Here is a 112,180-nt window from a genome sequence, read left to right as displayed (position 1 = left end):
GAATTTCCGTGCGCAACACGCCCATCTATCAACGAGACGGACTAGTGACCTACGGGCTCAGCGTTCACGCGTGGCGTACCGGCGTCCTTTCGCCGTAGGCCACCACTTTCCCCGGCTTCCATCCCGTCCGCCTTCGGCCCACACACCGTGGAGCGGGCGTGGTTCAGGGCGTCAAGGTGGAGCGCGCCACTGTATGAACGATGAAGGTCCAGTTCTTTGACCTGGGCCTTCATTGAAGAGCGGGTGACGAGAATCGAACTCGCGCTCTGAGTTTGGGAATCACGGATCAGCCCCCGGTCCATGGCTTCTGAGCAGGGAGTATGGCAGTCCTGAGCGTAGTCGCGGCACTTGCTCTCTGACCAGGACTGACCGCTCTTTACCCGGCGTTCTGGTGCTCATCTGGTGCTGAGCCTGCGGGGGCTTGCTCGCGTCCGAGCGCACCGGCCCGACGCGGCACCACCTCGTACTACTGGATGACCGCCGTGATGACGGACAGTACGGAGACCTTGACCCCCAGCGACGGGCTGTCACCGCTGCGGTAACCGGCTGAGTCTCGTACAACCAATCGACGCTCTTGTCGGTCCTGTTCGGCGACGTCTGATCGACATCTGTCGCCGAACAGGACTGAAGGACTTGATGAACCCAGCCAGACGCACCGCCGCCACCGCCTTGGTTCTGGCCACGGCAGGCGGAGTGCTCCACGCCACGGCCGTACCCGCCTCCGCGGTGGTGAGCTGCACCTCCCCCGTCTTCAAACGGCAGTTCTTTGCGAACACGACGTTCTCGGGCACGCCCAAGAAGACGGACTGCGACTCAGCGATCGACCAGAACTGGGGCACGGGCGCACCCGCCTCTGGCGTACCGTCCAACAATTTCGGTGTGCGCTGGTCGGTGACGCGCGACTTCGGCTCCGGCGGCCCCTTCACGTTCACGGCGTCCGCCCAGGACGGCATACGGGTCTACCTCGACGGTGTCCGCAAGATCGACCTGTGGAAGAACGTCTCCACCACCGTCAAGAAGACGGTCAACGTGACGATCCCCAGCGGCAAGCACACGATCCGCGTCGACTTCGTCAACTGGACGGGCACCGCGAACGTCAAGTTCGCCTACACGCCGCGCACCTCCGTCGACGTTGACAAGGTCAAGCCGCTCACCCCGACGGGCGCGGTCGTCTCCTACAACACCGCCACTGGTGCGGCCAAGTTCACCTGGTCCAGGAGCAGGGAGATGGACCTCGCGAACTACCGGGTCTACCGGCGGCTGAAAGGCTCGTCGTACGGCAGCAAGCCGCTCGCGACGACCACCGCCACGTCGTACACCGACAGCACCCTGCTGAAAACCGGCGCGGCTTATTACTACGAGGTGCGGGCCGTCGACAAGGCGGGCAACGTCTCCGGCGGCAGCGCCGACCAGCTCGTCACCACAGTGGACAAGACGCCGCCCGCCGCGCCGTTCGTCGAGTGGGACGCGTGCCCGCACGACCAGCCCTACGCGGCCCCGCAGCTGGTCACCACCGCGGAGAACGCCGCCGACATCGCCTGGTACGAGATGCAGCGGCTCGACGCCGCCACGAACCGCTGGAGCACCGTCTACTCCGGCGCCAAGGGCGCGGTCTGCGACGCCGGCTATCCGGCCGACGGCAGCAAGGTCACCTACCGGGGCCGGGCCCGGGACGCCGCCGGGAACTGGTCGGCGTACTCGGCCGCCACGACGTTCACCACCCCCGACCTGACCCCGCCGGCCGCCGTCACGCAGCTCCGCGTCGAGTATCGGTCGGGCGTTCCGCATCTGGTGTGGTCACCCGTCACCGGGGCCGCCTCGTACCAGGTCCTCCAGTACGACCCGGCGACCGGCGACTATGGCGACGCCCGGCCCGAGAACAGCACCACCACGCAGACCGACGTGGTGCCGCGCCAGGTGGCCGCCGTCGCCGACAGCTACCGGTACGCGGTGCGCGCGGTGGACGCCAAGGGCAACGCCGCCGCGCCGGTGGAGATCACGCTGAAGATGGCCGACCGGCCGGAAGCGATCCCGGCGTTCAAGACCACCGCCCACAGGTTCGATGAGGGCGTGATGGTCGAGTGGAGCAGCGTCGACCCGTGGACCGTCGACGAAGGGCCCCTTCCCACGTACAAGATTGTCCGCACCGACACCGTGACCGGCGAGACCAGCATCGTGGACAAGTGCAAGCCGTTCACCCCGTGGGACGAGCCGCTGGAGGACCCGGACACGTACTGGACCTGGGCGGACGACAACGCCCCCTGGTCCGCCCGCAAGCAGGTCAACGGCACCTGCTGGGACGTTCAGGGCAAGTCGGAGACGGCGTACGAGTACCGAGTCGTGACGACCGACCTGTACGGGCATGTCTCGCAGCCCGGCCCGGCCGCCACGGAGACCACCCCGGACACCGAGCGTCCCGCCCCGGTGCAGAACCTGACTGCGGAACGCGTCCCGCTCGGCGTCCGGCTGACCTGGACGCCGCCCGCCGACGCCGATGTCACCGGCTACCACGTGTGGCAGGGCATCACCGACCCGGACAGCGGCGAGACGGTCTGGAAGGAGAACTGCTGGACCGGCAGCTCTCTGGCCAGGACCGAGATCCTCTGTCCGACAGTCCCCGACGGCGCCACCCACGTCTACAAGGTGGCCGCCACGGACGGCCGGCTTCTGCACGACGACGAGCCACTCGACGTCCTCCACCCCGCCGAGGTCTCGGTCATCCTGCCCGACAACCGACCGCCGGGCTGGACGGAGACCGAGGTCCGTCAGGACCAGTACCCGGAGCTGTATGTCGGCTGCTCCGAGAGCTCCGGCCTCGGGGACTGCTCCCGGTTCGCGAGCTACCGCGTGGAGCGCTGGGACCCCGCCACGGCCGCCTACGTCACCCTGGCCGAGGGCACGATGGGTGACGCCGCGTTCTACATGGACACCGCGGTGCACGAGGACCGGCTCGGCCTGTACTACTACCGCGTCGTACGCCTGGACGCCTCGGGCGCCGAGGCCGTGACCCGATCGACGGCGTACGGCATCTGGGGCTCCTGGCTCTGACCGGAGGTGAGACATGAGGAGGGGCCCGGAGAATTCTCCGGGCCCCTCCTCATACGCCCCTGAGCGTCAGTCCGATTGCTGCTTCCGCTTGGGCGGCCGCCACTCCGCTGTTGACCGCTCGGCTGGGCACGGATGGGGCACGAGCACCGGGGCGCTGTGCACGTCCACCACGGCGCACACCAAAGGTGGGCCGAGGGCGCATCGCTGACCGATGTCGCCCGTGACCTCCAGTTGAGACCCGCTGATCTCAGCGACCTTGTCTTCGGCCTGGTGGTCACCGCCCGTTGGACGTCCGGCGCGTGGGGGTGGGGTGCCCGGCCGGCACCCCACCCCCACGCGGGTCAGGCGTGGGTGCCGGCCTTGCGACGGCGTACGAGGAACACCGCGCCCCCGCCGATCGCCACGGCCGCGCCGCTCGCGAGGGCAAGCTGCGGCATCGCGGAGGACGAGCCCGTGGCCGCGAGGCTGCCGCTCACCGGACGGGACGCGCTGCTCTGTGTCTTGACGTCCGAGGTGTTCGGCTTGGTGGTGCTGGGCTTGGCGTCGTCGACCTTGTCGGGCTTGCTGCCCGCGGCGGCGATCAGGAACTCGTAGCCTTCGAGGTCCGGGTTTCCGCCGCAGGTGCCGTTGTCATTGAAGTAGTCACCGGCGACGAAGGTGACGCCGTTGCCTGCGGGGGCCGAGGCGTCGATCTTGAGGCGCATCTTGATGTCGGCGTGGGCACCGGCCTTCAGCGGGCTGATGGCGTCCATGTAGTGCTTGTTGTCGACGGTCTTCCACTTCGAGGACGAGGCGGAGGACCACTGCAGGTGCACCAGGTCATCGATGCTCTTGAGCCCGCTCCGGTCGGTCGCGTGGACGTAGGCGAACGGAAGTACCTCGTCCATCGTCTTGTCGGTGCCGTTGGTCACCCGGAGTTTGAAGTCGACCTTCGTGCCGGCGACGACGGTGGACGGCAGGCCCGTGACGACCGTGGTGAGCCTGGCCTCCGGGACGCAGTCCTCACCGTCCTCGCCACCCTCCTCCTTCGCCTTGGCCAGCGCCTCGTCGGCGGCGGTCTTGTCAGCGAGGGCCGCCTTGGTGGCCTTCTGCGCCTGATCCAGCGTCCGGACCGCGGCGACCCGCTCGTCGTCCCGCGCGTCCAGGGCCTCCACGAGCGCGGCATCGGCGGCGGCCTTGGTCTCCTTGGCGGTCTCGGCGTCGGCCTTCGCTTCGGTGAGCTTGGCCGCGGCGGCGGCCTTCTCCTCCTCGGTGGCCGTCTCCGGGAGTGCGTCGACCACGGCCTGGGCGTCGATGACCGCCTGGTCGGCGTCCACCTTCGCGGCGGCGGCCTCCGCCGCCGCGGCCTCGGCGGCCTTGGCGGCCACGGCCAGAGGATTGGTGTCGGACAGGGTGGCTTCCAGAGCAGCCTTGGCGGCACTCTCCGCCTCTACGGCGGCGTCGTACGTCGCCTTCGCGGCGGCGGCGGCCTTTTCCAGCTCCGCGATGGACGGCTTGTTCTGCTTCTTGTCCTGCGTCTGGGCTGCCGGCTTGTCGTCGGCGAACGCGGGGGTGACCGACAGCAGGAGAGCAGGCATGGTCACTGCGGCGGCAACAGCTGTGGCAAGAATCGGGCGAATCTTCACAAGAGCCCTTCGGTGTCCGAAAAAGAAGAAGGAGTCGCGGCGGGAGGGGGCACGCAGATGCGACTTGGGGGGATCGTATGGCCGGGCCAACGGTCAGTCACTACGAGTTCTTCACCTGTTCCGGCCAATACCACAGCACCGTGACCGACAGAAAAGGCAAAAGGGTGCAGTTGTGTTCGCCGCCTGCACTTTCGCTGTGATCAATGTCATAGGCCCCTGGGTGCGGTGTTCCGCGCGCCCTGGCGCCGCCCGCCCGGTGGCCATCGCTGAACGATTCGGTGTACCGGTGACCGTGCTGCGCTTCCCCCAGGACGAGGAGCGGAAGAGGGGCAACGTCTCTGCTGCGGACGTCAGGGCTTACGCCGCCATCACGAGACGGGATGCGAACAGCGCTCGGCTGCGCGTGGAAGGCGCTGAACATCGGCAGCGTCAACGCCCGCGCTGGCCGGACGAACCTCGTCGCGTACAGCACTGCGAAGGCCGGGCTGCTGGGCCTGACCCGCTCCCTCGCCCACGAACTGGGCCCGTACGGGGTCTGCGTGAACACGGTCATGCCCGGCGCCATCCAGGTCGAGGCCGAGAACGCGATCCCCGCCCAGCACCGTGCGCGCCCGGAGGACCAGATCAAACGCCAGTGCGTCCCTCGCCGTGCCCGGCCTGAGGATGTCGCGGCCCTGGTGACGTTTCTCGTGGGCCCCTCCGCGTCGTTCATCACTGGGCAATCCGTCCACGTCAACGGCGGCTGGCTGCTGCACTGAGACCGCCAACAAGCAAGGAGACAGACCGACATGATCGAACGAGTCCGCGCCGTCCTTGTCACCGCTGACGACACGATGCTGGTCATTCGTCGCACCAAGCCCGACATCCCCGAGTACTGGGTACTGCCCGGCGGCGGCGTCGAGGCCAGCGACGAGTCCCGGGAGGCCGCCCTCCACCGGGAGATCAACGAGGAGATCGCGGGGAAGGCCGACATCATCTGCCTCCTCCACACGATGGAGTCCGACGACGAGCGTCAGGAGAGCCGGATGCGGCTTCTTCTGTGCGGCTCGGCGATGTCCGTCATGGACGGATTGCTGGCGAGTACCGCACCCTTGCGGGGGCGGGAGCCACCTGGAGCGGCTGGCTCGGGCGAGAGAAGTCCTTACCGCGCGAGGCATGGACACCAGCCGATGTCAGCTCGCCTGTTTCAGCGCAGCCGGCTTCAGCGACTCGTTGCGAAGCGAGGTGTCGCGTGGAGCACGAGTCGAAGACGGTGTGTTGCTCATCGGTCTCGACGAACTCTACGGTGGGGCATTCCGGGCACCGCTCCATTGACCGGGCGTCCGGCACGGATCGGGCACGCGGTACCTGATCCGGAGCCGGACAACAACAAAGCCCCGGGCCTCTGGCCTGGGGCTTTCGTGTGGGTGACGAGAATCGAACTCGCGCTCCGAGCTTGGGAATCACCGGTGCTTGCGGAGGTCGAACTTGCTCTGACCTGGTGAAACGTCGCTCTGGAGGTGCTTTTGGCGTGGTCTCTCGGCGCCCCTGTTTACCGCTGTTGACCGCTCGGCTGGGCACGGATGGGGCACGAGCACCGGGGCGCTGTGCGCGTCCACCACGGCGCGCACCAAAGATGGAGGCGCCGAGGCGCATCTTCGCGAAGGACGGCGGTGAGTCAGAGGGAAATGATCCGGACGTGACTACCGCAGAGCTTTGTCATGTCGTCGCTGTCGGACGTCAGCAGCGCGACCGGCCCTGGCCGGCGAAGTGCCACTTCGGCCACGGTGGCGTCGATGGCGTACTTGTGGCCGTGCAGTCCGGCTCCTTTGAGGAGCTCTGCAGCGGCCTTTGCCGCCTGCTCCGTGACCGGTTCCACCTTGATCCGCGACAGCGTCCAGTTGAGGCGCGGAATGTTGGTGCGAGAGTCGCTGGCCTCCACGATGGTGTTCGCCCCGATGACAAGGTCGGCACCCATCTCGTGGAACACCTGCAGCATCGCGAGGAATTTGCGGTCCTGCGCGATCCAGGCCGAAAGCCCTTCCGAGTCAAGGACAACGGTCTCGATGCGCTCACTCATGCGGCGTCCGCGTCCTTGGAGGTGCTGGCGGCACCGAAGATCTTCGACCGGGCCTCCGCTAGTTCCTCGTCGCTGAAGTTTCCGTGTTCTTCTTCATGGCGTCGTAGGTCGTCGCCCAGCAGCTGGTGCCGAATCTGGCGGGCCACCGCTTCCGCCACATAGCCGGAAACGTTGTCCGTGAGCTTGCGGAGCTCCGCCACCTGGTCGCTGGGCAGGGTGACGGTGATACGAGTCGTGGAGGACATGCGGCAAGCATACTGGAGTATGCGCGAAAGTGGTGGGCCGGCCCGCGAGACTTCACAGGTCCCGCGAGACTTCACAGGTACTGGGGAAGGTCTTCACCGCGCATTCTTGTCGTGGACGGGGGCCATCTGGTGGGGATCGTTACCGCGAGAAGGACATTTCACGGCTGGTCCAGCGGCGCACACTGGAAGGCCAAGGGCCCAACTGAGCCCTGGCGCGACCCCGTAGCGGGAGCCCGCTCCGATTGTCAGGGCCGTCCATGCCGGAAGTGCACGAACCAGTTCTGGGCTGCGGTCCGGCAGGGCGACACCATCGCCTTTCTCGACCGCGTCCTCGGACCGGAACCTCGCGCGCGAGGTGCATCACCAGCGCCGGGCGGCGACATGCGGGCGTGTGGGCCTCATGGCGGCCGTCGTCGCAACGGCCCCAGCGCATTCACTCCGCCGGGGCCGCCCTTCCGGATCGTCACACGTGAGAGTGCTCGATCCAAGTTCAATTGTACGACTGCGGGCCGGACGGACCGGGAGGGGAGAGCGGGCCATCGGGCAGGCACCGTCCCCCTCGTTCGTGTGCGCGCAGGGGGCCCGTGCAGGCCGTACGTGCCGGGCTGAGCGGTGGACGGCTCGACCCTTGGACAGTCCGGCTCAGTCGCGTTCTTCTTCGGCCTCCATGCGGCGGATTCCCTGGTGGGTCAGGGAGACCATCGCGGGTGTGTTGCCCGGTTCCCAGTCGACAGTGATCAGGCCCTCGCCGGCGAGGTACGTGCAGGCGGCGGCCAGGTCTTCCTCCGGGATGCGCAGGTCGTTCCGCAGCTTCCGCCCAGGGACTCCGAGGAGACGGTTGCCTTCGGTGGCTTCGTAAAGGGCGGTCAGGACCCGCTCGCGGTAGATCTGCCGCTCGCGGAGGGTCGCCATGATCGAGTCCTTTCGTGCATGTGAAGGTCCGGTGCTTCTCAGACTTCGTTGCCGTGGGTGCCGGTGTGCGCGGACGGTCTGCTGGTGGTGAGCCAGGAGAGGGCGGGTCCTGCGGCGGATTCGGTGTCCACGGTGAGGTGGAGCCGGGTGCCGCCCCCGGGGGCGGGGTAGCTGCGCTGTTCCGTTCCGGCGAAGCAGCGGCGGATTACTTCGGCGACCGCGCGGGCGGATTCGGGAGTGGCGGCGACGATCCGGATCTCGGCGTGTCCTGCCTGCGGCAGGGGCTCGTTGTCGACGGGGTACAAGACGGTGTTCCCTTCGGGGCGGCGAAACGAGAGGCCGACGGGTGGGTTGTCCCGGGTGCCGGGCGCCCCACCCGCGGCCTTCGTTCGGAGAAGTGGTCTGAGGTCAGGGCCAGATGCCCGTGAGCCTGTGGCTGGAGGCCTGCCCTGTCGAGCTGTGGTGGCCGGGTGGCCGACTGAGGGCCGGGAAGGGATCGCTGAAGTGGTAGACCGCGATGCGTGCGTCGTGCTGGGCGTTGAGCCGGTGGATCAGGCGCATGCCGAGCGCGATCAGGAGGGCGCCTGCCGCGAGCGTGATCAAGGTCTCCATGTCGTCATCTCCGCGTGTTCCCCGGCAGGGGGGATCATCCGCGCGCCGACGACCGGATGCCGGAGGGGCGGCAGGGTGGACCCGCCATCGGTCTCCCAGGCGTCCTGGCTGCTTCGGGCGTCGCGCATACGGCGGCCGATCGCGGCTTCTTCGGACATCAGCACACCGGCGGTGAGGACGCTGCCGGGGACGGCGGCAGCGGTCATCAGCCGGGCGGCTGCGGCGGGCTCGGTCTCGGGCGGGATCACCAGCAGGTCACAGCGGCCTGCGGTGTAGGAGAGCAGGATCATCTTGTCGGGATCCTGTTCGGTGAACCAGCCCACATGCACGGTGTGCCCGGTGACGGGAACCTTGTGCGGGACGACGGGCCAGCGGGTGGGATTCACCATGGCGCGCGTGATGCGTCCCCAACGCCCTTCCAGCGCTTCGACCAGGGACGGAAGCTCGGTGATCAGGTCGCGCGAGTAGGGCCACCAGGCACCGTCCAACTGGCCGGCGAGGGTGGTCTTCGGAGTGAAGGAAATGCGCGTCGGGAGTGGGGGAACAAGCGCCCGTGCCACTCTGCGTTCGACGGTCGTGGTCATGATGCGGACCCGTCTCCGGGCCGCCCTGCAGGACGGCCCAGTGTCTTGATCGCCGGAAACGACGTCCGCGTGGGAGCGGGTGTTCGAGTTACTCCCGGTACTTTGAGCCTACTCCTCGCCGCGGCCGGGCGAGCCGTTCTGGCCAGGTGATTTCCGACCGGGAACACCGCTCGGCTGATGCTCGTGGGCAGGCACGCGGAGTCTCGTGGGCAGGCTCGCGGAGTACCGTGAGACCTGGGCGGTATCTCGCCGGCCATGAGGTGTCGGCGGCCCCGCGCAGGCAGGCGGACCACCATGGCCGAATCTGACACCCCCACCCCCCGGAAACTCCTTCCGGACGAGATCCATCGGGCGGTGAAACCCGGCACGGCACTGCTCCGGCTGCAGACGACGCACTTCCGCGAAGGCATCCTCGACGGTGCCTGGTGGCCCCGCTCCCGGGACGTCACGGCCGAGCTGCCCGCCCTGATCGAGGTGCTCACCGCGCACCTCGGCCCCATCACGAGGGTCGGCCTGGACACCGCCGCCTGGGAGGGTGTCCCGACTCGTGTGGTCGTCGACGACCGGGTCGTGCACCTGGACTCCTTTCCCGTCGGCGACGACACCGCCCTCATCACACGCGGCGACAATGACCACTTCGCCCTCTTGGTGGTGCCGCCGGACACGACACCCGACGCGGCACGAGACGCCATGGCCCGTGCGGTCGACACCGACAACGTCACCCAGGCTGCCGACATCCTTGTCGCCACGCTTCCCGAACCGGCGACCGAGCGCGAGGAGTCGGGATGATCGGAATGGTGGATCCGTGAGTGGGGGACCGACGACGTGGTGGACACCCGGGGCCGCAGGATCGGCGAGCTGGAGGCGATCTACGTCGACACCAGTACTGACGAGTCGGCCATGGCCGCGATCCGGGTCGGCTTGCCCACCCGCCCCGTCTGGTGTTCGTTCCTCTGGACGGTGCGACGGTGGGCCCGGGTTATGTGAAGGTCGCCCATGACAAGGCACCGGTGAAGCAGCGCCCTTCGATCGGCACCGACGACGTACTTCCGGTTGGGGACGAGGAGGCGGTCTTCCGGCACGGACCGGGAGCAATCCCGGCACCGCGCTCCAGGCGTGCTCAGCGAACTGCAGGTGCACGCCGAGGGCGTTCATGCGAGTTGGGGCATGCGAACGACGGAAGCCCGCGTGTTGCTTGGGCGGGGGCTCGCTTGGGTAGCCGATCGCGCTGCAGTACCGGACAGGTTGGGGGACTAATCCGAGGAAAGCGCCTCGATCTTCGTGAATACCAGCTCGCGAAACACGTTGCGAACTTCGGCCAGGGGCTGTCTGTCGCGTGTGTAGTAGAGCTTGTTGGTGAGGAGCACGGCCCACCGGTTGGCGACCGGGGAGATCCACATGCCGGTGCCGGTGAACCCGTAGTGGACCCAGGCGTCGTCGGCGTCGCTCGTACCCGGCGCCGGGTGCCAGAACAGGCCGCGGGCGGGTTCGAGGTCGCCGGTCTGGATGGTGAGCGACTGGGCGGTCCAGCCAGGTCCGAAGCCGACGGTGGAGTTGGCTGCCGCGGGGTCCAGCATGTGGCGCAGGAAGGCCGCCAGGTCTTCGAGGACGGTGAAGGCGCCGGCGATGCCGCAGACCCCTCCCAGCAGGCGGGCGGAGAAGTCGTGGGCGACGCCTTTGAGGTGGGTGTCGGTGTCCTGGTCCAGCTCGGTGGGGGCACACCGGGCGGCGAGTTCGGCGGTTAGTGGGCCGAAGCGAGTGGTGTTCATGCCGAGGGGTTGCCAGGTTCGCGCGGTGGCGAGTTGGTCCAGGGGCATGCCCGAGAGGTGTTCGGCGAGGAAGCCGAGGATCAGGGCTGCGCGGTCGGTGTACTCGACGGCTTCGCCCGGGGGTCGGTGGAGTGGTTCGCGCAGTACGCCCCTGCGGATGTCGTCGTGGTCCGTGCCGTACTGGTTCTTCAGCTGGGCTCGGAGGGGGACGCCGGCGGTGTGGGTCAGCAACTGGCGTGCTGTGACCTGTCCGAGGTCGTGGTCGGTGACCTCGGGCCAGTAGGTGCCGAGGCGGGCGTCGAGGTCGAGGTGGCCGTCCTCCCAGAGCGTGCCGATTGAGGACCAGACGGCGAGGATCTTGGTCAGGCTGGCGGCGTCGAACACGGTGTCCAGCTGCATTCGGTGTTCCGGTTCGTCCGGGTCGAGGACGCCCGTAGTGCCGCTGGCGCGGATGCCGGTGGAGTCCCCCACGGCCCAGACCGCACCGGGGTAGATCTTGTCCCGGACTCCTTCGTCCAGCAGAGCTTGAATGCGGTCGATCATGGTCTCCCTTTTCGCCGTGGGGTCTCCATTGCCCAGAGTATTGACGCCGCCGCAGCAGCCGATGGTTCGATGTGGCGGCCTAACTGAGCACTTGATGTCCGAGCGTGTGGAGAGCTGCTTGGGTGGTGGGCTGTGGTCCCTGGGAGCCGTACGTGACCGCTGTTCTCCGCTCTGAAGGGCACGGATGGGGCACGGCGACCGTCTTTGAGGTAGATGCTGTTACAGCGGTCGCTGCCACCTGTGCGCACGACCCTCGTCGCCTGGTACCGAATCCAGGGCTACAGCCCCCTCAATGCCTCGTGGAAGTCCGCGTATGCGATCCAGCAGTCGATGGTTCCGTCGTCGTTGAGGCTGCCCATGTACCAGTCCTCGTCATCGATCGGCTTCAGCAAGCAGAGGCTGTGAAACCCGATCACGATCTCCGGCTGAATTTTCCTCACCGTCGGCTGGCCCGCCTCGCCACACTGCCGCACGATCTACGTCGAGCAGCACTGCTCTTTGGTCTCCGGAGGCATCGCGGACCTCTGCAAGGGTCCAGCCTGCGGGAAGCCGCTCACTCATCATGGCGTGATCATGGCATCTAGCCGGAGGTTGGGCCGGACAACAAGAAAGGCCCGGGTGATTGACCAGGTCCTTCGTCATGGAGCGGGTGACGAGAATCGAACTCGCGCTCTGGGCTTGGGAATCAACGGTGCTTGGTCCCGTGTGTAGCCTCTGACCTGTGGGAACGCGCGCCGATGACCTCGTCCTGACTGCTTCGGCAGCGCCTTTGGTGACCGCTGTTTACCGCGCCTACTGGCATGCTGTGGCACGGCTTCCCGTGCGGCGTCGGGGGAGACGTCGGTCGGGAGGGGAATTGCGTTACCCGGCTCGGTGGTGGGGCTCGGCAGGATGCCCAGTCGTGCGGGCGTCAGCTTGGCGTGCCGCCCGTCACGTATCCGTTCTGAGGGCCTCGTCAGGCTGGCGCGCAGCAGAGCTGGGAAGCGGGGCAAGTCGCTCCTGCACGGGGCTAGGCGGGCGGCGGGCCAGGTCCTTCTCCAGATGGGCGACCTTCTTGCGCAGCCGTTCCAGCTCGGCCTGCTCGGCTGCCTTCTTCGGTCGAACCGGAGAGGTCCGCTGGTCGGTCAGCGCATCCAGGGCGCTGGCGTCACGGGCATGGCGCCACTCGATCACGTGCGAGTGGTACAGCCGCTCACGCCGCAGGATCGCGCCCTTCTCCCCGGCCGGGGAGGCGTCGTAGTCGGCGACGATCCGCAGCTTGTGCTCCGCGGAGAACGAGTTGCCGTGCTCGCCTTCGTAGGCGATCCGCGCTGGACATGGTCCGCTGGCATCGTGTGGGACCGCGAGGAACTCTACTTCTCGTATTTCGTCACGAATTCCACACGCGGCGGCTAAGGTTCCGTTACACCACATGTGTGACGCGCCACACAGTGTCATGTTGGGCTGCCGGGGCGCTTTCCGAAGCGGCTCTGCATCTGGGGGGCCACGTGCACAAGATGGTTAAAGGCGCCAATGTCACCTTGGCGGCACTGAGCGAAGACGTCAGCTCCGTAATGGTGAGCCTGGGCTGGAGTAGTGCCACTGGGGAGGGTGACGCGGATGTATCCGTGCTCTTGCTGGACGGCAACGGCAAGGTGCGTAGTGACGCCGATTTCTACTTCTACAACAACCCAGTCGCCTGCGACGGGAGCGTGCAGCTCCTTGGTAAGACGCCTACCGCTGATGGCGACGAGGACCGAATCAGCTTCGATCTGGACGCGGTCCGGCCGGAGATTGAGCAGGTCGTCGTTGCGGCGAGCCGGTACGGCGGCGCCCGGTTCGGGGACCTGAACGACCTTAGCCTGACGCTCGCCGATGGTTCCGGCGAGAGCCTGGTTCAGTTCTCCATTGAGGACGCCGGTGCGGTAAGTGCTTTCATCTTCGGTGAGCTCTATCGGCGTTCCGGGGAATGGAAGTTCCGAGCCGTCGGCCAGGGTTACGAGTCCGGCCTGGCGGGCCTGGCAACGGACTTCGGAGTCGATATCGATGACGCCGAAGAAGAAGCGGCGGGGGAGCCCGAGCCGGAGCAGAAGACTGCCGAACCGCAGATGCCGTCCGCTCTCCCCGCGTCGCACTCGGTGCCGGCACCTAGGCCGTCCGAGGATGTAGCGGAGGCGTCGGCGGCCGGGACGAAACCGGCCCCACGACCGCGTACGGCCAAGAAGAAGATCACACTTCCCAAAGCCACGAAGAAATCCCTCGCCGAGAACGACGCCTGGAGGTCGGCCAGGCTCTTCCCCGTTTCGACTCTCAAGAGCGATCGGGAGCGCGAAATGCGAGCCACATCGGTCTTGCTGTCCGTGATGGCTCAGGTGCCGGAGTTCGGCCGCCGTCTCACTGCCGCGTTCGGAGCACCGGCCGGGCGTATGGAGACGTTCACGGAGGTCTCACTTCCGCACGGTGACTCCCCCAGACGCCCGGACGGTGTTATCCGTGTCGAGCGAGCCGGCAAGCTGTGGACTGCGCTGGTCGAGACGAAGACGAACGGCAACTCACTCAAGCCGGATCAGGTACAGGCATACATGGACATCGCCGCCCGGCGTGGCTATGAGGCCGTGATTACCTTGTCCAACGATGTGGCTCTGGAGGGTAGCCCGCTGGTCGACATCAAGGTCGACGGGCGGCGCAAGCACAAAGTCGCCCTTTGGCACCTGTCCTGGGCCGAAGTGGCGCATCAGGCACAGATGCTGATCCGTCACGAGGGTGTGGGTAACGCTGCCCACGCGTGGCTGTTGCAGGAACTGCTGCACTACCTCCAGCACGACAACTCGGGCTGTCACGGATTCCAGAACATGGGCTCGGCATGGGTGCCGGTGCGCAACGGAATTGACGACGAGACCCTGTGCCAGGGCGACCCGCGCGCCATGGAAGTCATCGAGAGCTGGGAACGACTGGTCCGACAGGTCTGCCTGCGACTGGGCGGTGAACTCGGCCAGAAAGTACTGCCTGTCCAGCGAGCCAAACGCGGAACTGAGCCGCGTACGCGCCGTGCTGCATTGGCCGACGAGCTCTGTTCAGAAGGGCGGCTGCACGCCGAACTGCGCATCGAGGGCACACCCGGAGTCCTCGGCATCACAGCGGATCTGCGTACGGGGAAGCTGCGCACTTCGGTCGAGGTGGGGGCACCCGAGCAGGGGTATCCCCTCACCTGGGCAAAGAGACTGATCCGTCAGCTGGCAACAGCTCCAGCAGATCTGCACATCGAAACACTTATCGAAGGAGAGGGAGCGGGTCCGCGGGGCACACTGGAACGGCTACGCCCCGAGCCGGCCGACATCCTCCCGAAAGACAGTGCGCAAATCACCGGCTTTCGTCTATCCCTCTTCAAGAGCATGGGCAGTGGTCGCGGTAACGCCGAGTCCGGTTTCATTCGTAGCGTCGACGAGGCCGTCGACCGTTTCCACGCCCAAGTCGTTGCCCATCTGGATGGTCGAGGGTCGCGTCGTACCCAAGCCGGCGAGAGCACGGCTACCCGCTGAACACCGGCTCCACGACTCCACTCGCCGCCAGCGACCGGAGCCCGGTTTGAACGCGAGTCGGCATAGCTCGCAGAAGTTCGTTCCTCCACCGAGGTTTGGTGCGTGCGAGATGGCGGGCCGGCCGCATCGAGGATGCGCATCGCAACCACCAGCTTTCACAGACAACGTAGTTGATCAGTTCCCAAGCGGGTCTTCCAGTCCTGGAGCCGTTCGGTGGAGTCGTCCGCCTATGCCTGTGTCTGCTGTCGCTGTTCGGCGATCGGGTTGTCATCGAGCGCGTAAGCGGCGAATTCAGTGTCGTCGATCCCGGCTCCGCCCAGGCAGCCTTGGAGGTCGGTGAGGTCGAAGGAGTCGCGGGCGTGGAGCCACACCGAGTTCTTCGAGTTCGGTGTGGCTCCACCGGTCCGCAGCGTCTCGTTATTGTCGAGCAGGGCATGGGCGAGCCCGGGGTCGGCGAGAAGCGCCCGTCAGTGACTGGGCCTGGCTGCGGAAATTTCTGTCGCAAGCGTGGCAGGTGAGGGTTGGTAAAAGCTCCTGCTGACCGCTGTTTACCGTTCTTACTGGCACGTTGTGGCACGGCCTTCTCGATGTGGGGGCGGCCTTGCCGCAGGGGCCCTCGACCGTCTCTCCTGAGGCGCCGGTTCGGAGTCAGATCAGCGAGCGACCGGTCGGTCCGAGCCGGAGTACCTGAGGTGCTGCTGTCTGTTCCCGCTCGACACCCGGCAGGATCTCGCCCCGTGCGAGGGGGTGGGGCTTGCATGTCGGCGAGGTGGTTTCCGAGGAGAATGCGCGCACGCCTGCGCTCAGTGCAGGTGACCAGTATTGGTGCGCCCGGTCCAGCCTTGCCGATGGGGTCAAGGGCTGTGATCGCCATACGGAAGAGCTCGGTGGGGATGTCGAGGTCGTTGCACCAGCCGAACTCCGCCAGGCCATGGCCGCCACGGTAGGGGTACTCGCCCGAGCCTACGAGAACAAGGAGCCAGGTGGTGCGCTGGTCCGCGATGCCTGGAGAAGTCTGGGCAACGACGAGGCCCCAGGTCGCTGACCTGGGGCCTCGTGGAAGAGCGGGTGACGAGAATCGAACTCGCGCTCTGAGCTTGGGAATCACCCGGCCCTTGACCTTACATATGGGCTCTGGCCTGCTGAAATGCGTCCCGATGGTCAGGCCCTGACTGCTACGTCGGTTCCTTTGGTGATCGCTGTTTACCGCTCCTACTGGCACGTTGTGGCACGGCCTCTTGCGCAGTGACAGGGGAGGTGTTGGCAGGGGGTGTGCGTTGCCCAGCGCGCTGGCGTGGTTCGCCGGGATGCCCGGTGGCGTGGGCGTCAGCTTTGCCTGTGCTGCTCACGTATCCGTTCGGAGGGCCGCCACGGGCCGTTGGCCTGCAGATCGGTGAGCAGGGCAAGTCGCTCGGGCGGGACGCGGCAGATCCCGTCTGCCCTGGGGTTGCCCGCGCCGGACCCCAAGGTTACAGTTATTTCAGATGGTACGTAGGCGGGGTCAGTGATTGGAGGCGGCCATGGCTCGTTCCAGCGTTCTTGCCCGTGCCGAGAAGGTGGAGCCGAATCCCTCGCACCAGGGTGCGCTCGCGGCGACTGCTCGGATGGCGCCGGAGGTGGTCGAGGTGTTGGTGCGTACCCGGGATGGCAGCGAGCTCGTGCTGCCTGGGGAGCTGGTCCGCCTGCTTCTGACCTCGGCCGGTGAGCTTGCCCGTGGGCATGCGGTGACGGTCCTGGCGTCCGAGACGCAGCTGTCGCCCGCTGAGACTGCTGAGCTTCTGGGTCTGTCTCGGCCGTTCGTCGCACGCTTGCTTGATGCCGGCGACATCCCTTCGACGAACCTGCCGGGCAGTAGCCACCGGGTGGTCCGCCTTGCGGACGTGCTGGTGTTCCAGCGGCAGCGTGAACGACGCCGAGAAGGCCGGCGCCAGATCGCAGATGTCTTGGAGGGTGCCGATCCGGCCTCTTGATCCGGGCATCACGGGTGGCCGTCGAAGCGAAGAAAGAGGGGAAGCGTGGCAGCGCGGGTCTTTGTGGACACCAACGTCCTGTTTCCGTTCTCGGTCATGGACGTGATGCTGGCCCTCACCGAGGATGCTATCCACGAGATCGTGTGGTCCGAACGGCTGCTCGCGGAGTGGGAGCGGGTCATCGTCCGGGAGGGAAAGCGTTCGGCGAAGTCGGCTGCCGCAGTCGCCCAAGCCGTCCGGCGTTTCTTCCCCGACTGCGAGATCGAGACCGCGGTATACGGGCACCTCGTGGATGAAATGCCGGGTGATGACCCCGATGACCGGCATCACTCGGCGGCAGCGGTGGCGGCCGGTGCCGACGCCCTGATCACGTGGAACGTTGCCGACTTCCCTTCCGGTGATTTGGCCGAGCGCGGAGTGCGAGTGATCGACCCGGATTCGTACCTGTGCGGGCGTACAAGGAGTTGCCGCACGAGGTCGCGGAGACGGTAGTCAGACTTGTCGGAGAGAAGCGCAACCCGCCAGTCACCCTCGCTGATGCCGTCGCCCGTCTCGCGAAGGCCGGCCTACCCGTCTTCGCTGACCTGCTGACAGGACACCTCGGGCACCGAATGAGGTGACGCGAGGGCTGGTGGTGCGAAGGTGGTGCCGAACCCCTGATGCGGACCAGACGGAAAAGAAGCCCCTGGCCGTTGGCCTGGGGCTTTCTGCTGGAGCGGGTGACGAGAATCGAACTCGCGCTCTGAGCTTGGGAAGCTCATGTTCTACCATTAAACTACACCCGCGAAGCGCAACCATTTGATCGGCTACGCATCGTTCGACACTCTACCCCATGCCAGGTCCCCGGCGTTTGAGCCGTGGGGTCTTTTTTGTTGTGCGGGAGAGTGGATGCGGGTGCCGTGGGCGGGAGTTGGGGGCGTAGCGTGGGTGGTCGGAGTGCCGCCTGGAGTGGCGTCCTGTTCATCCCCTAATGTGGCTTTCTCGCTCGTTCAAGGCTTGTTGGGGAAGGGACTTGATGGACTCCATGGAGCGCACCGTCGTCCGCTGTGCCGAAGGGCACGTTTTCGCTACCGCTTCGTTCCCGATGCAGCAGCTCGGGTCCGGGAGGATCGGTCCCGGGCGGCTTATTCGCTGTCCTCGTTGTGCGCGGCTGCGGCATGCCGTGCCTGTGGTGTTCGAGGAGCGGTAGGAGCGGCAGGAGCGGTGACAGGCGCGCGGGGCGGTCCCGGATTGGGGCGGGCCCGCGCGTTCTGCGTATCCTCGGGGCGTGCTTCTCTCAGATAAGGACATCCGGGCCGAGATCGACGCCGGACGTGTACGCATTGATCCATTCGACACGTCGATGGTGCAGCCCTCGAGCATCGATGTGCGGCTCGACCGCTACTTCCGGGTGTTCGAGAACCACCGCTATCCACATATCGATCCAGCCGTCGAGCAGGCCGATCTGACGCGCATGGTCGAGCCGGACGGGGACGAGGCGTTCATCCTGCACCCCGGTGAGTTCGTGCTTGCTTCGACGTACGAGGTCATCTCGCTGCCCGACGATCTCGCGTCGCGGCTGGAGGGCAAGAGTTCGCTGGGGCGGCTCGGTCTTGTGACGCATTCGACCGCCGGGTTCATCGACCCCGGTTTTTCCGGGCACGTGACCCTGGAGCTGTCGAATCTCGCGACGTTGCCGATAAAGCTGTGGCCGGGGATGAAGATCGGGCAGCTGTGCATGTTCCGGCTGAGCTCGCCTTCGGAGTTTCCGTACGGCTCCGAGCGGTACGGGTCGCGGTATCAGGGCCAGCGCGGGCCTACCGCGTCGCGTTCGTTCATGAATTTTCATCGAACCCAGGTGTGATGCCGGATGAGCGGTGATGTGCGGGAGAACCTGACGTACGAGGGGTTCGGTCATGCCGTTCGTGAGCTGGCGCAGACCGTGGCCGACGACGGGTTCGAGCCCGATGTCGTACTGAGCATCGCGCGGGGCGGGGTATTCGTCGCCGGCGGGCTCGCTTATGCCCTGGACTGCAAGAACATTCATTTGGTGAATGTGGAGTTCTATACCGGGGTGGGTACCACCTTGGAAATGCCGGTCATGCTGGCGCCCGTTCCGAATGTCATCGACTTCTCGGACAAGAAGGTGCTGATCGCCGACGACGTCGCCGATACCGGGAAGACGCTGAAGCTGGTGCGGGATTTCTGTATCGATCATGTCGCCGAGGTGCGCAGCGCGGTCATCTACGAGAAGCCGCATTCGCTCGTGAAGTGCGAGTACGTGTGGAAGAAGACCGATCGCTGGATCAACTTTCCGTGGAGCGTGGACAAGCCGGTCGTACGGCGCGGCGGTCAGGTTCTCGACGCCTGAGGGCGACGGTCGTCGGTGACAGGGGGGTCGGGGCGGGTATCCCCGTCCTGGGTGCGCTCCCGTGCGGAGAGAGGGATCTCCCTCATCCCCACCGGTTCGGCTTCGACGTTCCCCGCCCGTTCGGGGTACGCGTGGCGTCGCACGGGGAACACTCTTCTTCCAGGTAGATGGACACGCCATGTTGTATGGCGGAACTGGGGGAGAGATGGAAGGCGGGAACGGCACTCCATCACCCGACGGGGCGGGGGACTCCTCAACGTCCCGTCGGCGCGGCTGGGCCGGGCGGCATGGGCCCGAGACGCTGATCGGCGCGCTGGTCGTGACCGTCGTCGGCGCGATCGCGTCCGTGGTCCTCACCTCGGCGTTCGAGGGCGACGGCGGAGGCTCGGAGGGCTCCGGCTCCACCTCTGGCGCTGTCCGGCCGTCGGGCCCTGCGACGCGCAACGCCGCTCCCGCGCCCTCCTGCGCGGGAGCGGCGTGCGTGGGCTTGGATCCCGAGAAGACCGGGTGCGGTGTCGGCGCGCGGACGCTGCGGGAGGTCTGGGCGGGCACGATGCACCTGGAGATCCGGTACAGCGCGCGGTGCGAAACAGTGTGGGGCAAACTGACCGGTGCCCAGCCGGGTGACACGGTGGCGATCAATACCACGCCCTCCCGGCGGCAGGCTGCGGCTGTGCGCACGGGGCAGACCAAATACACGCCGATGCTTGCCGTCGAGAAGGACTTCTCCGCCCAGGCGACGGCGGTCGCGGTGCGCGGGAAGCCGGATGAGGAGATCCCGAAGGGATACACCCTCCGTGTCGGGGCGGACCGGACGTCTCTTCCCTCGGCCCTACCGGCGACATCGGCTGCGGCGGACGTCCGCTGAGCGGCCGGTGTTCGTACGTACAGGACGGCCTCGGTACCTTCGTCCGGTGCCGAGGCCGTCCTGTATGTGCTTGCGCAGGGTCGTCAGATCGTGCCCAGCTTGGTGATCGACAGCAGCGCGATCAGCTGGATCGCGGATGCGCCCAGCGCCTTCGGCCACGGTAGGTCGTGCGACTTGCTCACCATGGAGGTGAAGAGTGCGGCCGAGGCCAGCCAGGTGATCCAGCCGAGGACCTGGACCAGAGAGTTCTCGCCGCCGAGGAAGAGCGCGAATATCAGGCGGGGAGCGTCCGTCATCGACATGATCAGCATGGAGAGGCCCACGGTCGGCTGCCAGGAGCCGTCGCCGCCGAGCTGGCGGGCGAGCGTGTGGGTGACCGCGCCCAGGACCAGGCCGCCGATGACGAAGCCGATGCCCGTGATGACGACGTAGGGGAGCGCTGCGGAGATCGTCGCGTGGATCGCGTCGTCCCGGGCCTGGTCGAAGCCGAAGAGGGCGAGCAGGCCGTACACGAAGGTGACGATGAGCGCCGGGCCCCAGACCGGGTAGTCGCGCATCTGCCAGAACGTCGGTCCCGGGCGCAGCACGATGCCGGTGAGCAGGTCCTTCCATGGCAGCCGCGGGCCCGCAGGCTGGGCGGGGGCCTGGCCGGCGCGGTAGGTGTTGCCGTCGCCGTACGGGTCCTCGCCGATGCTGAATGCCTGGGTGTGGCCGGGAGAGTTGGCGTACGGGTCGCCCTGCTGGGGGGAGCCGTGCGGGTGGTGGGGCTGCTGGTACGAGTCGCCGAAGTACTCCGGCTCGCCGTGGCCACCGCCGTTGTAGCCGCCACCGTTGCCGTAGCCGCTGCTGTGCCCGGCGCCGTTGTGCCTGCCGTTGTTGTACGGGGGCGGGGCGCCGTTGCCTCCTGTCGGCGGCCATGGCTGCTGCGCGTACGGCGGTGGTGCCTGTGTGCCGTACGGCTGCTGCCGCGGTTGCTGTTGCGCTTGCTGCGGGGTGCGGTTGTCCCGGCCGCGTCCGATCCTGAATCCAGCCACGTCATCGAACGTACCTGGTCCGCGCGGGCGCGGTGATAGGGCCTGGGGAACCTGCCCGCCATTGCGGCCGAGCTGTGACATCCCCTGGGGGAACCCTGGGGGGGTGACCCCATGCGCGTCCGTATGGGAAAGCGTCCGTGCGGGCAAGCGTCCGTCCGGGAAAGCGTCCGTACGGAAAGCAGAAGCGGCCGGTCCTGCCCCCGAGGCAGGTCCGGCCGCTTCTGTCGCACGACAGCCTGAGCTACTTCACCGGCTCCGGCTCCGGTGCGTCTGCCGGCTCCGCCTCGCCGGCCGGGTCGGCCGGAGTCTTGACGGAGTCCAGCAGCAGCTGCGATACGTCGACGACCTGGACGGACTCCTTGGCCTTGCCGTCGTTCTTCTTGCCGTTGACCGAGTCGGTCAGCATGACCAGGCAGAACGGGCAGGCGGTGGAGACGATGTCCGGGTTGAGGGAGAGGGCCTCGTCGACGCGCTCGTTGTTGATGCGCTTGCCGATCCGCTCCTCCATCCACATCCGGGCACCGCCGGCGCCGCAGCAGAAGCCGCGCTCCTTGTGGCGGTGCATCTCCTCGTTCCTGAGGCCCGGGACCTTCGCGATGATCTCGCGCGGCGGGGTGTAGATCTTGTTGTGACGGCCCAGGTAGCACGGGTCGTGGTACGTGATCAGGCCCTCGACCGGGGTCACCGGGATCAGCTTGCCCTCGTCGATGAGGTGCTGGAGCAGCTGGGTGTGGTGGATGACCTCGTACTCGCCGCCGAGTTGCGGGTACTCGTTCGCGATGGTGTTGAAGCAGTGCGGGCAGGTCGCGACGATCTTCTTCGACGCCTTCGGCTTCTTCGTCTCCGGCTCGTCGTCATCCTCGCCGAACGCCATGTTCAGCATCGCGACGTTCTCCTGGCCGAGCTGCTGGAACAGCGGCTCGTTGCCCAAGCGGCGGGCCGAGTCTCCCGTGCACTTCTCGTCGCCGCCCATGATCGCGAACTTGACGCCCGCGATGTGGAGGAGCTCCGCGAAGGCCTTTGTGGTCTTCTTGGCGCGGTCTTCGAGAGCTCCCGCGCAGCCGACCCAGTACAGGTAGTCGATCTCGGAAAGGTCCTCGACGTCCTTGCCGACGATCGGGACCTCGAAGTCGACCTCCTTGGTCCACTCCACCCGCTGCTTCTTGGCGAGCCCCCAGGGGTTGCCCTTCTTCTCCAGGTTCTTGAGCATCGTGCCCGCCTCGGACGGGAACGCGGACTCGATCATCACCTGGTAGCGGCGCATGTCGACGATGTGGTCGACGTGCTCGATGTCGACCGGGCACTGCTCCACGCACGCGCCGCACGTGGTGCAGGACCACAGCACGTCCGGGTCGATGACCCCGTTCTCCTCGACCGTGCCGATCAGCGGGCGCTCGGCCTCCGCGAGAGCCGCGGCCGGGACGTCCTTCAGCTGCTCCGCGGATGCCTTCTCGTTGCCCTCCATGTCCTTGCCGCCACCGGCCAGCAGATACGGGGCCTTGGCGTGCGCGTGGTCGCGCAGGGACATGATCAGGAGCTTCGGGGAGAGCGGCTTGCCCGTGTTCCAGGCCGGGCACTGCGACTGGCAGCGACCGCACTCCGTACACGTGGAGAAGTCGAGGATGCCCTTCCAGGAGAACTGCTCGACCTGCGAGACACCGAAGACGTCGTCCTCGCCCGGGTCCTCGAAGTCGATCTCCTTGCCGCCCGACGTCATCGGCTGCAGTGCGCCGAGCGCGACCGCGCCGTCCGCGTTCCGCTTGAACCAGATGTTGGGGAAGGCGAGGAAGCGGTGCCAGGCGACACCCATGTTGGTGTTCAGCGCGACCATGATCATCCAGATCATCGAGACGGCGATCTTGATCATCGCGGTGAAGTAGATGAGGTTCTGAAGCGTGCCCGGATCGAGGTCCTTGAACGCGAGGACCAGGGGGTACGAGACGAAGTACGCGGCCTCGTAGCCCTCGACGTGGTGGATCGCGCCCTCGAGGCCGCGCAGGGTCAGGATCGCCAGACCGATGATGAGGATGACGTACTCGACGAAGTACGCCTGCCAGGCCTTGGAGCCCGCGAAACGGGACTTTCGGCCGGCCCGGGACGGCAGGTTCAGCAGCCGGATGGCGATCAGCACGAGGATGCCGACCGTCGTCATCAGACCGATGAACTCGGTGAACATCTCGAACGGCGTCCAGTCGCCGATGATCGGCAGGACCCAGTCGGCCTCGAAGAGCTGCCCGTACGCCTGGAGCAGCGTCGGCGGCAGCGTCAGGAAGCCGATGGCGACGAACCAGTGCGCGAAGCCGACGATCCCCCACCGGTTCATCCGGGTATGGCCGAGGAACTCCTTGACCAGGGTGATCGTGCGCTGTTTCGGGTTGTCGGTGCGGCTGCCTGCCGGGACCGGCTGTCCGAGCGTGACGGACCGGTAGATCTGCGCGACGGCTCGGGCGATGAGCGCAACGCCGACCACAGTCAGCACCAGCGACACGATGATCGCGGCGAGTTGCATTTGGGGGCTCCTCGGGCCTGCGAGGGTGGGATCCAGCGTCTACAAGCGAATACTGGCGATTACTAAGCAGTAACTTAATCAGTCTGTGCTGACACTATCCACTTATTCCGCCGCGCTGTAGCCGCACCGGCGGTGATCTGTGTCGCTCAGGTGTGTCTTGCCGTGCAGGGCGAGTCCGAGGGCCGCCCTGCGTAGTGAAGTGTGTACGGCTCTCGCCAGGATGGCCAGGTCGAGTCCCACCCAGTGGTGCTCGGCGTAATGCTGGTCGAGCAGGGCCGGGTCGTCCCACGGCATTCCGGAGCGGGAGCGTACCTGCGCCAGGCCGGTGAGGCCCGGTTTCAGTTCCTGCCGCCAGTGTCTCGCGCCGGAGGCGGCGGCGGTCCCGGGGGTGCCGGCATCGACCCCGGGGGTCCCGGCCCGCTCGTCGTCCGGCGCCAGGGGCTCCGGGCCGACCAGGGAGAGGTCTCCCCGTACGACGTGCGGCAGCCGGGAGAGCAGGTCCAGCCGCAGTCGCCGGGTGCGCAGCGAGTGCAGTACGAAGAGGTGGCCGCCCAGGCCGATCCGGGGTGAGCGGGTGAGCACGCCGCCGGGGTGACGTTGTGCCGCGAGGGCGAGGGCGCCCACGGCGAGCAGGGGGGCGGCCAGGGCCAGCAGGAGTGAGCCGAGAGTCAGGTCCAGGACGCGCTTGGCCGACGGCCGCTCCCACCGCTGTGCCCGCATTCGGGCACAGCTCAGGCGTACTGCCATGCGTGCCGCCATGCGGACCGGCGTGCGGGGCGGCATGCGGCCCGCCGGTCGGTCCGTGCGCCGACCCGGCCTCTGTCTCTGCCTCTGCGTCTGCATCGTTCGCACCTGCCTGTGGGGTCGGGCGGATCGAGTGCCGGTTTTGCGTGACTCACGGCATTTTGTGAGAGAACGATCCCATGGTGCGATGGTGAGGGCGGGCTGCGCGGCCCGCGGGGCGTATGGGTGTCGTCGGTGATCTCCCTGTGCGCGCTGGGTATGTGCACGATAGTTGAGTCCACCCGACTCAACTCTGTTGACACTGGGGCGGGTGTCATGCATCCTTGAGTGAGTTCCACTCAAGTAGTCAAACTGGAGGAATTGAAATGGCACGTGCGGTCGGCATCGACCTGGGCACGACTAACTCCGTCGTCAGCGTTCTCGAAGGCGGCGAGCCCACCGTCATCACCAACGCAGAGGGCGCCAGGACCACGCCGTCCGTCGTCGCCTTCGCGAAGAACGGCGAGGTGCTGGTCGGTGAGGTCGCCAAGCGCCAGGCGGTGACCAACGTCGACAGGACCATCCGCTCCGTCAAGCGCCACATGGGCACTGACTGGAAGATCGAGCTGGATGGCAAGAACTTCAACCCGCAGCAGATGAGCGCCTTCATCCTGCAGAAGCTGAAGCGGGACGCCGAGTCGTACCTGGGCGAGAAGGTGACCGACGCGGTCATCACCGTTCCTGCGTACTTCAACGACTCCGAGCGTCAGGCGACGAAGGAGGCCGGCGAGATTGCGGGCCTGAACGTCCTGCGTATCGTCAACGAGCCGACGGCCGCCGCGCTGGCGTACGGGCTCGACAAGGACGACCAGACGATCCTCGTCTTCGACCTCGGTGGCGGTACCTTCGACGTGTCGCTGCTGGAGATCGGCGACGGCGTCGTCGAGGTGAAGGCCACCAACGGTGACAACCACCTCGGTGGCGACGACTGGGACCAGCGCGTCGTCGACTACCTGGTGAAGCAGTTCGCCAACGGTCACGGTGTGGACCTGTCCAAGGACAAGATGGCTCTCCAGCGTCTGCGCGAGGCTGCGGAGAAGGCGAAGATCGAGCTCTCGTCCTCGACCGAGACCACGATCAACCTGCCCTACATCACGGCGTCCGCCGAGGGCCCGCTGCACCTGGACGAGAAGCTCACGCGCTCGCAGTTCCAGCAGCTCACCGCTGACCTCCTGGACCGATGCAAGAACCCGTTCCACAACGTCATCAAGGACGCGGGCATCCAGCTCTCCGAGATCGACCACGTCGTTCTCGTCGGTGGCTCCACCCGTATGCCGGCCGTCGCCGAGCTCGTCAAGGAGCTGACCGGTGGCCAGGAGGCCAACAAGGGTGTGAACCCGGACGAGGTCGTCGCCATCGGCGCCTCGCTCCAGGCCGGTGTCCTCAAGGGCGAGGTCAAGGACGTCCTGCTGCTCGACGTCACCCCGCTGTCCCTCGGTATCGAGACCAAGGGCGGCATCATGACGAAGCTCATCGAGCGCAACACCACGATCCCGACCAAGCGCTCCGAGATCTTCACGACGGCCGAGGACAACCAGCCGTCCGTGCAGATCCAGGTCTACCAGGGCGAGCGCGAGATCGCGGCGTACAACAAGAAGCTCGGAATGTTCGAGCTGACCGGCCTGCCGCCGGCCCCGCGTGGCGTCCCGCAGATCGAGGTCGCGTTCGACATCGACGCGAACGGCATCATGCACGTCGCCGCCAAGGACCTCGGCACCGGCAAGGAGCAGAAGATGACCGTCACCGGTGGCTCCTCGCTGCCGAAGGACGAGGTCAACCGGATGCGTGAGGAGGCCGAGCAGTACGCGGAGGAGGACCACCGCCGTCGCGAGGCCGCCGAGTCCCGTAACCAGGGCGAGCAGCTCGTCTACCAGACGGAGAAGTTCCTCAAGGACAACGAGGACAAGGTCCCCGGTGATGTGAAGACGGAGGTGGAGACCGCGCTCACCGAGCTGAAGGAGAAGCTCAAGGGCGAGGACACCGCCGAGATCCGTACCGCCACCGAGAAGGTCGCGGCCGTCTCCCAGAAGCTGGGCCAGGCGATGTACGCCGGCGCTCAGGCCGACGGCGGCCCGCAGGGTGACCCGCAGCCGGGCGCCCAGCAGGCCAAGGCCGACGATGATGTCGTCGACGCCGAGATCGTGGACGACGAGAAGGACGCGAAGGGCGGTGCGGTGTGACCGAGGAGACCCCGGGCTTCGAGGAGAAGCCCGACGTCCCCTCCGGCGTTACCCCCGAGGGAGCTGAGCCGAAGGACGCCTCCCCCTCTTCGGATGAGGAGGCGGCCCCGGCCGGGGACACAGTGCAGACAGTCGGCCTGACGGCCCAGCTGGACCAGGTCCGTACCGCGCTCAACGAGCGCACGGGCGACCTCCAGCGGCTCCAGGCCGAGTACCAGAACTACCGACGCCGCGTCGAGCGGGACCGGGCCACGGTCAAGGAGATCGCAGTAGCGGGCCTCCTGTCCGAGCTCCTGCCCGTGCTCGACGACGTCGGCCGGGCCCGTGATCACGGCGAGCTCGTCGGTGGGTTCAAGTCGGTGGCCGAATCGCTGGAGACGGTCGTCGCCAAGCTGGGCCTGCAGCAGTTCGGCAAGGAGGGCGAGCCTTTCGACCCGACGATCCACGAAGCCCTGATGCACTCGTACGCGCCGGATGTCACCGAGACGACCTGCGTGGCGATCCTGCAGCCGGGGTATCGGATCGGCGAGCGCACCATCCGCCCCGCGCGGGTGGCGGTGGCCGAACCCCAGCCGGGTGCGGCAGCCAAGGAAGAGAAGGCAACCGACGAGGAGAGCGGTGGCACCGAGGAGGTCTGACATCCCGTCTGACCACCTCGCGGCCCACCGCCCGGCCATGCGACCGGCCAACGGGCGGGTCGCATGGCCGATCGTCCGGAAGGAGGGACGTCGATGAGCACGAAGGACTTCGTCGAGAAGGACTACTACAAGGTCCTCGGCGTCCCCAAGGACGCCACCGACGCCGAGATCAAGAAGGCGTACCGGAAGCTCGCCCGCGAGTTCCACCCGGACGCCAACAAGGGCGACGACAAGGCGGAGGAGCGCTTCAAGGAGATCTCCGAGGCGAACGACATCCTCGGCGACAGTAAGAAGCGCAAGGAGTACGACGAGGCGCGTGCCCTCTTCGGCAACGGCGGCTTCAGGGCCGGACCCGGAGGCGCCGGAGGCAACTTCAACTTCGACCTGGGCGACCTCTTCGGAGGCACTCACGGCGGGGGTCAGGGCGGCGGAGCCGGCGGTTTCGGTGGCGGCGGTCTGGGCGATGTCTTCGGCGGCCTGTTCAACCGGGGCGGTACGGGGACGCGGGTGCAGCCGCGCCGAGGCCAGGACATCGAGTCCGAGGTGACGCTCAGCTTCAGCGAGGCGGTCGAGGGGGCCACGGTCCCGTTGCGGATGTCCAGCCAGGCGCCCTGCAAGGCGTGTTCCGGCACCGGTGACAAGAACGGCACCCCCAGGGTCTGCCCGACCTGTCTCGGCACCGGCCAGGTGTCGCGCGGTACCGGAGGCGGCTTCTCGCTCACCGATCCCTGCGTGGACTGCAAGGGCCGGGGCCTCATCGCCCAGGACCCCTGCGATGTCTGCAAGGGCAGTGGCCGGGCGAAGTCTTCCCGGACCATGCAGGTCAGGATTCCGGCGGGCGTCTCGGACGGCCAGCGGATCCGGCTGCGCGGCAAGGGCGGCCCGGGCGAGCGCGGCGGGCCGGCCGGCGATCTGTACGTCGTGGTCCATGTCGACGCCCACCCGGTCTTCGGCCGCAAGGGCGACAACCTCACGGTCACCGTGCCTGTCGACTTCACGGAGGCGGCGCTCGGCGGCGAGGTGAAGGTGCCCACGCTCGGTGGCCCGCCGGTCACCCTGAAGCTGCCGGCCGGCACCCCCAACGGGCGCACCATGCGTGCCCGCGGCAAGGGCGCCGTACGCAAGGACGGCACCCGGGGCGACCTGCTGGTCACCGTCGAGGTGACGGTGCCCAGGGAGCTGAGCACCGAGGCCAGGGACGCACTGGAGGCCTATCGGAAGGCGACCGCGGGCCATGACCCGCGGGCGGAGCTGTTCCAGGCTGCGAAGGGAGCTTGAGGTGGACGGCCGACGACGTAATCCGTACGAACTGACCGATGAATCACCGGTGTACGTGATCTCGATCGCGGCCCAGCTCTCGGGCCTGCACCCGCAGACACTGCGCCAGTACGACCGCCTCGGCCTGGTCTCGCCCGACCGCACGGCCGGGCGTGGCAGGCGCTATTCGGCCCGCGATATCGAGCTGCTGCGCACCGTGCAGCAGCTGTCGCAGGACGAGGGCATCAACCTCGCCGGCATCAAGCGCATCATCGAACTGGAGAACCAGGTCGCCGCCCTTCAGCAGCGTGTCGCCGAGCTCTCGGCGGCCGTGGACGGCGCGGCGGTGGCGATGCAGCAGCGCGAGGCCCAGGTGCATGCCTCGTACCGGCGTGATCTGGTGCCGTACCAGGATGTGCAGCAGACCAGCGCGTTGGTGGTCTGGCGGCCGAAGCGGCCGAAGGGCTGAGCGGGTCCGGCGCACCCTCACCCGTACGACGGACAGGGCCCGTCATCCGTGTACCTCACGGATGACGGGCCCTGTCCTGTGCGAATTCGTCCCCGTCTCTGCCCATCTGTGCCCCCCACTTCCGGCAGTGCAGCAAGATGACGGGGCAAAGCTTGCCGGGAGGGGCACCAGTCGGCGCGGGAGGCTCGTCATGTTCCGGTTCATGCGCATACCGGCGCAGGGCCGCGGTGGCTCTCCCCCGTATTGCGGTTGCGGCCCCTTCAGTCAGGATTCTGCTCCAGGATCCCCGACCGGGCTATCAGGTAGCCGAGTTGGGCCCGGCTGTTGCTTCCGAGGACGGCGGACAGCTTGGCGACATGCGCGCGGCAGGTGCGGACGTTCATGCCGAGGCGGCGGGCGATCGAGTCGTCGACGTGTCCCTCTACGAGGAGTTGGGCGATGGAGCGCTGGACACCGCTGATTCCTTCGGGGGTCGGGTCGTACTTGACCTCCTCCAGGAGTGGAGCAGCGCGGGTCCAGAGCTGCTCGAATACCTTGACGAGATACTCGACCAGCCCGGGATGGCGTAGTTCCAGGGCGACTTGGCGGTCGTCCTGGGCGGGGATGAACGCGACCGTACGGTCGAAGATGATGAGTCGCTCGATGAGCTCTTCGAGCGTCCGGATCTCCACGTTGTTGTCGGCCATCCGCTCGGCATAGGCGAGGGTGCCGGGGCTGTGGCGTACGGTGTGCTGATAGAGAGTGCGAATGCTGACACCGCGGTCCACCACGGAGAGGCCCCGTTCCAGGGCTTCGCTGAGGCGGTCTTCGCTACGGCCGCCGCCGGGCTGGACGGTGAGGACTTCCGAGCGGCATTCCGCCGTGGCGAGATCGAGTCCGGCGTTGATCCGGTTGACACCTTCCAGCACGGTGATGGCGTGGGTGGTCGGCGGGTCCTGTGCGCTGATGTCCATGAACGGCTCGAAGGACTCGGCAAGCAGGACCGAATGCCGTCGGCGCTCCTGGATCTCGCGTTCTATGGGGTGCAGGCGCTTCGCCAGAGCGGCGGACGGCGGTACGGGCCGCAGCCAGTCGGGGTCGTCGGGGTCGGGGTGCAGCAGGGCGAAGTCCATGAGGCAGGGCGCCGGTTCCACCTCGCTGCGGGCGATGCGTCCCGAGCGCAAAGCACTGGCGTAGAGACGGCCTCCCGCTTCGCATAGTTCAGTGATCCCGTGAGGATGTGTCGGCTTTGTGTCGCTTGCGACCATATTCTCCACCCCCCATGTTCCTGAACATGCAGGAACATGATGCATCGACCCGGTGGTGTTCGTGTGCCCAGGTGAGACATCGTCTTTAGGTGCGGGGGAGAAGAAACCACAAGTGAGGACGAAGCCGACTATGTATAAGCGAATGCTTCGCTCGGCGCTTGCCGCCTCGTTCGTCGCGGCCCTGGGACTCGGGGTGCTGAGCGGCAGCGACATTGCCTGGAGCGGCGGGGCAGCATCCTCGCCGGGTGACATCGCCTGGTCCACGCAGGCGTCGGTGCCGGGTGACATCGCCTGGTCCGCGCAGGCGTCGGTGCCGGGTGACATCGCCTGGTCCGCGCAGGCGTCGGTGCCGGGTGACATCGCCTGGTCCACCCAGGCGTCGGCGCCGGCCGGCGGTGACATCGCATGGCTCACCCGGACCGCTGTGCCGGGCGACATCGCATGGAGCGTCGAGGCGGCAGCGGCGCCCGGTGACATTGCCTGGTCCGGACCGACCCACCTGGGCGCATGACCATCCCGCCGGACGACCGGACCTTCCGGCGGGAGATGGCCACGGCCTACCGATCGGGCTGGCATTTCATCGATCTCGTCACAGCCATCCCCCGTTGTGGCGACTCGCTGATGGTCACTCTGTTCGGCGACCCCATCGTTGTCGCACGTGAAGAAGACGGCGAAGTACGTGCCTACCGTTGCCTCCGCAAGCCGCGTGGAGCCCCGCAGCCCGTTCGCTGTGCGATCCGGTACGACATGATTTTCGTCAACCTCGACCGGCGGGACCACCAGCTGTTCGAGCCAGAGACTATTTTCGCCACCCCCCGCAGTGCCTGAGCGATCCCCCGTCGTTACATGTCGCTCGGCACTCCCCCACACAACGGCGCCATCGTGACCTGAACACGATGGCGCCGTTGTGCTGCCCGGGGAGGTTCGCGGTCGGCCATTGCCCTCACGCCCTGCCGAGTGCCCGGTCCAGGGCGATCTCGATGACGACACGGTCCGGGTTGGGTGCCGGCGTGCGTTCGTAGCGTTCCGCGTAGCGGCGTACCGCGTCGGCGATCGCGTCCGCCTCCGTGCTCACCGTCGCGCGGCCCTCCAGGGTGGCCCAGCGGCGCCGGTCGACCTGGCAGACCGCGACCCGGGCGCCGTCCGGGCCCGCGGCCAGGATGTTGGTGACCTTCTGGCTGCTCTTGTTGGTGATGACGCGGGCGAGCCCGGCCTCGGGGTCGTACGTCACGCCCACCGGCACCACGTGCGGTGTGCCGTCGGAGCGGGGAGTGGTCAGGGTGCACAGGTGGTGCTCGCGCCAGAACGCCAGGTAGGCGGGGCCGGGATTCATCACGTCGACTGCCATGGGGACAGCGTAGGCAGCGCGGACCCGCGGCCCGCCCTGCGGTGGCGGAGGGCTGCTCCGGCCGGTTCGCTCGGAACGTCGGAACGTCGGAACATCGGAGTATGAGAGCTGGAGCCCGTGGACCGGTCTCGGATGAGGTCGCGTTGAGGTTGAGTGGAATAGACTCAACTTTACGCACGTTGACCTGGTCAGTGTTGTGGAGAGGCCAGTCACCGCAAGGAGGAGAAAGCGCACGTGGACGCCGAGCTGACCAACAAGAGCCGGGACGCCATCAACGCGGCCACCAGCAGGGCCGTGAAGGACGGGCACCCCGATCTGACCCCCGGGCATCTGCTGCTCGCGCTGCTCGCGGGTGAGGACAACGAGAACATCATCGATCTGCTCGTCGCCGTCGAGGCCGACCAGATCGCCGTACGCACCGAGACCGAGCGGCTCCTGGGCGCGCAGCCCAGTGTCACCGGGGCGACCGTTGCCCCGCCGCAGCCCAATCGCGAACTGCTCGCCGTCATCGCGGACGCCACGCAGCGCGCGAAGGAGCTCGGCGACGACTACATCTCCACCGAGCACCTGCTGATCGGTATCGCCGCCGAGGGGGGCCGCGCCGGTGAGATCCTCTCCGGGCAGGGGGCCAGCGCGAAGAGGCTGCTGGACGCATTCGAGAAGAGCAGGGGAGGGCGCCGGGTGACCACACCCGACCCGGAGGGCCAGTACAAGGCCCTGGAGAAGTTCGGTACGGACTTCACGGCCGCCGCCAGGGAAGGCAAGCTCGACCCGGTCATCGGACGTGACCAGGAGATCCGGCGTGTCGTTCAGGTCCTGTCGAGGCGCACGAAGAACAACCCCGTACTCATCGGCGAGCCCGGCGTCGGCAAGACCGCCGTCGTCGAGGGGCTCGCCCAGCGCATCGTCAAGGGCGACGTCCCCGAGTCCCTGCGGAACAAGCGGCTCGTATCGCTCGACCTCGGCGCGATGGTCGCGGGCGCCAAGTACCGCGGCGAGTTCGAGGAACGGCTGAAGACCGTTCTCTCCGAGATCAAGGAGAGCGACGGGCAGATCGTCACCTTCATCGACGAGCTGCACACCGTCGTCGGCGCGGGCGCCGGCGGCGACTCCGCCATGGACGCGGGCAACATGCTCAAGCCGATGCTGGCCCGCGGCGAGCTCCGCATGGTCGGTGCGACGACGCTCGACGAGTACCGCGAGCGGATCGAGAAGGACGCCGCCCTGGAGCGACGCTTCCAGCAGGTGCTGGTGGCGGAGCCGAGCGTCGAGGACACCATCGCGATCCTGCGCGGTCTCAAGGGCCGGTACGAGGCCCACCACAAGGTCTCCATCGCGGACTCCGCACTGGTGGCCGCCGCGACCCTGTCCGACCGCTACATCACCTCCCGCTTCCTCCCCGACAAAGCCATCGACCTGGTCGACGAGGCCGCGTCCCGGCTGCGCATGGAGATCGACTCCTCGCCCGTCGAGATCGACGAGCTCCAGCGCGCCGTCGACCGCCTCCACATGGAGGAGCTGGCCCTCAAGAACGAGACCGACCCCGGCTCCAGGCAGCGCCTGGAGAAGCTCCGCCGCGACCTCGCCGACAAGGAGGAGGAGCTGCGAGGCCTCAACGCCCGCTGGGAGAAGGAGAAGCAGGGCCTCAACCGCGTCGGTGAGCTGAAGGAACGCCTCGACGAACTGCACGGCCAGGCCGAACGCGCCCAGCGCGACGGCGACTTCGACACCGCCTCCAAGCTGTTGTACGGGGAGATCCCCGGCCTGGAGCGGGAGCTGGCGGAGGCGTCGGAGGCCGAGCAGGAGGCCGCCAAGGACACGATGGTCAAGGACGAGGTCGGCCCGGACGACATCGCCGATGTCGTCGGCTCCTGGACCGGCATCCCGGCGGGACGTTTGCTGGAGGGCGAGACGCAGAAGCTGCTGCGCATGGAGGAGGAGCTCGGCAAGCGCCTCATCGGGCAGACCGAGGCCGTGCAGGCGGTGTCGGACGCGGTACGCCGTACCCGCGCCGGAATCGCCGACCCCGACCGCCCCACCGGATCGTTCCTCTTCCTCGGCCCGACCGGTGTCGGCAAGACGGAGCTCGCCAAGGCGCTTGCCGACTTCCTGTTCGACGACGAGCGGGCCATGGTCCGCATCGACATGAGCGAGTACAGCGAGAAGCACAGCGTCGCGCGGCTCGTCGGTGCCCCGCCCGGTTACGTCGGCTACGAGGAGGGCGGCCAGCTCACGGAGGCGGTCCGCCGCCGCCCGTACAGCGTCGTCCTGCTGGATGAGGTCGAGAAGGCCCACCCCGAGGTCTTCGACATCCTGCTCCAGGTCCTCGACGACGGCCGGCTCACCGACGGACAGGGCCGGACGGTGGACTTCCGCAACACCATCCTGGTCCTGACCTCCAACCTCGGCAGCCAGTTCCTGATGGACCCGCTGACCGAACCCGAGGTGAAGAAGGAACAGGTCCTGGAGGTCGTACGGGCCTCGTTCAAGCCGGAGTTCCTCAACCGGCTCGACGACCTGGTGGTCTTCTCCGCCCTGTCCGGCGACGAGCTCTCGCACATCGCGAAGCTCCAGATCGACCGCCTCGCGGGGCGTCTGGCCGACCGCAGGCTCATCCTCGACGTCACCCCGGCCGCCCTGGCCTGGCTGGCCGAGGAGGGCAACGACCCGGCCTACGGAGCACGGCCGTTGCGCCGCCTCATCCAGACGGCGATCGGCGACCGGCTCGCGAAGGAGATCCTCGCGGGCGAGGTCAAGGACGGGGACACCGTCCGGGTGGACCGGGTCGGGGACGGCCTGCTCGTCGGCCCCGCGACCTCGGGGAAGACCTTGTAGGCCCTGGAGACGGCGTTACGACCTGTTCGATGTCATGTCCCCAGCTGGAAGACCACGCGTCCCGGCTGGGGACTTGTCGTCCGCGCCGCAGTGCAATTGAAGAAGAATTGCAGTGATTTCCGGGGAACGGGAAATCGGTCGCCGTCATGGGTGATTCGTTGTTCAACGTCGATATTGAGCCGAACGTCCTACTCCGCGTCGAGGTGCGGATTCACGTCACCTTCCTCTGCCCCCGCTCGCACCACCTGCCCCTGCAACGGGACAGATGCCCGGATGCCCGCAACGCCTGCCCGGGTTCACGCGAGTGATCAGGACACTACGAGCCACCTTCTGTGACCTGCTCGCAAGAACGAACAGATACCGAATTCGGCAGCCGGTAGGGTACCCGCATGGTCGAGCGGATAAGCGATGAGATAAATCCGGATCCCAAAAAGCCCAGACGTGACAATCTCGTTCACCTCAGCGAATTTCGTGCTCTCTGGGCCGCTTATGCGCAGTCGATCCTGGGCGACCAGTTGGCACGCGTGGCCCTGTCGTTGCTGGTGTTCGAACGCACCGACTCGCCCGGATGGACCGCGGCGACGTATGCGCTGACCACCTTGCCCGCTCTGCTGTCCGGGGTGTTCCTGTCCGGCCTGGCGGACCGTTTCCCCCGGCGTACGGTCATGATCGGATGCGACCTGGTGCGTGCGGTGCTGGTCGCGCTGATGGCCCTGCCCGGGACGCCGTTGCCGCTGCTGGCCGGGCTGCTGGTGCTGGCGCAGCTGGCCGAGGCACCCTTCGGCGCTGCGCAGGGCGCACTGCTGCCGACCGTGCTCGGAGAGCAGAGATACGAGCGGGGCCAGCGAGTCATGCTGATCACTCACCAGGCCGGTCAGCTGGTCGGTTTCGCCGGTGGGGGTGTGCTGGTCGTTTGGCTGGGCAGTCACCTCTCCCTGGGTGTGAACGCGGTGACTTTCCTTCTCTCGGCGACCCTGGTCAGGTTCGGTGTAAAGGCCCGTCCCGCGGCGGGTGCCGACGCGCGGAAGACGCGGCTCGGCGCTCAGGTCGGGAGTGCGGCCGCACTGATCTGGTCGGATCGCAGGCTGCGGTCGCTGGTCGCGCTGGGGTGGCTCGCGGGGTTCGTCGTCCTGCCGGAGGGTCTGGCCGCCCCCTTCGCGGACGAGGTCGGCGGGGGCGCCGCCTCGGTGGGACTCCTGCTCGCCGCGCATCCGGCGGGAATGGTGCTGGGTGCAGCACTTCTGGGGCGGGCTCAGGTCGGGGACGAGTGGCGGCGCCGCCTGCTCGGGCCGTTGGCGGTCGGCGCGAATCTGCCGCTGCTCATCTACTGGCTCGGTCCCGGCATAGGTGTGGCCGTGCTCGTGTTGATGGCCTCGGGGGTGTGCTCCGCCTATCAGATAACCGCCGGAGCCACCTTCGTACTCCTGACCCCGGCCGACCAGCGTGGCCAGGCGCTGGGGCTCGCCAGGTCGGGGCTGATCGCCATGCAGGGGATCGGTGTCGCCGCGGGTGGCCTGGCAGCGGAGCTGTCCGGGTCATCGGCGGACACCATCGGTGCGTCCGGACTCCTCGGAGTGTTGTGTGCGATCCCTGTCGCCGTTGCCTGGTCGCGGGCGCGGGAAACCGATGCGGGGACGATTCCTCGGAGGGCGTAGAACTACTGGCCGTCAAACGCGGCTAGGGTCGACGGAAGGAAACCACGTGCGATCCACAGGAGTACCCAGCGATGTCTATCGATCCTTCCTCGATTCCTAATTTCGGAGGCCGGCCCGAACCGCAGGCGACAGGACCCGAGGGCCCCGTCGTCCCTGACCAGGACCTCGTCAAGCAGCTCCTCGATCAGATGGAGCTGAAGTACGTCGTCGACGACGAGGGCGACCTCGCGGCGCCGTGGGAGGACTTCCGCACGTACTTCATGTTCCGCGGCGAGGCCGAGCAGCAGGTCTTCTCGGTCCGGACGTTCTACGACCGCCCGCACGCAGCGGACCAGCGCCCGGTCCTCCTCGACGCGATCGACGACTGGAACCGCCGCACCCTGTGGCCCAAGGTCTACACGCACACCCACGAGCCCGAGGAGGGCTCCGAGGAGACCGAGGCCTCGGTCCGTCTGATCGGTGAGGCGCAGATGCTCATCGGTACAGGCGTCAGCCTGGAGCACTTCGTCTCATCGACGGTCAGCTGGGTGCGCGCCTCCATCGAGTTCGACAAGTGGCTGCAGGAGCGTCTGGGGCTCACGCCGACCGAGGAGAAGCCCGAGGGCGGGGACCCGACGCCTCCGGGCGCCTGAGTCCCGCCTGAGCGCGAAAGCCCGGTCCGGGCGGTGGTCTCCATGACCGCCGCTCCGGGCCGGGCTTCGTTCATGACGAGAGCAGTATGCCCCGCCACCGTCGCCAGGGCCGCCGGACTGGCGGTGTCAGCCTGTCGACCGGCGGGCATGCCACCGGTCGTGGTCAAGAATCGCCGGGTTACGGGTCTGTCCCAGCGGGCGGCGGCCGCGAACAGGTGCGGTACCGCCGTTTCGGCCCGTCGGCGGCGCGCCCCGCAGCGGCGACGCCGCCTTGGCCCGTAGTCGCGGTGAGGGAGCGTCACTCCGAGTCCGGTGATGGGTTGTTGCGGGCCATAGAGGCTTGGGTCGCAGGTCTGATCAGGGTGTCGGCCCGCCACTTTCGTCACTGTTCCGCAACAGACATGAACCGCCCCGCCGGGTGCCCCGTACAGCCCGGTGTGCGCGGCTCAGCGACCGCGGCGACCCGAAACGAGAGAAGGAACCGACATGGCCGGCGGCAACATCCATATCAGCCCGGAAGAGATGCGGGAGGCGTCGACCTGGCTGCAGCACCAGAAGGAACTGATGCAGCAGAGCCTCCATGAGGCCAACACCAAGATGGACGAGATGGTCGAGGCGGCCTACGCGACGCCGGGCTCCGAGACCAAGTTCCGTCCGTTCTGGGAGGAGTACAAGAACGGCACCGATAAGGCGATCGAGGGCCTGCAGGGCGTCAGCGAGTTCATCAAGCAGGTCGCCGACGCGTTCGTCGACACCGACGACCAGACGTCCGGCTCCATCGGCTGACGTGCCCTTGTGTCCGGTCCCGCCCTTCTGCGGCGGGACCGGACGGCGGCCGGAGAGGAGGAACCGATGACCCGCATCAGCGTCCCCCTTGAGGACCTGAACGAGACGGTCAAGTCACTTGAGGACATCGGGGATCGGATCAACAACACGGCGCGGCTCAGCGACGTCGGGTCGAAGGACGATGTGGGCGATTCGACGCTCGCCGAATCCCTCGCCGACTTCGACGAAGCATGGGGCAAGGGCCACGAGAAGGTGCAGGACAACGTGAAGGTCTTCTCCGAGAACACGAAGAAGATCTCCGACGCCTTCACGCAGACGGACGACGAGACCGTCAAGGCGCTGGACGACTCCAAGAAGGCCTGACGAAAGCCTGCTGGCAGAAGGGACATGCGTCATGACGCATCCGGTCACGGACCGGGCTACGGGGGCGCCCGCGCACTACAAGCTGCGCTACCCCGGCTCCTGGTGGCATCTGGACCTCGACCCGAGCACCCGGGACGCGTCCATCCGCCGCCGTATCGAGCACCAGGCGAAGGGGGTTCCGCAGTTCTCCCGCGAGCGGCTCGACGGCCTGATCCGCGACACCCGCCGGACCGCCCGCGAGGCCTACGCCCGGGGGGCGCTCCAGGCGGCGGGGATGGTCAGGTTCCCCGGCGGAGACGCGATGCTCAGCGCCACGTCCGTCGTGCTGAGGATGCCCGTGCCGGAGGACCAGTCGGCGGATCTGGCCGAGGTGCTGTTCGGGGCGAGCATGCAGGCCGGGGACCCGCAGAGCAGCGGGTACCCGCCGCGCGAGGTGGATCTGCTGGAGCTTCCGGACGTCGGACCGGTCGGGCGGATCGCCTCGATCGAGGACATCGACTACAAGGGCACGCCGGTGCGTACGGCGCTGCTGCACACGCTGTTCCCGATCCCGAACCGCCGGGAATACCTGCTGGTCTCCAGCTCCACGCCCAATGTGGAGCTCAAGGACCAGTTCTTCGAGGTGTTCGACGCCATCGCGGGGACGCTGCGCTTCGTGGAAGTCAAGAGCAAGGGCACGGCTGTGCCGGCCGCACAGGGCCCGCAGGGCACGGACGAGAACGGAAAGTGAGGGCGCGGCAATGGCGCGGCCAGCAGTGTCCGACTGGGAGACGGTCTTCGGGTTCTCGGACGACCCGACGCCGGGCGATGCGGAGATGCTCGCGAAGCTCGCGGGCCAGTACCGGGCCGTCGCCGACGACGCGGACCAGGCGCTCCCCATCGTCAGCGGCCTGAAGAACAGTCAGCTCGGCGAGGGCAAGGCCATGGAGAAACTCCGGGACAAGCTCGGGGACCTGGCCAATCAGGTGGAGAAGCTGCACAGTTCGTACGACAAGGCGGCCCGCGCGCTGGACACCTACGCCGACCAGCTGGGGGACCATCAGCGCAAGGCCGACAACGCCCTGGTCGACGGACGGGACGCCAAGGAACGGCTGCAGCGGGCCACCGATGCCGCTGCCGCGGCGGGGTCCGTGATCAGCGGCCTGGACGCGGCGGACCCGCCCCCGCCGGACGACGAGGCGGCCCGGCGCAGTGCGCGGCGGGCCATGGAGGATGCCCGGAACGACCAGTCCGCGGCGCAGGGGGACGTCGACAGCGCCCAGCGGGATCTCGACGCCGCCCGCATGCTCGCCGAGGACGCGCGGGAGCTGCGCGAGACGGACGCCTCTACGGCGGCCCGCGCCCTGGACGAGGCGACGAGCGAGGCGGTCCCGGGGAAGAGCCTGTGGGAGAAGATCAAGGACATCTTCAAGAAGGTGCTCGGCTTCATCAGCGCCGCCCTGGGCATCATCGCCATGCTCATCCCCGGATTGCAGGGCCTGGGGCTCATCCTGACGATCGCCAGTCTGGTCACCGCTGCCATCCCCTTCATCATGAACATCGTCGACAGTATTCAGTCGGGCGAGTGGGATATTCTCGACATGGTCCTCAGCGGCCTGGGGCTGGTGCTCGGCGGTGTCGGCCTGATCAAGATCGCCAATCTGGGCGGGATCGCGAACACCCTCAAGACCGTCACGAACAACCTCAAGACGATCCAGATCAACATCAAGACCGTGGTCCCCGCCATCAAGTCGTTCACCGGGTTCAAGAACCCGGGCGACCTGGTCGCGAACCTGCTGAAGAACATCCCCGGGGGCGTGTTGAAGACACCGGGCATCGTGAAGCAGCTACCGGGGATCACCAACATCTGGACGAAGACGGCGGGGTGGATCGACCAGAGCTCGAACCTGATCGGACTGGGCGGCTTCGCCTGGGCGATCAACGGCGCCGTCCCCAACGGGACGAAAGGCACGACCATACACGACTCCAGCTACGTGGAGGGATCGACCTGATCCGGGCCGCGTCCCGTCATGCGTGAGGGCTCCCGCCCCGGCCGTCGCCGGGGCGGGAGCCCTCTGCCGTGGGACCTCAGGGCCGGTGTCGGAACCCCCGCACAGGCGCTCAGCTCCCGGCCGGCGGAAGCACCGTCTCCGGGACCTGGACGGTGCGCAGCACGCCGTCGCCCAGGTGCAGGATCGCCCGCCCCGGGCGGGTCGCGCCCAGGCGGCTGCGGGGTACCTTGACGCCGATCAGTTCGCCGTCGCTCATGTTCTGCGGCTTCAGCAGCAGACCGCACCGGTTGCGGCGGGCCTCGGTGTGCCAGCCGGAGAAGCCGGAGGAGAGCCGGTCGGTCTGCCCGGCGATCACCAGGCCCCGGCCGTTCTCGGCACCGGACTTGGCGATCTGGGTGAGGACGGGCTCGGCCTTCGTCTTCAGCAGCAGGTCGGCGTCGTCCAGGATCACCACGGCCCCCTGCGGCGAGGACGCCAGCGCCTCCTCCAGCGCGGTGGGGTCGATGTCGGACTCGTCGAAGACCGCGAGGACCCCGGGCCGTCCGGCGAGTTGGCGCAACGGCGATCTGGCGGGCGCGCCGACGACGACGGGCGTCCCGGCCGACAGCAGCGACAGTGCCAGCGTCGCCAGGACGGTGCTGCGGCCGGAGCGGGCGGGTCCGGCGACGAGGAAGGTCGACGTGATGGCGAAGTCCGGTCCGAACGCGGTGAGTTCGTCGCCGCCGACACCGGACAAAGCCCACCGTGCGGACGGCAGCGGCTGCGGCACGTACCGGGTCGCTTCCTCCCAGGTGAGCCGGTCCGGCAGGGTGTCGACGCGGAACGGCCGGGTGGAGTCCGGCAGCTGGGCCGCCCGCTCGCGGCAGTACTCGGCGATCTGCTGGAGCGCCACGGCCTGCGCCTGGCCTTCCGGGTTGTCCGTGAGGAGCGCGATCTGCACCTCCGCCTTGTCGGCGGCACGGAACGCGCGGCCCGGCGGGATCTCGTCGGGCACGTTGCGCTGGGTGATGCCGATCATCCCGTATTCGGACTTCTCGTTCAGCTTCAGCACGAGCTTGTCCTCGGTGGAGCCGTTGACCCGGCTGGAGAACAGCGCCCGGTCACCGGTCATCACCAGGTGGATGCCGACGCTCGCGCCGTCCCGGAGCAGGTTCAGCACGGAGCTCAGCAGGTTTCCGGAGTCGTACTCGCCGAGCTGCTTGTCGAAGACCTCCCACCGGTCGATGAACAGCAGGATGTGCGGTGGCCGTTCGGCCTCCGGAAGGGCGCGGCGGAGCTCCGGCAGGTCGGCGCTGCCGCGGGCGGCGAGCATCTCCTGGCGGCGGGTCAGCTCCCCGGTCAGTCGGGCGAGCAGCCGGGCCACCCGGTCGGGCTGGGTGCGCTGGGTGATGGCCCCGCAGTGCGGCAGCCTCTCGATGGGCAGTAGTGCGCCGTTGCCGCAGTCGATGCCGTACATGTGCAGACGGTCCGGGGAATGGGCGGAGGCCAGGGTGCCGGCGATGGTGCGCAGTGTCTGCGACCTGCCCTGCCGGGGCGAGCCGATGATGTGCAGGTGCCCGAGCGTCGCCGGGTCGATCACCAGGGGCAGCCGGGCCTGTTGTGCGGGCAGGTCCACCACGCCGTACGCGACGGGCGCGAGGTCGTAGTCCGAGGGCGGGGGCGCCGGCAGTTCGCCGGTGACCAGGACCTCGGGCAGCGGCGGGAGCCAGGGGCTGTGCTGTGCGGGGATGCCCATCTCCCGGTCCGCTTCGCGGATCGCCGTGACGAGCGCGGTGAGGTCGGTCTCCACCTCGGCGGGTACGGCCGCGCCGCGGGGCCGTGCTGGGAGCGGCTCGCCGAGCCGTTCCCAGCCGACCGCCACCGCCCAGGGTGCCGGCAGCGAGGTCGCCGCGGCACCGGGTCGACGGCCGCCGACCCGTCCGGACTGGAACGGCACGAGGGAGTTCTGGCCCAGGCGCACGTAGGCGCGGCCGGGTGTGCTCTGCGAGATCCCGGAGGCCTCGGGGGAGTTGAGGACGTCCTGGCTCTCGCCGGCGTCCGTCACCCGGAGCGCGATGCGCAGGTTGGTGTTGGCGCGGATCTCCGAGGAGACGACGCCGCTGGGGCGCTGCGTCGCCAGGATCAGGTGGATGCCGAGGCTGCGGCCCCGCTGGGCGATGTTGACCAGACCCTTCACGAAGTCCGGCAGGTCGCGCACCATCGAGGCGAACTCGTCGATGACGATGAGCAGCCGGGGCATCGGCGCGCGGCCCGCCGGGTTGCGCTCCAACAGCTCGACGTAGTCCTCGATGTCCTTGGCGCCGGCCGCGGCGAGGATGTGCTCGCGCCGGGTGAGTTCCGCCGTCAGCGACACCAGGGCCCGCTCGACGAGGTGGGCGTCGAGGTCGGTGACCATGCCGACGGTGTGCGGCAGGTCGACGCAGTCCTTGAACGCGGAGCCGCCCTTGTAGTCGACCAGGACGAACGTCATCGCGTCCGGACGGTTCGCCACCGCGAGCGAGGCGACCAGCGTCTGGAGGAGTTCGGACTTGCCGGAGCCGGTGGTGCCGGCGACCAGCCCGTGCGGGCCGTCGCGCCGCAGGTCCAGGTGGAACGGGCCGTCCAGGGAGACGCCGACGGCCGCCCGGGTCGAGCGGCCCCCGGCCGTCCAGCGCGCCCGGATGCCGGCGGCCTGCGGCGGGTCGAGGGCGAGGACGTCGAGCAGCCGCGCGGAGCCGGGAAGCACCGCGGCCTCCTCGTCGGCCCCGCCCGGGTCCCGCAGCGGGCCCATCGCCCGGGCCAGCGAACGGCACCAGTCCAGGGACACCGCGTCGGGCCGGATGCCCCCGACGGTGCCCCTCCCGGAGCGTCCCACCCGTACGGTTCCGCCGGGCTCCTCGGCGACGACGGCGTGGCACTCCTCGGGCAGCAGCCGCTCCTCGGCGTCCAGGCAGACCGCGCGGACGCCGACGGCCGGTCCGTCGCGCAGGATCTGCGCCACGCCGGGCAGCGAACGCAGCCTGCGGGCTCCGTCGAGGATGACGAGCACGTCGGGCCCGGCGGGCCGGCTCCGCCGGTCCTTCCGTCCGGCGCGCTCGACGATCAGCGCGGTGAGTTCGGCGACCCGCCGGGCGCAGGTCTCCGTGCCGTAGCCGATGCTGGCGGGGGTGTCGCCGGACTTCTTGCGCACATGCGGCAGCCAGCGCAGCCAGGACCAGCCGTCGCGGCCCTGTTCGCCGGTCGTCAGCAGATGGATCTGGAGGTCACGGGGGCTGTGCAGGACGGCGGCCTGGGCGACCGCCCAGCGCGCCACGGCGCGCGCGGTCGGGCCCTCGCCGGCGATGCCCAGGACGTCGTGCTCCCGCAGCGGAACGGTCACCGGGACGTCGTACGCGGTCCGCGGGTCCTCGCGGCGGTGCTCGTCCTTCGTCGGGTCCTGGAGCACCACGTCGGAGGCCATATCGGCGGTTCCGATGCGCAGTTCCAGGAAGTCGGCGTCGGAGGTACGGCGTTCCCACAGGCGGCGCCGGGGGCCGACGGCGGTCAGGACGACCTCGGCCGGGTCCGGGAAACCGCGGCGCCGGGCGGTGCGTTCGTCCGCCAGGGCCTTCGCCGCGTCGCCCTCGATGCGTGCCTTCTTCTCCTCGTAGGCGGCGACACTGTCGGAGTGGGTCTGGCGCCCGGTGCGCCGGCTCATCAGATAGTTACCGAGGATCGCGACCGGGGAGAGCAGCCCGAACAGCAGCATCGACATACGGTCGAATATCAGCGCCCCGGCCCCCGCCATCACCAGCGGGGCCGCCGCGGTGATCCACGGGAGCGGCCGGGCGGCGGGCGGGGCGGGCGGGGAGGGCAGGGTGAAGCGGGTGGCGTTCTCGGCCGGCCGCAGCCGCGGCGGCCGGTTGTAGTCCCAGCCGGTGCCGTCCTCCGACGGCTGCACGGCCGCGTCCGGCTTCTGCGGGAGGGCGAGTTCGAGCAGGCTGTCTCCGACGAGGAGCTGTGCGCCGGCCGGCCAGGCGGTCGCCTCGGCGAGGTCCTCGCGGTCCAGTTGCAGGGTGCCGCCGCCCGGCGAGGAGGCGTCGGGCGCGATACGGCAGCGTCCTTGGGGGCCCACCGCCAGGACGGCGAACGGACGGTCCGGTACGGCGCGCAGCACCTGGGCGGTCCCGTCGTGGGCCAGCCCGATCCGGTACTCGCCCATGTCGAGCCGGTGCACGGCGCCCGCGCCGGTCCCGCCGACCGCACGGACCTCCACCAGCCCGTCCGGTTCGGCCGACACGGTGCCCGCCGGGCGGCCCAGGCCCACGATGGCCGCGTGGTGCAGCGGCGCGTCCCGCAGCCGCATATCGGCGGGCAGCAGCCGGTCGCCGGCGTACAGGCCGAGGCCCTCCGGGGGCCGGTGGACGCCTCCTGCCCCGGCCAGCGCCTCCGCGACAGCGCGCACGGGCGTGTCGGGGTCGGCGTCGAGGTGGACGTCGAACGCGTCACCGTCCTCCTCGACCACGGTCAACATCAACGACACGAAACGTCCTCCAGCCGGCGTGAATGGGGGCCTCGGCAGCCGCGCTCGGCGGCTCCCGTGCCACTGACGGGACCTACGGAGCCCGCCCGCGGATGGTTCACCCAGCACGCAGGTGAACCATCCGCGGGCGGGCGCCGTAGTGGCCATCGGGTGCACGGCGCAGCGACTGTGCCGCCCTCGTTCTCGACCGTCCCGGCTCCGCCGCCGGGGCGTCCCGACAAGGAGTCAGAAGATGATCTGGTACGTCCTGGCCGTGGTGCTGGGGCTGGCACTGATCGGGGCGGTGGCCGCGCTGATCGTCACCGAGCGACGGCCCCGCCCGCCGAAGCCCGAGCGACGGCCCCGCCCGCGGAAGCCCGTCGCCGCCTCGGCGGCCGTCGTGGGCCGGGAGGCGCTGGACGTGGTCAACGCGGGCCTGCGCCGGCTGACGGGCGAATGCCTGCGCTCCGGCCGGTCGCTGCCCGACCTGTACGCCGTCGTCTACTCCGAGCAGCGGCTCGCACTGCTGCTGGCCGGGGCCGAGGAGGCCGCCCCCGCGCCCTGGACCGTCGAGGCGGACGGCGAGCGCTGGACGATCTCGCCCGACGATCTGCACCGCCCCGGCCCGGAGGGCGAACCGGCCCTGCCGTACGCGCTGACGGTGACGGTGGGCCTGGACGGACCCGACCGCGTGCTGGTCGACCTCTCCCGGGCGACGGGGCCCGTCTCGGTGACGGGTCCGGACAAGGAGGTGCGCAGCCTGGTGCGGGCCGTCGTCACCGAGGCGCTCGCCAGCCCGGTGGGGGCGCTCGCCGAGGTCACTCTGGTGGGATCCCTGGGCGACGGCCGGCTCCTTTCCGGCGACGAGCCGCGGTCCTCGCGTCTGCACACCGCGGCCACCCTGGAGGAGGCGTTCGCCACGGTGGCGGCGTCGGCGGGCACGGGAGCGCCGGAGCCCGGCTCGCCCGACGTCACCCAGATCTTCCGGCTGATCGAGGGCAGCAGCCGGATCGCCGTCCAGGGCGAGGCGCCGCATCTGTTCGTCGTGGACGCCTCGCAGCTTCCGCGACGGGACGGGGCACTGGCCGGTCTGCGGCGTGGGGACGCGGTGCTGGTGGTCGGCGAAGCACCCACGGGGTGGCGCTGGCGTGCCGGTGCGGGCGGATCGCTCGACACCGGGCCGCTCGGCCTGGAGATCACCCGGCACGCGGGACGTCTGGCGTAAGTGTCATCCGGCCTCGCGGTCCAGGCCGTCCGCGTACAGCCCGCGGCTGTGCAGCGCCTCGCGCAGGGCGCGGGCGGCGTAGTACGTCCGCGACTTGACCGTGCCCGGCGGCACGCCGAGGACCTTGGCCGTCTGGTTGACGCCGCGTCCCAGGTAGTGCACGTGCAGCAGGACCTCGCGCTGTGCCGGCCGCAGGTCCCGCAACGCGTCGATGAGCACCTGGGAGGTGAGTATGTGGTCCACGCCGTCGGAGACCGGCAGGTGGGCGAGTTCGGGGTCACCGGTCTCCGGCGGTCTGGCCTGGCGGGCCCGGTGGCCGTCGATGACGAGATTGCGCAGCACGGTGAACAGCCAGGGCCGCACCGAATCCGCGGTCGGGTCGAGTTCCCCGGCGTGCCGCCAGGCGCGTATCGCGACTTCTTGGAGGATGTCCTCGGCGCGGTGCCAGTCGCCCTCCAGCCGCCGTGCGGCGAACTGCAGCAAGGCGCTGCCGTGGAAGTGGTAGAGCGCTCTGAGGAACTCGTCGGGGCAGGGTTCCGTGGTGTGGGGGCAGGGTGTTCGGTCTTCGGTCGAAGCGCTGGCCGACAAGGGCCTTTCCTCTCCGGTCGTCTGTAAGGAAGACGGGTTCCGCGGGCTGGGACAACCGGCTGGCGCCGCCGCGAGCCGCCGTGCGCCCGTGCGGCGCCCGTCAGCCTGCGGCGGCGGTGAACTCGCCCCGTCAGCGCCGGTCAGCCCGGTTCGCGAGAAGAAAGCGAGCTCACCTCACGGGACGTCAACTCCCGGTCGTAGACGTGTACGTCGGCGATGGCGCCGTTCCAGTAGTCGGCCGCCTTGCCGTCGAACTTGGCGCGTCCGATCACCACTGTGCCAGTGGGGTACGTGCTGCTGGAGGCCACCCTGGTCCCTGCGAGCCGGCCGTCCACGTAGATCCGCATCAGGTGGTCCTTCTGGCTGTACGTGCCGGTCAGGTGGTACCAGCGGCCGGGCTGCGGCTTCTCTGATGTCGCGACGGCACGGGCACCGGAGAAACTGAAGGCGAAGTTCCCGTCCTGGCTGGAGTACTGGAGGAAGAACGTGCTGACCCGGTCGCCGTCCTCGGACAAGGCGGTGTGGAAGCCGTTCATGTCCTTGGGGTCGAGGCGCACCCGTGCGGCGACCGAGTAGTCCTTGCCCGCGGTGTCGAGCTGGGTGCCGGTGTCCACGTATCCGCTGGTACCGTCCAGCTGCACGGCGCCGCCCTCGGGGCCGTCGGTCCACTGCGCGCCGCCCCTGAGCACGGCGTCGTGCTCGCCGGCCTTCGCGGTGCCGGACTGGTGCAGGGGCCACCAGCCGAGGCCCTGCAGCGACTCGGCGTCGCCACTCGGGCTCGGCGCGGGCGGGCTCGGCACGGCCGGTTTCGGCGCGGCCGGTTTCGGCTTGGCCGTCTTCGACGCAGTCGGTTTCGGTTTGGCCGTTGTCGACGCGGTCGGTTTCGGTTTGGCCGTTTTCGACGCGGCCGGTTTCGCCACGACCTGTTCCTTCCCGGAGTCCTGGCCGCGCACCAGTTGGACGACGACGAAGGCCAGCGCGACGGTCAATGCGGTGATCGTGGTGATGAGCGCCCATCTGCGCGTCATGAATTTCCTCAGGAGGTGCGGCATAAATGTGTCACTGGTGATCACGCATCAGATCCGGAAGTGGTTCGGTGTACACGTAAGTTGTGACATGCCTGTGAGGCAGCGGACCTGTCCGCCCCCTGAATGTGCGCCCGTGCGCCCGTGCGCCCGTGCGCCGGTAGATGCGGCGACGCCTTGTCCGGGGCAGTGGAACATGGGGAGTTGTGACGTTCCGGCAGCTACTACTGCGGGCGGGCAGGCCGGAGGACCGGGCGAGCGCCCGAGGGCGCCCGACAGGTTCGTCCACACCCTGTTGCTGCTGAGCCCGGTGTCCGCGTTGCTGGGCTGATCAGTCGGCCTTGGTGTACGTGAGTTGCTCGCCGCTGTCCGTGTTCTCGCGGCGCAGGGAGCCGTCCGGGAGCAGGGTGAGCGTGGTGGGTTTGCCCGCGGTGCAGGACGACATGGGTTCGCCGACGACGACCGTGGAGGGGCCGACCTCGACGGGTCCGCCCGGGGACGGCTCCGCGGTCAGGTCCGCCTGGAAGACGCAGTGGTAGGAGCCGCCGCTGTCGAGCGGGCCGTCCGCGGTGAGGGTGAGGACGGTCCGGCCGACCGTGCCCTGCTGGATCACGAGTTCCCGGGTGGAGTGGCCCGAGGGGTTGTCGATGGAGCCCGACCAGGTGCCGAGGTAGCCGGCCGGGATGGGGTTGTTGCTGTTCCTCTTGTCGTCGGTCGGGCTCGACGCAGCCGGTTTCGCCCCGGCCTGTTCCTTCCCGGAGTCCTGGCCGCGCACCAGTTGGACGACGACGAAGGCCAGCGCGACGGTCAATACGGTGATCGTGGTGATGAGTGCCCATCTGCGCGTCATGAATGTCCTCAGGAGGTGCGGCATAGATGTGTCACTGGTGATCACGCGTCCGATCCGGAAGCGGTTCTGTGTGCACGTAAGTTGTGACAGGTCTGTGAGACAGCGGACCTGTCCGGGGCGCGGGTTCAAGACGCCAGGCGCCGCAGCCGACTGGCTGCCTCCTGGAGGACGTCGTCCCTCTTGCAGAAGGTGAAGCGGACCTGGCTGCGGCCGGCGTCGGGGTCGTCGTAGAAGACGGAGTTGGGGATGGCGACGACACCGCAGCGTTCGGGGAGGGTGCGGCAGAAGGCGTATGCGTCCTTCTCGCCGAAGGGGGTGATGTCGGTGGTGATGAAGTACGTGCCCTGGGGCTGGTAGACCTCGAACCCGGCCGCGCGCAGGCCGTCGCCGAGCAGGTCGCGCTTGCGGCGGAGGTCGTCGCGGAAGCTGTCGAAGTACGAGTCCGGCAGGCGCAGCGCTTCGGCGATCGCGTACTGGAACGGGCCCGCGCTGACGTACGTCAGGTACTGCTTGGCCGTCCGGACGGCGGAGACGAGCGGGCCGTCCGCCATGACCCAGCCGACCTTCCATCCGGTGAAGGAGAAGGTCTTGCCGGCGGAGGAGATGGAGACGGTGCGCTCGCGCATGCCGGGGAAGCCGGCGAGGGGGAGGTGTTCGCCCTCGAAGACCAGGTGCTCGTAGACCTCGTCGGTGACGACGAGGAGGTCGCGTTCGCAGGCGAGTGCGGCGATCGCGCCGAGTTCCTCGCGGGTGAGGACGGTACCGGTGGGGTTGTGCGGGGTGTTGAGCAGGATCAGCCGGGTGCGGGGGGTGACGGCGGCGCGCAGTTCGTCGAGGTCGAGGCGGTAGGTGCCGGTGGTCGCGTCGGGGTGGAGCATGACGGGGACGCGGCTGCCGCCCGCCATGGCGATGCAGGCGGCGTACGAGTCGTAGTACGGCTCCAGGGCGATGACCTCGTCGCCGGGCTCCAGCAGCGCCAGCAGAGCCGCGGCGATGGCCTCGGTGGCGCCCGCGGTGACCAGGATCTCGGTGTCGGGGTCGTGGGTGAGTCCGTAGCGCCGTTGCTGGTGGTCGGCGATCGCGGTGCGCAGTTCGGGGACGCCGGGACCCGGAGGGTACTGATTGCCGTGACCGGCGCGCAGTGCCCGGACCGCGGCTTCCCGGATCTCTTCGGGGCCGTCGGTGTCGGGGAAGCCCTGGCCGAGGTTGATGGAGCCGGTCCGTACGGCAAGCGCCGACATCTCCGCGAAGATTGTCGTGCCGAACTCGGCGAGGCGGCGGTTGAGCAGCGGTCGTCCCAGTGTCATGGCCGCCATCCTGCGCGGAAGCTCTGGAGTTGCTCAAGTCTGCTTTGGCCGTACGGGGCCCAGGGCATCCCCCAATCACGCGGGCAGCGGACGGAAGCGGGGGGACCTCGCTTCGGGGGAACGGAAGGACGTGAGGTCGGTGGGAACTTTTGTCGGAGTGGTGATCGCGGTGGCCGTGGTCGGGCTGGTCGTCTCGTTTTCGGTGAGGGCCGGGAACCGGAAGAAGGCGCGCGGGCGGGGCGTGCGCCGGGGTGCGAGCGGTGGCAGCGCCGCGGGCGGCAGCTGGTGGGCGAGTGGTGGCGGCGGTGGCTCGTCCTGCGGAAGCGGCAGCGGTCACTCCGGGGGGCATTCGTGTGGTGGCGGTCACTCCTCGTGTGGTGGCGGCTCCTCGTGTGGCGGCGGGGGCGGATGCGGCGGAGGCAGCTGACACGGGGCAGCTGATCCGTGACCGGGCAGGGCCACATGCCCGGTGCCGGGCCCGTGCGGCCCGGTGTCCGACAGGTGCCCGGTGGGTGAACTCCCGCCGGGAGCCTTTTTGTTGGGGATTTACGCGAGATGCCGGTGAACAGATGAACCGCGAGGCCCCCGAGGGGATGGAAACCGCTTCAAGTTGGGTAAAACGCTGTGGACGCGGCTTACTTCGTGATTCCCTCGGTTGAGAGAACATTCAGCCCTCGGACCCGAGTTGGACCTGATCGGGCGCTTCCCACCTCCCACGTGCATCACGTCGGAGGCGTCCCCTGTCCATGTGTCCACGCTTGTTTGCGGAGCCGACCCATGCTCACGACCCTCCAGACGGCCTATTCCGACACCCGTGCCGCCGACCTGGCCTGGGCGCTGGGGCGCGAACCGCTCCCCGCCCTGGCCGTGCTCGACCTCGATCTCGCGGGTGCCCGAGTGCAGATGCGCCTGCTCGGCGCCTCTCATCAGGTGCTCCTCGAGGAGGAGCGGGGCACCTGTTCCGAAACCGTCGCGTGCATCCCCGGCAGCAGTACACCGCTGCCGCTCGGTGTCGCCGAGCGGCTCGGGGAATGGGAGTACGAATTCGCGGCGCGCGTCGAGACGCTCTCGGCGGGCTCGTTCGCGGGGCGCGCGCAGGAGCTTCTCGCGCTCGTGGCGGACCATCCCCACGGCCTCGCCGGGACGTTTCCCGGCAGCCCGCACGCCTTCACCGCCATGCTCGCCCAGCGGGTCGAGGGTCAGGTGCGGTGGCGCACCTGGCATGCGTACCCGCAGGAGGGGCAGTTGGTGGTGACGCGTACCCGAGTGGGAGTGCGGATGCCGGCGGCGGCACTCTGACGCGGCCCAACTCCGTTGTGAGCGCACCACTTGCACCCTTGCGGGTGACAGGCAGCCACGGCATCGTGACGTAGCGTTCGCAGCATGATCGACCAGCAGGTGTCGCTGCGAGGGGGCGCGGCGGGTCTTCCCGTCCGACCGAGGACCGGTCGGCATCTCGTGCTGTCCGCTGTCTTCATCTGTGCCGCCTGCGGTCTTGTGTACGAGCTCGAACTGGTGGCGCTCGCCTCCTACTTGATCGGTGATTCCGTCACCCAGGCATCCGTCGTGCTTTCCGTGATGGTGTTCGCGATGGGCGTCGGCTCGCTCCTCGCGAAACGTTTACGCAGCCGTGCCGCGGTCGGTTTCGGACTGATCGAGGCGGCGCTCGCACTCGTCGGCGGCTCCTCGGCGCTCGTGCTGTACGCGTCGTTCGCCTGGATCGGGGAGTCGCGGTACGCCCTGGTCGGGTTCTCGCTCACGATCGGCATCCTGATCGGTGCGGAGATCCCGCTGCTGATGACGCTGATCCAGCGCGTCGACCGGCAGGACGCGGGCGGGACCGTCGCGGATCTGTTCGCCGCCGACTATGTGGGCGCGCTGGTCGGCGGGCTGGCGTTCCCCTTTCTGTTGCTGCCGATGCTCGGACAGCTCACCGGGGCGCTGTTCACCGGTGCGGTGAACGCGGCGGCGGGCGGGGCGCTGGTGCTGTGGGTGTTCCGGCGGGACCTCACCCCGCGCTCGCGGTGGCTGCTGGTCCTCGTCAACGTGGCCGTGATCGCCGTACTGGCCACCGCCACCGTGCTGGTCGACGACTTCGAGCGGGCGGCGCGGCGTGCGGTGTACGGGGACGGGGTGCGGGTCGCGGTGCAGACCGGGGTGCAGGAGGTCGTGCTGACGGGGGCGGGCCGCAGTTCCCTGGACCTTTATCTGGACGGGCGGTTGCGGGTCAGCGCGCGCGACGAGTACCGCTACCACGAGGCGCTGGTGCACCCGGCGATGAACGGGCCGCGCGCCCGCGTCCTGATTCTGGGCGGCGGCGACGGTCTCGCCGCCCGGGAGGTGCTGCGCTACCCGGACGTAGGCAGCGTCACCCTCGTCGAGCTCGACCCCGGCGTCACCCGGTTGGCCCGTACCGACCGTGCGCTTTCGGCACTGAACGCCCACGCGTACCGCGATCCGCGGCTGACGGGCGTCAACGCGGACGCCTTCAGCTGGCTGCGGGCGGCGCACGGCAGCTACGACGTGGTGATCTCCGATCTGCCCGACCCCGGGATCTCGGCCAGTACGAAGCTCTACTCGGCGGAGTTCTACGGCCTGGTCGCCGAGGCCCTCGCTCCGGGCGGCCGGGTGGTGGTGCACGGGGGCCCGCCGGTGACCCGGCCGCGTACGTACTGGACGGTGGAGGCGTCGATGAGAGCGGCGGGCCTGCACACCCGCCCGTACCGGATCAGCGGTCGGCCCTCCGACTTCGCGGCCGGCCCCGACCGGGCCACGCACCGGGCGCAGGCCGAGCACGGCTGGGGCTTCGTCCTCGCCGGACCGATCGGGACGCAGACGCTCCGCCTCACCCCGGGGGCGCCGAAGCTGCGGTCGCTGACGCAGTCCTCGCTCGTGCGCGCGGGGCGGGAGGCGGAGAGCGGACGGCTGCGCGGGCTGCTGCCTTCGACGCTGGTGCACCCGCGGTACTGGGAGAACCGGTGAGCCGGACGCCGTACGCCCGGCGGCTTTGCGACGCGGAACCGCTGACGTGACGGCCGGGGCTGAGTAGGCTCGGTTTCCATGGAGCATGAGGTGTTCGTTCCGGTTCCGGCCCCGTCCCTTCGGCGGACGCTGGGTGATCCCGTCCGTGTCGCGCGCTGCGTACCGGGGCTCCAGCAGGACGCCGATGCGTCCGCGGACCCGTTGTCCGGCCGGCTCAAGGTCCGGGTCGACGGCCACACGATCACGTACCGCGGTGCGCTGCGGCTCACCGGTTCGCCGCAGGACGGTCCGCACGGGGACGCGATCCTGGTGGCGGGCGAGGGTGTCGAGGCCCGGGGGAGCGGCTCGGCGAAGCTGACTCTGACGATCAGCCTGACGGAGAAGGACGGCGGCACGGCGATCGTGTTCGCGGGTACGGCGAGCGGCGACGGCCGCCTCCTGGAGCTGGACCCGACGGCGGCGCTCGCGGCGGCCCATCGCCTGCTGGACCGTTTTGCGCAGCAACTGGTGACGGAGACGCTGGCGGGCGGCAGTACGGAGGACCGGGCCCTCGGCGAGGCCGAGCAGGCCGTCGGGGAAGCCGTGGAGCAGGCCATCGAGGAGGCGGCCGAGGAGGCCGACGCGACCGGCGCGGCCGGCGCCGAGAGCGCTGTTTCGGACGATGACGCCCACGCCCGCGCCGACGACGGCGCCGATGCAGATGACACCGACGACGGCGCCCCGCCCACGCATGACGCCGCCGAGGACGAGGCACCCACTGCCGAGAAGCCCCCGGGCACGGGCTCCGTCTTCGACGCCCCCGCGCCCCCGCCGTCGCTCGACCCCGCGGCGGAGGTGGAGTTCACCGTCCCCGACGGTCCCCCGGCCGAGGCCGCGCACGCCAGGCGCACCATGATCGGCCGCAGTGCCGAGGAGGTCGACCACGCGCCGCCGCGCGGCAGGTACGCCCCCGTACCGTCAGCCGATTCGACCACTGCGGGCGCCACACTCCGCTGGGTCGCCCCCGCCGCCGCGCTCGCGCTCGCGTCCGCCGTCGTGGTGAGCCGGGCGCTGAGGCGGCGGAGGTAGCTCCGCAAGTAATGTCGGTCGGGTGAGTAGCAGCGAGAAGGACGTCCGGCTGTCCGTCGGCGACGCAGAGTTGACCGTGAGCCCCGCCAACGGCTGTCGCATCAGCAGTCTGCGGATCGGTGGCACCGAGGTGCTGCGGCAGGGGGAGCAGTATGGCTGCTTCCCGATGGTGCCGTGGTGCGGGCGCACCGAGAACGGGCTCTTCCATAACGGCGACGTCCCGCACCGGTTGCCGCTGAACTCCCCGCCGCACGCCATCCACGGCACCGGAAGGGATACCGCCTGGCGCACCGCCCGGGTGGGCGAGCAGGACGCCTCGTTCTACTACGACCTGGCCGACCCCTGGCCGTATCCGGGCCGGGTGACCCAGACCTTCGAGCTGTCCGGGGATTCGCTCACGCTCGCGTTCGGCATCGAGACGTACGGGGATTCGTTCCCGGCGCAGGCGGGCTGGCACCCCTGGTTCCTGCGGGACCTCGGCGGCGGCAAGAACGTGGAGATCGCCTTCGACGCGGCCTGGCAGGAGGAGCGGGGCGAGAACCACCTGCCGACCGGCCGCCGCATCCCGCCCCTGCCGGGCCCGTGGGACGACTGCTTCGGGATGCCGGACGGGGTCGATGTGACGCTCACCTGGCCGGAGCAGCTGGAGCTGACCGTGAAGAGCCGGGCCGAGTGGGTCGTGATCTACGACGAGCAGGCCGAGGCGATCTGCGTGGAGCCGCAGTCCGGTCCGCCGAACGGGCTGAACACCGCGCCCCGGTACGTCACCCCGATCGAGCCGCTGGAGATCGCGACGACCTGGAACTGGCGCAGGCTCTGACCTTCCGGCTGCGCGGGGACCGAACCGGGCTCGGCGCGGCCCCGGCGCGGGTGCGGGCTCCGGAACCGGCGCGGGGCTTGGCACCGGAGCGGGCCTCGGCACCGGCGCAGACTCTGGCCCTGGCACCGGTGCGGGCTCCGGAACCGGCGCGGGCCTCGGCGCGGGTCCCCGGCCCAGGCGCCGGAACCGGTGCGGGCGCAGGCCCCGACACGCGCGCCTTAAGCTCGTAGCCATGACTGACGTACGTGCTGAGCTGCTCCAGCAGATCAAGGACAAGGCCGTGGTACACGGCAAGGTGACCCTCTCCTCGGGTCTTGAGGCCGACTGGTACATCGACCTGCGCCGCATCACGCTGGACGGCAAGGCCGCTCCGATGGTCGGTCAGGTCATGCTCGACGCCACCGCCGAGCTGGACTACGACTGCGTGGGCGGGCTGACGCTGGGCGCCGACCCGGTCGCCACCTCGATGCTGCACGCCTCCGCCGCGCGTGGGCAGGAGCTGGACGCGTTCGTCGTTCGCAAGGCGCAGAAAGCGCACGGGATGCAGCGCCGCATCGAGGGCACGGATGTGAAGGGCCGCCGCTGTCTGGTGGTCGAGGACACCTCGACGACCGGCGGTTCGCCGCTGACCGCCGTCGAGGCGGTGCGCGAGGCCGGTGGCGAGGTCGTCGCCGTTGCCGTGATCGTGGAGCGGGGCGCGGCTCCGGCCATCGCCGAGGCCGGCCTCCCGTATGTCCACGTCTACTCGGTGGCCGACCTCGATCTGGCCTGACGTAGCGGTTGACCTGCGGCTTTCATTAAGGGCGGGCTGTTTCACGTGAAACAGCCCGCCCTTGACGTATGCCCGCGAACCGTCCGCCGGAGCATCGGGGAAGCAGGCCGGGTGGAGTCGAAGCGAGAGTCTGGGAGGATGGGGGCGACGATGACGTCGCCCCCAGGTCAGGGAACCAGCAACGCACACCCGCACATCCCAAGGAGCGGACAGATGCCCATCGCAACCCCCGAGGTCTACGCCGAGATGCTCGACCGGGCGAAGGCAGGCAAGTTCGCCTACCCGGCCATCAATGTGACGTCGACCCAGACCCTGCACGCTGCACTGCGCGGCTTCGCGGAGGCGGAGAGCGACGGCATCGTTCAGATCTCCACCGGTGGGGCGGAGTTCCTGGGCGGCCAGTACAACAAGGACATGGTCACGGGCGCCGTCGCCCTCGCCGAGTTCGCACACATCGTCGCCGCCAAGTACGACATCACGGTCGCGCTGCACACCGACCACTGCCCCAAGGACAAGCTGGACGGTTACGTGCGTCCGCTGCTCGACATCTCCGCCGAGCGCGTCGCCCAGGGCCAGAACCCGCTGTTCCAGTCCCACATGTGGGACGGTTCGGCCGAGACCCTGGCCGACAACCTGGCCATCGGCCAGGAGCTGCTCGCCAAGGCCGCCGCCGCCAAGATCATTCTTGAGGTCGAGATCACCCCGACCGGTGGCGAGGAGGACGGCGTCACCCACGAGATCAACGACGAGCTGTACACGACCGTCGACGACGCGCTGCGTACCGCCGAGGCGCTCGGTCTGGGCGAGAAGGGCCGCTACCTGCTGGCCGCCTCCTTCGGCAACGTCCACGGCGTCTACAAGCCGGGCAACGTCGTGCTCCGTCCCGAGCTGCTGAAGGACCTCCAGGAGGGCGTGGCCGCCAAGTACGGCAAGTCGTCCCCCTTCGACTTCGTCTTCCACGGCGGCTCCGGCTCCACCGAGCAGGAGATCGCCACCGCGCTGGAGAACGGCGTCGTGAAGATGAACCTCGACACCGACACCCAGTACGCCTTCACCCGTCCGATCGTGGACCACGTGTTCCGCAACTACGACGGTGTGCTGAAGGTCGACGGCGAGGTCGGCAGCAAGAAGGTCTACGACCCGCGCAGCTGGGGCAAGTCCGCCGAGGCGGGCATGGCCAAGCGCGTCACGGAGGCCTGCGCCAACCTGCGTTCCACCGGCACCACGCTGAAGTAGCAGCCGTTACGAAGTGTGGCCGTGGGCCCGGTACTCCTCGGGGTGCCGGGCTCCGGGGCATACGGGCGGTTGCGCAAGCGGTGTCGTAGGGCCGGTTCCGATCGTGGCGGGAGCGGTGTGGTGGGGTGCCCCGGACGGCAGCACCCGGAAGATGGAACAGGTCGGCGAACTCGTCGCCCAGGCGTTACGTGAGGCCGGATTCCAGGTGGACCGGAACAGCGCGGGGCACAGCCGCCCGTCCGTCGCCCCAACCGGCTGACAGCTCTTTGCGGGGCATCCCCGCCGTCCATGCGGGGCATCCCCGCCCCGATGGCCCTCCCGGCGGGGAGCGGCGATGCTGCTCGTATGCCTGACGCAGAGACGGGAGCCATCCGCGTCGCCTCCCCGCACGGACGCTGGGTCATCCTCACCACCGTCCTCGGCTCCAGCATGGCCATGCTCGACTCCACCGTCATCAACGTCGCCCTGCCCCGCATCGGCAAGGACCTCGGCACGGACCTGGCCGCCCTCCAGTGGACCGTCAACGCCTACATGCTGACCCTGGCCGGGCTTATCCTCCTCGGGGGCGCCCTCGGCGACCGGTACGGGCGGCGGCGGGTCTTCGTCATCGGAGTCGTCTGGTTCGCCACCGCGTCCGTGATGTGCGGCATCGCGCCGAACGCCGCCGTCCTGATCGCCGCCCGCGCCCTTCAGGGCATCGGCGGGGCGCTCCTCACGCCCGGTTCGCTGGCACTGATCCAGGCAAGCTTCCATGCGGACGACCGGGCCCGCGCGGTCGGGCTGTGGTCGGGGCTGGGCGGCGTCGGGGCCGCCATCGGGCCGTTCGTCGGCGGGTGGCTCGTCGACGGGCCCGGCTGGCGGTGGGTGTTCCTGCTCAATGTGCCGCTCGCCGCGGTCTGCGTGCCGGTGGCGCTGCGCCACGTACCGGAATCGCGTGACCCGCACGCGCACGGGCGCTTCGACGTGCTGGGCGCCGTGCTCGGTGCGCTCGCCCTCGCCCTGGTGACCTACGCGCTGATCGAGGCGCCGGGACAAGGGGCGTCCGCGGTGGTGATCGGGGCGGCCGTCGGCGGGATCGTCCTCGGGGCGGTGTTCGTGCGGGTGGAGCGGCGGCGGCCGGACCCGATGCTGCCGCCGTCGGTGTTCGCGTCCCGGCAGTTCACCGCCGTCAACATCATCACCCTCTGTGTGTACGCGGCGCTCGGCGGTTACTTCTTCCTCTCTGCGATCCAGCTCCAGGTCGTGGCCGGGTACTCGGCCCTCGGCGCCGGCACGGCCCTGCTGCCCACGACCGTGCTGATGCTGCTCTTCTCCGCCGCCTCCGGCGAACTGGGGCAGCGCATCGGCCCCCGCATCCCGCTGACCGTCGGCCCACTGGTCGCCGCCGCCGGAATGCTGCTGATGCTGCGGGTCAAGCCGGAGTCGAACACCGTCTCCGCCTATCTCACCGATGTGCTTCCCGCGGTCGGTGTGCTCGGCGTCGGACTCGTCACCCTGGTGGCACCGCTCACCGCGACCGTTCTGGCCTCCGTGGACACCGCACGGGCCGGCCTGGCCAGCGGTATCAACAACGCGGCCGCCCGCGCCGCCGGGCTGATCGCGGTGGCCGCGCTGCCGCTGCTCGCCGGTATGGGCCCGGAGGCCTACCGGAACGCCGACGAGTTCGCCGCGACGTTCCGGCGGGCCATGCCGATGTGTGCCGGGCTGCTCGTGCTGGGCGCGGTGATCGCCTGGACGACCGTACGGAAGCCCCTTGTCCCGGCGGGAGAGAAGGAGAAGGCGCGCCCCGAGTGCACGGTGCACTGCGGCGTCGTCGCGCCACCGCTGGAACCCGCGCACGAGGAGGCGGGGAACGCGGGCGCGGGCCGACCCGCGCGGGGTGTCTGAGTGCTGGGTGTGAACCGATGCCTACGGGGTGCCTGAGGGGTGGGCGCGGACCGACCCGCGCGGGGCACCTGAGCACCCGGTGTGAACCGACGCCCGCAGGGCACCTGAGTGCCCCGGCGTGAATGGACTTTCCGCGGGGCGCCCGGGTACCCCCGGCGCGCATGTGCCAGGCACACTGAACCCATGTCGATCCACGAGAACCTGCTCGGGGGACCTCCCCCGACCCACCTGCCCGACGACCCGGAGCCGCGCGAGCTGCTGGCGAACGGCACGCCCCCCGCCGACGTCGCCGCGAAGTACCCGACCTCCTCCCTGGCCTGGGCACAGCTCGCCGACGAGGCGTTCGAGGGCGGCCGCGTCATCGAGTCGTACGCCTATGCGCGCACCGGCTACCACCGGGGTCTCGACGCGCTGCGCCGGGCCGGCTGGAAGGGTCACGGCCCCGTACCGTTCGAGCATGAGCCGAACCGCGGCTTCCTGCGCGCCCTGCATGCCCTGGCGCGGGCTGCCCAGGCGATCGGCGAGCAGGAGGAGTACGAGCGCTGCTCGACGTTCCTCCGCGACTCCTCGCCGACCGCCGCCGAGACCCTCGGTTAGCACGCCGAGACCCTCGGTTAGCCACTTCGGGACCCTCGGGCAGCCACGTCGGGACCCCGGCCGGATGCCACCAGGCCCTCGCAGACCGCCGCCGAGACCCTCGGGCAGCCGCACCGAGCCCCTCGGCCGGACGTACACGTACACCTTGTGATGTTCCGGACCCCGCAGACGTACCAATATCTGCGGGGTCTGCGCGCTCCTGCGGGCTCCGTTTAGGATGCCGACAGGGGACCGGAGCTCCACCACCTCACGGAAGGGGCGGACCGCTACCCGGAAGCTTGTGTCGAGGAGACAGCAATGTCGACGATCCACCCCGACCCCGAAGCCACCGGTGCGCAGACCCCGCACCTGGACTTCGCGGGAACGACTCCGTACGAGGACTATGTCCAGGCGGATGTTTTGACCCACCTCCAGCACCTTCGCTCCGACGACCCGGGCGAAATGGTCTTCCTGGTCACCACCCAGGTCATGGAACTGTGGTTCACCGTCATCGTCCACGAGTGGGAAACCGCCGCGCACGCCCTGCGCGAGGACCGGCTGTCCGTCGCACGCGACGCGCTCAAGCGGTCGGTGCGGGAACTGGAGGCGCTCAACGCCTCCTGGACGCCACTCGCCCAGCTCACCCCCGCCCAGTTCAACTCCTACCGCGCCACCCTCGGTGAGGGATCCGGTTTCCAGTCGGCGATGTACCGGCGGATGGAGTTCCTGCTCGGCGACAAGTCCGCGTCGATGCTCGTGCCGCACCGGGGCGCGCCCCGCGTCTACGCCGAGCTGGAGAAGGCGCTCGGCGAACCGAGTCTGTACGACGAGACGCTCGCCCTGCTCGCCCGGCGCGGGCACGCCGTACCGCAGGCCGTGCTCGGCCGGGACCTGACGCAGAAGTACGAACCGTCCCCCGAGGTCGAGGCCGTCTGGGCGGAGATCTACGCCGACCCCGACCAGCACGACGAGCTGGTCCGGCTCGGCGAGGCGCTGACCGATGTCGGCGAACTGGTGTGGCGATGGCGCAACGACCATCTCGTCGCCACCCGGCGCGCGATGGGCTCGAAGACCGGGACCGGCGGTTCCGCCGGGGTCGCGTGGCTGGAGAGGCGGGCCACGAAGAACGTCTTCCCCGAGCTGTGGACGGCGCGCAGCCATGTCTGAGACCTTCGCCGCGCGTGCCGCGGAACTCGACGCCGCCGACCGACTCGCCGACCTGCGCAAGCTGTTCACCCTCGACGACACCGTCTACCTCGACGGCAACTCGCTCGGTGCGCTGCCCGCCCACGTACCCGCCCGGGTGCAGGAGGTCCTCACCTGTGAGTGGGGCGAGCTGCGTATCCGGTCCTGGGGCGAGAGCGGCTGGTGGACCGCGCCCGAGCGGATCGGCGACCGGATCGCCCCGCTCGTCGGCGCCGCCGCCGGGCAGATCGTCGTCGGCGACTCGACCAGCGTGAACGTCTTCAAGGCCGTTGTCGCCGCGAGCCGGCTGGCGCCGGAGGGACGCGACGAGATCCTCGTCGACGCGACGACCTTTCCCACGGACGGGTACATCGCCGCATCCGCGGCCCGGATGACCGGCCACTGCCTGGTCCCGGTCGCCCCGGCCGAGGTGCCGGACGCCCTCGGTCCCCGTACCGCGGCCGTTCTGCTCAACCACGTCGACTACCGCACCGGCAGGCTCCACGACCTGCCCGGACTCACCGCCGCCGTGCACGAGGCGGGCGCCATCGCCGTCTGGGACCTGTGCCACAGCGCGGGCGCCCTGCCCGTCGGGCTCGACGCGCACGGCGTGGACCTCGCGGTCGGTTGCACGTACAAGTACCTGAACGGCGGCCCCGGTTCGCCCGCCTACCTGTACGTCGCCGCGCGCCACCAGGCGGCCTTCGACTCACCCCTGCCGGGGTGGACGTCGCACGCCGACCCGTTCGGCATGACACCCGAATACGCCCCGGCCGACGGTGCCGTGCGGGGCCGGGTCGGCACCCCCGACATCCTCTCCATGCTGGCGCTCGAAGCGTCGCTGGACGTGTGGAACGGTGTGTCGGTCGAGGCGGTACGGGCCAAGTCCCTGGCGCTGACGGACTTCTTCCTGGAGTGCGTCGCCGCGTATGTGCCCGACGGTCGGGTCACCTCCATCACCCCGGCCGCGCACGCGGAGCGCGGCAGTCAGGTCGCGCTGCGGTGCGAGGACGCGGAGCCGGTGATGAGCGCGCTCATCGCGCGGGGCGTCGTCGGGGATCTGCGTCGGCCGGACGTGCTGCGATTCGGTTTCACGCCGCTGTACGTAGGGTTCGCGGACGTGGAGCGGGCGGCGCGGGTACTGGGCGAGGTGGTGGCGGGCTAGGGGCGCGCTCCTGTTGTGATCTGCCGGCGGGGACGGGAACCTTCCATACTGGTACCGTCCCCGCAGGTCAGGCCAGTTGGGCTTGGATACAGGACGGTTGGAGCAGCATGTCGGATTCTGCCGCGCGTGATCGTGACGCAGCCGAGACCGAGTCGGCCCTCTCGCACCCACCGGTCGCCCCCGACGCATCTGCTGCCTACGGCCACCACCCCGACCAGCTGATCGACTTCTACGCCCCGCGCGACGGGCGGACCGGTGCGCCGGTCGTGGTCGTCGTGCACGGCGGGGCGTGGCGGGCGCCGTACGACCGGCAGCATATGTCGCCGTTCGCGGACTTCCTGGCCCGGCGCGGTTTCGCCGTCGCCAATGTCGAGTACCGGCGAGGCAGCGAGATCCCGCAGCAGCGGGGTTCCGGTCCGGTCGCGGGCCGTTGGCCGGAGACCTTCGACGATGTGGCCGCGGCGATGGACGCGCTGCCCGCCCTGCTGGCCCGGGAACTTCCGGAGGCCGACGCCCGGCGGATCGTCGTCACCGGGCACTCCGCAGGCGGGCAGCTCGCCCTGTGGGCCGCCGCCCGGCACGTACTGCCCGAAGGCTCGCCGTGGCGGCTGCCCGCACCGCCGCCGCTGCGGGGCGTCGTCGCCCTCGCGCCGATCGCCGACTTCACCACGGCCGTCGAGCTGAACGTGTGCTCGGGGGCGGTCGGCCAATTCCTCGGCCGCGAGGAGGACTTCGAGGCGCGGGCCCCGCATGCCGACCCGGCCGTGCTGCTGCCCACCGGCATCGCGACCACCGTGGTGCAGGGCACCACCGACCTCGATGTGCCGCAGGCCGTCTCGGAGGCATTCGTCGACGCGGCGGCGAAGGCGGGCGAGACGGTGGGCCTGACCCTGCTGCCCGACGTCGGCCACTACCCGCTGATCGACCCGGCGGCGGACGCGTGCGCGGTGGTGGCGGAGGAGCTCGCCCAGCTCGCCTGGTGAACGGGGGTCCGACGGTGGTGCGGGCCCCGTAGTACTTGCGACGGACGGCGCAGGATCCATATCACTGCTGACGACCCGGGCCGGTTCGGCTCCTACTTTGGAAACGTGACCGAGACCCAGAGCAGAAGCCCCGAGTTCCGAATGGCCGCAGGGGCGTTGGACGGCCTGCGGCAGGACCTTTTCCGCAATGCCTTCGGCTATCGTCCGCTGGAGCGGATGCGGAACGACGGGCGGCTGATCCGGCAGTTGCCGGAGCGGATGCGTGCGCGGGTCGCCTGGACACCCCACGCGCTGGTCGGGGCAGCCGCACTGCTCACGGCCTTCATGGGCCTTGTCTCGGCGGACTCCTTCGCTCTGCGTTTCGCGGTCGACTTCATCCTGATCGTGCTGCTCCCTGCGCTCTCCGTACTGATGACGCTGGTCAGGCCGGTCGGCGCCTTCTGGATTTCGATGGCGCTCACCCCGTTCGCGGCGGTTGCCAGCGATGGTTACTGGCCATGGGCGCCGAGCACCTTCCTCTCGCATCTGACGGTGCTGGTCGTGGTCGCGGCCCGGACCCGGCCCCGTGTCGCCGCCTCGATGTGGGGCTGCACTTTGGTGTTCGGCACCGCGCTGGAGCACTTCGGCGGCTGGCACCCCACCTCGACCACCCCCACCTTTGCCATGGTCTCCGCGTTGGCGCTGCTGGTGGTGGCCGTGGTGCAGATCCGTCGCGACGCGGAGCGCGAGGTGACCGTGCAGCGCACCGTGACCGCCGCCGAGCGCGACCGGCGCACGCTGCTGGAGGAGCGCACCACCATCGCCCGGGAGTTGCACGACGTCGTCGCCCACCACATGTCGGTCGTCGCGATCCAGGCCGAGGCCGCCCCGTACCGGGTGGAGAATCCGCCGCCCGAGCTGGAGCAGGCCTTCGTCACGATCCGGGAGAACGCGGTCGCCGCCCTCACCGAACTGCGCCGGGTCCTCGGCGTCGTACGGGCTGAGGACTACCAGGCGCCGGACGCCCCGCAGCCCACCCTCGCCCAGCTCGACGGGCTCCTGGCCAATGTGCGTGAGGCGGGCCTGGAAACGGAGAAGGCGGTCACCGGCGCGGTACGTGAACTGCCGCAGGGCGTCGAGCTGTCGGCGTACCGGATCATTCAGGAGGCCCTCAGCAACACGCTGCGGCACGCACCGGGCGCCACCGCCAAGGTCGAGATCGGCTATGTGCTGGGCGGACTCGGTCTGCGTGTCGTCAACGGGCCGCCGACCGGTTCGGTGAAGCCTTCGCCGGGGGCCGGCCACGGGATCACGGGGATGCGGGAGCGGGTCGCGATGCTGAACGGCGACATGACGGCCGAGGCGACGGAGGAGGGCGGTTACGAGATAGCCGCGTTCATCCCCGTCCAACTCACCCGCGAGACGGACGAGACGGACGAGTCGCACGAGACCTACAAGGCGCATGCGGCAAAGCTGGAGCAGGTGGAACAGGCATGACCACTCCCGTCACCCCGGCCATCCGGGTGCTGATCGTCGACGACCAGATGATGGTCCGCGAGGGCTTCTCGGTGCTGCTCAACGCCATGCCGGGGATCGAGGTCGTCGGCGAGGCCGTCGACGGCCGGCAGGCCATCGCGCAGGTCGCGGCATTGCGCCCCGACGTGGTGCTGATGGACATCCGGATGCCGGAGCTCAACGGCATCGAGGCCACCCGCGAGATCGTCGCCGCCGACGCGGACGCCAAGGTGCTGGTGCTGACCACCTTCGACCTGGACGAGTACGTGTACCAGGCGCTGCGCGCCGGGGCGTCCGGCTTCCTCCTCAAGGACGCATCGGCCCGCCAACTTGCCGACGGCGTAAGGGTGGTGGCCTCCGGTGAGGCGCTGCTCGCCCCGACCGTCACCAAGCGGCTGATCAACGAGTTCTCGAAGCTCGCGGAGCCCCCGCGACCGCCCGCCCTCGCCCGGATCGGCGATCTCACGGAGCGCGAGACGGAGGTGCTCGTCCTCATCGCGCAGGGCCGGTCCAACGCCGAGATCGCCTCGCGTCTGGTGGTTGCCGAGTCCACCATCAAGACGCATGTGAGCCGCATTCTGGTGAAGCTGGGGCTGCGCGACCGCACCCAGGCGGCCGTCTTCGCGTACGAGGCCCGGCTGGTCACACCTTCCTGAGGAGCCCGGGGACCCAGGGGAACCTGGGGGTTCGGGGTGGGTGGCCGGTGAGGTCCGGGCCGGGGCCCGGGGTGGGTGGCCGGTGGCCGTCGGGTCCGGTTAGCGTCCGGTATATGCACCCGTCTCCCCGTTCCGCGGCCGATGCCTCCCTGGAACCCTCCGAACTCTCCGACTGCTCCGAACCCTTCGACCCCTGGTCCCCGGCGTTCGTCGCCGATCCGTACCCGGCCTACGCCGCACTGCGTGCCGCCGGCCGGGTGCATTACTTCGAACCCACCGATCAGTGGCTCGTCCCGCACTACGCCGATGTGTCCGCGCTGCTGCGCGACCGCCGCCTGGGCCGGACATATCTGCACCGCTTCACCCATGAGGAGTTCGGCCGTACGCCGCCGCCCGCCGAGCACGAGCCCTTTCACACCCTCAACGGGCAGGGGCTCCTCGACCTGGAGGCGCCGGACCACACCCGGATCCGGCGCCTGGTCTCCAAGGCGTTCACTCCGCGTACGGTCGAGCAGCTCGTCCCGACTGTGCGGCGGCTGGCCGCCGGACTGGTCGACTCGTTCGTCGAGGCGGGCGGCGGCGATCTGCTCACAGCCGTCGCCGAACCGCTGCCCGTGGCCGTCATCGCCGAGATGCTCGGCATCCCGGAGTCCGACCGCGCCCCGCTGCGGCCTTGGTCGGCGGCGATCTGCGGAATGTTCGAACTGAACCCGTCCGACGACACCGCCCGTGCCGCCGTCCGCGCCTCGCTCGACTTCTCCGCGTATCTGCGCGAGCTGATCGAGGAGCGGCGCAAGAATCCCGGTACGGATCTGATCTCCGCGCTCATCGCCGCTCATGACGAGGGGGAGAGGCTGAGCGAGCAGGAGATGATTTCCACCTGTGTGCTGCTGCTCAACGCGGGCCACGAGGCGACCGTCAACACCACGGTGAACGGCTGGTGGACGCTGCTGCGCCACCCCGAGCAGCTGGCCGCCCTGCGCGCCGACCACGGGCTGCTGCCGACGGCGGTCGAGGAGCTGATGCGGTACGACACTCCGCTGCAGATGTTCGAGCGCTGGGTCCTCGACGACATCGAGATCGACGGCACGGTCATTCCGCGGGGCTCCGAGGTGGCCCTGCTCTTCGGCTCCGCCAATCGCGACCCGGCCCGCTTCCAGGCCCCGGACACCCTGGACCTGGCCCGCCGGGAGAACCCCCACATCACCTTCGGCGCGGGCATCCACTTCTGTCTGGGCGCCCCGCTGGCCCGGGTCGAACTGGCTGCCTCCTTCGGAGAGTTGCTGCGCCGTGCCCCGAACCTGCGGTTGGCGGCCGAGCCGGAGTGGAACCCGGGCTATGTGATCAGGGGCCTGAAGGAACTGCGCGTGGAGCTGTGACGGGGTGAGCGGGGGGTGGCCGGGATTCGGGCTCAGCACCCCGGCCCGCAGCTCAACGGCGGTCCTTCCAGCACGTCGAACGCCGCTCCGAAGCCGGCAAGGACCGCGAGGAGCGCCGCCGGCCCGAGCGCCCGCCGCCACTTTCCCTGTACAAGGGCGAAGAGGGCGATCCCGGCCGCGGTGCCGCCGAGAGTCATGACCGGCAGCCCCAGCCAGAGCACGTTCCACTCCGACTCACCCTCGAAGCCGCCGAAGATTCCACGTCGGCCGTAGGGGGCCCAGGCGAGCATCCCTGCGGCCCCGCCGGCGGCGGCGAGTATGCATCCGGCGACCCCGCGGATGGCTTCGCGTCGGTTCTCCATAACTTGGGTGACGCGGGTGCACCACACGAAGGTTGCACCCCGGGGCCGCCCCACCCTCACGTCATCGTCACCCTCACGTCACTGTCCCCCTCACGTCACCGTCACCGTCACCGTCACGTCAGGACGTCGCGCCGCCGCAGCGCCGCCACCCCGGCCCCCACCAGCACCACCGCGGCCGCGGTGAGTGCCAGCACCGGCCCCCATTCCATCCCCGTGCCCCCCGGCAGCTTCGGCAGATGCGTGAACGGTGACATGTTCATCACCGACTGCGGCAGATCGATGGCGGGCCCGATCCATCCCAGCGCCAGGCAGATCCCGGCCATGCCCCAGGACGCCACCGCCGCTTTCGGGAGCGCCCCGTACAGCAAGACCGTCACCCCGCCCAGCAGCCAGATCGCCGGCAGTTGCACCAGCGACGCACCCAGCACGGCTGGGAGTTCATGTCCGTAACCGGCTGCCAGGCCGAGGCCGCCGACCGCCATGATCAGAGCCGCGCCGCCGAACGCGATGGCCAGATGGCCGGCTGCCCACCCGGTCCGGCTCACCGCACCCGCCAGCACCGGTTCGGCGCGCCCGGCGGTCTCCTCGCCGTGCAGTCGCAGCACCGACGCGACGATGTACAGCGCCGCGACCATCCCGAGCATGGACACCATCGCTGCGAGGAACGCATTGGTCAGACCGGCCTGACCGCCCATCCGTTCGAAGATCTCCTGCGTCTTCGCGTTGTCGCCGACGAGATCCGCCGCCCCGTTGGTCAGCCCGCCGAAGACGACACCGACCACGGCGAAGGACAGCGTCCACCCGATCAGCGAACCGCGCTGGAGCCGCAGCGCAAGACCGAACGCCGTGGAGATCCGCCCCTGCGCGGGCCCGGGCCGGGTCGCCAGGAAGCTCATGCCGACATCGCGCCGCCCCGCCAGGGTGTACGCGAGAGCGGCCTGAACCACGACGGCCGCCGCGATGACGAGCAGCACCCACCAGCGCTCGTCCGCGTACGCGCGCACGTTCTCCGCCCAGCCGAGGGGGGAGAGCCAGGTCAGCACGGACGAGCCGTCGTCCGTCGCCGAGTCGCCCGCCGCCTTCAGTACGAACGCGGCACCGAGGATTGCCGCCGTGAGCCCCTTCGCGAGCCGTGCGCTCTCGGTGAACTGCGCGGCGATCGCGGCGGTGCAGGCGAACAGCACACCGACCCCGGCGACCGCCAGGGCGAGCGCCACCGCTCCGGTGCCGCCCGCACCGGACCCGGCCATACCGGCCACGATCATCAGCGCCAGCCCGGCGTTGGCGATCAATGCGGCGAGGAGTGCGGCGGTCAGCGGGGCGCGACGCCCCACCATGGCGGCGGAGAGCATCTCCTGACGGCCGGTCTCCTCTTCCTCACGGGTGTGCCGGATGACGACGATCAGGCTCATCACCGCCGCCATGGCTCCGCCGAAGCCGACCATCCGCCAGCTGACGAGCCCGCCGACGGAGTCGCTGAATACCGGTCCGTACAGCGCCCGGAGCGAGCTGTTGGCATTCATCGACGCAGCGAGTTCGGCGCGCTGCGCGGCGGTGTCGTACAGCGAGGCGAGGGACTTCCCGACGGAGAAGAAGGAACCGCCGAGCACGATCACCCAGATCGGCATCATGATCCGGTCGCGCCGCAGCGCAAGTCTCAACAGGGTCCAGGTGCCGGCGTGCTGCCCGGTCCCGGTCCCGGTCCGGCGTCCCGTACGGGCCGGTGCGGTCATGGTCACGGCAGTCATCGCGTCGCCACCCCCACACCCTCGCTGCTGTCCGTGGCACCCGTCGCGTTCGTCGCGTCGGCCGCGTAGTGACGCAGGAAAAGCTTCTCCAGTGTGGGCGGGGTGCTGGTCAGCGTCCGTACCCCCGATGCGGAGAGCGACTTGAGGACGGCGTCCAGCTTGTCCGTGTCGACCTGGAGGGTGACCCGCAGGCCCTGGATGTCGAGGTCATGGACGCCGGGCAGATGCGCGAGCCCGTTGGGGGCACCGGCCAGCTCGGCGCTGATGCTCGTACGGGTCAGATGGCGCATCTCCGCCAGCGAACCGGTCTCCACTGTCCGGCCCTGGCGGATGATGCTGACCCGGTCGCAGAGCGATTCGACCTCGCTGAGGATGTGGCTGGACAGCAGGATCGTCCGCCCGCGCGCACGCTCCTCGGCGACGCAGTCCTGGAACACCTCCTCCATCAGCGGATCGAGCCCGCTCGTCGGCTCGTCCAGGATCAGCAGATCCACATCGGAGGCGAACGCGGCGATGAGGGCGACCTTCTGCCGGTTGCCCTTGGAGTACGTACGCCCCTTCTTCGTCGGGTCGAGCTCGAACCGTTCGACGAGGTCGGCGCGCCGGCTCCGGTCGAGGCCGCCGCGCAGCCGCCCGTACAGATCGATCACCTCGCCGCCGGAGAGGTTGCGCCACAGCGTGACGTCACCCGGGACGTACGCCACCCGCCGGTGGAGCTCGACCGCGTCGTTCCACGGGTCGCGGCCGAGCAACTGGGCGGCGCCGGAGTCGGCCCGCAGCAGACCCAGGAGCACCCGGATGGTGGTGGACTTCCCGGATCCGTTGGGTCCGAGGAAGCCATGGACCTCACCGGTCTCGACCGTGAGGTCGAGACCGTCCAGTGCGTGCGTCCGACCGAACGATTTGTGCAGTCCGGCCACCGTGATTGCCTTCGTCATGTTTTTTGAAGGTACGCTACTTTCATAAATTTGTGAAGTTAAGGAAGCGTATAAAGTTGGGGGCGCGGCGGGGACCGGGGAATCAGGGGAGACGATCGGATCGTGATCAGCGAAACCGGAGAGGAAGCGCGCGTGCGGGACGAGCGCGGAGGTGGCGATGAGCGCGACGCGGAGGCCGTGTCGCGGTTTGTGGAGCGGTTCGCTTCCGACATGACCGAGGCGGGGATGCAGCGCATGGCGTCCCGTGTCTTCGCCGCGCTCCTGGCGGACGACGACGGCTCGATGACCTCCGCCGAGCTCGCCATGGCGTTGCAGATCAGCCCGGCGGCCGTGTCCGGTGCGGTGAATTACCTCACGCAGGTCAGCATGGTCGGCCGCGAGCGCGAGCCGGGCTCGCGCCGGGACCGCTACCGCCTGCATGACGAGGTCTGGTACACCACCTTCACCCAGCGCGACCGGGTGCTCACCCGTTGGGAGAGCACCCTCAAGGAAGGCGCCCGCACCCTGGGCGAGCACACTCCGGCAGGCGCCCGGCTGGCCGAGACCGCGGCGTTCTTCGAGTTCGTGCAGGAGGAGCTGGGCGGGATGATGGACCGCTGGCGCGAGCACCGCAAGACACTCGGACTCCCGGCGGCCGACGAGCACCGGGGCCGGCGCGCGGGCACCTGACGGGGCCGGGGTACCTGACGGGGCCGGGACGGCCCGCCCGTGCCGGGGCCATCCTACCCCTCGGCCGTCGGCAGCATCAGCCCCCAGGCCCCCGCCCGTACCGTCCACGTCCTCGTCCGGACCGGGCCGCAGACCTGTACGTCCGCCCGGTAGCGGAAGTCCGCGCCCGAGACCGTGACGGCCTTGGCCTCCGCCGTGACCGGTTCGGACTCCGGAGGGCGGATCACCACTTCCGCGAGGCCTCCGTCGCCGCCCTGCGAAGTCACCGTCACCGACTCGACCGGGCGGTCCAGATCGTTCAGCAGGACGCCGTCCGCCTCGACCCGCAGCCGATGCGTGTGCGGCGGGGCGGGCGATGGTGGCGGGGCGGGGCGCACCAGGGTGCGGACCAGGGAGCGGCAGGTGTCCCAGACCGCCGTGACCCCCGAATGGGCGGTCACCGCGCCCGGCAGCGCGCTCAGAACCGGGATGCGCAGTGTGCCGAGGACGACTCCGTCGCTGTCGTCCACCAGCAGGTCGAGTTTGCGCACGGCACCGTCCAGCGCCGTGCGCGCCGCCGCCACCGCGCCCAGGGGCACGCCGAGCGAATGGGCGAGTTCCAACGCGGCCGCGGCGCCGACCGGGACCAGCGAGAGCGCGTTCTCGGCCGGCTCCCGCTCCCGGTGCAGCAGGGCCACCGCCCGCCGCAGCGCCCGGTCGTCGCCGACCACCACCGGCCGCCGACTGCCCCGGCGGGACAAGGCTCGCGCGAACTCGTCGGGCCCGTCGGGCAGGCAGATCTTGGCGTGCGAACCGGCGCTCAGCACGTCCTTCGCGATACGGACGGACTCGCCGTCGGTCCGGCGGGCTACCGGGTCGATGACCACCAGCAGCTGGTGCGCACCGTCACCGGGGGGCTGGGCAGCCGACACCTCGGTCCTTCCTCGGGTAGCATCTTGGTGCAAGAGCCCCTTGCGCTATTGCGCCAGGGGCTTCGTCTATTCCGGGGCAACCGGTTCGACGGTTCAGGCCTTGTCGTACATCGTCGTACGGCATGTACGACGTATACGTACGCCCCCTGACCTTGGACATGCCCCGCCCGGAAGGGGTGTACGCCTGTGCCCGCACTTGTGCTGCTCGGTGCTCAGTGGGGTGACGAGGGCAAGGGAAAGGCCACCGACCTCCTCGGTGGATCCGTGGACTATGTGGTGCGCTACCAAGGCGGCAACAATGCCGGCCACACGGTGGTCGTCGGTGACCAGAAGTACGCACTTCATCTCCTCCCCTCCGGAATCCTTTCGCCGGGGTGTACCCCGGTCATCGGAAACGGTGTCGTCGTCGACCCGGCTGTCCTGCTCTCCGAGCTGAGTGGGCTGAACGATCGCGGCGTGGACACGTCCAAGCTGCTGATCAGCGGTAATGCCCATTTGATCACTCCGTACAACGTCACGATCGACAAGGTGACGGAACGGTTCCTCGGGAAGCGCAAGATCGGCACGACCGGCCGTGGCATCGGCCCGACGTACGCCGACAAGATCAACCGTGTGGGCATCCGCGTCCAGGACCTCTACGACGAGTCGATCCTGGAGCAGAAGGTCGAGGCGGCCCTGGAGCAGAAGAACCAGCTCCTCGCCAAGGTCTTCAACCGCCGCGCCATCGAGTCCGGCAAGATCGTCGAGGAAATGCTCCAGTACGCGGAGCAGATCAAGCCGTACGTCGCCGACACGACGCTGGTCCTGAACAACGCCATCGACGCGGGCAAGGTCGTCCTCTTCGAGGGCGGTCAGGGCACGCTGCTCGACGTCGACCACGGCACGTACCCCTTCGTCACCTCGTCGAACCCGACCGCGGGCGGCGCCTGCACCGGTGCCGGCGTGGGCCCGACGAAGATCAGCCGGGTGATCGGCATCCTCAAGGCGTACACCACCCGCGTCGGGGCCGGCCCGTTCCCGACGGAGCTGTTCGACGAGGACGGCGAGGCGCTGCGCCGGATCGGTGGCGAGCGCGGTGTCACCACCGGCCGCGACCGTCGCTGCGGCTGGTTCGACGCGGTCATCGCGCGGTACGCGACCCGGGTCAACGGTCTCACCGACTTCTTCCTCACCAAGCTGGACGTGCTGACCGGCTGGGAGCAGATCCCGGTGTGCGTCGCGTACGAGATCGACGGCAAGCGCGTCGAGGAGCTCCCGTACAGCCAGACCGACTTCCACCACGCGAAGCCGGTCTACGAGATGCTGCCGGGCTGGTCCGAGGACATCACGAAGGCCAAGACCTTCGCTGATCTGCCGAAGAACGCGCAGGCGTACGTGAAGGCGCTGGAGGACATGTCCGGCGCCCCGATCTCCGCGATCGGTGTCGGCCCCGGCCGCACCGAGACCATCGAGATCAACTCCTTCCTGTAGGGAACACCGCAGCGGCGGCCGACAGGCATGAGGCGTCGGCCGCCGCTGCGTACCCGCCCCACGGACTGGATGGTGTGACTAGTCTGTCCGCCATGAAGGAGCCAGGATGCTGCTGAGATTCCGGGTGGCGAACGTCCGGTCCCTGCGCGACGAGCAGGAGCTGTCGTTCGTCGCGCCCGAAGGCAGCGAGAGGGAACGGGTCGCAGCGCGTGAACTTGCCCTCTCGGACGGCAGTCGGCTTCCTGTCCACACCGTCGTCGGTGTCTTCGGAGCCAATGCCTCCGGTAAATCCAATGTGATCGCCGCGCTGAAGAACATGAAGCACGCGGTCCTGCGCTCCTACGCCGACTGGACATCCTACGACGGCATTCCCCGTGACGAGTTCGCCCTGGATCCCAAGGCCGCGTCGGAGACGACCCTGTACGAGGCGGACTTCGTCCTCGGTGACGGCGTCCGCTGGACGTACGGGTTCGAGCTGGGCGCGCGGCGGGTCGAGGCGGAATGGCTCTACGCCTATCCCAAGGGCCGACGGCAGGTGTGGTTCGACCGGGACGCCGGGCGTGACAAGGCCTTCGACTTTCCCGCTGACCGGCTCCACGACCGCACGCGCCTGGCCCGTACGACCAGGCAGGACGCCCTGCTCCTGACGCGCGCCGCGAACGACGGTCACGAGCAGCTCACCCCGGTCTTCGACTGGTTCAAGAACAACCTCTGGGACGTCACTCCCGAGACCGAGCGCACCCAGCGCGAGGACTACACGGCCATGAAGCTCCTGCGGAGCGAGGACTTCCGGCGGCGGACCGAGGAACTGTTGCGGGTCGCAGATCTCGGCATCGTGGGTGTGGAGGTCGAGCAGTCGTCCTCGGGGCGCCCACTGGTACAGCTGATCCACGCGGGCGGTGGCGAGCGCACGGCGATGGACTGGTCCTCGGAGTCCTGGGGGACCCGTTCCTGGTTCGCGTTGATCGGTCCGCTCCTGCTCGCCCTCGACACGGGTGCGGTCCTGCTCATCGACGAACTGGACGCCAGCCTGCACTCGCGCTTCGCAGCAGAGGTCGTACGTCTCTTCCAGGCACCGTGGGTGAACCCCAGGGGTGCACAGCTGGTCTTCACCGGCCACGATCCCTCCCTGCTGCGGACACCGGGCGGCGGCCGGCTCCTGGAACCGGGGCAGTTGTGGCTCACCGAGAAGGACGAGCGCGGTGCGACGGAGTTGTCGTCGGTCGCGGACTGGGAACCCACGGACGAGGAAGACCTGATGACCTCGTATCTCGCTGGGTCCTTCGGCGCGGTGCCGAAGGTCTCCGAGGGACAGGTCGGGCGACGGCTGGTGCGGACGGACGACTTGGCGCGGATGGAGGCGGAAGAGGTCTGATGGCGAGGCCAAGGGGAGGGGACAGCGTTTCCCGCAAGAAGGGGGGCGTGAAGGGCCGCACGAACCGCGCACGCCAGGTGTACATCTTCACCGAGGGCGAGGTCACCGAGCCCGAGTACATCGACATCATCGTGAAGAAGGGCACACGCGCCAAGCCGGGTGAGAGCGTCGAGCACCACTTCGAGAACGAGAACGCCGTAGGCAAGCACCGCAAGCCGTACGCCATGGTCAAGGACGCCGTCCGCACCCTGCGCAAGGTCGAGCGCGAGGCCAGGGACGCCGGGCTGAAGGAAGGGGACTGGAACTATCCACAGGTGTGGGTGCTCTTCGACCGCGACGACCACCTGAACATCCGCGAGGCCAGGCAGCTCGCGGACAAGGAAGGCGTCAAGGTCGCCTACTCGCATCCCTGCTTCGAGCTCTGGCGGCTTCTGCACTACACGAACTACACCAGCAGCTTCGGCCGCGTCTGCGGTGACGCCAACAGTCGGCTGCGTTCCCGCCCCGGCTTCGCGGCGACGTACGGACGCCAGGTCCGCACCGTCTCCGAGCAGCAGTCGAAGCACATGCGTGAAGAGCAGGTGCTGAGCAAGGACGGGCAGCGATACGCCGACGCCAAGAAGTACGCAAAGGCGATCAACAATCGCGTTGAAACAACCAATCCAGAGAAATGGGATCCGTACACCGACGTCTGGAACTTCGTCGAGGAGGGACTTCTCCTCAGCGGCTATTAGGCTGCGTCGGCGTACCTCCGCGATCGGCCGGGGCCGTCATCTGTCACCCCTTGCCGTCATTCCGTCATCACCAGCACCACACCACCAGGGAGTCCGTCCGTGGCCAAGCTCACGCTCGATCAACTGGAGCGTCACCTCTTCGCCGCGGCGGACATTCTGCGCGGCACCATGGACGCCGCCGAGTACCGCGACTTCCTGTTGGTGCTGCTGTTCCTGAAGCGGGCGAACGACGAGTTCGATGCCGCCCGCGACCGGATCATCGCCCAGGAGATGGAACAGGGCCTGTCCAGGGAAGAGGCCGAGGAGGAGGCGGACGAGCCCTCCCACTACACGCGCGACAGGATCATCTACGTCCCGGAACAGGCCCGCTGGTCCCGGCTGGCCGGCGCGGTGGACGACGTGGCCACGAGCTACCTCCAGCCCGCGCTCGACGCCCTGGAGGGCCATGAGGGCAACGAGCGGCTCCGCGGCCTGTTCGGGCATGTCAACTTCAACAGGATCGGTGGAGGCGGCGGCACCGGAACATCGGCGGCCAAGCTCGCGGACAAGCGGCTCTCCGCGCTCATCGGCCACTTCGGGAGCCTCCGGCTGCGGGGCGAGGACTTCGAGTTCCCGGACGTCATCGGCGCCGCGTACGAATACCTGCTGAAGGACTTCGCCGACTCGGCGGGTGCCAAGGGCGGCGAGTTCTACACCCCGCGTGCGGTCGTGCGGATGATGGTCGAACTGGCCCGGCCGCAGGCGAACCAGCATGTGTACGACCCGTGCGTCGGCTCCGGCGGAATGCTCATCCACACCAAGGAGTACATCGAGGAGCACGGCGGCGACACCGAGGACCTGGCCCTGGCCGGGCAGGACGCCAACAACGGCTCGTGGGTGATGGCCACGATGAACATGCTGTTCCACGGCGCCAGCGACTTCGACCTGAAGACCGGCGACACACTCACCAACCCGTTGCACATCGACAAGTCCTACGACGTGGTGCTCAGCAACCCGCCCTTCTCCATGGACTACAAGGCGGACGATCTGCCGCCCGGCCTCGAAGACCGTATGAAGTACGGCTACACGTCGGAAAAGGGCAAGGCCGACCTGATGTTCCTCCAGCACATGCTGTACATGGTGGAGGGGCGGGGCGGCTCCGTCTTCACCGTGATGCCGCACGGCGTGCTGTTCCGCGGGGGCGCGGAGGGCGACATCCGGACCCGGCTCATCGAGGACGACCTGCTGGAGGCCGTGATCGGCCTGCCGTCCAACATCTTCTACGGCACCGGTATCCCCGCCTGCGTGCTGGTGCTGCGGGCGCGAGGGCAGAAGCACTCGGACCGGCAGGACAAGGTCCTGTTCATCAATGCCGACCGTGAGTTCCACTCGGAGCGGGCACAGAACGTGCTGCTGCCGGAGCACGTGGAAAAGATCGTCTCCACGTTCCACGACGAGGCGGGCGACGGTACGGGCGTGCCGCGGTTCGCCCGCTGGGTGAAGCGGGCCGAGCTGAAGAAGAACGGGTACAACCTCAACATCCGCCGTTACGTCGACAACACCCCGCCGCCCGAGCCCCAGGACGTACGCGCGCACCTGTTGGGCGGGGTGCCGAAGTCGGAGATCGCGGCGGAGGAGAAGGCGAAGCTGCTGGAGGCGTACCGGGTCGAGGTGACCGACCTGTTCGCGGAGCGTGAGACCGACTCCGCCTATGTCGATTTCCTTCCCGAGGGCGAGCGGCCGGACGCCGAGCGGCTGACCGCCCTGGCTGAAGGCCGGGAGCGGGAGCTGTGGGACGCGTTCGACAAGTGGTGGGCGGTGGAGACGGAACAGATCGCTTCGCTGGCGCCCTTCAAGGGCGACGACCGCACGGAGTTCGAGAAGCGGTCCCAGCTCGCCCGGCTGCGCGCCGACCTGATCGACTCGTTCCGCAAGCTGCTGCTCAATGTGGACCTGCTGGACCGGTACGCGCTCGCGGGCGCGGTCGCCGGCTGGTGGCAGGACGCCAGGAACGAGCTCAAGGCCCTGGCCGGCAACGGCTTTAAGGGTGTCGTCGAGGGCTGGGTCGACACGGTCGAGGCGATGCTGGAGCCGGAGCCGAACCCCTGGACCGGCGGCGCGCGCAAGCGCTCGGGCGCGGAGCGGCGCCAGGCGTACGGCCACAAGGTCGTGGCCCGGATCGCCCCGGACTTCCTGCGTGAACTGGCCGAGGCGGACGCGCTCAAGGCCAAATTGGATGCGAAGGTCAAGGCGGCCGAGGAAGCGGAGGCGGCGCGGGCCGCTGCGGCGGCGGGCGTGGTGGGAGAGGACGGCGAGGCGTCCGAGGGCGGAGAAGCCGGGGCTCTTGATCCGGCGGTGGCGGAGGCGCTGCTCAGCGAGGCGGACCTGAAGAAGCTGAAGAAGCAGCGGACTGCGGCGGGCAAGGCGGTGAAGGCGCTGGAGGAGGCGTTCTATCCGCTGGATGGGATGGGGGGCGCCGCGAAGGCCGGTGCACGCGCCGATGCCGCGAAGAAGAAGGCTGAGGCGAAGGCGGCGGAGTCTGCGGCTGCTGCCGCCGTCGAGCAGACGGCACTTGATGTGACGGTTGCTGACGCGGATGCGGTGGAGGAGCGGCCCACGCCCCGGCTGCATGAAGTACGGGACGCGCTGAATGAGGCGGGTGCGCGCGAGATCGTGCTCGGCATTCTTCGGGACGACCTGGCGGCGAAGCTGGAGGGCCATGTGGTGCGGCGTCGGCGGGAGTTGATCGACGCGTACGCGGGGTGGGAGCGGAAGTACCTGGTGTCGCTGCGGGATATCGAGGCGCGGCGCGAGGCCGCGGCACGGCGGCTGAACGGGTTCTTGGAGGAGCTGGACTATGTCGGCTGAACCGGATGAGATCCGCTGGGTTCCCGTGGGGGGGGTCGGCGAGGTGCGGATGGGGAAGCAGCTTTCGCCGGCCAGCAGGGATGCGGCGGGCCAGATGCCCTATCTGCGCGTTGCCAACGTGTTCGAGGGACGTGTTGACTACGGTGACGTGAATTCTATGGGATTCACCGAATCCGAGAAGCGGGTTTATATGCTTCGCCCCGGGGATGTCCTTCTCAATGAGGGACAGGAAAGTCTGACCAATGTGGGGCGGAGCGCCCTGTACGAAGGTGCGTCTGGTGCGTACTGTTTTCAGAACACGTTGATTCGATTTCGGCCTGGCGATGAAGTGATTTCAGAGTACGCTCAAGCAGTTTTTGTGAATTGGCGCCGTACGGGTCGCTTTGCGAGGATTGCTGAGAAGACCAGCATTTCCCACTTGGGTGGGAATCGCTTTGCGAAAATGCTGTTTCCGCTGGTGTCGCTGCGTGAGCAGCATCGAATCGTCGAGATTCTGAATGCGATTGCCGAATCGGAGCGGGTCGAGCGGGGCGAGAGTGAAAAGCTACGCACTGTAGAGGGTGGTGTTATTTCTGCCCTTCTGGGTCGGCGATGCACGCCTCATTCCGGCGTGGTTGGGGAAGGGTACGTTAACTGCGGCTCCGTGCTGAAGATGACGGGAGGTTTTCCGCTGAGGCAAGCCGGGGTGAATCCGTCCGGAAGGTACCCGATTATCGGTAGTAGTGGTCAGGCGGGTAAAGGGGATCGGAAAATCACAGACGGGCCGACTATTGTCATTGGGCGAGTCGGTGAGGGGGGTGTGGGGTCGGTTCGATTTGTATCGGAACCGGCTTGGATTACGGATAACGCCCTATGGGTTCGTGAATTTTCGACCGGCTGGTTGCCTGAATTTCTTGCTATCTATCTGAACTGGTATGACTTGCGTAAACTGCGGAGCCAAACAGGTCAGCCATTGATTACGCAGGGTGCGGTCAAGGGTGTACTGATTCCCCGTCTTGATATTTCCGAGCAGCAGAGAATTGTGCGCGTACGGCAAGCGTGGGGTGAGGAGCTTCGGGCATCTCGCCTGCGCCTTGATAAACTACGTGCTCTGCGGAGCGGAATTATTGACGACCTGTTTCGAAACAAGGTCCGTCCGGAAGCCGCACCGGCTGTGGCGGTCTGACGGGCGCGGAGCGGGAGAAGGTTATGCCTGTCAGGAGGCCGTCCACCGAGCGGCAACGGCGTCTTGGCGCTGAGCTGCGCAGGATGCGCGAGCACATCGGGATGACGATCAACGAGGCCGCCGTCCTGCACCGCACCGATCGCACCACGGTCAGCAACACTGAGTCTGCGCGTTCTGGTGTCAGTAGTGACCGTGTGCGGGTGTGGGCGAACAACTACCGTTGCCCGGACGCCCGATACATTGACGCGCTTGAGGCGATGGCCCGGGAGCGTGGGACCAACTGGTGGGACGTGTACCGGGGTTCACTGCCCGCAGGCCTCCTGGACATTGCCGAGATGGAGCATCACGCGACAATGCTCCGGTCGGCCCAGATCATGCACATTCCGGGCATGCTTCAGCTGCCCGACTACATGCGTGGAATCTTTGCGGAAGCGCTGCCAGTCATGAGCCCCGCAGATCTGGAGCGGCATGTCGAGTTCCGAGTCCGGCGCTCCGCACTCCTCGATCGTGCCGATCCTCCACCGTGTGAGTTCCTTGTCCACGAGTCCGCGCTGAGGATGCGGTTCGGTGATCGCAACGTACTGCGCAGGCAGCTTGAGTACTTGCTGGAGCAGTCCGACCGGCCCAACATCACCATCCGCGTCGTACCGTTCGATTCAGGCGGGTTCGCGAACGCGGGGAGTTCGACGCTGTACGTGTGTGGTCCGGTGCCCGAGCTGGACACGGTTCAGATCGATGTCCCCACTGGCGTGACCTTCCTGCATGCGCAGACCTACCTCGTGAACTATCGGGCGGTTCTTGACCGTATGCGCGAACGTGCTGTCGAGCCGGAGGCTTCCATCGGATTCATCCGGCAGGTGGTGAAAGGGATCTGAAGGTTGGAAACGGTGGAACTTCACTGGCGTAAGGCGTCCTTCTCGGCAGACACGGGAAGTTGCGTTGAGCTGGCTGAGCAGGGCGGAGACATCCTCTTGCGTGAGAGCGACGATCCCGAGGTGATCGTCCGGACAACTCGGGCCAAGCTGCGGGCGTTTCTGGCGGGAGCCAAGGCGGGAGAGTTCGACGACTTTGCATAGGTAGTGCGGCCGTACGGCTTGGCATATGCCGCCTCAACAAAGCTACGCGCAACATGTTGTCTCGCGGTACATGTTGGCCGTACTGTGGGTGTTGCGTTGCTGACACGGCGTGAGGGTGGCCGGTTGGTGGACGCAAAGTGCCCCGGCGGTGTGCAACCACCCCGGGGCGTGGCCAACGCCTCAGAGGAGCGTCAGCATGTTCCACCGTATCCGTACCCGCCTGCCGCGAACACTCGTGCAGGTGACCCTGCCCTTCCTATCGCGCCTCCTGCGCGCCCCCGCTTCCGTGACGTCCGTACCCGCATCGGCCGTCACGCCCCGCGCCGGCGCCGCTACCCCTCCCCAACTCCAGTACGGGTACGGCCCGTTCGGCCTCGCGCCCCGCACCATCGACCCCGAACGCCGCGCCCGCCGCACCGCCATGCGGCTCGCCCTCGACGGGCTGGTGGTCACGGCCGGGGTGGGCCAGGCACACAGCGTCGACAGCCTGGTGCTCACGGCGACGAGGGGAACGGCCTGATGAGTGTGGAACAGGTACGCGTCAGCCGGGTGCCCAGCAAGCCCGTGCGGCGGGAGGCGGACGGGTCGCTCGCCATCGATCTCTGGTTGCGCCGCGAGGGGGCCTTCGAGGCTGATGCCGCGCTCCGCCTCACGCCCGCCGAGGCCGAGACGCTGCACGCCCAGCTCTGCTACGCGCTCGACGACGACACAGCCGCCCTCATCAACCCGGTCTCCGCCCGGCCGGACTGCCGCAAGGGCGTCCTCACCACGCGCCGCCAGACCTGAGCGGCCATCTCCATCTGCCAGGCTCCGCAACCCAGTTGCGGGGCCCGGCACGCGTGTCCGCCCCGCCCTGGCGCACAATGGACCCTTCGCACGGGTTCGCCAGTACGCGGGGGAGGCACGGGGGATGGTTGCCGAAGTGGCCGGAGGGACGACCGAGCAGGTCGAGGCGGAATGGCCGCTGCTGGCGCATCTCAAGGCGATGGGTTGGCAGCACATCGAGGGTGCCAGGCTGAAGGACGCGGGCGAGCGCGACGACTTCCGGGACGTACTGCTGGAGCGGCGACTGCGGGCCGCCGTGCGCCGGAACTCCTCGTGGATGACGGACGACGCGCACGCCGACCCGGCCGTCCTCGCGCTGCGCGCCGCCGCACGGCACGTGTCCGCGCAGTCGCTGTCGCAGGCCAACCGTGACGCGACCGAGCTCCTCTTGGACGGCGTCCTGCACGCCCGCCCGGACGAGCGGGACGTGAAGACGCGGTTCGTCGACTGGTCGTATGAGGCGGTGGAAGGCAGCCGGGAGGAGGTCCTGGCCCGTAACGACTACCTCGTCGTCGACCAGCTGAGGGTCTGCGACGCGGACGGCAAGCCGGCCGTGCTGGACCTCGTGCTCTTCGTGAACGGCATCCCGCTTGTTGTCATCGAGTGCAAGTCCCCAGACGTCCGTGACCCGTTGGGCAAGGCCATCCGCGACCTGCGCGCCTACACCGGGCGCCCGGTGGACGACGACACCCGCAGCGGACCGGGCGCACTGCGGGGTGTCCCGCACCTGTTCGCGCCGGTCCAGCTGCTGGTCGCCGCCGACGGAACGGACGCCGCGCTCGGGACGTACTCCTCCTCCGAGGAGCACTACGCGCTGTGGCGCAGCATCAGCTCGGACTACGCGAAGCCGGAGCATCTCCGGCAGGAACTGCGCGGCTGGGGTCTCCTGGACGCGAAGGCCCGGCCCACCCTCCAGCAGCAGCTGACCGCGATCGTCCTCAAGCCCGGCAATCTGCTCAACATCGTCCGGCACTACGTCTTCGAGAAGCCGCTCGGTGACGACAAGAGCACCGGAGCGAAGCAGCGGGGCCGGGCCGTGGCGCCCCGGACTGCGAAGGTGGTCTGCCGACACCAGCAGTACCGAGCGACGGAGAAGATCGTCGAGCGACTGCGTACCCGCCGGAGCCGCGCCCTCACCGGCGCGGACCTCGACGAGCGCGGCGGTGTCATCTGGCACACCCAGGGTGCGGGCAAGAGCTTCACCATGCAGTTCCTCGCCCGGCGGTTGCACGCGAGCTCGGACCCTGCCCTGAACGGCATCACGATCGTCGCCGTCACGGACCGCATCGACCTTCAGCGGCAGCTGCGCAAGGCCGTCGCGCTGAGTGAGTCCGAGGTGCGGCAGGCGAAGTCCCGGACGGACCTGGAGAGCCTGCTGGGCCGGGCCGGACGCTCCGGCGGACGTGCGGTGATCTTCGCGACCATTCAGAAGTTCCTCGGTGATCTGGTCCGCGCCGACAACGGGGCGAGTGACACGGCGGGTGGTGAAGAACGCTCGCTCGACGGGGAGTTCGAGGCAGGTCGGGCGAAGGCCGCGGCAGGTACGAGCGCACAGGAGGTCGCCGATCCCGCACCGGACGAGGAGACCCTGCGCAAGGCCGCGCGGATCTTCCCCGAGTGCAGCGACTCGGACCGGGTCCTCGTCCTGGTCGACGAGGCCCACCGCTCCCACACCTCCGTTCTCCACGCCTGCCTGCGCAAGGCCCTTCCCAACGCTGCGAGGGTCGGTTTCACCGGCACCCCGCTCATGGAGGGCAGGCTCACCGACACCGGGCGCATCTTCGGCCTGGAGCCGAGCACCACACCGGGCGGGGATCCGGAGTTCCTCGACACGTACCGCATGACCGAGGCGGAACGCGACAAGGTTGTCGTGCCCGTGCGCTACGAGGGCCGGGCGACCACCGCCGAGGTGCGGGACAAGGAGCAGCTGGACGACTGCTTCGAGGACCTGATCGAACCGCTGGAGGAGACCGAGAGGGCGCGAGTACGGGCGAAGTACAGCACACCGTCAAAGCGGGCAGTGGCCGAGTCGCCGCCGCTGATCTGGCGCAAGGCCGCCGACATGCTGGAGCACTACGTCACCGGCCCGCTGACGGGCGGGTTCAAAGCCCAGGTGGCTGTGGTCAGCAGGAAGGCGGCCGTCCTCTACCGCAACGCCTTCCAGGAGGCGCGCACCGAACTGCTGCTGCGTGTCGCGGAGTTCGACCGGAGCGGTCGGCGGGAATCCCTCAGGGGGCGGGATCCGGAGACCTACACCCGCGAGGAATCGCTTCTCCTGCGTGCATGGCAGTTCCAGGAACTGCTACGGCGCATCGACTTCGTACCCGTGATCTCGGCCGGCTCGGAGCAGAAGTCCGGTAGATGGCGCGAGTGGACCGACGAGAAGAAGCAGCGCGAGCACATCGCCCGGTTCCTCCAGCCGTTCCCCGAACTGCCTCCGGACAACCCCTGGGCGGTCACGCCGCCCGCCGAGCCGAATCCGGTTCCCGCCGGTTCCGTCGGCGGCATGAACCCCTGGAGCGACCTGGTCTGGGGCGATGAGGCGGCCGACCCGCCGCCCGTCGCCTTCCTCATCGTGAAGTCCATGCTGCTCACCGGATTCGACGCCCCCATCGAGCAGGCGCTCTACCTGGACCGGCCGATCCGCGACGCCGAACTGCTCCAGGCGATCGCCCGCGTCAACCGGCCCGCCCGCCGCAAGACGGAGGGCCTGGTGGTCGACTACTACGGCGTACTGAACAACCTCGCCGTGACCCTGGCCGCCTACCAGGGCAACCCGCGCGCTCTCGACTCACTGCGCGACATGTCCGAAGAGTTGCCGGAGCTCGGCCGGACGGCCGGGGAGTTCCGCGCGTTCCTGGAGACAGTGGGGATCGACACGGACGGCCTCACGACAAGAGCAGGACTGGCGCAGGCGGTGCTCGAGCTCTCGGACCCCGCACGGCGGGCGGACTTCGACCGGACGCTCGGCGAGTTCCTGGGCGCGGTGGACCGGGTCCTGCCGCACGAGGACGCTCTGGAGTTCCTCCCCGAGGCGCGGGCGTGGAGCGTCCTTCAGATGCGCGTACGACGTCACTACCGCGACGACACCGGCGGCGGCTTCGTGATGCGCGGCTACGGGCGCAAGGTACGGGCGCTCATCGCGGACCACCTGGAGGCACAGGAGGTGAACCAGGCCGTCCCGCCCGTGTCGATCCTCGCTCCCGACTTCGACGAGGTGGTCAGTCGGCTTCCGGTGCGTGAGGCCGCGGCCGAACAGATCCAGGGCTTGCGCTACCACCTGGAGGAGCGACAGGCGGTGGAGGACCGGACGGTGTACCGGCAGCTGTCGGCGGAGCTGGAGCGGGTGCTGGAGGAGTTCGCCGGACGCTGGGACGACATCGTCCGTGAGCTGGGCCCGCTGGTCGAGCGGGCCCGGCGGGCGGAGGAGGCCGACCCGGCTGTCGCCGACCTCACCCCCATGGAGCAGCGGCTCTACGTACTGCTCGGCGAGAAGCTGGCGGAGAGCGAGCTGCTGAACGATCCGGAACCGCAGGAACTGCGCAGGGTCGTGGCCGAGGTGTACGGCGAGATCACCAGCAGGGTGAGCCTGGCTTCCTTCGGCGGTGAGGCGGCTCACGTGGCATGGCTGGAGGCATGCCTCTACACCCGGCTCCGCGGGGCCGGATACCGCCAGAGCGGCGAAGGACGCAAGGAAGTGAAACGGCTCGCCTCGACACTCGCGGGGTACGCCACCCAGCACCTGGAAGCATTCCGGTCCGAGGTGCGGAGAGAATAGCCGCATGCCCACCCGGTTCCTTGACCCCATGTCCCCCCTCGGCGAGCCCGCGCTCACCGAGGACGGGAGCCTGGTCGTCGACGGGTGGGAGCTGAAAGTACGGATCAGCCTCCGCCGTCGGCGTCTGGGCCTGACGGTCGAGCGGGACAGGTCGCTCACCCTGCACGTGCCCAAGGGGTGCGGGGTCCGGCGGGCGGAAGAGTTCGTACGCTCCAGCGCGGGCTGGATCGACACCAAGGCGCGTCTTAGCGAAGAGCGCCGCCAGCTTCATCCCACGCGCTCACTCAGGGACGGCGAGAGTCACCGATACCTGGGGCGGGACCATCGACTCCTTGTTGTTGACAACACGCCGGACGAGGTCCCGGTCCCCGCCGTTCGTCTCGTTGCCGGAAGGCTGCGGCTGGACAGTACGGTCGCGTCCGATCCATCGCTCGCACGTAAGGCGATCGCGGACTGGTACAGCCGGGCGGGGCAGCGCTGGATGCGGGGGCGTCTGCAACCCTGGGCTGCCCGGATGGACGTTCCCGAGCCGACGGTAAGAGTGCGGGACCTGGGCCACCGGTGGGGAAGCTATCGGGCCGGTGCGGACGACGACGGGGTGATTTCCCTGCACTGGGCGGTCTTCCAATTGCCGATCCATCTGGTGGATTACGTGGTGGCGCACGAACTCGCCCACGTCCGGGTGGCCGGGCACGGCCCCGAGTACTGGCGTCTGCTGGGCAGGGCCTTGCCGGAATGCCGTCGGCTGAAGACCGAGCTGGACGAACTGGGCCGTCGGGTGTGGATGGGGGACCTTGCCTGATTGCTCCGGCTTCTCCCGCCGGAGCCGTACGTCAGTCCTTGCCGCAGATCCGCAGCCCCTTCGGCGTCGCGCACGGCAGATGCCCGTGCGTACGGATCACGTCCTGGCCGTTCCCCCGGCTCAGATAGCCCAGGAAGCTGGAGGCCAGGGAGTCGGCGGGCGGCTGACCATAGGTGTATGCGTACTCGATCTCCCGGTACGGGTACGTGCTGGAGCCGATCGTGTCGACGGACGGGACGGTGGAGTCGATGGCGAGCTGGTGCGCTCCCGACAGCTTGGTCCCGGCACGCAGTTCGCTGTAGCCGATCGCGCCGTCGAGCCGGCCGACGGTGGCCAGTACCTGTTCGGTGGAGTCGAGTTCGCAGCGGACGACCCTGGCCTGTGTGTCGTCCTTGGTGGCGCAGTCGCGGGAGGACTGGGCGGGTTCGTTGCGGCCGAGTACGCGGCGCTGGAAGACCTCGCGGGTGCCGGAGTTGGCGTCCCGGCTGACCAGGAGGACGGGCAGGTCGGGCCCGCCGAGCGCCTTCCAGTTGTGGATGTCGCCCCGGTAGATCTTCCGGATGTCGGCGAGGGTCAGGTTCTTCAGCGGTACCCGGTCGTTGACGACGAGGTGGAAGAGCGAGACGGCGACCCGGCTCTCGCGCAACTGCGGGAAGCCGTCCGGCTTGGGGCCGTCGGAGAGCGCGATCAGCGAGGGTGAGCCAGACTTCCCGGCCTTGGCTCCCCGGTCGGCGAGCTCCCGTATCCCGGCGTTGCTGCCGTGCGTGTCGACGGTGACGGTGGAGCCCTCGCACTCCTTCTCGTACTTCTTCGCCAGCTCCCGTACGACCGGCCCGAAGGCGGTGGAACCGGTCACCGTCAGACTGCCCCGGGCGCAGCCGATCGGGGGCGGGGTGTCGTCCCGTATCAGGATGATCGAGGCCAGCGTGATGACGCACACGGTCAGTGCCACGGTGATCAGCCGGGCGGCCCGGCCGAAGAGCGGCGGCTTGTCGTCGGGGCGGGCAGCGCGGTTCGGTGTCACCTCGCCGTCCCGGATGCCGCCCGTGATTCTGATCGGGCTCTCCACGGTTGCCCCGGTGAGCAGCACCAGCAGCTTGAAGTGCTCGCCCCGGTTGAGCGGTACGCGTGGCAGCCGGATCAGCGGACCGCTGTGGTGCATCCCGCCGGCCGGGGTGAAATGCTCCATCAGATGGTCGGCGTCGGGCGCCTGGGTGACCGCGATGCCGCGGACCGTGCGACCGGTGAACTCGACGGTCAGTCCGTGCAGTTCACGGCCTGTGTAGTCGTTGTCGGCGATGGACTGCGAGCCGTCGTTCTCGATCCTCAGCAGGACGAGCGTGGCATCGGCCATGTCCGGCGTCTCGCTGAAGAGACCGAGCCGCACATTGGCCCGGCCCTGACTGACGTCGCTGCCGATCGGGGTGTCCATCTGGACCCGGTAGCCGATACGCTTGCGGCGGGGCACGCGGCGCTCGTACCAGAGCACTCCGACGGAGGCCAGGACACCCAGCACAGCGGTCGCCACGGCCACGATGTTCTCAGCGCTGAACCACTCCACGGCTTCTCTCGCACTCCCCTCGTTGAACTGCGCGTACGTGCGCCGGTGCGGGTCCGGTGTGCAGTTCGGGTCACCGTATGTGCGACGTAGGGGAGTCGGGCGTGCAAGTGGGGTCCCGTCGGACGACGTTCGCCCGCCGTTCGCCGACCGGTCCAGACTTTGACAGGTCTGGATCGGTGGGGCTTCGGCGAGATGATCCGCTCGCTCAACGGCGCTCTGGAGTGCGACGGCGGCGACCCCGCCCAGGTCCAGAGCCGTATCGACCGCTACCGGGCATTCGTATCGGTCCTCGGCACCACCCCCGGCTCCAACCTGAGCTGCTGACCCGCAGTCCGTATATCCGCAGTCCGTAGATCCGCGGTATGCGGATCTACGGACTGCGGATCCCCCTACCCGAAGGGGGGCGTGTCCGGCCCCGGCCGCGCCCCCCGTTTCGGTTCATCGGGCGGCGTCCGCTCCCGCTACGTCCAGGGCCCGGAAGGCGAGCCACAGGTCGTAACGAGCACTCGGCGCCTGCAGCAGCGAGCGCTGAAGAATCGACTCCAGCCGGGTGAGGCGCTTACGGACCCCCGGCACCGAAATGCCCAACGTGGCTGCCGTCGGGCCCAGTTGGGCCTCGCAGTCCAGCCAGGTGCGCAGGGTCGCCCGCGGGTCGGCGCCATTGCGGGAAGCGCCGGACGCGGTGAGCGGGCGCAGCTGCTGGGCCGCCCATTCCTGGACGGCCGGGCCGCGCAGGATGTCGTCGAGACAGGGGGGCGGCCCAGGCGTCGCCCCGTCCGGGCGGACCATCCGGGGCATGGTGGGCGTGGCACGGATGCGCAGGGCCAGGTCGAGGGCGGCCTGATCGGCGACCCGGTTCAGGCCGAGGCCGAGCAGCTCGCCGATCAGCCGGAGCCGTGCTGTCAGGGTGTTCCGGTGGATCTTCAGATGCTGGGTCGCGTGCGAGGAGAACGCGAGCCAGGAGGAGAGGGTCGCCGCGAGTTCCTGGCTTCCCGGGTCATGGCTGCGCCGCGGCAGGTGTGTGAGCAGTGGGTTCAGCAGTGCGTCCGCCCACTGTGCGCCGGCCGCACCGACGACCAGGGCGGCCTCCGGCGCCGATCCGAAGCAGGCATGCCGGGCGGGCAGTCCGCGGGCCACGGCCAGGGCGTGGAACGCCTGGCGGTACCCGGTCGCCGTGTCGGACAGCGGTACGTTCTCGCTCGCCCCCACGACACACTCGTCCACCACATCGGCGACCCGGAGGCCGAGCTGCTGTTCGGCCGCGTCCGGATCGGCCGGCACGACGAGGATCAGATGGCGTGCGTACACCGGACACCGCACGATCCAGGACCGGCCGCCGGAGAGATTCGCGCAGATCCGTGCCACCTCGTCCCGGCGCCCGCTCGGGCACTCCACGACGCACACCCGGACGGGGTCGGGCAGCGTGGGCTTCAGAGCACCCGCCACCTGATGGGCGATGGACAGCTGGCCGGTCATGAGTAGATGCAGCACCGCTTCCCGGCTGCGGGACTCCGCGAGGTCCACCCGGCGGCGCTTGCGTTCCACGGTCTCCGCGGTCCAGCACATGGCGAGAGGCAATGCCACGTCGGAGAGAAGCGTGACGAGTCCGTCCGGCAACGGGCGAGGGGTGACGACGGCCAGGATCGGGGGAGCGGCGTCCGGCGGGCCGTCCAGCGGGAACAGCAGCGCGGTGCGCGGCCCCTTGTCGAACGAGAAGGAGCGTGCGTCGAGTGACACCAGTTCTTTCGCGCACTCGGTGGCCAGCGCGGCCGCTTCGGCGCCTGTACCGTCCGGGGCCCCGGCCACGCCGTGCAGGATGGTGCCGTCCCCGTAGAGCAGTCCGGCCCACCCCTCAGCCCGGCCGGACACCCAGCGCAGCAGCTCCTGCGATCCGCCGGATCGGGCCAGCCGGTACATCCGCAGTACGTCGTCGGCCCGTTCCCCAGCGCGCACGCATCCTCCGCTCCTGCGCTTCCGCGCTCCTGCCGAAATCGGAGTGCAGCGTACCGGTTTGGCTGTGCGGACTGATACCTCTGGCGGGCCACACAGTGCGAACTGAATCTTCCTGATGCCTACCCGACGTTCTAGAGTCCGAACGCGGTCGCGGGGCCCTTCGGGGGAGGGGCACGGGGACGACGGCAGCGGCTCACGGGGGTGGCCGCTGTCGTCGGCCGCGACCGTCTCTTCTCCTTCCGTTGTCAGTGGTGGCCCCTAGGGTCGGCTCAGGATCAGGACACGATCAGAGACGACCGGGAGAGGCCGCCGCCATGGAGTTCCGCATTGAGCGCAGCGCACTGACCGACGCCGTGGCCTGGGCGGCCCGGGTGCTGCCCACGCGCTCGCCCGTTCCTGTTCTGGGCGGGCTCCTGTTGGAGGCGGCTGACGACCGGCTGCGCATCTCGGGGCTCGACTATGAGGCGTCCGCGTGTATCGAGGTGGAGGCGGAGACCGTACGGGCCGGGAAGGTGCTGGTCATGGGCCGTCGGCTGCTCGATGTCTGCCGGGTGCTGCCCGAGGGGGCGGTGGAGTGCGCGGTCGAGGGTTCACGGTTCTCGCTGTCGAGTGACAGTGCCCGGTTCGGGCTCTCGGTGCTGCCGTTCGACGACTATCCGGCGCTGCCGTCGCTGCCGGAGGTGCTCGGTGCGGTGGACGCGGAGGAGTTCGCCGCGGCCGTCGCCCATGTCACGGTGGCGGCGGGCCGGGACGACACGCTGCCGACCCTGACCGGTATCCGGCTGGCGCTCGACGGCGACACGATGACGCTCGCCGCCACGGACCGCTACCGGTTCGCGGTACGCACGCTCCTCTGGAAGCCCGGGATGGACGGCGTCTCGGCCGATGTCGTGGTTTCCGCCCGCAGGCTGACCGAGATCGCCCGCTCCTTCGGCCGGGCCGGAATGGTCCAACTCGCGCTGGACGGCGGTTCGGTCGGTTTCGAACTGGCCGGGATGCGCACCACGGTGCGTCTGCTCGACGGCCGACTGCCGCGCCACGACAAGCTGTTCGCCATGGTGGATCCCGTCTCTGCGGTGACGGACAGGGCACCCCTGGTCGAGGCCGTCAAGCGCGTCGCCGTGGTGGCGGAGGGCGGCAGCCCGCTCCAACTGACGTTCTCCGGTGACTCGGTACTGCTGCAGGCAGGTTACGAGGACGACATCGCCTCCCAACGTCTGCCTGCCGTCCTCGACGGCACCGATGAGCTGACGGTCGCCTTCAACCCCTCGTACCTGATGGACGCCCTGGCCTCGTTCGACGCGCCCGTGGTCCGGTTCGACCTGATGGGCCCCGGCCAGCGCGCGATGGTCACTGGGCGGGCATCCCGGGAGGACGCGGCGGACAATGCATCGCACCCCGCTCACCAACACCTGCTGATGTCGGCGAAGCCGCTGGTCTAGCGAGGCACGGACACGCATCCGGTAGCCCGTTTCATGGGTGCCGGTGAGCGTCACGATGGACTTGCCGCTGGTGCCGAGCTTGAAGTACTGCGAGCCCGCGTCGTACCACTTGCCGACATCTGCGCATGCGCATTGCTGTTGGACGCCTCGAACGGAAGCCGGCCGGTCGACGCGTACGCCAGTACCGAGCCGAGACAGAACACGTCGCACGCCGGGGTAACCCGCTCGCCCCGCACCTGCTCGGGCGCCATGAAGCCGGGCGAACCGACCAGGGCCCCGGTGCGGGTGAGGCCGCCGCCTTCGGTGACGGTGTCGAGTGCCCCGCCCACCGCGCCGACCCGACACTCTGCCCACCAAAGCGCGCCACGCCATACAACGTGGTCATGCCGAGCCGCTCCCGACGCGACTTACGCTCGCCGCATGACCCCTCATGCCCCTCATGCCCCGCAAGTCGACTCCGCTGCCGGTGCGGCTGTGAAGGCCGCTGACCGTGCGCACGTGTTCCACTCCTGGTCCGCCCAGGGCCTGATCGACCCGCTCGCCGTCGCCGGCGCCGAGGGGGCGTACTTCTGGGACTACGACGGCAACCGCTACCTGGACTTCACCAGCGGCCTCGTCTACACCAACATCGGCTACCAGCACCCCACCGTCGTCGCCGCGATCCAGGAGCAGGCGGGCAAGCTCGCCACCTTCGCCCCCGCGTTCGCGATCGAGGCGCGCTCCGAGGCCGCACGCCTCATCGCCGAGCGCACCCCCGGTGACCTGGACAAGATCTTCTTCACCAACGGCGGCGCGGAGGCCGTGGAGAACGCCGTCCGGATGGCCCGGCTGCACACCGGCCGTACGAAGGTGCTCTCCGCCTACCGCTCGTACCACGGCGCCACCTCCACCGCGATCAACCTGACCGGTGACCCGCGCCGCTGGCCGTCCGACAACGGCTCGGCGGGCGTCGTCCGCTTCTGGGCCCCGTTCCTCTACCGCTCGCCGTTCCACGCCGGGACGGAGGCCGAGGAGTGTGCCCGCGCCCTCCAGCACCTGGAGGACACCCTCGCCTTCGAGGGCCCCGCCACCATCGCTGCGATCATTCTGGAGACGATCCCCGGCACGGCGGGCATCATGACGCCGCCGCCCGGCTATCTCGCGGGCGTACGCGAGATCTGCGACCGGTACGGCATCGTCTTCGTCCTCGACGAGGTGATGGCCGGCTTCGGGCGCACCGGCAAGTGGTTCGCCGCCGACCACTTCGACGTGGTGCCGGACCTGATGACCTTCGCCAAGGGCGTCAACTCCGGTTACGTGCCGCTCGGCGGTGTCGCCATCTCCGCCGAGATCGCCGCCACCTTCGAGACCCGCCCCTATCCGGGCGGACTGACCTACTCCGGTCACCCGCTGGCCTGCGCCGCCGCTGTCGCCACCATTCATGTGATGGAGGACGAGAAGGTCATCGAGAACGCCGCCCACATCGGCGAGACGGTCCTCGGCCCCGGCCTGCGCGAGCTCGCCGAGCGCCACCCGTCGGTCGGCGAGGTCCGCGGCCTCGGCGCGTTCTGGGCACTGGACCTGGTCCGTGACAGGGAGACCCGCGAGCCGCTGGTCCCGTACAACGCGGCGGGCGAGGCCAACGTGCCGATGGCGGCCTTCGGTGCGGCGGCGAAGAAGAACGGCCTGTGGCCCTTCATCAACATGAACCGCACCCACGCCGTTCCGGCCTGCAATGTCACCGAGGCCGAGGCCAAGGAGGGCCTCGCGGCTCTCGACGTTGCGCTGTCGGTCGCGGACGAGTACACCGTGTAGCGCGGGCCCTCGCTACCCAGCAGTAGGGTGCCCCTCCCCTGCCCGGATCCGGGCAGGGCAACCCTGGCTTAAGGTGACCCAAGCCGAAAAAGGGGAGGGGCCCATGGGCGCGAGCGGAGCTGTGACCCGCAGTACGCTGCGGCAGCAGATCGCAGACGCGCTGCGTGACGAAGTGCTTGCTGGGCGTTTGCAACCGGGACGGGAGTTCACCGTCAAGCAGATAGCCGAGCAGTACGGTGTCTCCGCGACGCCGGTGCGCGAGGCGCTCTTCGATCTCTCCGCGCAGGGCCTGCTCGAATCGGATCAGCACCGCGGCTTTCGGGTGCGTGAGTTCACCGTCGCCGACTACCGGTCGATGGTCGAGGCCCGCAGCCTGGTCATCGACGGAGTCATCCGCGGCATCTTCTATGGGCCCACGCTGTCGACCGCGCAGATGGGGACGGACCGGGACTGTCTGGTCTCCGTACGCCGCAGGGCACAGGAGGCCGCACGGGCGGCGCAGGGCGGCGACCTCGACATCCTCATCGGCTACGACCTGCGTTTCTGGCGCGAGCTGGGCGCGCTCGTGGGCAACACGTACATCACCGATTTCCTGCACCGGCTGCGCGTCCAGGCCTGGGTGTTCGCGGTGCCGTATCTGCGCCATGACGTGGGCGCCCGGGAATGGCTCTGGCACGGCCATCCGGAACTCGTTGCGGCGATCACGCTCTGCGATCACGACGCGGTGCGTGCGGTGATGGACGACTACAGCGCACACGCGCTGAACTGGGCGGACCGGCTCGCGGCCGGAAACCCCGCGCACCCGGGCCACGGTCCGCAGGGTCCGCGGTCGAACAGGAAGGCCCCGACCCTCGGAGCGCCGGAGCCGCAACCCCCGAAGCGCTGACCGCGCTGACCGCGCTGACCGCGCTGACCGGGCCGGGCCCCGGGCCCCGAAGCGCTGCCCGGGGCCCGGGACCACGGGGCCGCGGCCGGGCCCCTGCCCGCTTCGAGCTAGTCCCGTCACCGCCGACCACTGTGCGCAACGAGCCCACCGCATTACGCTGTCCCGACTGCTGTGAATATTCCGATACGCCCCCGTGGGAGAGCGAGACTTCGTGGCCTGTGACCTGTGGCTGGTCCCCCTCGTCGATGTGCTGTGCCACAGCCCCGACAACCCGTTCGCCGAAGAGATTGCCGTCTACGACAAGGCGCTGGGCGAGGCAGGACTGCCGCCCGTCCCCGTGTACGCCTATATGCCGGGCCTGACAGGCGACGTCGCTCCGATCGCGGGCTTCGACTACGACGCCCTGCACTTTCTGCGCCGCGCCTATCTGCTCCAGCTCAGCGGCTTCGCCGTCATGCCCGTCGATGAACTGGGCGGGGACTACCAGCAGTTGCTGGAGATGTTCGAGGCGACAGCCCAGCAGTCCCACCTGGTCTGGCACTACGACCACGCGGGGGCGTACGTCCCGCTGGACTTCGCCTTCCCGATCTCCAACGACGACCTGCTGGAGGGCGGTGGTCCGCTCGGCTCCGCGCACGGGCTGTTGCGTGAGCTGCAGTTCGTCGCCCCGTCCATCGGAATCGACCCGGCGAACCCGCCGCCCGCCCCGTTGCCGCCCGCCGCACCGACCTCCCTGGAGGAACCGGCAGGCCCTGTCCCGTACGACGGCAGTCCGTTCGCCCGCGAGCGGCACGTCTGGCTGGGCCTGCACGCGGCGGCCACCCGCAGCCTCGCCCAAGGTTCCATGATCATCTTCAGCTGAAGCGGATACCCGGCACAGACATCCGGCACAGACACTGGTGTCGGTGCCGGTACAGGTATGGGTACCGAGGCGGTCAGGCGCCTCCGGTGTCACCGCGGTGGGATCACCGCGGTGACTCCGGGGGCCGCTGCCGCGGCATGTTCGGCCGGGCCATCGTCTGCATCGGGAACCGTCCTGGCAGTGCCCCCTGGTCCGCACGCCCCCCGCCCCCGCCGCCCGACGACAGCGCCTGCATCCCCATGGGTGCCGGCCCGGCCCGGAACTCCACCATCCAGTCCGCGGTTTCGGTCCGCACGAGCTCCGTGATGTCCTCCGAGAACCGCCGCAGCACCCCCAGACACCGCTCGGCTGCCTCGCTGGCCGTCCCCTCGGTCGGGCCAAGCACCTCCCGTACGCACTCCGACGCCCAGTCGAATTGCAGCACCTGAAGCCGCCGCTGCACGGCCTGGGCGGTGGCGAGGTTCCTTATCCAGCCCGAGGTCAGGCCGAAATATCGATCGCACGCCATGCACGCGGCGCCCAGTAGCAGCGACAGATAGCCCCAGCCCGCCGCCCCGTCCAGCGCACCGGTCAGATCGAGTAGTGGCAGCGCGGCGCCCGCGATCGCCCCGGCTGCCGTACCGATCCGCAGCGCCCTGGCCCCGCGCCGCTTCCATACCCGGTCACCCAGATACCAGTCGGCGGTGCGCAGCGCATCGGCCTCGACCCAGCGGTACAGCTCGTCGAGGCGTTCGGCGGGTTCGCCCCAGTCGCCGAGCGGGAACGGCATACCGGTCAGGTCCCGGCCCCGCGTGCCCCGACCCCGCGCGCCCCGGCCGCGTGCGCCGGAGCCCGAACCGGAGGAACCGGCCGAACCGGGCTCGTTGCGGGGCGGCCCTTCGGGCTGCATCTCCGGCTGACTCACCGGGGTACTCCTCTGCATTCTGCGTAACGACGCCTGATGTGCGGCGTGTGTTCGACGGTGGGCTGATCACTGCTCTCCGGCGTGGCCGACTGTCCCGCGTACGTAACCTTGCGTGACGATCGGTGCGCCTGCGTGTCCTGATGCGTATGCCCTTCCTACCGCCGAATGGTGGGCCGTGGGGTCGAAATCGCAGTATTCCCGGGTGTGCAGGGTTTGTGATCAGGTATAGGAGTCCCGCTGACGTTGCCTGAAACTCACTCGAAAGAGTTGCTCGCCAGTGGGTGGGGCGCGCTGCGCGGTGACCACGTAGGCTCGGCGTACCGAAACATTTTGTCGTCGAATTGCCAGGAGTGACCGTGATTCCCGGTGGTGGTCAGCCCAATATGCAGCAGCTGCTGCAGCAGGCCCAGAAGATGCAGCAGGACCTTGCCGCGGCCCAGGAGGAATTGGCCAGGACGGAGGTCGAGGGGCAGGCGGGTGGCGGTCTGGTGAAGGCGACCGTGACCGGCTCCGGTGAGCTCCGTGCTCTGGTGATCGACCCGAAGGCCGTCGACCCGGAGGACACCGAGACGCTCGCGGACCTCGTCGTCGCCGCAGTCCAGGCAGCGAACGAGAACGCGCAGCAGCTTCAGCAGCAGAAGCTGGGCCCGCTGGCCCAGGGCCTGGGCGGCATGCCCGGCCTTCCCTTCTGACCTTCTGAGGCGGTTGGGCCCTTCGGATCTCTTCCGATCTCTTCTGACCTGCGATCCGAACTCGTAAGTTGTAGTCATAGCTCATCCAGGAAGGCGTTCCGTTGTACGAAGGCGTGGTTCAGGACCTCATCGACGAGTTGGGCAGGCTGCCCGGCGTCGGTCCCAAGAGCGCGCAGCGGATCGCTTTCCACATCCTGCAGGCCGAGCCGACCGATGTGCGTCGCCTCGCCCATGCCCTCCTGGAGGTCAAGGACAAGGTCCGGTTCTGTTCGCTCTGCGGCAATGTTGCGCAGCAGGAGCAGTGCAACATCTGCCGGGACGCGCGCCGAGACCAGACGGTCATCTGTGTGGTCGAGGAGCCGAAGGATGTCGTCGCGATCGAGCGGACCCGTGAGTTCCGGGGCCGGTACCACGTGCTCGGCGGCGCGATCAGCCCGATCGAGGGCGTCGGCCCCGACGATCTGCGCATCCGTGAGCTGCTCGCCCGTCTCGCCGACGGCTCGATCACGGAGCTGATCCTGGCGACCGACCCCAACCTGGAGGGCGAGGCCACCGCGACGTACCTGGCGCGGATGGTCAAGCCGATGGGCCTGCGGGTCACCAGGCTGGCCAGCGGCCTGCCGGTGGGTGGCGACCTGGAGTACGCGGACGAGGTCACTCTGGGGCGCGCCTTCGAGGGGAGGCGCCTGCTCGATGTCTGATGCCTTTACGACGTCCGAAGTTCTTGCATCGGCTCACGACGGCTTCACGTTCAGCGACGCTATGTTCTACTCACCGTTCGCGACCGTGCCCACGGGAGGTCCCCTCGATGTCTGACGCCACGCTGAACTCCGTCACGCAGGACCCGGACGACTTCGCCGTCCAGATCGCCGACCAGATCAAGACGTTCATCGTCGCGGTCACCGAGGTGTCGAAGGTCGAGGAGCCCGAGGAGGCCGTCCCCGTCCTGCTGCTCCAGGTCTCCCAGCTGCTGCTGGCGGGCGGCCGGCTCGGTGCGTACGAGGACATCGTCCCCGACGGGCGCTACGAGCCGGATCTGGGTGCGGAACCGGACGCAGACGGACTGCGCGCGCGGTTCGCCGCCCTGCTGGAGCCGATCGATGTCTACTCCGAGGTCTTCGACCCGTACGAGCCCCGCAAGGCACCGGTCCCGGCCCGTATCTCCGACGACCTGGCCGACCTGGTCACCGACCTGCGCCACGGCCTGGCCCACTACGAAGAGGACCGCACGACCGAGGCCCTGTGGTGGTGGCAGTTCTCCTACTTCTCCAACTGGGGCTCCACCGCATCCGCCACTCTGCGCGCCCTCCAGTCCCTGATTGCCCACATCCGCCTCAACCAGCCCCTCCAGGAGCTGGACGGCCTGGACACGGACTCGGAGACCGCCGACGACGAGCTGGCCGAGGAAGCGGGCCGCGTGATGGCCGAGGAGATCGCGGGACCGCTGGGGCTGCGACCGGCGCAGTAGCGTCCGGCGCCCACCTGTCCTTCGCGGCAACGTGACACTCGACGCCCGAGTGTGAAGGCGGCGCCTGCGTCGAGGCGGCCCTCGCCTGGCACAAGTCCACGTACAGCGAAGGCGACAAGGGTGCCTGTGTAGAGGTCGCCCCCTGCCCCTTTGCCATACACATTCGGGACTCCAAGCTCTGCGGCAGCCCAGAGCTCACCGTCCCTGCCGCACCCTGGGCGGCCTTCGTCGTCGCTCGCTGCTGAATCGTCGCAGGTCGGCCCGGGGCTCGGGCCTCGGGCTCCGGGCTCCGGGCCCCGAGGCCCGAGCCCTTTTCTTGAGGAATGGGTGGTTGGGTTCAACCCACCCACCTCCCAAGTCCCGTGCACACACGTGCGGGTGACGTTCCGTGATTCGCCTGCTTCACAGCGTGCGCGCGTTCTAGGTTCGCGTTGAGGGACCCACAATCGGAAGCGGCGTCACCGTCCTGCACTACGACGAGGACTACGACCGGATCGCCGGGATCACCGGGCATCCGAGCCGTTGGGTCGTCGAACCCGGAATGGCGGACCGGCCCGAGTAGCCCGCCTTCACCTCCCCGCCGTCACTCCCCCCGTCGCACCGCAGATCACCCGCCCGCATGAACCCCAGCTGCGCCCGTTGCCCGTTCGCGACACGCGCCACAGCTCGTCCGCGCCCTGGCGGGTGCCGTTCACAGGGGCGCCCGGGGCCAGGCAGCCGACGATGTGGGTCCAGGGGTTTGCGCCCGCGTAGATCGGGGCGTCGGCGTGGGTGGCGAAGCTGGTGCGCCCGCGTGGGCGGGCGTCGGCCAGGGGGGTGTCGGCGTGGGCGGGTGTGGACGCCGGGGCCAGGATTACGGGGGAGCACGCGTAGCGGCTTACGCACGCGTAGCGGCTCACGTATGGCGGGGCCTCCCGAAGGGCGGACGGTAAGGTTCCGGTCCACGCTGGAGGTGGGTGGTTCATGAATCGCGGACCCGGCTTGTCGCGCGTGTGGGCCGGGCCACATACAGGAGTAAGCGCCCGAACGGCGGGCAGCAGCCCCGTACGAGCAGTTCGGGGCGACGCGCCGGTGATCACGTGCTGAGCGGGACATCTCACCATGTGGTATTGGCGGGGCGTTTCCGGACTGCTCGTTAGACTGAGTCGACCGCAGTAATGGACTGAGCGAGGAGCGCACGTGGGCCTTGTCGTGCAGAAGTACGGAGGCTCCTCCGTAGCCGATGCCGAAGGCATCAAGCGCGTCGCCAAGCGAATCGTCGATGCCAAGAAGAACGGCAACCAGGTGGTTGTCGTGGTGTCGGCGATGGGCGACACGACGGACGAGTTGATCGATCTCGCCGGGCAGGTATCCCCGATCCCTGCCGGGCGTGAGTTCGACATGCTGCTGACCGCCGGAGAGCGGATCTCCATGGCCCTGCTGGCGATGGCGATCAAAAACCTGGGCCACGAGGCCCAGTCGTTCACAGGCAGCCAGGCAGGAGTCATCACCGACTCGGTCCACAACAAAGCGCGCATCATCGATGTGACGCCGGGCCGTATCCGTACGGCGCTGGACGAGGGGAACATCGCGATCGTCGCGGGGTTCCAGGGTGTGTCCCAGGACAAGAAGGACATCACCACCCTCGGCCGCGGCGGGTCCGACACCACCGCTGTCGCGCTCGCGGCCGCGCTGGACGCCGAGGTCTGTGAGATCTACACCGATGTGGACGGTGTCTTCACCGCTGACCCGCGGGTCGTGAAGAAGGCCCGGAAGATCGACTGGATCTCCTTCGAGGACATGCTGGAGCTGGCCGCGTCCGGCTCCAAGGTGCTGCTGCACCGATGCGTGGAGTACGCACGCCGCTACAACATCCCGATCCACGTCCGCTCGTCCTTCTCCGGACTGCGCGGAACCTGGGTCAGCAACGAGCCGCAAGGGGACCAGAAGGTGGAGCACGCGATCATCTCCGGAGTCGCCCATGACGTCTCCGAGGCCAAGATCACCGTCGTCGGCGTGCCCGACAAGCCGGGCGAGGCCGCCGCGATCTTCCGCACCATCGCGAACGCGGAAGTCAACATCGACATGGTGGTGCAGAACGTCTCCGCCGCGTCGACCGGTCTGACCGACATCTCTTTCACGCTGCCGAAGGCCGAGGGCCGCAAGGCCATCGACGCCCTGGAGCGCAACCGCGGCACCATCGGCTTCGAGTCGCTGCGCTATGACGACCAGATCGCGAAGATCTCCCTGGTCGGTGCCGGTATGAAGACCAACCCGGGTGTCACGGCGGGCTTCTTCGAGGCGCTGTCGGACGCCGGTGTGAACATCGAGCTCATCTCGACGTCCGAGATCCGCATCTCGGTGGTCACCCGCGCCGACGACGTCAACGAGGCTGTGCGCGCCGTACACACCGCCTTCGGTCTCGACAGCGATTCCGACGAAGCCGTCGTCTACGGGGGCACCGGCCGATGACCGTCCGTCGCCCTTCGCTCGCGGTCGTCGGAGCGACCGGGGCGATCGGCGGCGTCATGCTCCAGATCCTTTCGCAGCACGCGGATGTCTGGGGCGAGGTGAAGCTGATCGCCTCGCCGCGCTCGGCCGGCCGCAAGCTGGTCGTACGCGGCGAGGAGAGCGAAGTCCTCGCACTCACCGAGGACGTCTTCGACGACATCGACGTGGCGCTGTTCCTGGTGCCCGACGAAGTCTCCGCGCAGTGGGCGCCGATCGCCGCCGCCAAGGGCACCGTCGTCATCGACGACTCCACAGCGTTCCGGCTGGACGCGGACGTTCCGCTGGTCGTGCCCGAGATCAATCCGCATGCCGTACGGATCAGGCCGCGCGGCATCGTCGCGAGCCCGAACTGCACGACACTCTCGCTGATCGTCGCGGTCGGTGCGCTGCACGCCGAATACGGGGTGCGGGAACTGGTCGTCTCCTCGTACCAGGCGGTGAGCGGGGCGGGCCGCGACGGTGTCGCGGCGCTGCGCGAACAGCTGTCGTTGGTGGCCGGTACGGATCTGGGTACGAAGCCCGGGGACGTACGCCGGGCCCTGGGGGACGCGGAAGGCAGCCCCTTTGCCGCGCCGGTGGCCCTCAACGTGGTGCCCTGGGCCGGGACCGAGGCCGGGGACGGCTGGTCGTCGGAGGAACTGGCGATCCGCGAGGAGTGCCGCAAGATCCTGGACCTGCCGAGCCTGCGGGTGGCGGCGACCTGTGTCTACGTACCCGTCATCGCAACGCACTCGATGTCCGTGCACGCACGGTTCGAGAACGAGATCGCGGTCGACCGGGCCCACGAGATCCTGGCGACGGCGCCGGGCGTGGTGCTGTACGACAGCCCGGCGGCTGGGGACTTTCCGACGCCGGCCGATGTCGTCGGTACCGATCCGACCTGGGTCGGGCGGGTGCGCAGGTCGCTGGACGATCCCCGGGGGCTGGAACTGTTCGTCTGCGGCGACAACCTCCGCAAGGGAGCGGCGTTGAACGTGGCGCAGATCGCCGAAACGGTGGCCGCCGAATTTCCCTGGGTCTGATCGAACCTGTTTTGTACGCTCTGTGAATGCCCTGTGAGCAAGTTGAAGGTCTGAGCCTCTTGAGCTGGGGTGTCGGGGTATCCGACGATGACCTTCCCGCCTGCTGCAACCGCCGGACAGAGAGTGCGCGTCTATGCGGTCACTTCTTGGCAGCCACTTCCTGGCGGTCACTTCTTGCGCGGCGGGGCGCATATTCAGGGCATTTGGGGAAGAGCAGGTACGTATGAGGGCATGTCGCACTGCGTCAAACGCGGTGCCGCGCGCGTACAACCCTGACGGGGGGAAACGTGTCCAACTGGCGTGGCAGAGGTTCTCGATATCACAGTGGTGGGCCCCTTGCGTGGCGCTTCGGTGCGTCCGCTCAGACGGCCCCGCGCGCCCGGCGGTATGCCGGTGATTGCGCCCATGCCCGCTGCGCGTCCAGCACGGCTTCCGTCGCAGCGCGAGGGCGCTGAGGAGAGCGTGGCTGCCGGAACCACGGTCGACCATCTCACCGAGACCTATCGTGCGCACTACCGTTCGCTGCTCGGCCTCGCGGCTCTGCTCCTGGACGACACCGCCTCATGTGAGGACGTGGTGCAGGAGGCGTTCATCCGTGTGCACTCGGCGCGCAACCGGGTACGGGACCGTGAGAAGACACTCGCGTATCTGCGCCAGACTGTCGTCAATCTGTCACGCTCCGCGCTGCGCCGCCGCATCCTCGGGTTGAAGCTGCTCTCCAAGCCCATGCCGGACATGGCGAGCGCGGAGGAGGGCGCGTACAACCAGTTGGAGCGGGATGCGCTGATCAAAGCGATGCGGGGGCTGCAACGGCGCCAGCGGGAGGTGCTGGTGCTGCGATACTTCGCGGACATGACGGAGGCTCAGGTGGCCGAGACGCTGGGGATATCCCTGGGCTCGGTCAAGGCCTACGGCTCCCGTGGGATCGCGGCGCTGCGTGTCGTGATGGAGGCGCAGGGATGAGTCGGCGCGACCGCAGGGACGAGAACGGCCAGGAGAATGAGCCTCGGATTGACCGGACTGGAAACGGAATTGTGAACCACGGGCCGGAGAACACCCCGGACGCGAACTCGGTTACGGATACGGATACCGATCGGGAACTTGTGTCCGTGGAGGGAGCGGACGGGGTGGGTGCCGATGGCGGTGACCTCGGCGAGGGCGACGCGAGCTCCGGGGCCTCTGGGACCACTGGGACCGCTGAGACTGCAGCGCTTGGGGGGCTGAGCAGCCTCTTCGGCGCGGGTGCGGGATCGGCGTCCGGCTCGGGCGGCGGTGACGTTTCGGATATGGGTGATGTTTCGGATATGGACGAGGTCGCGCTGCGCCGCATGTTGCGTGGGGCCGTCCAGCACATCGAACCCAGCGACGGCACCCTCGACCATCTGCACCGCGCGGTGCCCGCCCGGCGCGCCAAGCGGCGGCAGGCCGTCGTCGGGTTGGCGGCGGCGGCGCTGCTCATCGGCACGGCGGTCCCCGCCTTCGTCCATGTCGCGAAATCCGAGGGCTTGAGCACCGCCAACCCTGCGATAGCCGGGCACGGTGAGCAGGCGCAGGGCGGCAACGGCACCGAGAACGGCTCTGAAGCCGACGGGAAGAGCAGCGGCGGCAGCACCGACGGGCAGGCCGACGGGGGCAAGAACCAGCCCGCGAGCACGAGCAGTCCCTTCGACAGTCATGACCAGGGCACCGATGGCAACCTGGGCGGCGGAGGCGACGATCCGGCCGGCTCCGCAGTCGCCTCCATGCCGAACTGCAACGCGGGACAGCTCGGTGTCGCCTTGGCAGAGGCGGGCGCGGCCGGTGCCGACGGCACGGTGTACGGCACCTTCCGGATCGCCAATGTGTCCGATACGGACTGTTCGGTGAGCGGCAGCGGCAGCGTGGGCTTCCAGGCGATGGGCGCGGCCGACCCGGCTGAGATCACGGTCGTTCAGCACACCGCGGGCGACGCGGCGGCCGGGCTGCCCGACCCCTCGCAGGAGCAGGGGACGATGCTGCTGAAGCCGTCCATGGCGTACGAGGTGAAGTTCGCCTGGGTGCCGAAGGACACCTGTCCGACCGGCGGAGGCTCACCGAGCCCGACACCGACGGGTGGCGCGGACACCGCGGGTGGCAGCACCAGCGCCGGTACCGGCATGGGTACCGATGACGGGACCACGGAGACGGCTCCGCAGTTCGGCAGCGAGGACGGCAGCAGCACGCTGGACGGCAGCGTCGCCGTGACGCACACGCCGGATGCGGGGGCACCGGTCGCGGAGACGACAATCGCTAATGCCTGCGCGGGCACGATCTACCGGACAGGGGTGCTGGCCCCCACGACATGACGCAGGGGCGACGACGCACGACGCACGACGAATGTGTGAGGGGGCCCGCCGGTCGATTCGGCGGGCCCCCTCACGTGCGTATGCCTTCAGACGGTGCCGGCGCCCACTTTGGGGTCGGCGGGATCGGCCTCCGCGTTTGTGTTCGTGTCTGTGTCTTTGATGAGGCCCAGCTTCAGGTCCCGTGTCGCTTCGGCCTCGCGGCGGACCAGCCGGAACCACATGAAGAGAACGAACCCGGCGAAGACGAACCACTCGCCGGTGTAGCCGAGGTTCTGGAAGGCCTGCAGATCGAGCCCGGTGCCCTGCGGCGCGGCGGGCGGTACGGGACGCAGCGCGCTGGTGGTGCCGGTGTCCTGGAGCGTCACCCATGCGTCGTAGACGTCGTACGGGACGAGGTTGACCAGGGACGCGGCGCTGATCATGCCGAGCTGGCCGTCGGGGAGCCCGCCCGCGGTGTCGACGCCCGCGGTGCCGGCGTTCTCGGACGCCTGGAGGTCGCCGGTCACCGTGACCCTGCCGGTAGGCGCGGCGGGCACGGCGGTGTGGCCGGGCTCGCCGGGCAGCCAGCCGCGTACCACCGGCAGGGCCTTGCCGCTGTCCGTACGGAGCATGTTCAGGACGTAGAAGCCGCTCTTGTCGTCCAACTTCCGGCCGGGCACCAGGAACTGGTCGGCGTATTGGCCGGTGGCGGTGGCGGGGCGGCCGGAGGTCTCCGTGTCGACGGGCAGGAGGTCGTCGATCGGCTTGGCGGCCCTCGTGCCCGGGGCCGGCTGCTTCTCGGCGGCCTTGTGCGTCTGCACGCGGTCCTCGAAGCGGCCGAGCTGCCAGGTGCCCATGAAGATGCAGAACGGGATGGCCAGCACGACGAAGAGGTTGATCCCCCACCATCGCGGGGTCAGCAGGAACCGGTACACCCCTCCACGGTACGGTCTCCGCTCCGGCCGCCCGGCGCGGGGTGCCCCGCCGCGCCGCGCTGTCCGCCTGCCACCGCTCCGTCCTCGATCGCCGGACGGGCTCGAACCGGCCCCCCGAGCGGATTATCCCCCGGTGACGGGACACCGGTTCTGTCCACCAACACCGGACAGACTTGCGGCGACCGGTGGTGGGGGTTCAGCGCGGGAGGGAACGGGCGCCCCTACTCACTTTCCTCGGACAGGCCCGAACCTCCCTCGGACAGGCCCGAAGGGGCGGGGGCGCCACCCGTGGCCAGGTGGCGCTGGGCGAAGTCGAGTTCCAGGCGGAACTGCTTGATTCGCTCCTCCACGACGAGCGAACCGTGTCCCGCGTCGTACCGGTAGACCTCGTGAACCGCGTCACGGCCCTTCAATCGGTCCACGTAGTTCTCGACCTGGCGGATCGGACAGCGCGGGTCGTTGACGCCCGCTGAGATGTAGACCGGTGCCCGGACGGCGTCGACATACGTCAGCGGGGACGATGCCTCGAAGCGCTCGGGAACCTCCTCCGGCGTGCCGCCCAGCAGTGTGCGGTCCATCGCCTTCAGGTCCTCCATCTCGTCGTGATACGCCGTGACGTAGTCGGCGACCGGGACCGCCGCCAGGCCCAGGGCCCAGTCGTCCGGCTGCGTACCGAGGCCGAGCAGGGTCAGGTAGCCGCCCCAGGAGCCACCGGCCAGGACCATCCTCGCCGGGTCCGCGAGCCCGGACTTCACCGCCCACTCCCGTACCGCGGCGATGTCCTCCAGCTCGATCAGGCCGACCCGGTGCTTGAGCGCGTCCGTCCAGGCGCGGCCGTATCCGGTGGAGCCGCGGTAGTTGACCCGGACGACCGCGTAGCCGTGGTCCACCCAGGCGGCGGGACCGGACGCGAAGGCGTCGCTGTCGTGCCAGGTCGGGCCGCCGTGGATCTCGAAGACGGTGGGGAACGGCCCCACGGCCGGGGCGGCGGGCCGCTGCACGAGTGCGTGGACGCGGCCCCCGGGCCCGTCCACCCAGACGTCCTCAACCGGCACGGACGCCGGGGCCTTCAAGCCGGGCGGATCGAGCACCACCGCACCTGAGGTGGACCGGATGACGGGCGGCTGCGAGGCCGACGACCACAGGTACTCCACCGTGCCGTCCGGCCGGGCCGTGGCACCCGACACTGAACCGGCCGGGGTCTCCACCCGGACGGGGGCGGTGCCCGCCCCCGGCTCGTAGCGCCACAGGTCGCTGCGGGCCTCGAAGCCATGCACGATCAGCAGCGCGGAGGCGTCCGGATACCACTCGGCGCCCACATCACCGGGCAGATCGATCGCGAGGTCCGTTTCCGTGCCCGTCATCGGATCCCAGATCATCGGCTCCCAGCGGCCCCGCCGCTGATGCCCGACCAGCAGCCTCGTGTCCCCGGCGACGGGGGCGAAGCCCAGCACGGACAGACCCAGCTCCTTCGTACCGCCCTCGGTGTCGTCCAGCTCGGCGACCGTCGACCCGTCCGGCCGCACCACCCGCAGCGCGGAGTGCATCGCATCGCCGTGTTCGGTGTGCTCCAGGGCGATCAGCGTCCCGTCGTACGAGAGGTCACCGACGCCCGCCGACTCGCGGTGGCGGTAGATCTCGACTGGCGCGGCCCCGGGCCGAACGACATGGATCGTCGTCCCGTCCTCGTCGGTCGAACGGCCGATCACCGCCGTGCCGTCACGTCCGAGCGCGAGCCCGGCCGGGTACGAGGCACCGAGACCGGGTGCCGCCGGCTCGTCCGCCGCCTCCTCGCCCGCGCCGCCGCGGAACGGTTGGCGCATCCACACCCCGAACTCGTCCCCATCGGTGTCGCTGAACCACCAGATCGACTCGCCGTCCGGTGTCAGCACACCGTCCGTCGTCCCGTTCGGCCGGTCGGTCACCTGGCGCTGCTCGCCGGTGGCGCGGTCCCATGCGTACAGCTCGTGCGTCCCCGTGGCATTGGAGACGAACAGCGCGCGGTCCGGCGCGTCCTCCGCCCAGTCGGGCAACGACACCCGCGGCGCCCTGAAACGCTGCTCCCACTTCGGTACGGAAGCGGTCGCTGGTACGGAAGCGGTCGCCGGAGCAGTGGGAGCCGTCGAGCCAGTGATCTCAGTCATGCCCCCCATTCTGCGCCGGAACGCCGACAATTCGTTCGCGCCGTCCGCAGCCTGTGGATAACCTTCCGGGCATGCATGCGACGACGCCCGCCGACTGGTACGCCGCCAACCGGGCGCTCTGGGACGAGCGAGTCCCGATCCACACCGCGAGCGACTACTACGACCTCGACTCCTTCCGCTCCGGCAAGGACGTCCTGCGCGACTTCGAACTCGCCGAGGTCGGGGATGTGACGGGCAAGTCGCTGCTGCATCTTCAGTGCCACATCGGGGTCGACACCCTCTCATGGGCCCGGCATGGCGCCGCGCACGTCGTCGGTCTGGCACCGCACTTGTGCCCGAACGCATCACGCCCGTGCCTGAACGCAGCGGGGGTGCAGCGGGCTGCCGCAAGTCTCCCGGCGGCCCGCCGCACCCCTGTACCTCCGTCGTCCGCGTCCTACGTGGCCGAGCGGAAGGCCGGAAGATAGCCGCCGGACTGTCCGGCGGCCTTGGGGTGGTACGAGTTGTAGATCGGGATCGACACACTGTGGAGCCATGCGTCGCCGGAGCACAGCTCATGTCCGGTGAACTCGTCCGCCACGCTGGAGAACGTGAACCCGGCGTTGGCCGCCTGCTTGGCGATGACACCGTTCAGGGCGTCGGACGCGTTGTTGATGGCCGTCCGCTCCTTCTCCGAGAGCCCGGCGATGCAGCTGCCGCTCAGCTGGTAGAAGCGGGGGTAGCCCAGCACTACGACATGCGCCTGTGGGGCCCGCGACCGGATGGAACCGTAGAGCGAACTCAGCCCGGACGGAAGCGAGTTCTGCATCTGCGAGACGGCTGAACTCACGCTGCTCAGGCAGGTGGCCTCGCTGGCCAGTACGCAGTCCTGCATGACATCGGCGAAGCCGACGTCATTGCCGCCCGCGGTGACGCTGACCAGGCCCGTGGACGAACTCAGTGCGCCCAGCTGGCTGTCGGCCACCGAACTCGTCGTGGCGCCCGAGCAGGCGACGAAGGCGAAAGAGGAAGGTGAGTTCGCAGCTGCCCAGAGGTAGGGGTAGGCGTTGGTGCTGCGGCGGCAGTCGCCGCTGTCGGAGAGGTAGCTCCCCGCGCCGACGCCGGACGAGTACGAGTCGCCGAGCGCGACGTACCCGCCTGCGGCGGCCGAGGAGGCTGCCGAGGCCGGCTGGGCGACGCCCAGAGCGGCCACGGTGGCGAGGACCAGAGTGGATGCGGACGCCCAGAATCTCCGTACTGACATGGCTGTCAGCCCTCCGAAGTGTGGGGGGTGGGTGGGGGGTTGATGGAGCGCCACGTTTCTAGCAGCTGTTGGTACTCGCCGGTAATAGCTACGTAAGAACTGGTCTGATATGCCTGAATGATCGTTCGGTCGTGTTGGCTCCGTGCGTGGATAAACACCAGGAGCACCTGGATCCTCGTGCGGAATCTGCGTGTCCGGGTGACGGCGCGGGCCTCCGTGATGCGGGGCGGGGCCGAACTCGGAGTTTGCGGTTCGGAGCCGAACTCGAAGTCTGCGGTGACCTGTTCACCGAGATGCGGTTCACGCTCACCGCGCACGGAGCGGACACTTCGGACGGCAGTCCGCACCTGGGTGCACAGTTCGTACTGAGGAGGCGACCGCCTATGGCGGGCATGGCAGGCAAGGTGCGCAAGGAGGGCAAGGTACGCAAGGCGCGCGCCTCGGCGACCGTGCGAGCACGCTCGGGCCCGGCAGGGCTCGCGGAGCCGATCGCGCATCTGTGGGGCGCCTGAGCGGGTTGACGTCTGCCGTGGGTGTTGCCGCCCCGGCGTGGGCGGGCCTGGCGCGGCATTCCCCCGCCTACGCCTCTTTGTGCGGAATTCGCTCCTCACCCGAAGCGGATCGCAGCGCGCTTACGCGCCTCGGGCAGCCCGTCGCTCAGGCCCCGCATGGCCCGTCGCTCGGCCCCCGCGTCCGCCGCCCCGCGTCGGCCCCGCACCGGTGGACCGCCGACGGCGTCGGCCCCGCCCCGCACATCGGTGCTCGCGACCGCTCCGGGCCGGTGGACGGGTCAAGCCGTAGGGCGCGACAAAACCGCCCTCTGGGGTGGCACCCCAATGTGGGGAAGCCACCCCAGAGGGCGGTTGTCGTGGATCTCTACGAGGATCAGTTGTGGCCGAACCTCCGCTGCTTCCGGTGAGAGACCTGCTCTGAGATCGAGCGCACCGGGTCCTGGGCAGCCGTTGGCTGCATCCGTTCCTTTGTTTCCGGAGCAGCGCTGCGTTCGTGGCCGCCGGTGCGGGCACCACGGTTCTGCCGACTCTGCTTCTTGCCCACGATCGTGCCTCCTGTAGCGGATCTCGGACGATGGGCCAGTACCAGATTCGCATGTGAGTGCGAAAGGTGCATGTCGGGCGGTTGCTGTCGAGCGTGCTTTGGCCTACGGACGCCGGGGAGCATGTTCGGTATTGAGGAGAGGCTGGCTGGGTGCTCTCGGCGGGACACTGCCCAGGAGGAACCCGGCCGTTTCCTTGACCTCTACGTCCAGGACCACACCCAGCTCGTCGTCATGTGCACCATCGCTGCCGCGGGGGTGGCCGGTGACGGGCCGCTCGTCAACGCATCTCTCCCCGATCCCTATGACGATGCCTCGCGCGTCGAACGTCGTGGCGCTCCAGGGGGCGGGCGAGTGCTGTTGCCCCGAGCATCCGCCTGATGCGGGCCTTGTCCGGCGGATAAGGCGAATATTGAGGTGCGGGCCGGCCGGGGCGGACGTAGGCTCGACGCCCGTGGAACCGCTCAGTGAGAAACAGATCCGCTCATCTTTCGTGAACTGCACCAAGGGCGAGGCGGTGCGGCTGCGGCTGCCACTCGACTTCGCTGAACTGCCGTGGGAGGACCTCGACTTCTTGGGGTGGGTGGATCCGGGAGCGCCGCTGCGGGCACATCTCGTGGTGCCCCGGGCGCAGGGGCCGTTGGGGATCTCTCTGCGTATACCGTCCATGAGGCGAACCAGTGCCGTGAAGTCCAGCATGTGCCAGATCTGCCTGACAGGTCACGCTTCCTCCGGGGTCACCTTGCTCGCTGCCCCCTTGGCGGGCGCCCGTGGCCGCGAGGGCAACACGGTCGGTATCTACATCTGCGCGGACCTCGCCTGCTCCCTGTATCTGCGGGGAAAGCGGCAGCCGAAGCTGCGTTCAGGGCGGTACGAAGAGTCCCTGACGCTGGACGAGCGCCTCGCGCGCATGTCGGGCAACCTGGATGCCTTCGCGGCCGTGGTCACAGGGGCGTGAGCCCTGACGGGCAGAGCGCGCCACCCGCGTAGGGAAGCGCCGACGTGACCGACCGAATCACCACGACCGTCGAACACCGCATCCTGTGCGGCGCCCTCGATGGCGAGCGCACCGCGCACGGCGTGCTGCCGCACCGGCTGTCCGCCCAGGCCCGAATAGCGGTACCCCGATGATGGCGATAAATACGTTGGTGGTCCGAGCCCGTGAGCTCTGGGAGGACCTGGCCCAGGTGCCGGCGTCGTTCGTCCCGCCGGGCGGTGTGAACGTGGTGGTCTCTCCGCGGTCCGGGTTGTGCCCGGTTGGTTGGGTCGGAGTGGTAGCTCTGGGCGGATCAGCGATCGTAACCGCGCCGAGTGACAGTACCGCCGTGATCGTTGGTGACGCGCTGGGGAGACTGCCAGTGGAGGCCGTCGTGGATAGCGCGTTGGTCCGGGAGGCCCTTCCGGTGGTTCGGGTGCTCGGGCCGGCGTCGCTGTCATATGTGTCTTCGGCGGGTTTCCGGCCGGTGGAAGCTGGTGCGTTGACGGTGGAGCGACTGTCAGCCGCTCATCCGGATTTGCAGAGCTTGCAGCAGGTGGCTGGGCATGACGACGCCAGCGAGGCTGGTCTGGACGAGATTACGTCGCCCGCGTTCGTGGTTCGCGAGCATGGTCGGGTGGTTGCTGCTGCGGGATATCAGGTCTGGCCGAGACAGACAGCCCATATCGGCGTGCTGACGGCGCCAGAAGCGCGAGGGCGAGGGCTGGCACGGGTGACGGGCTCAGCGGCGGTTGCTCATGCTCTTGCTGTCGGGCTGATGCCGCAGTGGCGCGCGCGCCCTCCCGCCTCCCGGCGTGTTGCGGCCGCTTTGGGTTTTGAGGAGCTGGGTTCCCAACTCAGCATCGAGATCGCTTGAGGGGGGCGGTGTGCGGCTCGGTGGGGATCAGCAACGGACGTACGACAACGTGATGTGCCAGCCCCGCCTGACCCACCCCGGCCGGTACAGCCATCCAGCACCCCCAGCACCCCCAGCGCCCTTAGCGGCGCGGCTAGGTTCGCTGAGACAGAAACCCGAGCGACTCGGTTCGTTGAGAAACCGACTCCGTTGAGTGAGGCAGGACACGTGCTCCGGCTTTATCGAGCAGCAGTAGCGAAGTCGCATGTCGATGGGTTTGGGACGCGCCTCAATCCACAGAGGGTGCTGTTGATGAGTTCGGGAGACACTGGATCTTTTGCCAGCGCAGCATCGGGATGCCGTTGGTGAAGGCTGCTGATCATGCCGCCACAGTGTGTCGGTGGGCTCAGGAATCGAGCACGGCGGCGACGGCCTCGATCTCGACGAGTTGGTCCTTGTAGCCGAGCACGGTGACGCCCATCAAGGTGCTTGGGACGTCATGGTCAGCGAACGAGTCCCGGACTACCTCCCAGGCAGCCACCAGGTCCTCTCGCCGGGCCGACGCGACGAGAACCCTTGTACTGATGACGTCCTGGAGTGACGCACCTGAGGCAGCGAGCGCAGCCTTCATGCTCTCGATGGCCTTCATTGCCTGCCCCGCGTAGTCACCGATCGCTGCCGTGGAGCCGTCATCGTTCAGCGGACACGCCCCGGCGAGGAAGATCAGGCGTGACTCGGCGGGCGCCGTGGCCGCGTAGGCATACTCGGCGATCTCGGGCAGGGAGGCAGAACGGATCAACGTGATGGCACGAGCCATAGCCGGCAGGTCCTTTCCCATCGGGTGTTGAGTTCGGACATCCTGCCAACGTTCCGTCGGTTCCCGCCTTCCCTTTTCTTCACAGCCGTGGCGCCCTGGGCGACCGCGACGTTTCAAGAGTCCGATGGCAACGCTGGTGGCCGGGTCCACGAGCCCAGACTGGAATGTGCGGACGTGCAGTTGTGAGACGCCCGGATCTGACGGACCTCGGACGGAGGTTGTCGCCCCGCCTGGGAGAAGCCGACCAAGATCTTCTCCCAGATTTCTCCCAAACGATCTCCGGGAACGAGTCAGGGGCCTGATCCACTGAGTGGATCAGGCCCCTGACCTGGTGTTTCAGCTGTCGGGGTGGCGGGATTTGAACCCACGACCTCTTCGTCCCGAACGAAGCGCGCTGCCAAGCTGCGCTACACCCCGATCGCCGCCGATGTCCTGGCGACATCGATTACTTTAGCCCACCCACGCCCGCAGACGAAATCCGTTTTTTGTGCAGCTGAGGGCGAGGGGGCCGCGGATCCTCAGTCCTGGGGCGCCAGGGTCAGCAGGGTCGCCTCGGGGGGGCAGGCGAAGCGGACCGGGGTGTAGCGGTTGGTGCCGCAGCCTGCGGAGACGTGGAGATAGGCGCGGCGGTCCTCGACGGAGTGGGTGGAGAGGCCCTTGACCCGGTCCGTGTCCAGGTCGCAGTTGGTGACCAGGGCTCCGTAGAAGGGGATGCAGAGCTGGCCGCCGTGGGTGTGACCGGCCAGGATCAGGGGGTAACCGTCCATCGTGAAGGCGTCGAGGGAGCGCAGGTAGGGGGCGTGGACCACGCCGACGGAGAGGTCGGCGCCGGTCTCGGGCCCGCCCGCCACCTCCGCGTAGCGGTCGCGCTTGATGTGCGGGTCGTCCAGGCCGGTGAAGGCGATCTCCAGACCGTCGATCTTGAGGTGGCCGCGGGTGTTGGACAGGCCCAGCCAGCCCGCCTCGTCGAACGCGTCACGCATCGGCTCCCACGGGTTGTGGACGACGCCGACCGCGGGGGTGTTCCCGTTGAGGCCGTGCTTGCCCTGGGCCTTCTCGAAGAGGTAGCGGGCAGGGTTGCGGAGCTTGGGGCCGTAGTAGTCGTTGGAGCCGAAGACGTACACACCCGGCAGCTCCATCAGCGGGCCGAGGGCGTCGAGCAGCTCCGGTACGGCCTCAGGGTCGGAGAGGTTGTCGCCGGTGTTCACGACGAAGTCGGGGCGCAGGCCGGCCAGCGACTGCAGCCAGGCCCGCTTCTTGCGCTGGCCGCTCACCATGTGGATGTCGGAGACCTGCAGCACGCGCAACGGGCGTGCCCCGTGCGGGAGTACGGGGATGGTGACCCGCCGCAGGCGGAACGAGCGGGCCTCGAATCCGGCAGCGTAGGCGAGGCCGACTGCGCCGACCGCTGCGCCGACTGCCGTGACTTTCAGGGGTACTCCGTAGCGTGCGCGCATGCGCCCATCGTCGCAGACACCGTACGGCGGGAGAAAAACCGGCGGGCGGTGGGCACCCCGTACCTGCCACAATCAGCACATGACCACGCTCAAGTCCAAGCTCAAGGAAGACCTCACCACGGCCATGAAGGCGCGTGACGAGCTGACCTCGTCCACGCTCCGGCTGACCCTCACCGCCATCACCAAGGAGGAGGTCAGCGGCAAGACGTCGCGTGAGCTCTCCGACGACGAGGTGCAGAAGGTGATCGCCAGGGAGGCGAAGAAGCGCCGCGAGGCGGCCGAGGCCTTCGCCCAGGGCGGCCGGACCGAGCAGGCCGAGCGCGAGAAGGCGGAGGGCGAGCTGCTTGACGCGTATCTGCCGAAGCAGCTGAGCGATGACGAGCTGGGTGCGATCGTGGCGTCCGCCGTCGACGAGGCCAAGGCCGCCGGGGCCGAGGGGCCGCGGGCGATGGGCGCCGTCATGAAGATCGTGAACCCGAAGGTCGCGGGGCGCGCGGACGGCGGCCGGGTGGCCGCCGCGGTGAAGAAGCTCCTGGCGGGCTGAGGCCGCGCGACGTACGGGTACGGGCAGACGTACAGGTACAGGTAGGCGTACGGATACGGACAGGTACAGGTAGGCGTACGGATACGGACATACGAAGGTGGGGCGCCCCGGATCGATCCAGATCCGGGGCGCCCCACCTTTATGTCGTGAGCCGCAAGGGTCAGGGGCCTTGCGTGCCGCCGTTGGTCTGACCGTGCCGGCCGCCGTTGGTGCCGGGGAACGGGTTTTTGTCGCCGGGCTTCCTGCCGGGCTCGTCGCCCCCGTCTCCCGGCCTGTCCCTGTCCCCGCCCTCGTCCTCGCCCCCGTCCTGCGGCTGGTCCGGGATGTTGACGGTGGTGAAGGCGGGGGCGGCCACTCCATTGAGGGCGCCCGTCATCGCGTCACGCCAGATCGGTCCGGGGACCTGTCCGCCGTACACCTTGTCCTGGTACACGCCACCGATGGTGATGTGCTCCATCTCGACGCTCTGGGACGGGCTGCCGACCCAGACCGCGCCGGACATGTTCGGCGTGTAGCCGACGAACCAGGCGTTCTTGCGGCCGTCGGTCGTACCGGTCTTGCCCGCGTTG

General features: G+C 68.9%; 104 protein-coding genes, 2 tRNA genes and 6 pseudogenes (1 of these 112 only partly in view). 73 read left to right on the top strand and 39 right to left on the bottom strand.

The features are described 5' to 3' along the window. Window positions 1-636: 636 nt before the first annotated feature. Entirely contained in the window at window positions 637-3,048 is a 2,412-nt protein-coding gene (locus ACZ3IC_RS15900; RefSeq protein WP_467416551.1) for a PA14 domain-containing protein, read from the top strand. A 341-nt stretch (window positions 3,049-3,389) separates the two neighbouring features. Here ACZ3IC_RS15900 and ACZ3IC_RS15895 read toward each other — a convergent pair whose 3' ends face one another. Further along, the gene (locus ACZ3IC_RS15895; RefSeq protein ID WP_467416550.1) at window positions 3,390-4,673 is read right to left on the bottom strand and encodes an LAETG motif-containing sortase-dependent surface protein; all 1,284 of its coding nucleotides are present in this window, start codon (window positions 4,671-4,673) and stop codon (window positions 3,390-3,392) included. Between the two features lie 380 nt (window positions 4,674-5,053). Here ACZ3IC_RS15895 and ACZ3IC_RS15890 point away from each other — a divergent pair, with 380 nt between their 5' ends. Together ACZ3IC_RS15890 and ACZ3IC_RS15885 are read left to right on the top strand one after the other, a co-directional pair. Then, window positions 5,054-5,431, top strand: a complete 378-nt coding sequence (locus tag ACZ3IC_RS15890) for an SDR family oxidoreductase (protein WP_467416548.1) — start codon at window positions 5,054-5,056, stop codon at window positions 5,429-5,431. 30 nt (window positions 5,432-5,461) lie between these two features. Next, entirely contained in the window at window positions 5,462-6,157 is a 696-nt protein-coding gene (locus tag ACZ3IC_RS15885) for an NUDIX domain-containing protein (RefSeq protein WP_467416547.1), read from the top strand. 173 nt (window positions 6,158-6,330) lie between these two features. Here ACZ3IC_RS15885 and ACZ3IC_RS15880 read toward each other — a convergent pair whose 3' ends face one another. The 6 genes from ACZ3IC_RS15880 to ACZ3IC_RS15855 form a co-directional block, all read right to left on the bottom strand. After that, on the bottom strand, window positions 6,331-6,732 hold the full coding sequence (locus ACZ3IC_RS15880; protein ID WP_467416544.1) for a DNA-binding protein: 402 nt from the start codon (window positions 6,730-6,732) through the stop codon (window positions 6,331-6,333). Next, the gene (locus ACZ3IC_RS15875) at window positions 6,729-6,977 is read right to left on the bottom strand and encodes a type II toxin-antitoxin system CcdA family antitoxin (RefSeq protein ID WP_356004234.1); all 249 of its coding nucleotides are present in this window, start codon (window positions 6,975-6,977) and stop codon (window positions 6,729-6,731) included. The genes ACZ3IC_RS15880 and ACZ3IC_RS15875 overlap by 4 nt, the downstream gene beginning before the upstream one ends. A gap of 642 nt (window positions 6,978-7,619) precedes the next feature. After that, a complete protein-coding gene (locus tag ACZ3IC_RS15870; RefSeq protein WP_467416541.1) occupies window positions 7,620-7,889 on the bottom strand; it encodes a hypothetical protein in 270 nt (89 codons plus the stop codon). Between the two features lie 38 nt (window positions 7,890-7,927). Continuing rightward, window positions 7,928-8,194 carry a hypothetical protein gene (locus ACZ3IC_RS15865; RefSeq protein WP_467416538.1) on the bottom strand — a complete coding sequence of 89 codons (267 nt, stop codon included), beginning with the start codon at window positions 8,192-8,194 and terminating at the stop codon, window positions 7,928-7,930. Window positions 8,195-8,297: 103 nt separating this feature from the next. Then, a complete protein-coding gene (locus ACZ3IC_RS15860) occupies window positions 8,298-8,501 on the bottom strand; it encodes a hypothetical protein (RefSeq protein WP_467416536.1) in 204 nt (67 codons plus the stop codon). Further along, on the bottom strand, window positions 8,489-9,085 hold the full coding sequence (locus tag ACZ3IC_RS15855; RefSeq protein WP_467416534.1) for a DUF5994 family protein: 597 nt from the start codon (window positions 9,083-9,085) through the stop codon (window positions 8,489-8,491). Before ACZ3IC_RS15855 ends, ACZ3IC_RS15860 begins: the two co-directional genes overlap by 13 nt. A 294-nt stretch (window positions 9,086-9,379) precedes the next feature. On the opposite strand from ACZ3IC_RS15855, the gene ACZ3IC_RS15850 reads away from it, so the two are divergent. Further along, on the top strand, window positions 9,380-9,874 hold the full coding sequence (locus ACZ3IC_RS15850; protein WP_467416531.1) for a DUF5994 family protein: 495 nt from the start codon (window positions 9,380-9,382) through the stop codon (window positions 9,872-9,874). Window positions 9,875-9,886: 12 nt separating this feature from the next. Further along, window positions 9,887-10,167, top strand: a pseudogene (locus ACZ3IC_RS15845) (PRC-barrel domain-containing protein); the annotation flags it as partial. Window positions 10,168-10,338: 171 nt separating this feature from the next. On the opposite strand, the gene ACZ3IC_RS15840 reads toward ACZ3IC_RS15845, so the two are convergent. Beyond that, window positions 10,339-11,397 carry a serine hydrolase domain-containing protein gene (locus ACZ3IC_RS15840; protein WP_467416529.1) on the bottom strand — a complete coding sequence of 353 codons (1,059 nt, stop codon included), beginning with the start codon at window positions 11,395-11,397 and terminating at the stop codon, window positions 10,339-10,341. Between the two features lie 930 nt (window positions 11,398-12,327). Beyond that, window positions 12,328-12,810 (bottom strand): hypothetical protein, encoded by a 483-nt coding sequence (locus tag ACZ3IC_RS15835; protein WP_467416528.1) that lies wholly within the window; start codon window positions 12,808-12,810, stop codon window positions 12,328-12,330. Between the two features lie 83 nt (window positions 12,811-12,893). On the opposite strand from ACZ3IC_RS15835, the gene ACZ3IC_RS15830 reads away from it, so the two are divergent. Then, complete coding sequence (locus ACZ3IC_RS15830) at window positions 12,894-14,915, top strand: TerD family protein (protein ID WP_467416717.1); 2,022 nt, start codon at window positions 12,894-12,896, stop codon at window positions 14,913-14,915. A 227-nt stretch (window positions 14,916-15,142) separates the two neighbouring features. Here ACZ3IC_RS15830 and ACZ3IC_RS15825 read toward each other — a convergent pair whose 3' ends face one another. Next, window positions 15,143-15,286: a hypothetical protein gene (locus ACZ3IC_RS15825; protein ID WP_467416526.1), complete on the bottom strand. Its 144-nt coding sequence runs from the start codon at window positions 15,284-15,286 to the stop codon at window positions 15,143-15,145. Window positions 15,287-15,669: 383 nt separating this feature from the next. Here ACZ3IC_RS15825 and ACZ3IC_RS15820 point away from each other — a divergent pair, with 383 nt between their 5' ends. From ACZ3IC_RS15820 to ACZ3IC_RS15805, 4 genes are all read left to right on the top strand, one after another. Next, window positions 15,670-15,960 carry a hypothetical protein gene (locus ACZ3IC_RS15820; RefSeq protein WP_467416525.1) on the top strand — a complete coding sequence of 97 codons (291 nt, stop codon included), beginning with the start codon at window positions 15,670-15,672 and terminating at the stop codon, window positions 15,958-15,960. Window positions 15,961-16,435: 475 nt separating this feature from the next. Next, window positions 16,436-16,885 carry a helix-turn-helix domain-containing protein gene (locus ACZ3IC_RS15815; RefSeq protein ID WP_467416523.1) on the top strand — a complete coding sequence of 150 codons (450 nt, stop codon included), beginning with the start codon at window positions 16,436-16,438 and terminating at the stop codon, window positions 16,883-16,885. Window positions 16,886-16,930: 45 nt separating this feature from the next. After that, entirely contained in the window at window positions 16,931-17,377 is a 447-nt protein-coding gene (locus tag ACZ3IC_RS15810) for a PIN domain-containing protein (protein ID WP_467416521.1), read from the top strand. Further along, on the top strand, window positions 17,332-17,505 hold the full coding sequence (locus tag ACZ3IC_RS15805) for a VapC50 family PIN domain-containing toxin (RefSeq protein WP_467416519.1): 174 nt from the start codon (window positions 17,332-17,334) through the stop codon (window positions 17,503-17,505). The genes ACZ3IC_RS15810 and ACZ3IC_RS15805 overlap by 46 nt, the downstream gene beginning before the upstream one ends. Window positions 17,506-17,596: 91 nt before the next feature. Here ACZ3IC_RS15805 and ACZ3IC_RS15800 read toward each other — a convergent pair. Further along, window positions 17,597-17,670 (bottom strand) — tRNA-Gly (locus ACZ3IC_RS15800). Window positions 17,671-18,152: 482 nt separating this feature from the next. Between ACZ3IC_RS15800 and dcd the strand changes: the two genes are divergently transcribed. The 3 genes from dcd (at window position 18,153) to ACZ3IC_RS15785 (ending at window position 20,103) form a co-directional block, all read left to right on the top strand. Next, window positions 18,153-18,728, top strand: coding sequence for a dCTP deaminase (gene dcd / locus ACZ3IC_RS15795; protein WP_467416518.1), 576 nt, complete (start codon window positions 18,153-18,155; stop codon window positions 18,726-18,728). Between the two features lie 6 nt (window positions 18,729-18,734). Continuing rightward, window positions 18,735-19,235, top strand: coding sequence for a phosphoribosyltransferase (locus ACZ3IC_RS15790; RefSeq protein WP_467416516.1), 501 nt, complete (start codon window positions 18,735-18,737; stop codon window positions 19,233-19,235). Between the two features lie 205 nt (window positions 19,236-19,440). Continuing rightward, complete coding sequence (locus tag ACZ3IC_RS15785) at window positions 19,441-20,103, top strand: DUF2690 domain-containing protein (RefSeq protein WP_467416514.1); 663 nt, start codon at window positions 19,441-19,443, stop codon at window positions 20,101-20,103. An 83-nt stretch (window positions 20,104-20,186) separates the two neighbouring features. On the opposite strand, the gene ACZ3IC_RS15780 is transcribed toward ACZ3IC_RS15785, so the two are convergent. The 3 genes from ACZ3IC_RS15780 to ACZ3IC_RS15770 form a co-directional block, all read right to left on the bottom strand. After that, on the bottom strand, window positions 20,187-21,137 hold the full coding sequence (locus ACZ3IC_RS15780; protein WP_467416512.1) for a Yip1 family protein: 951 nt from the start codon (window positions 21,135-21,137) through the stop codon (window positions 20,187-20,189). 241 nt (window positions 21,138-21,378) lie between these two features. Then, window positions 21,379-23,646, bottom strand: a complete 2,268-nt coding sequence (locus ACZ3IC_RS15775; RefSeq protein ID WP_467416510.1) for a (Fe-S)-binding protein — start codon at window positions 23,644-23,646, stop codon at window positions 21,379-21,381. A 102-nt stretch (window positions 23,647-23,748) separates the two neighbouring features. Then, complete coding sequence (locus ACZ3IC_RS15770) at window positions 23,749-24,393, bottom strand: sugar transferase (RefSeq protein ID WP_467416507.1); 645 nt, start codon at window positions 24,391-24,393, stop codon at window positions 23,749-23,751. 362 nt (window positions 24,394-24,755) lie between these two features. On the opposite strand from ACZ3IC_RS15770, the gene dnaK reads away from it, so the two are divergent. The 4 genes from dnaK to ACZ3IC_RS15750 all read left to right on the top strand — a co-directional run bounded on the left by dnaK (window position 24,756) and on the right by ACZ3IC_RS15750 (window position 28,973). After that, on the top strand, window positions 24,756-26,609 hold the full coding sequence (dnaK, locus tag ACZ3IC_RS15765) for a molecular chaperone DnaK (protein ID WP_467416505.1): 1,854 nt from the start codon (window positions 24,756-24,758) through the stop codon (window positions 26,607-26,609). Continuing rightward, window positions 26,606-27,247 (top strand): nucleotide exchange factor GrpE, encoded by a 642-nt coding sequence (grpE, locus tag ACZ3IC_RS15760; RefSeq protein WP_467416502.1) that lies wholly within the window; start codon window positions 26,606-26,608, stop codon window positions 27,245-27,247. The genes dnaK and grpE overlap by 4 nt, the downstream gene beginning before the upstream one ends. Window positions 27,248-27,340: 93 nt before the next feature. Beyond that, a complete protein-coding gene (gene dnaJ, locus ACZ3IC_RS15755) occupies window positions 27,341-28,525 on the top strand; it encodes a molecular chaperone DnaJ (RefSeq protein ID WP_467416500.1) in 1,185 nt (394 codons plus the stop codon). Between the two features lies 1 nt (window position 28,526). Beyond that, entirely contained in the window at window positions 28,527-28,973 is a 447-nt protein-coding gene (locus ACZ3IC_RS15750; RefSeq protein ID WP_383076966.1) for a heat shock protein transcriptional repressor HspR, read from the top strand. Window positions 28,974-29,233: 260 nt separating this feature from the next. Here the strand turns inward: ACZ3IC_RS15750 and ACZ3IC_RS15745 are convergent, their stop codons facing one another. Then, window positions 29,234-30,220, bottom strand: a complete 987-nt coding sequence (locus tag ACZ3IC_RS15745) for a helix-turn-helix transcriptional regulator (protein ID WP_467416496.1) — start codon at window positions 30,218-30,220, stop codon at window positions 29,234-29,236. A gap of 130 nt (window positions 30,221-30,350) precedes the next feature. On the opposite strand from ACZ3IC_RS15745, the gene ACZ3IC_RS15740 reads away from it, so the two are divergent. Beyond that, window positions 30,351-30,731: a 5'-nucleotidase gene (locus tag ACZ3IC_RS15740; RefSeq protein WP_467416494.1), complete on the top strand. Its 381-nt coding sequence runs from the start codon at window positions 30,351-30,353 to the stop codon at window positions 30,729-30,731. Then, on the top strand, window positions 30,728-31,048 hold the full coding sequence (locus tag ACZ3IC_RS15735; RefSeq protein ID WP_467416492.1) for a (2Fe-2S)-binding protein: 321 nt from the start codon (window positions 30,728-30,730) through the stop codon (window positions 31,046-31,048). Before ACZ3IC_RS15740 ends, ACZ3IC_RS15735 begins: the two co-directional genes overlap by 4 nt. A gap of 115 nt (window positions 31,049-31,163) precedes the next feature. On the opposite strand, the gene ACZ3IC_RS15730 is transcribed toward ACZ3IC_RS15735, so the two are convergent. Beyond that, on the bottom strand, window positions 31,164-31,568 hold the full coding sequence (locus ACZ3IC_RS15730; protein WP_467416490.1) for a pyridoxamine 5'-phosphate oxidase family protein: 405 nt from the start codon (window positions 31,566-31,568) through the stop codon (window positions 31,164-31,166). Between the two features lie 234 nt (window positions 31,569-31,802). On the opposite strand from ACZ3IC_RS15730, the gene clpB reads away from it, so the two are divergent. From clpB to ACZ3IC_RS15695, 7 genes are all read left to right on the top strand, one after another. Beyond that, window positions 31,803-34,403, top strand: a complete 2,601-nt coding sequence (clpB, locus tag ACZ3IC_RS15725) for an ATP-dependent chaperone ClpB (protein ID WP_467416488.1) — start codon at window positions 31,803-31,805, stop codon at window positions 34,401-34,403. Between the two features lie 389 nt (window positions 34,404-34,792). After that, a complete protein-coding gene (locus ACZ3IC_RS15720) occupies window positions 34,793-36,058 on the top strand; it encodes an MFS transporter (RefSeq protein ID WP_467416487.1) in 1,266 nt (421 codons plus the stop codon). Between the two features lie 71 nt (window positions 36,059-36,129). Next, complete coding sequence (locus ACZ3IC_RS15715) at window positions 36,130-36,690, top strand: type III secretion system chaperone family protein (protein WP_467416485.1); 561 nt, start codon at window positions 36,130-36,132, stop codon at window positions 36,688-36,690. Between the two features lie 486 nt (window positions 36,691-37,176). Next, a complete protein-coding gene (locus ACZ3IC_RS15710) occupies window positions 37,177-37,476 on the top strand; it encodes a WXG100 family type VII secretion target (RefSeq protein WP_351791982.1) in 300 nt (99 codons plus the stop codon). Between the two features lie 66 nt (window positions 37,477-37,542). Continuing rightward, window positions 37,543-37,839 carry a hypothetical protein gene (locus ACZ3IC_RS15705; protein WP_467416483.1) on the top strand — a complete coding sequence of 99 codons (297 nt, stop codon included), beginning with the start codon at window positions 37,543-37,545 and terminating at the stop codon, window positions 37,837-37,839. A 31-nt stretch (window positions 37,840-37,870) separates the two neighbouring features. Further along, window positions 37,871-38,569: a hypothetical protein gene (locus ACZ3IC_RS15700; RefSeq protein ID WP_467416480.1), complete on the top strand. Its 699-nt coding sequence runs from the start codon at window positions 37,871-37,873 to the stop codon at window positions 38,567-38,569. 10 nt (window positions 38,570-38,579) lie between these two features. Next, window positions 38,580-39,830, top strand: coding sequence for a hypothetical protein (locus ACZ3IC_RS15695; protein WP_467416479.1), 1,251 nt, complete (start codon window positions 38,580-38,582; stop codon window positions 39,828-39,830). A gap of 109 nt (window positions 39,831-39,939) precedes the next feature. On the opposite strand, the gene ACZ3IC_RS15690 is transcribed toward ACZ3IC_RS15695, so the two are convergent. Both ACZ3IC_RS15690 and ACZ3IC_RS15685 read right to left on the bottom strand, forming a co-directional pair. Then, window positions 39,940-41,949 (bottom strand): FtsK/SpoIIIE domain-containing protein, encoded by a 2,010-nt coding sequence (locus ACZ3IC_RS15690; RefSeq protein ID WP_467416715.1) that lies wholly within the window; start codon window positions 41,947-41,949, stop codon window positions 39,940-39,942. After that, window positions 41,941-42,600 (bottom strand): annotated as a pseudogene (locus ACZ3IC_RS15685) (FtsK/SpoIIIE domain-containing protein); the annotation flags it as partial. The pseudogene ACZ3IC_RS15685 and the gene ACZ3IC_RS15690, both read right to left, overlap by 9 nt. Before the next feature lie 1,963 nt (window positions 42,601-44,563). Here ACZ3IC_RS15685 and ACZ3IC_RS15680 point away from each other — a divergent pair. Beyond that, window positions 44,564-45,535: a hypothetical protein gene (locus tag ACZ3IC_RS15680; protein WP_467416477.1), complete on the top strand. Its 972-nt coding sequence runs from the start codon at window positions 44,564-44,566 to the stop codon at window positions 45,533-45,535. Window positions 45,536-45,538: 3 nt separating this feature from the next. Here the strand turns inward: ACZ3IC_RS15680 and ACZ3IC_RS15675 are convergent, their stop codons facing one another. The 4 genes from ACZ3IC_RS15675 to ACZ3IC_RS15660 all read right to left on the bottom strand — a co-directional run bounded on the left by ACZ3IC_RS15675 (window position 45,539) and on the right by ACZ3IC_RS15660 (window position 49,314). Next, window positions 45,539-46,123: a sigma-70 family RNA polymerase sigma factor gene (locus tag ACZ3IC_RS15675; RefSeq protein WP_467416474.1), complete on the bottom strand. Its 585-nt coding sequence runs from the start codon at window positions 46,121-46,123 to the stop codon at window positions 45,539-45,541. A 140-nt stretch (window positions 46,124-46,263) separates the two neighbouring features. Further along, a complete protein-coding gene (locus tag ACZ3IC_RS15670) occupies window positions 46,264-47,151 on the bottom strand; it encodes a LamG domain-containing protein (protein ID WP_467416473.1) in 888 nt (295 codons plus the stop codon). Window positions 47,152-47,479: 328 nt separating this feature from the next. After that, on the bottom strand, window positions 47,480-47,998 hold the full coding sequence (locus ACZ3IC_RS15665) for a hypothetical protein (protein ID WP_467416470.1): 519 nt from the start codon (window positions 47,996-47,998) through the stop codon (window positions 47,480-47,482). 125 nt (window positions 47,999-48,123) lie between these two features. Further along, complete coding sequence (locus tag ACZ3IC_RS15660) at window positions 48,124-49,314, bottom strand: pyridoxal phosphate-dependent aminotransferase (RefSeq protein ID WP_467416469.1); 1,191 nt, start codon at window positions 49,312-49,314, stop codon at window positions 48,124-48,126. 768 nt (window positions 49,315-50,082) lie between these two features. Between ACZ3IC_RS15660 and ACZ3IC_RS15655 the strand changes: the two genes are divergently transcribed. The 15 genes from ACZ3IC_RS15655 (at window position 50,083) to ACZ3IC_RS15585 (ending at window position 65,508) form a co-directional block, all read left to right on the top strand. Next, the gene (locus ACZ3IC_RS15655) at window positions 50,083-50,604 is read left to right on the top strand and encodes a DUF2617 family protein (protein ID WP_467416468.1); all 522 of its coding nucleotides are present in this window, start codon (window positions 50,083-50,085) and stop codon (window positions 50,602-50,604) included. An 84-nt stretch (window positions 50,605-50,688) separates the two neighbouring features. Next, window positions 50,689-52,287, top strand: a complete 1,599-nt coding sequence (locus ACZ3IC_RS15650) for a polyamine aminopropyltransferase (protein WP_467416466.1) — start codon at window positions 50,689-50,691, stop codon at window positions 52,285-52,287. Window positions 52,288-52,365: 78 nt separating this feature from the next. Then, window positions 52,366-53,355 (top strand): SRPBCC domain-containing protein, encoded by a 990-nt coding sequence (locus ACZ3IC_RS15645; RefSeq protein ID WP_467416464.1) that lies wholly within the window; start codon window positions 52,366-52,368, stop codon window positions 53,353-53,355. A gap of 22 nt (window positions 53,356-53,377) precedes the next feature. Then, complete coding sequence (locus ACZ3IC_RS15640; protein ID WP_467416462.1) at window positions 53,378-54,175, top strand: aldose epimerase family protein; 798 nt, start codon at window positions 53,378-53,380, stop codon at window positions 54,173-54,175. A gap of 232 nt (window positions 54,176-54,407) precedes the next feature. Beyond that, on the top strand, window positions 54,408-54,947 hold the full coding sequence (gene pyrE / locus ACZ3IC_RS15635; protein ID WP_136326594.1) for an orotate phosphoribosyltransferase: 540 nt from the start codon (window positions 54,408-54,410) through the stop codon (window positions 54,945-54,947). 213 nt (window positions 54,948-55,160) lie between these two features. Beyond that, the gene (gene fbaA / locus ACZ3IC_RS15630) at window positions 55,161-56,183 is read left to right on the top strand and encodes a class II fructose-bisphosphate aldolase (protein WP_467416460.1); all 1,023 of its coding nucleotides are present in this window, start codon (window positions 55,161-55,163) and stop codon (window positions 56,181-56,183) included. A gap of 103 nt (window positions 56,184-56,286) precedes the next feature. After that, window positions 56,287-56,442 carry a hypothetical protein gene (locus ACZ3IC_RS15625; RefSeq protein WP_467416459.1) on the top strand — a complete coding sequence of 52 codons (156 nt, stop codon included), beginning with the start codon at window positions 56,287-56,289 and terminating at the stop codon, window positions 56,440-56,442. Between the two features lie 86 nt (window positions 56,443-56,528). Further along, window positions 56,529-58,070 (top strand): MFS transporter, encoded by a 1,542-nt coding sequence (locus tag ACZ3IC_RS15620; protein ID WP_467416456.1) that lies wholly within the window; start codon window positions 56,529-56,531, stop codon window positions 58,068-58,070. A gap of 183 nt (window positions 58,071-58,253) precedes the next feature. Beyond that, window positions 58,254-58,667: a DUF3151 domain-containing protein gene (locus ACZ3IC_RS15615; RefSeq protein ID WP_327368329.1), complete on the top strand. Its 414-nt coding sequence runs from the start codon at window positions 58,254-58,256 to the stop codon at window positions 58,665-58,667. 297 nt (window positions 58,668-58,964) lie between these two features. Then, window positions 58,965-59,813 carry a tryptophan 2,3-dioxygenase family protein gene (locus ACZ3IC_RS15610; RefSeq protein WP_467416453.1) on the top strand — a complete coding sequence of 283 codons (849 nt, stop codon included), beginning with the start codon at window positions 58,965-58,967 and terminating at the stop codon, window positions 59,811-59,813. Continuing rightward, window positions 59,806-60,996 carry a kynureninase gene (gene kynU / locus ACZ3IC_RS15605; protein WP_467416451.1) on the top strand — a complete coding sequence of 397 codons (1,191 nt, stop codon included), beginning with the start codon at window positions 59,806-59,808 and terminating at the stop codon, window positions 60,994-60,996. Before ACZ3IC_RS15610 ends, kynU begins: the two co-directional genes overlap by 8 nt. A gap of 107 nt (window positions 60,997-61,103) precedes the next feature. Continuing rightward, entirely contained in the window at window positions 61,104-61,979 is an 876-nt protein-coding gene (locus tag ACZ3IC_RS15600) for an alpha/beta hydrolase family protein (RefSeq protein WP_467416450.1), read from the top strand. Window positions 61,980-62,084: 105 nt separating this feature from the next. Beyond that, a complete protein-coding gene (locus ACZ3IC_RS15595) occupies window positions 62,085-63,455 on the top strand; it encodes a sensor histidine kinase (protein WP_467416447.1) in 1,371 nt (456 codons plus the stop codon). Beyond that, on the top strand, window positions 63,452-64,129 hold the full coding sequence (locus tag ACZ3IC_RS15590; protein WP_467416445.1) for a response regulator: 678 nt from the start codon (window positions 63,452-63,454) through the stop codon (window positions 64,127-64,129). The genes ACZ3IC_RS15595 and ACZ3IC_RS15590 overlap by 4 nt, the downstream gene beginning before the upstream one ends. 113 nt (window positions 64,130-64,242) lie before the next feature. Next, a complete protein-coding gene (locus ACZ3IC_RS15585) occupies window positions 64,243-65,508 on the top strand; it encodes a cytochrome P450 (protein ID WP_467416442.1) in 1,266 nt (421 codons plus the stop codon). Window positions 65,509-65,540: 32 nt separating this feature from the next. Here ACZ3IC_RS15585 and ACZ3IC_RS15580 read toward each other — a convergent pair whose 3' ends face one another. From ACZ3IC_RS15580 to ACZ3IC_RS15570, 3 genes are all read right to left on the bottom strand, one after another. Further along, on the bottom strand, window positions 65,541-65,870 hold the full coding sequence (locus ACZ3IC_RS15580; RefSeq protein WP_467416441.1) for a hypothetical protein: 330 nt from the start codon (window positions 65,868-65,870) through the stop codon (window positions 65,541-65,543). 113 nt (window positions 65,871-65,983) lie between these two features. After that, on the bottom strand, window positions 65,984-67,618 hold the full coding sequence (locus tag ACZ3IC_RS15575) for an ABC transporter permease (protein WP_467416438.1): 1,635 nt from the start codon (window positions 67,616-67,618) through the stop codon (window positions 65,984-65,986). Continuing rightward, window positions 67,615-68,556 (bottom strand): ABC transporter ATP-binding protein, encoded by a 942-nt coding sequence (locus tag ACZ3IC_RS15570; protein WP_467416436.1) that lies wholly within the window; start codon window positions 68,554-68,556, stop codon window positions 67,615-67,617. The genes ACZ3IC_RS15575 and ACZ3IC_RS15570 overlap by 4 nt, the downstream gene beginning before the upstream one ends. Before the next feature lie 210 nt (window positions 68,557-68,766). Between ACZ3IC_RS15570 and ACZ3IC_RS15565 the strand changes: the two genes are divergently transcribed. Continuing rightward, window positions 68,767-69,225 (top strand): GbsR/MarR family transcriptional regulator, encoded by a 459-nt coding sequence (locus ACZ3IC_RS15565; RefSeq protein ID WP_467416713.1) that lies wholly within the window; start codon window positions 68,767-68,769, stop codon window positions 69,223-69,225. Between the two features lie 53 nt (window positions 69,226-69,278). Here ACZ3IC_RS15565 and ACZ3IC_RS15560 read toward each other — a convergent pair whose 3' ends face one another. Next, entirely contained in the window at window positions 69,279-70,136 is an 858-nt protein-coding gene (locus ACZ3IC_RS15560) for a diacylglycerol kinase family protein (protein WP_467416434.1), read from the bottom strand. A gap of 186 nt (window positions 70,137-70,322) precedes the next feature. Here ACZ3IC_RS15560 and ACZ3IC_RS15555 point away from each other — a divergent pair, with 186 nt between their 5' ends. The 11 genes from ACZ3IC_RS15555 (at window position 70,323) to ACZ3IC_RS15505 (ending at window position 84,208) form a co-directional block, all read left to right on the top strand. Beyond that, window positions 70,323-71,606: an adenylosuccinate synthase gene (locus ACZ3IC_RS15555; RefSeq protein WP_467416432.1), complete on the top strand. Its 1,284-nt coding sequence runs from the start codon at window positions 70,323-70,325 to the stop codon at window positions 71,604-71,606. 106 nt (window positions 71,607-71,712) lie between these two features. Then, window positions 71,713-72,981 (top strand): AAA family ATPase, encoded by a 1,269-nt coding sequence (locus tag ACZ3IC_RS15550; protein ID WP_467416429.1) that lies wholly within the window; start codon window positions 71,713-71,715, stop codon window positions 72,979-72,981. A 47-nt stretch (window positions 72,982-73,028) separates the two neighbouring features. Continuing rightward, complete coding sequence (locus ACZ3IC_RS15545; RefSeq protein ID WP_467416427.1) at window positions 73,029-73,715, top strand: RloB family protein; 687 nt, start codon at window positions 73,029-73,031, stop codon at window positions 73,713-73,715. 99 nt (window positions 73,716-73,814) lie between these two features. Continuing rightward, the gene (locus ACZ3IC_RS15540) at window positions 73,815-76,562 is read left to right on the top strand and encodes a type I restriction-modification system subunit M (protein WP_467416425.1); all 2,748 of its coding nucleotides are present in this window, start codon (window positions 73,815-73,817) and stop codon (window positions 76,560-76,562) included. Next, a complete protein-coding gene (locus ACZ3IC_RS15535) occupies window positions 76,552-77,727 on the top strand; it encodes a restriction endonuclease subunit S (protein WP_467416424.1) in 1,176 nt (391 codons plus the stop codon). Before ACZ3IC_RS15540 ends, ACZ3IC_RS15535 begins: the two co-directional genes overlap by 11 nt. 23 nt (window positions 77,728-77,750) lie before the next feature. After that, complete coding sequence (locus ACZ3IC_RS15530; RefSeq protein WP_467416422.1) at window positions 77,751-78,602, top strand: Scr1 family TA system antitoxin-like transcriptional regulator; 852 nt, start codon at window positions 77,751-77,753, stop codon at window positions 78,600-78,602. A 12-nt stretch (window positions 78,603-78,614) separates the two neighbouring features. After that, window positions 78,615-78,803, top strand: coding sequence for a DUF397 domain-containing protein (locus tag ACZ3IC_RS15525; RefSeq protein ID WP_467416711.1), 189 nt, complete (start codon window positions 78,615-78,617; stop codon window positions 78,801-78,803). 196 nt (window positions 78,804-78,999) lie between these two features. Next, complete coding sequence (locus ACZ3IC_RS15520) at window positions 79,000-79,323, top strand: hypothetical protein (RefSeq protein WP_467416419.1); 324 nt, start codon at window positions 79,000-79,002, stop codon at window positions 79,321-79,323. After that, window positions 79,323-79,589, top strand: a complete 267-nt coding sequence (locus tag ACZ3IC_RS15515) for a hypothetical protein (RefSeq protein ID WP_467416417.1) — start codon at window positions 79,323-79,325, stop codon at window positions 79,587-79,589. Before ACZ3IC_RS15520 ends, ACZ3IC_RS15515 begins: the two co-directional genes overlap by 1 nt. 124 nt (window positions 79,590-79,713) lie before the next feature. Beyond that, the gene (locus tag ACZ3IC_RS15510; RefSeq protein ID WP_467416415.1) at window positions 79,714-83,406 is read left to right on the top strand and encodes a type I restriction endonuclease subunit R; all 3,693 of its coding nucleotides are present in this window, start codon (window positions 79,714-79,716) and stop codon (window positions 83,404-83,406) included. 4 nt (window positions 83,407-83,410) lie between these two features. Beyond that, window positions 83,411-84,208 carry a M48 family metallopeptidase gene (locus ACZ3IC_RS15505; protein WP_467416413.1) on the top strand — a complete coding sequence of 266 codons (798 nt, stop codon included), beginning with the start codon at window positions 83,411-83,413 and terminating at the stop codon, window positions 84,206-84,208. Between the two features lie 31 nt (window positions 84,209-84,239). Here ACZ3IC_RS15505 and ACZ3IC_RS15500 read toward each other — a convergent pair whose 3' ends face one another. Beyond that, on the bottom strand, window positions 84,240-85,769 hold the full coding sequence (locus tag ACZ3IC_RS15500; RefSeq protein WP_467416410.1) for a substrate-binding domain-containing protein: 1,530 nt from the start codon (window positions 85,767-85,769) through the stop codon (window positions 84,240-84,242). Between the two features lie 180 nt (window positions 85,770-85,949). Here ACZ3IC_RS15500 and ACZ3IC_RS15495 point away from each other — a divergent pair. After that, a pseudogene (locus tag ACZ3IC_RS15495) lies at window positions 85,950-86,093 on the top strand (glycoside hydrolase family 19 protein); the annotation flags it as partial. Between the two features lie 114 nt (window positions 86,094-86,207). Here the strand turns inward: ACZ3IC_RS15495 and ACZ3IC_RS15490 are convergent. Beyond that, window positions 86,208-87,686, bottom strand: coding sequence for a helix-turn-helix domain-containing protein (locus tag ACZ3IC_RS15490; RefSeq protein WP_467416708.1), 1,479 nt, complete (start codon window positions 87,684-87,686; stop codon window positions 86,208-86,210). Between the two features lie 350 nt (window positions 87,687-88,036). Here ACZ3IC_RS15490 and dnaN point away from each other — a divergent pair, with 350 nt between their 5' ends. Beyond that, window positions 88,037-89,164 (top strand): DNA polymerase III subunit beta, encoded by a 1,128-nt coding sequence (dnaN, locus tag ACZ3IC_RS15485; RefSeq protein ID WP_467416409.1) that lies wholly within the window; start codon window positions 88,037-88,039, stop codon window positions 89,162-89,164. Window positions 89,165-89,280: 116 nt separating this feature from the next. Here the strand turns inward: dnaN and ACZ3IC_RS15480 are convergent. Then, window positions 89,281-89,493, bottom strand: a pseudogene (locus tag ACZ3IC_RS15480) (protein kinase domain-containing protein); the annotation flags it as partial. Window positions 89,494-89,584: 91 nt separating this feature from the next. On the opposite strand from ACZ3IC_RS15480, the gene ACZ3IC_RS15475 reads away from it, so the two are divergent. The 3 genes from ACZ3IC_RS15475 to ACZ3IC_RS15465 all read left to right on the top strand — a co-directional run bounded on the left by ACZ3IC_RS15475 (window position 89,585) and on the right by ACZ3IC_RS15465 (window position 92,706). Next, window positions 89,585-90,958, top strand: a complete 1,374-nt coding sequence (locus ACZ3IC_RS15475) for an aminotransferase class III-fold pyridoxal phosphate-dependent enzyme (protein ID WP_467416408.1) — start codon at window positions 89,585-89,587, stop codon at window positions 90,956-90,958. A gap of 103 nt (window positions 90,959-91,061) precedes the next feature. After that, window positions 91,062-91,844 carry a GntR family transcriptional regulator gene (locus ACZ3IC_RS15470; RefSeq protein WP_467416406.1) on the top strand — a complete coding sequence of 261 codons (783 nt, stop codon included), beginning with the start codon at window positions 91,062-91,064 and terminating at the stop codon, window positions 91,842-91,844. Between the two features lie 211 nt (window positions 91,845-92,055). Further along, on the top strand, window positions 92,056-92,706 hold the full coding sequence (locus tag ACZ3IC_RS15465; RefSeq protein WP_467416707.1) for a hypothetical protein: 651 nt from the start codon (window positions 92,056-92,058) through the stop codon (window positions 92,704-92,706). A 103-nt stretch (window positions 92,707-92,809) separates the two neighbouring features. Here the strand turns inward: ACZ3IC_RS15465 and ACZ3IC_RS15460 are convergent, their stop codons facing one another. Beyond that, window positions 92,810-93,610, bottom strand: coding sequence for an SLATT domain-containing protein (locus ACZ3IC_RS15460; RefSeq protein WP_467416404.1), 801 nt, complete (start codon window positions 93,608-93,610; stop codon window positions 92,810-92,812). Between the two features lie 356 nt (window positions 93,611-93,966). On the opposite strand from ACZ3IC_RS15460, the gene ACZ3IC_RS15455 reads away from it, so the two are divergent. From ACZ3IC_RS15455 to ACZ3IC_RS15440, 4 genes and pseudogenes are all read left to right on the top strand, one after another. Next, window positions 93,967-94,302: a YbaB/EbfC family nucleoid-associated protein gene (locus ACZ3IC_RS15455; protein ID WP_266365457.1), complete on the top strand. Its 336-nt coding sequence runs from the start codon at window positions 93,967-93,969 to the stop codon at window positions 94,300-94,302. 101 nt (window positions 94,303-94,403) lie between these two features. Continuing rightward, window positions 94,404-95,003: a recombination mediator RecR gene (gene recR, locus ACZ3IC_RS15450; RefSeq protein WP_467416402.1), complete on the top strand. Its 600-nt coding sequence runs from the start codon at window positions 94,404-94,406 to the stop codon at window positions 95,001-95,003. 107 nt (window positions 95,004-95,110) lie between these two features. After that, a complete protein-coding gene (locus tag ACZ3IC_RS15445) occupies window positions 95,111-95,770 on the top strand; it encodes a DUF5063 domain-containing protein (RefSeq protein ID WP_467416399.1) in 660 nt (219 codons plus the stop codon). A 92-nt stretch (window positions 95,771-95,862) separates the two neighbouring features. Then, window positions 95,863-96,015: pseudogene (locus ACZ3IC_RS15440) on the top strand (DUF397 domain-containing protein); the annotation flags it as partial. A gap of 324 nt (window positions 96,016-96,339) precedes the next feature. On the opposite strand, the gene ACZ3IC_RS15435 reads toward ACZ3IC_RS15440, so the two are convergent. After that, on the bottom strand, window positions 96,340-96,669 hold the full coding sequence (locus ACZ3IC_RS15435; RefSeq protein ID WP_467416398.1) for a hypothetical protein: 330 nt from the start codon (window positions 96,667-96,669) through the stop codon (window positions 96,340-96,342). 280 nt (window positions 96,670-96,949) lie between these two features. On the opposite strand from ACZ3IC_RS15435, the gene ACZ3IC_RS15430 reads away from it, so the two are divergent. The 4 genes from ACZ3IC_RS15430 to ACZ3IC_RS15415 all read left to right on the top strand — a co-directional run bounded on the left by ACZ3IC_RS15430 (window position 96,950) and on the right by ACZ3IC_RS15415 (window position 101,606). Beyond that, entirely contained in the window at window positions 96,950-98,221 is a 1,272-nt protein-coding gene (locus tag ACZ3IC_RS15430; protein WP_467416395.1) for an aspartate kinase, read from the top strand. Further along, on the top strand, window positions 98,218-99,282 hold the full coding sequence (locus ACZ3IC_RS15425; protein WP_467416393.1) for an aspartate-semialdehyde dehydrogenase: 1,065 nt from the start codon (window positions 98,218-98,220) through the stop codon (window positions 99,280-99,282). Before ACZ3IC_RS15430 ends, ACZ3IC_RS15425 begins: the two co-directional genes overlap by 4 nt. Before the next feature lie 387 nt (window positions 99,283-99,669). Further along, entirely contained in the window at window positions 99,670-100,245 is a 576-nt protein-coding gene (locus ACZ3IC_RS15420) for a SigE family RNA polymerase sigma factor (RefSeq protein ID WP_467416392.1), read from the top strand. Next, window positions 100,242-101,606 (top strand): hypothetical protein, encoded by a 1,365-nt coding sequence (locus ACZ3IC_RS15415; RefSeq protein WP_467416389.1) that lies wholly within the window; start codon window positions 100,242-100,244, stop codon window positions 101,604-101,606. Before ACZ3IC_RS15420 ends, ACZ3IC_RS15415 begins: the two co-directional genes overlap by 4 nt. Window positions 101,607-101,692: 86 nt before the next feature. Here the strand turns inward: ACZ3IC_RS15415 and ACZ3IC_RS15410 are convergent, their stop codons facing one another. Further along, window positions 101,693-102,520 (bottom strand): SURF1 family protein, encoded by an 828-nt coding sequence (locus ACZ3IC_RS15410; protein WP_467416386.1) that lies wholly within the window; start codon window positions 102,518-102,520, stop codon window positions 101,693-101,695. 221 nt (window positions 102,521-102,741) lie between these two features. Next, window positions 102,742-104,664, bottom strand: a complete 1,923-nt coding sequence (locus tag ACZ3IC_RS15405; protein ID WP_467416385.1) for a S9 family peptidase — start codon at window positions 104,662-104,664, stop codon at window positions 102,742-102,744. Between the two features lie 71 nt (window positions 104,665-104,735). Between ACZ3IC_RS15405 and ACZ3IC_RS15400 the strand changes: the two are divergent. Beyond that, a pseudogene (locus ACZ3IC_RS15400) lies at window positions 104,736-104,984 on the top strand (SAM-dependent methyltransferase); the annotation flags it as partial. A 116-nt stretch (window positions 104,985-105,100) separates the two neighbouring features. On the opposite strand, the gene ACZ3IC_RS15395 reads toward ACZ3IC_RS15400, so the two are convergent. After that, window positions 105,101-105,907, bottom strand: coding sequence for an SGNH/GDSL hydrolase family protein (locus ACZ3IC_RS15395; protein ID WP_467416383.1), 807 nt, complete (start codon window positions 105,905-105,907; stop codon window positions 105,101-105,103). Window positions 105,908-106,152: 245 nt separating this feature from the next. Here ACZ3IC_RS15395 and ACZ3IC_RS15390 point away from each other — a divergent pair, with 245 nt between their 5' ends. Then, window positions 106,153-106,419, top strand: coding sequence for a hypothetical protein (locus tag ACZ3IC_RS15390; protein ID WP_467416380.1), 267 nt, complete (start codon window positions 106,153-106,155; stop codon window positions 106,417-106,419). Window positions 106,420-106,792: 373 nt separating this feature from the next. Here the strand turns inward: ACZ3IC_RS15390 and ACZ3IC_RS15385 are convergent, their stop codons facing one another. Then, on the bottom strand, window positions 106,793-106,963 hold the full coding sequence (locus ACZ3IC_RS15385) for a hypothetical protein (protein ID WP_467416379.1): 171 nt from the start codon (window positions 106,961-106,963) through the stop codon (window positions 106,793-106,795). A 452-nt stretch (window positions 106,964-107,415) separates the two neighbouring features. Between ACZ3IC_RS15385 and ACZ3IC_RS15380 the strand changes: the two genes are divergently transcribed. From ACZ3IC_RS15380 to ACZ3IC_RS15370, 3 genes are all read left to right on the top strand, one after another. After that, entirely contained in the window at window positions 107,416-107,919 is a 504-nt protein-coding gene (locus ACZ3IC_RS15380; RefSeq protein WP_467416377.1) for an FBP domain-containing protein, read from the top strand. Window positions 107,920-107,963: 44 nt separating this feature from the next. Next, window positions 107,964-108,092: a hypothetical protein gene (locus tag ACZ3IC_RS15375; protein ID WP_467416374.1), complete on the top strand. Its 129-nt coding sequence runs from the start codon at window positions 107,964-107,966 to the stop codon at window positions 108,090-108,092. A 194-nt stretch (window positions 108,093-108,286) separates the two neighbouring features. Then, window positions 108,287-108,814 carry a GNAT family N-acetyltransferase gene (locus ACZ3IC_RS15370; RefSeq protein ID WP_467416373.1) on the top strand — a complete coding sequence of 176 codons (528 nt, stop codon included), beginning with the start codon at window positions 108,287-108,289 and terminating at the stop codon, window positions 108,812-108,814. A gap of 385 nt (window positions 108,815-109,199) precedes the next feature. Here ACZ3IC_RS15370 and ACZ3IC_RS15365 read toward each other — a convergent pair whose 3' ends face one another. The 3 genes from ACZ3IC_RS15365 to ACZ3IC_RS15355 all read right to left on the bottom strand — a co-directional run bounded on the left by ACZ3IC_RS15365 (window position 109,200) and on the right by ACZ3IC_RS15355 (window position 111,067). Further along, on the bottom strand, window positions 109,200-109,610 hold the full coding sequence (locus ACZ3IC_RS15365) for a RidA family protein (protein WP_467416371.1): 411 nt from the start codon (window positions 109,608-109,610) through the stop codon (window positions 109,200-109,202). A gap of 343 nt (window positions 109,611-109,953) precedes the next feature. Continuing rightward, window positions 109,954-110,027, bottom strand: a tRNA-Pro gene (locus ACZ3IC_RS15360). 101 nt (window positions 110,028-110,128) lie between these two features. Next, window positions 110,129-111,067, bottom strand: a complete 939-nt coding sequence (locus ACZ3IC_RS15355; protein WP_467416368.1) for a metallophosphoesterase — start codon at window positions 111,065-111,067, stop codon at window positions 110,129-110,131. Between the two features lie 79 nt (window positions 111,068-111,146). Between ACZ3IC_RS15355 and ACZ3IC_RS15350 the strand changes: the two genes are divergently transcribed. Further along, window positions 111,147-111,611, top strand: a complete 465-nt coding sequence (locus ACZ3IC_RS15350; protein WP_467416366.1) for a GatB/YqeY domain-containing protein — start codon at window positions 111,147-111,149, stop codon at window positions 111,609-111,611. A gap of 160 nt (window positions 111,612-111,771) precedes the next feature. Here ACZ3IC_RS15350 and ACZ3IC_RS15345 read toward each other — a convergent pair whose 3' ends face one another. Then, a protein-coding gene (locus tag ACZ3IC_RS15345; RefSeq protein WP_467416364.1) for a transglycosylase domain-containing protein crosses the window boundary here: on the bottom strand, window positions 111,772-112,180 show its 3' end. 1,811 nt of this gene lie beyond the right edge of the window; only the last 409 of its 2,220 coding nucleotides appear in the window; its start codon lies beyond the right edge, outside the window; it ends in the stop codon at window positions 111,772-111,774.

The sequence above is a fragment of the Streptomyces sp. NPDC002958 genome (assembly GCF_055563255.1).
The sequence above is the reverse complement of the archived record's forward strand: the minus strand, read 5'-3'. Positions and strand labels throughout refer to the sequence as shown.

Bases quoted from the DNA above. Each gene is read 5' to 3' on its own strand.
- ACZ3IC_RS15355 (WP_467416368.1), bottom strand. From the start codon at position 111,067: ATGCGCGCACGCTACGGAGTACCCCTGAAAGTCACGGCAGTCGGCGCA.
- dnaJ (WP_467416500.1), top strand. From the start codon at position 27,341: ATGAGCACGAAGGACTTCGTCGAGAAGGACTACTACAAGGTCCTCGGC.
- ACZ3IC_RS15670 (WP_467416473.1), bottom strand. From the start codon at position 47,151: ATGACGCGCAGATGGGCGCTCATCACCACGATCACCGCATTGACCGTC.
- ACZ3IC_RS15850 (WP_467416531.1), top strand. From the start codon at position 9,380: ATGGCCGAATCTGACACCCCCACCCCCCGGAAACTCCTTCCGGACGAG.
- ACZ3IC_RS15770 (WP_467416507.1), bottom strand. From the start codon at position 24,393: ATGGCAGTACGCCTGAGCTGTGCCCGAATGCGGGCACAGCGGTGGGAG.
- ACZ3IC_RS15350 (WP_467416366.1), top strand. From the start codon at position 111,147: ATGACCACGCTCAAGTCCAAGCTCAAGGAAGACCTCACCACGGCCATG.
- ACZ3IC_RS15880 (WP_467416544.1), bottom strand. From the start codon at position 6,732: ATGAGTGAGCGCATCGAGACCGTTGTCCTTGACTCGGAAGGGCTTTCG.
- ACZ3IC_RS15830 (WP_467416717.1), top strand. From the start codon at position 12,894: ATGGTTAAAGGCGCCAATGTCACCTTGGCGGCACTGAGCGAAGACGTC.
- ACZ3IC_RS15585 (WP_467416442.1), top strand. From the start codon at position 64,243: ATGCACCCGTCTCCCCGTTCCGCGGCCGATGCCTCCCTGGAACCCTCC.
- ACZ3IC_RS15710 (WP_351791982.1), top strand. From the start codon at position 37,177: ATGGCCGGCGGCAACATCCATATCAGCCCGGAAGAGATGCGGGAGGCG.
- ACZ3IC_RS15365 (WP_467416371.1), bottom strand. From the start codon at position 109,610: ATGGCTCGTGCCATCACGTTGATCCGTTCTGCCTCCCTGCCCGAGATC.
- ACZ3IC_RS15600 (WP_467416450.1), top strand. From the start codon at position 61,104: ATGTCGGATTCTGCCGCGCGTGATCGTGACGCAGCCGAGACCGAGTCG.
- ACZ3IC_RS15515 (WP_467416417.1), top strand. From the start codon at position 79,323: ATGAGTGTGGAACAGGTACGCGTCAGCCGGGTGCCCAGCAAGCCCGTG.
- ACZ3IC_RS15745 (WP_467416496.1), bottom strand. From the start codon at position 30,220: ATGGTCGCAAGCGACACAAAGCCGACACATCCTCACGGGATCACTGAA.
- ACZ3IC_RS15740 (WP_467416494.1), top strand. From the start codon at position 30,351: ATGTATAAGCGAATGCTTCGCTCGGCGCTTGCCGCCTCGTTCGTCGCG.
- ACZ3IC_RS15580 (WP_467416441.1), bottom strand. From the start codon at position 65,870: ATGGAGAACCGACGCGAAGCCATCCGCGGGGTCGCCGGATGCATACTC.
- ACZ3IC_RS15855 (WP_467416534.1), bottom strand. From the start codon at position 9,085: ATGACCACGACCGTCGAACGCAGAGTGGCACGGGCGCTTGTTCCCCCA.
- ACZ3IC_RS15735 (WP_467416492.1), top strand. From the start codon at position 30,728: ATGACCATCCCGCCGGACGACCGGACCTTCCGGCGGGAGATGGCCACG.
- ACZ3IC_RS15775 (WP_467416510.1), bottom strand. From the start codon at position 23,646: ATGCAACTCGCCGCGATCATCGTGTCGCTGGTGCTGACTGTGGTCGGC.
- ACZ3IC_RS15415 (WP_467416389.1), top strand. From the start codon at position 100,242: ATGAGTCGGCGCGACCGCAGGGACGAGAACGGCCAGGAGAATGAGCCT.
- ACZ3IC_RS15505 (WP_467416413.1), top strand. From the start codon at position 83,411: ATGCCCACCCGGTTCCTTGACCCCATGTCCCCCCTCGGCGAGCCCGCG.
- ACZ3IC_RS15665 (WP_467416470.1), bottom strand. From the start codon at position 47,998: ATGACGCGCAGATGGGCACTCATCACCACGATCACCGTATTGACCGTC.
- ACZ3IC_RS15420 (WP_467416392.1), top strand. From the start codon at position 99,670: ATGCCGGTGATTGCGCCCATGCCCGCTGCGCGTCCAGCACGGCTTCCG.
- ACZ3IC_RS15885 (WP_467416547.1), top strand. From the start codon at position 5,462: ATGATCGAACGAGTCCGCGCCGTCCTTGTCACCGCTGACGACACGATG.
- ACZ3IC_RS15475 (WP_467416408.1), top strand. From the start codon at position 89,585: ATGACCCCTCATGCCCCTCATGCCCCGCAAGTCGACTCCGCTGCCGGT.
- ACZ3IC_RS15615 (WP_327368329.1), top strand. From the start codon at position 58,254: ATGTCGATCCACGAGAACCTGCTCGGGGGACCTCCCCCGACCCACCTG.
- ACZ3IC_RS15565 (WP_467416713.1), top strand. From the start codon at position 68,767: ATGACCGAGGCGGGGATGCAGCGCATGGCGTCCCGTGTCTTCGCCGCG.
- ACZ3IC_RS15520 (WP_467416419.1), top strand. From the start codon at position 79,000: ATGTTCCACCGTATCCGTACCCGCCTGCCGCGAACACTCGTGCAGGTG.
- ACZ3IC_RS15645 (WP_467416464.1), top strand. From the start codon at position 52,366: ATGGAGCATGAGGTGTTCGTTCCGGTTCCGGCCCCGTCCCTTCGGCGG.
- fbaA (WP_467416460.1), top strand. From the start codon at position 55,161: ATGCCCATCGCAACCCCCGAGGTCTACGCCGAGATGCTCGACCGGGCG.
- ACZ3IC_RS15490 (WP_467416708.1), bottom strand. From the start codon at position 87,686: ATGTACCGGCTGGCCCGATCCGGCGGATCGCAGGAGCTGCTGCGCTGG.
- ACZ3IC_RS15890 (WP_467416548.1), top strand. From the start codon at position 5,054: ATGCGAACAGCGCTCGGCTGCGCGTGGAAGGCGCTGAACATCGGCAGC.
- ACZ3IC_RS15395 (WP_467416383.1), bottom strand. From the start codon at position 105,907: ATGTCAGTACGGAGATTCTGGGCGTCCGCATCCACTCTGGTCCTCGCC.
- ACZ3IC_RS15815 (WP_467416523.1), top strand. From the start codon at position 16,436: ATGGCTCGTTCCAGCGTTCTTGCCCGTGCCGAGAAGGTGGAGCCGAAT.
- ACZ3IC_RS15700 (WP_467416480.1), top strand. From the start codon at position 37,871: ATGACGCATCCGGTCACGGACCGGGCTACGGGGGCGCCCGCGCACTAC.
- ACZ3IC_RS15900 (WP_467416551.1), top strand. From the start codon at position 637: ATGAACCCAGCCAGACGCACCGCCGCCACCGCCTTGGTTCTGGCCACG.
- ACZ3IC_RS15405 (WP_467416385.1), bottom strand. From the start codon at position 104,664: ATGACTGAGATCACTGGCTCGACGGCTCCCACTGCTCCGGCGACCGCT.
- ACZ3IC_RS15705 (WP_467416483.1), top strand. From the start codon at position 37,543: ATGACCCGCATCAGCGTCCCCCTTGAGGACCTGAACGAGACGGTCAAG.
- ACZ3IC_RS15650 (WP_467416466.1), top strand. From the start codon at position 50,689: ATGATCGACCAGCAGGTGTCGCTGCGAGGGGGCGCGGCGGGTCTTCCC.
- ACZ3IC_RS15610 (WP_467416453.1), top strand. From the start codon at position 58,965: ATGTCGACGATCCACCCCGACCCCGAAGCCACCGGTGCGCAGACCCCG.
- ACZ3IC_RS15875 (WP_356004234.1), bottom strand. From the start codon at position 6,977: ATGTCCTCCACGACTCGTATCACCGTCACCCTGCCCAGCGACCAGGTG.
- ACZ3IC_RS15530 (WP_467416422.1), top strand. From the start codon at position 77,751: ATGCCTGTCAGGAGGCCGTCCACCGAGCGGCAACGGCGTCTTGGCGCT.
- ACZ3IC_RS15550 (WP_467416429.1), top strand. From the start codon at position 71,713: ATGCTGCTGAGATTCCGGGTGGCGAACGTCCGGTCCCTGCGCGACGAG.
- ACZ3IC_RS15715 (WP_467416485.1), top strand. From the start codon at position 36,130: ATGTCTATCGATCCTTCCTCGATTCCTAATTTCGGAGGCCGGCCCGAA.
- ACZ3IC_RS15730 (WP_467416490.1), bottom strand. From the start codon at position 31,568: ATGGCAGTCGACGTGATGAATCCCGGCCCCGCCTACCTGGCGTTCTGG.
- ACZ3IC_RS15720 (WP_467416487.1), top strand. From the start codon at position 34,793: ATGGTCGAGCGGATAAGCGATGAGATAAATCCGGATCCCAAAAAGCCC.
- ACZ3IC_RS15535 (WP_467416424.1), top strand. From the start codon at position 76,552: ATGTCGGCTGAACCGGATGAGATCCGCTGGGTTCCCGTGGGGGGGGTC.
- ACZ3IC_RS15785 (WP_467416514.1), top strand. From the start codon at position 19,441: ATGGAAGGCGGGAACGGCACTCCATCACCCGACGGGGCGGGGGACTCC.
- ACZ3IC_RS15695 (WP_467416479.1), top strand. From the start codon at position 38,580: ATGGCGCGGCCAGCAGTGTCCGACTGGGAGACGGTCTTCGGGTTCTCG.
- ACZ3IC_RS15575 (WP_467416438.1), bottom strand. From the start codon at position 67,618: ATGACTGCCGTGACCATGACCGCACCGGCCCGTACGGGACGCCGGACC.
- ACZ3IC_RS15860 (WP_467416536.1), bottom strand. From the start codon at position 8,501: ATGGAGACCTTGATCACGCTCGCGGCAGGCGCCCTCCTGATCGCGCTC.
- ACZ3IC_RS15835 (WP_467416528.1), bottom strand. From the start codon at position 12,810: ATGTGGTGTAACGGAACCTTAGCCGCCGCGTGTGGAATTCGTGACGAA.
- pyrE (WP_136326594.1), top strand. From the start codon at position 54,408: ATGACTGACGTACGTGCTGAGCTGCTCCAGCAGATCAAGGACAAGGCC.
- ACZ3IC_RS15680 (WP_467416477.1), top strand. From the start codon at position 44,564: ATGATCTGGTACGTCCTGGCCGTGGTGCTGGGGCTGGCACTGATCGGG.
- ACZ3IC_RS15590 (WP_467416445.1), top strand. From the start codon at position 63,452: ATGACCACTCCCGTCACCCCGGCCATCCGGGTGCTGATCGTCGACGAC.
- ACZ3IC_RS15620 (WP_467416456.1), top strand. From the start codon at position 56,529: ATGCCTGACGCAGAGACGGGAGCCATCCGCGTCGCCTCCCCGCACGGA.
- ACZ3IC_RS15445 (WP_467416399.1), top strand. From the start codon at position 95,111: ATGTCTGACGCCACGCTGAACTCCGTCACGCAGGACCCGGACGACTTC.
- ACZ3IC_RS15570 (WP_467416436.1), bottom strand. From the start codon at position 68,556: ATGACGAAGGCAATCACGGTGGCCGGACTGCACAAATCGTTCGGTCGG.
- ACZ3IC_RS15425 (WP_467416393.1), top strand. From the start codon at position 98,218: ATGACCGTCCGTCGCCCTTCGCTCGCGGTCGTCGGAGCGACCGGGGCG.
- ACZ3IC_RS15655 (WP_467416468.1), top strand. From the start codon at position 50,083: ATGCTCACGACCCTCCAGACGGCCTATTCCGACACCCGTGCCGCCGAC.
- ACZ3IC_RS15510 (WP_467416415.1), top strand. From the start codon at position 79,714: ATGGTTGCCGAAGTGGCCGGAGGGACGACCGAGCAGGTCGAGGCGGAA.
- ACZ3IC_RS15790 (WP_467416516.1), top strand. From the start codon at position 18,735: ATGAGCGGTGATGTGCGGGAGAACCTGACGTACGAGGGGTTCGGTCAT.
- ACZ3IC_RS15870 (WP_467416541.1), bottom strand. From the start codon at position 7,889: ATGGCGACCCTCCGCGAGCGGCAGATCTACCGCGAGCGGGTCCTGACC.
- ACZ3IC_RS15840 (WP_467416529.1), bottom strand. From the start codon at position 11,397: ATGATCGACCGCATTCAAGCTCTGCTGGACGAAGGAGTCCGGGACAAG.
- ACZ3IC_RS15470 (WP_467416406.1), top strand. From the start codon at position 91,062: ATGGGCGCGAGCGGAGCTGTGACCCGCAGTACGCTGCGGCAGCAGATC.
- kynU (WP_467416451.1), top strand. From the start codon at position 59,806: ATGTCTGAGACCTTCGCCGCGCGTGCCGCGGAACTCGACGCCGCCGAC.
- ACZ3IC_RS15660 (WP_467416469.1), bottom strand. From the start codon at position 49,314: ATGGCGGCCATGACACTGGGACGACCGCTGCTCAACCGCCGCCTCGCC.
- dnaN (WP_467416409.1), top strand. From the start codon at position 88,037: ATGGAGTTCCGCATTGAGCGCAGCGCACTGACCGACGCCGTGGCCTGG.
- dnaK (WP_467416505.1), top strand. From the start codon at position 24,756: ATGGCACGTGCGGTCGGCATCGACCTGGGCACGACTAACTCCGTCGTC.